General features: G+C 48.8%; 98 protein-coding genes (2 of these 98 cut by a window edge). 70 read left to right on the top strand and 28 right to left on the bottom strand.

Annotated elements, in window-relative coordinates; all coding sequences use genetic code 11:
* On the bottom strand, positions 1–775 hold the 5' portion of the coding sequence (locus B5P39_RS00285; protein WP_088210020.1) for a mechanosensitive ion channel family protein. 62 nt of this gene lie to the left of the window's left edge; only the first 775 of its 837 coding nucleotides appear in the window; its start codon is at positions 773–775; its stop codon lies off the left edge, out of view.
* A gap of 168 nt (positions 776–943) precedes the next feature.
* Between B5P39_RS00285 and B5P39_RS00290 the strand changes: the two genes are divergently transcribed.
* The gene (locus B5P39_RS00290; RefSeq protein ID WP_088210021.1) at positions 944–1,423 is read left to right on the top strand and encodes a hypothetical protein; all 480 of its coding nucleotides are present in this window, start codon (positions 944–946) and stop codon (positions 1,421–1,423) included.
* 431 nt (positions 1,424–1,854) lie between these two features.
* Positions 1,855–3,030: a type III PLP-dependent enzyme gene (locus B5P39_RS00295; protein WP_088210022.1), complete on the top strand. Its 1,176-nt coding sequence runs from the start codon at positions 1,855–1,857 to the stop codon at positions 3,028–3,030.
* Between the two features lie 59 nt (positions 3,031–3,089).
* Here the strand turns inward: B5P39_RS00295 and B5P39_RS00300 are convergent, their stop codons facing one another.
* The gene (locus B5P39_RS00300) at positions 3,090–3,302 is read right to left on the bottom strand and encodes a YdcH family protein (RefSeq protein WP_011624237.1); all 213 of its coding nucleotides are present in this window, start codon (positions 3,300–3,302) and stop codon (positions 3,090–3,092) included.
* A 412-nt stretch (positions 3,303–3,714) separates the two neighbouring features.
* Between B5P39_RS00300 and udp the strand changes: the two genes are divergently transcribed.
* Complete coding sequence (gene udp / locus B5P39_RS00310; RefSeq protein ID WP_011624236.1) at positions 3,715–4,473, top strand: uridine phosphorylase; 759 nt, start codon at positions 3,715–3,717, stop codon at positions 4,471–4,473.
* 109 nt (positions 4,474–4,582) lie between these two features.
* Here the strand turns inward: udp and B5P39_RS00315 are convergent, their stop codons facing one another.
* Entirely contained in the window at positions 4,583–5,335 is a 753-nt protein-coding gene (locus B5P39_RS00315; RefSeq protein ID WP_011624976.1) for an outer membrane protein OmpK, read from the bottom strand.
* Between the two features lie 487 nt (positions 5,336–5,822).
* On the opposite strand from B5P39_RS00315, the gene B5P39_RS00320 reads away from it, so the two are divergent.
* The 3 genes from B5P39_RS00320 to B5P39_RS00330 are packed head-to-tail and all read left to right on the top strand — an operon-like array spanning position 5,823 to position 8,172.
* Positions 5,823–6,293, top strand: coding sequence for an NfeD family protein (locus B5P39_RS00320; RefSeq protein WP_088210024.1), 471 nt, complete (start codon positions 5,823–5,825; stop codon positions 6,291–6,293).
* An 11-nt stretch (positions 6,294–6,304) separates the two neighbouring features.
* A complete protein-coding gene (locus B5P39_RS00325; protein WP_011624233.1) occupies positions 6,305–7,240 on the top strand; it encodes an SPFH domain-containing protein in 936 nt (311 codons plus the stop codon).
* Positions 7,240–8,172, top strand: coding sequence for an SPFH domain-containing protein (locus tag B5P39_RS00330; protein ID WP_088210025.1), 933 nt, complete (start codon positions 7,240–7,242; stop codon positions 8,170–8,172). Before B5P39_RS00325 ends, B5P39_RS00330 begins: the two co-directional genes overlap by 1 nt.
* Before the next feature lie 209 nt (positions 8,173–8,381).
* On the opposite strand, the gene B5P39_RS00335 is transcribed toward B5P39_RS00330, so the two are convergent.
* The 4 genes from B5P39_RS00335 to priA form a co-directional block, all read right to left on the bottom strand.
* Complete coding sequence (locus B5P39_RS00335) at positions 8,382–8,606, bottom strand: hypothetical protein (RefSeq protein ID WP_011624229.1); 225 nt, start codon at positions 8,604–8,606, stop codon at positions 8,382–8,384.
* A gap of 569 nt (positions 8,607–9,175) precedes the next feature.
* On the bottom strand, positions 9,176–9,871 hold the full coding sequence (locus B5P39_RS00340; RefSeq protein WP_088210026.1) for an SPOR domain-containing protein: 696 nt from the start codon (positions 9,869–9,871) through the stop codon (positions 9,176–9,178).
* A gap of 3 nt (positions 9,872–9,874) precedes the next feature.
* Positions 9,875–11,620: an arginine--tRNA ligase gene (gene argS, locus B5P39_RS00345; RefSeq protein WP_088210027.1), complete on the bottom strand. Its 1,746-nt coding sequence runs from the start codon at positions 11,618–11,620 to the stop codon at positions 9,875–9,877.
* A 111-nt stretch (positions 11,621–11,731) separates the two neighbouring features.
* Positions 11,732–13,942, bottom strand: coding sequence for a primosomal protein N' (gene priA / locus B5P39_RS00350; RefSeq protein WP_088210028.1), 2,211 nt, complete (start codon positions 13,940–13,942; stop codon positions 11,732–11,734).
* 103 nt (positions 13,943–14,045) lie between these two features.
* Between priA and B5P39_RS00355 the strand changes: the two genes are divergently transcribed.
* From B5P39_RS00355 to B5P39_RS00520, 34 genes are all read left to right on the top strand, one after another.
* Positions 14,046–15,209 carry a FimV/HubP family polar landmark protein gene (locus B5P39_RS00355; RefSeq protein ID WP_088210029.1) on the top strand — a complete coding sequence of 388 codons (1,164 nt, stop codon included), beginning with the start codon at positions 14,046–14,048 and terminating at the stop codon, positions 15,207–15,209.
* 165 nt (positions 15,210–15,374) lie between these two features.
* The gene (gene rpmE, locus B5P39_RS00360) at positions 15,375–15,587 is read left to right on the top strand and encodes a 50S ribosomal protein L31 (protein WP_011624224.1); all 213 of its coding nucleotides are present in this window, start codon (positions 15,375–15,377) and stop codon (positions 15,585–15,587) included.
* A gap of 511 nt (positions 15,588–16,098) precedes the next feature.
* Positions 16,099–17,343 carry a malic enzyme-like NAD(P)-binding protein gene (locus B5P39_RS00365; protein WP_086902251.1) on the top strand — a complete coding sequence of 415 codons (1,245 nt, stop codon included), beginning with the start codon at positions 16,099–16,101 and terminating at the stop codon, positions 17,341–17,343.
* Positions 17,344–17,556: 213 nt separating this feature from the next.
* Complete coding sequence (gene csrD, locus B5P39_RS00370) at positions 17,557–19,467, top strand: RNase E specificity factor CsrD (RefSeq protein ID WP_086902250.1); 1,911 nt, start codon at positions 17,557–17,559, stop codon at positions 19,465–19,467.
* A 238-nt stretch (positions 19,468–19,705) separates the two neighbouring features.
* Positions 19,706–20,584, top strand: coding sequence for an MSHA biogenesis protein MshI (locus tag B5P39_RS00375; protein ID WP_088210030.1), 879 nt, complete (start codon positions 19,706–19,708; stop codon positions 20,582–20,584).
* Positions 20,581–21,183, top strand: coding sequence for a PilN domain-containing protein (locus B5P39_RS00380; RefSeq protein ID WP_088210031.1), 603 nt, complete (start codon positions 20,581–20,583; stop codon positions 21,181–21,183). Before B5P39_RS00375 ends, B5P39_RS00380 begins: the two co-directional genes overlap by 4 nt.
* Positions 21,180–21,830: an MSHA biogenesis protein MshJ gene (locus tag B5P39_RS00385; protein WP_088210032.1), complete on the top strand. Its 651-nt coding sequence runs from the start codon at positions 21,180–21,182 to the stop codon at positions 21,828–21,830. Before B5P39_RS00380 ends, B5P39_RS00385 begins: the two co-directional genes overlap by 4 nt.
* On the top strand, positions 21,817–22,134 hold the full coding sequence (locus tag B5P39_RS00390) for an MSHA biogenesis protein MshK (protein ID WP_088210033.1): 318 nt from the start codon (positions 21,817–21,819) through the stop codon (positions 22,132–22,134). Before B5P39_RS00385 ends, B5P39_RS00390 begins: the two co-directional genes overlap by 14 nt.
* 14 nt (positions 22,135–22,148) lie before the next feature.
* Positions 22,149–23,834, top strand: coding sequence for a pilus (MSHA type) biogenesis protein MshL (mshL, locus tag B5P39_RS00395; protein ID WP_088210034.1), 1,686 nt, complete (start codon positions 22,149–22,151; stop codon positions 23,832–23,834).
* A 6-nt stretch (positions 23,835–23,840) separates the two neighbouring features.
* Positions 23,841–24,770 (top strand): ExeA family protein, encoded by a 930-nt coding sequence (locus B5P39_RS00400; RefSeq protein ID WP_088210035.1) that lies wholly within the window; start codon positions 23,841–23,843, stop codon positions 24,768–24,770.
* Entirely contained in the window at positions 24,767–26,068 is a 1,302-nt protein-coding gene (locus tag B5P39_RS00405; RefSeq protein ID WP_088210036.1) for a tetratricopeptide repeat protein, read from the top strand. Before B5P39_RS00400 ends, B5P39_RS00405 begins: the two co-directional genes overlap by 4 nt.
* Positions 26,065–27,825: a GspE/PulE family protein gene (locus B5P39_RS00410; protein WP_088210037.1), complete on the top strand. Its 1,761-nt coding sequence runs from the start codon at positions 26,065–26,067 to the stop codon at positions 27,823–27,825. The genes B5P39_RS00405 and B5P39_RS00410 overlap by 4 nt, the downstream gene beginning before the upstream one ends.
* 2 nt (positions 27,826–27,827) lie before the next feature.
* Positions 27,828–29,048, top strand: coding sequence for a type II secretion system F family protein (locus B5P39_RS00415; RefSeq protein ID WP_088210038.1), 1,221 nt, complete (start codon positions 27,828–27,830; stop codon positions 29,046–29,048).
* A gap of 38 nt (positions 29,049–29,086) precedes the next feature.
* Positions 29,087–29,581, top strand: a complete 495-nt coding sequence (locus B5P39_RS00420) for an MSHA biogenesis protein MshF (RefSeq protein WP_088210039.1) — start codon at positions 29,087–29,089, stop codon at positions 29,579–29,581.
* Positions 29,582–29,657: 76 nt separating this feature from the next.
* Positions 29,658–30,275: a prepilin-type N-terminal cleavage/methylation domain-containing protein gene (locus B5P39_RS00425; protein WP_088210040.1), complete on the top strand. Its 618-nt coding sequence runs from the start codon at positions 29,658–29,660 to the stop codon at positions 30,273–30,275.
* An 84-nt stretch (positions 30,276–30,359) separates the two neighbouring features.
* Complete coding sequence (locus B5P39_RS00430) at positions 30,360–30,884, top strand: type II secretion system protein (protein ID WP_088210041.1); 525 nt, start codon at positions 30,360–30,362, stop codon at positions 30,882–30,884.
* 243 nt (positions 30,885–31,127) lie between these two features.
* Positions 31,128–31,616, top strand: a complete 489-nt coding sequence (locus B5P39_RS00435; RefSeq protein WP_088210042.1) for a prepilin-type N-terminal cleavage/methylation domain-containing protein — start codon at positions 31,128–31,130, stop codon at positions 31,614–31,616.
* Positions 31,606–32,160 (top strand): prepilin-type N-terminal cleavage/methylation domain-containing protein, encoded by a 555-nt coding sequence (locus B5P39_RS00440; RefSeq protein WP_088210043.1) that lies wholly within the window; start codon positions 31,606–31,608, stop codon positions 32,158–32,160. Before B5P39_RS00435 ends, B5P39_RS00440 begins: the two co-directional genes overlap by 11 nt.
* Positions 32,160–33,008, top strand: coding sequence for a PilW family protein (locus tag B5P39_RS00445; RefSeq protein ID WP_088210044.1), 849 nt, complete (start codon positions 32,160–32,162; stop codon positions 33,006–33,008). The genes B5P39_RS00440 and B5P39_RS00445 overlap by 1 nt, the downstream gene beginning before the upstream one ends.
* Positions 32,998–33,456 carry an MSHA biogenesis protein MshP gene (locus tag B5P39_RS00450; RefSeq protein WP_088210045.1) on the top strand — a complete coding sequence of 153 codons (459 nt, stop codon included), beginning with the start codon at positions 32,998–33,000 and terminating at the stop codon, positions 33,454–33,456. The genes B5P39_RS00445 and B5P39_RS00450 overlap by 11 nt, the downstream gene beginning before the upstream one ends.
* Positions 33,446–37,183 carry a DUF6701 domain-containing protein gene (locus tag B5P39_RS00455; protein ID WP_088210046.1) on the top strand — a complete coding sequence of 1,246 codons (3,738 nt, stop codon included), beginning with the start codon at positions 33,446–33,448 and terminating at the stop codon, positions 37,181–37,183. The genes B5P39_RS00450 and B5P39_RS00455 overlap by 11 nt, the downstream gene beginning before the upstream one ends.
* A 343-nt stretch (positions 37,184–37,526) precedes the next feature.
* Positions 37,527–38,576 carry a rod shape-determining protein gene (locus B5P39_RS00460; protein WP_011624203.1) on the top strand — a complete coding sequence of 350 codons (1,050 nt, stop codon included), beginning with the start codon at positions 37,527–37,529 and terminating at the stop codon, positions 38,574–38,576.
* 44 nt (positions 38,577–38,620) lie between these two features.
* Positions 38,621–39,673, top strand: a complete 1,053-nt coding sequence (gene mreC / locus B5P39_RS00465) for a rod shape-determining protein MreC (RefSeq protein WP_088210047.1) — start codon at positions 38,621–38,623, stop codon at positions 39,671–39,673.
* A complete protein-coding gene (gene mreD / locus B5P39_RS00470; protein ID WP_011718418.1) occupies positions 39,673–40,161 on the top strand; it encodes a rod shape-determining protein MreD in 489 nt (162 codons plus the stop codon). The genes mreC and mreD overlap by 1 nt, the downstream gene beginning before the upstream one ends.
* A 2-nt stretch (positions 40,162–40,163) precedes the next feature.
* Positions 40,164–40,748: a Maf family protein gene (locus B5P39_RS00475; RefSeq protein ID WP_088210048.1), complete on the top strand. Its 585-nt coding sequence runs from the start codon at positions 40,164–40,166 to the stop codon at positions 40,746–40,748.
* Positions 40,749–40,925: 177 nt separating this feature from the next.
* Positions 40,926–42,392, top strand: a complete 1,467-nt coding sequence (gene rng / locus B5P39_RS00480; protein ID WP_049764552.1) for a ribonuclease G — start codon at positions 40,926–40,928, stop codon at positions 42,390–42,392.
* A complete protein-coding gene (locus B5P39_RS00485; RefSeq protein WP_088210049.1) occupies positions 42,392–46,645 on the top strand; it encodes a YhdP family protein in 4,254 nt (1,417 codons plus the stop codon). Before rng ends, B5P39_RS00485 begins: the two co-directional genes overlap by 1 nt.
* Positions 46,569–47,417, top strand: coding sequence for a carbon-nitrogen hydrolase family protein (locus B5P39_RS00490; protein ID WP_088210050.1), 849 nt, complete (start codon positions 46,569–46,571; stop codon positions 47,415–47,417). The genes B5P39_RS00485 and B5P39_RS00490 overlap by 77 nt, the downstream gene beginning before the upstream one ends.
* Positions 47,418–47,541: 124 nt before the next feature.
* Complete coding sequence (tldD, locus tag B5P39_RS00495; RefSeq protein WP_088210389.1) at positions 47,542–48,990, top strand: metalloprotease TldD; 1,449 nt, start codon at positions 47,542–47,544, stop codon at positions 48,988–48,990.
* A gap of 110 nt (positions 48,991–49,100) precedes the next feature.
* Complete coding sequence (locus tag B5P39_RS00500) at positions 49,101–50,522, top strand: TolC family protein (RefSeq protein WP_039978447.1); 1,422 nt, start codon at positions 49,101–49,103, stop codon at positions 50,520–50,522.
* Entirely contained in the window at positions 50,512–51,486 is a 975-nt protein-coding gene (locus tag B5P39_RS00505) for an HlyD family secretion protein (RefSeq protein WP_055648022.1), read from the top strand. Before B5P39_RS00500 ends, B5P39_RS00505 begins: the two co-directional genes overlap by 11 nt.
* A 5-nt stretch (positions 51,487–51,491) precedes the next feature.
* Positions 51,492–52,787 (top strand): ABC transporter permease, encoded by a 1,296-nt coding sequence (locus B5P39_RS00510; protein ID WP_088210051.1) that lies wholly within the window; start codon positions 51,492–51,494, stop codon positions 52,785–52,787.
* Position 52,788: 1 nt separating this feature from the next.
* A complete protein-coding gene (locus tag B5P39_RS00515) occupies positions 52,789–53,940 on the top strand; it encodes an ABC transporter permease (protein WP_088210052.1) in 1,152 nt (383 codons plus the stop codon).
* 168 nt (positions 53,941–54,108) lie between these two features.
* Positions 54,109–54,510, top strand: a complete 402-nt coding sequence (locus B5P39_RS00520; RefSeq protein ID WP_088210053.1) for a hypothetical protein — start codon at positions 54,109–54,111, stop codon at positions 54,508–54,510.
* 144 nt (positions 54,511–54,654) lie between these two features.
* Here B5P39_RS00520 and B5P39_RS00525 read toward each other — a convergent pair whose 3' ends face one another.
* Positions 54,655–55,194 carry a porin family protein gene (locus B5P39_RS00525; RefSeq protein WP_088210054.1) on the bottom strand — a complete coding sequence of 180 codons (540 nt, stop codon included), beginning with the start codon at positions 55,192–55,194 and terminating at the stop codon, positions 54,655–54,657.
* Positions 55,195–55,724: 530 nt separating this feature from the next.
* Between B5P39_RS00525 and B5P39_RS00530 the strand changes: the two genes are divergently transcribed.
* A complete protein-coding gene (locus B5P39_RS00530; protein ID WP_088210055.1) occupies positions 55,725–57,056 on the top strand; it encodes an APC family permease in 1,332 nt (443 codons plus the stop codon).
* A 53-nt stretch (positions 57,057–57,109) separates the two neighbouring features.
* Here B5P39_RS00530 and B5P39_RS00535 read toward each other — a convergent pair whose 3' ends face one another.
* Positions 57,110–59,599, bottom strand: a complete 2,490-nt coding sequence (locus tag B5P39_RS00535) for an Ig-like domain-containing protein (protein WP_088210056.1) — start codon at positions 59,597–59,599, stop codon at positions 57,110–57,112.
* A 28-nt stretch (positions 59,600–59,627) separates the two neighbouring features.
* On the bottom strand, positions 59,628–60,161 hold the full coding sequence (gene yjgA, locus B5P39_RS00540) for a ribosome biogenesis factor YjgA (RefSeq protein WP_011625015.1): 534 nt from the start codon (positions 60,159–60,161) through the stop codon (positions 59,628–59,630).
* A 175-nt stretch (positions 60,162–60,336) separates the two neighbouring features.
* Between yjgA and pmbA the strand changes: the two genes are divergently transcribed.
* Positions 60,337–61,680: a metalloprotease PmbA gene (gene pmbA, locus B5P39_RS00545; RefSeq protein WP_088210057.1), complete on the top strand. Its 1,344-nt coding sequence runs from the start codon at positions 60,337–60,339 to the stop codon at positions 61,678–61,680.
* Positions 61,681–61,779: 99 nt separating this feature from the next.
* Here pmbA and B5P39_RS00550 read toward each other — a convergent pair whose 3' ends face one another.
* Entirely contained in the window at positions 61,780–63,921 is a 2,142-nt protein-coding gene (locus B5P39_RS00550; protein ID WP_176399830.1) for a TonB-dependent receptor domain-containing protein, read from the bottom strand.
* 182 nt (positions 63,922–64,103) lie between these two features.
* On the bottom strand, positions 64,104–64,922 hold the full coding sequence (locus tag B5P39_RS00555; protein ID WP_408733583.1) for a substrate-binding periplasmic protein: 819 nt from the start codon (positions 64,920–64,922) through the stop codon (positions 64,104–64,106).
* 281 nt (positions 64,923–65,203) lie between these two features.
* Between B5P39_RS00555 and B5P39_RS00560 the strand changes: the two genes are divergently transcribed.
* Positions 65,204–65,443, top strand: a complete 240-nt coding sequence (locus tag B5P39_RS00560) for a ribosome alternative rescue factor ArfA (RefSeq protein ID WP_088210059.1) — start codon at positions 65,204–65,206, stop codon at positions 65,441–65,443.
* Positions 65,444–65,732: 289 nt separating this feature from the next.
* Here the strand turns inward: B5P39_RS00560 and rimO are convergent, their stop codons facing one another.
* Positions 65,733–67,175 (bottom strand): 30S ribosomal protein S12 methylthiotransferase RimO, encoded by a 1,443-nt coding sequence (gene rimO / locus B5P39_RS00565; protein ID WP_088210060.1) that lies wholly within the window; start codon positions 67,173–67,175, stop codon positions 65,733–65,735.
* 420 nt (positions 67,176–67,595) lie between these two features.
* Here rimO and B5P39_RS00570 point away from each other — a divergent pair, with 420 nt between their 5' ends.
* The 3 genes from B5P39_RS00570 to B5P39_RS00580 all read left to right on the top strand — a co-directional run bounded on the left by B5P39_RS00570 (position 67,596) and on the right by B5P39_RS00580 (position 70,984).
* Positions 67,596–68,306: an oxidative stress defense protein gene (locus B5P39_RS00570; RefSeq protein WP_088210061.1), complete on the top strand. Its 711-nt coding sequence runs from the start codon at positions 67,596–67,598 to the stop codon at positions 68,304–68,306.
* Positions 68,307–68,576: 270 nt separating this feature from the next.
* Positions 68,577–69,368, top strand: coding sequence for a class I SAM-dependent DNA methyltransferase (locus B5P39_RS00575; RefSeq protein WP_088210062.1), 792 nt, complete (start codon positions 68,577–68,579; stop codon positions 69,366–69,368).
* Positions 69,369–69,961: 593 nt separating this feature from the next.
* On the top strand, positions 69,962–70,984 hold the full coding sequence (locus B5P39_RS00580) for a HEPN domain-containing protein (RefSeq protein WP_088210063.1): 1,023 nt from the start codon (positions 69,962–69,964) through the stop codon (positions 70,982–70,984).
* Positions 70,985–71,561: 577 nt separating this feature from the next.
* Here the strand turns inward: B5P39_RS00580 and B5P39_RS00590 are convergent.
* The gene (locus B5P39_RS00590; protein ID WP_088210065.1) at positions 71,562–72,665 is read right to left on the bottom strand and encodes a phosphoribosylaminoimidazolesuccinocarboxamide synthase; all 1,104 of its coding nucleotides are present in this window, start codon (positions 72,663–72,665) and stop codon (positions 71,562–71,564) included.
* 703 nt (positions 72,666–73,368) lie between these two features.
* On the opposite strand from B5P39_RS00590, the gene B5P39_RS00600 reads away from it, so the two are divergent.
* The 4 genes from B5P39_RS00600 to nrfD all read left to right on the top strand — a co-directional run bounded on the left by B5P39_RS00600 (position 73,369) and on the right by nrfD (position 78,195).
* A complete protein-coding gene (locus tag B5P39_RS00600) occupies positions 73,369–73,995 on the top strand; it encodes a pentapeptide repeat-containing protein (RefSeq protein WP_088210067.1) in 627 nt (208 codons plus the stop codon).
* A gap of 391 nt (positions 73,996–74,386) precedes the next feature.
* Positions 74,387–76,669 carry a thiosulfate reductase PhsA gene (phsA, locus tag B5P39_RS00605; protein WP_088210068.1) on the top strand — a complete coding sequence of 761 codons (2,283 nt, stop codon included), beginning with the start codon at positions 74,387–74,389 and terminating at the stop codon, positions 76,667–76,669.
* A gap of 12 nt (positions 76,670–76,681) precedes the next feature.
* On the top strand, positions 76,682–77,248 hold the full coding sequence (locus B5P39_RS00610; RefSeq protein WP_088210069.1) for a 4Fe-4S dicluster domain-containing protein: 567 nt from the start codon (positions 76,682–76,684) through the stop codon (positions 77,246–77,248).
* 2 nt (positions 77,249–77,250) lie between these two features.
* A complete protein-coding gene (gene nrfD / locus B5P39_RS00615; protein ID WP_088210070.1) occupies positions 77,251–78,195 on the top strand; it encodes an NrfD/PsrC family molybdoenzyme membrane anchor subunit in 945 nt (314 codons plus the stop codon).
* Between the two features lie 123 nt (positions 78,196–78,318).
* Here the strand turns inward: nrfD and B5P39_RS00620 are convergent, their stop codons facing one another.
* Positions 78,319–79,062, bottom strand: coding sequence for a sulfite exporter TauE/SafE family protein (locus B5P39_RS00620; protein ID WP_088210071.1), 744 nt, complete (start codon positions 79,060–79,062; stop codon positions 78,319–78,321).
* A 108-nt stretch (positions 79,063–79,170) separates the two neighbouring features.
* Positions 79,171–79,485, bottom strand: a complete 315-nt coding sequence (gene metJ / locus B5P39_RS00625; protein ID WP_086902215.1) for a met regulon transcriptional regulator MetJ — start codon at positions 79,483–79,485, stop codon at positions 79,171–79,173.
* 222 nt (positions 79,486–79,707) lie between these two features.
* Here metJ and metB point away from each other — a divergent pair, with 222 nt between their 5' ends.
* The 3 genes from metB (at position 79,708) to metF (ending at position 84,464) form a co-directional block, all read left to right on the top strand.
* A complete protein-coding gene (gene metB / locus B5P39_RS00630; RefSeq protein WP_176399844.1) occupies positions 79,708–80,871 on the top strand; it encodes a cystathionine gamma-synthase in 1,164 nt (387 codons plus the stop codon).
* A gap of 11 nt (positions 80,872–80,882) precedes the next feature.
* Positions 80,883–83,276 (top strand): bifunctional aspartate kinase/homoserine dehydrogenase II, encoded by a 2,394-nt coding sequence (locus tag B5P39_RS00635; RefSeq protein ID WP_088210073.1) that lies wholly within the window; start codon positions 80,883–80,885, stop codon positions 83,274–83,276.
* 294 nt (positions 83,277–83,570) lie between these two features.
* Positions 83,571–84,464, top strand: coding sequence for a methylenetetrahydrofolate reductase (gene metF / locus B5P39_RS00640; protein ID WP_088210074.1), 894 nt, complete (start codon positions 83,571–83,573; stop codon positions 84,462–84,464).
* A 59-nt stretch (positions 84,465–84,523) separates the two neighbouring features.
* On the opposite strand, the gene B5P39_RS24635 is transcribed toward metF, so the two are convergent.
* Positions 84,524–84,664, bottom strand: a complete 141-nt coding sequence (locus B5P39_RS24635) for a hypothetical protein (RefSeq protein WP_176399831.1) — start codon at positions 84,662–84,664, stop codon at positions 84,524–84,526.
* A 161-nt stretch (positions 84,665–84,825) separates the two neighbouring features.
* Here B5P39_RS24635 and slyA point away from each other — a divergent pair, with 161 nt between their 5' ends.
* The 7 genes from slyA (at position 84,826) to B5P39_RS00675 (ending at position 91,361) form a co-directional block, all read left to right on the top strand.
* Positions 84,826–85,299, top strand: coding sequence for a transcriptional regulator SlyA (gene slyA, locus B5P39_RS00645; protein WP_086902296.1), 474 nt, complete (start codon positions 84,826–84,828; stop codon positions 85,297–85,299).
* A gap of 8 nt (positions 85,300–85,307) precedes the next feature.
* Positions 85,308–86,366 carry an HlyD family secretion protein gene (locus B5P39_RS00650; RefSeq protein WP_088210075.1) on the top strand — a complete coding sequence of 353 codons (1,059 nt, stop codon included), beginning with the start codon at positions 85,308–85,310 and terminating at the stop codon, positions 86,364–86,366.
* 16 nt (positions 86,367–86,382) lie between these two features.
* Positions 86,383–87,411 (top strand): DUF2955 domain-containing protein, encoded by a 1,029-nt coding sequence (locus B5P39_RS00655; protein WP_011624164.1) that lies wholly within the window; start codon positions 86,383–86,385, stop codon positions 87,409–87,411.
* Positions 87,412–87,600: 189 nt separating this feature from the next.
* Entirely contained in the window at positions 87,601–88,227 is a 627-nt protein-coding gene (locus B5P39_RS00660) for a c-type cytochrome (RefSeq protein WP_088210076.1), read from the top strand.
* Positions 88,228–88,237: 10 nt separating this feature from the next.
* The gene (locus tag B5P39_RS00665; RefSeq protein ID WP_088210077.1) at positions 88,238–89,293 is read left to right on the top strand and encodes a c-type cytochrome; all 1,056 of its coding nucleotides are present in this window, start codon (positions 88,238–88,240) and stop codon (positions 89,291–89,293) included.
* Between the two features lie 970 nt (positions 89,294–90,263).
* Positions 90,264–90,614 carry a hypothetical protein gene (locus B5P39_RS00670; RefSeq protein ID WP_140418318.1) on the top strand — a complete coding sequence of 117 codons (351 nt, stop codon included), beginning with the start codon at positions 90,264–90,266 and terminating at the stop codon, positions 90,612–90,614.
* Between the two features lie 333 nt (positions 90,615–90,947).
* The gene (locus tag B5P39_RS00675) at positions 90,948–91,361 is read left to right on the top strand and encodes a cysteine-rich CWC family protein (RefSeq protein ID WP_408733566.1); all 414 of its coding nucleotides are present in this window, start codon (positions 90,948–90,950) and stop codon (positions 91,359–91,361) included.
* A gap of 3 nt (positions 91,362–91,364) precedes the next feature.
* On the opposite strand, the gene B5P39_RS00680 is transcribed toward B5P39_RS00675, so the two are convergent.
* Positions 91,365–92,480: an energy transducer TonB gene (locus B5P39_RS00680; protein ID WP_088210079.1), complete on the bottom strand. Its 1,116-nt coding sequence runs from the start codon at positions 92,478–92,480 to the stop codon at positions 91,365–91,367.
* Between the two features lie 157 nt (positions 92,481–92,637).
* Positions 92,638–93,453, bottom strand: coding sequence for a hydratase (locus B5P39_RS00685; RefSeq protein ID WP_088210080.1), 816 nt, complete (start codon positions 93,451–93,453; stop codon positions 92,638–92,640).
* A 318-nt stretch (positions 93,454–93,771) separates the two neighbouring features.
* Here B5P39_RS00685 and B5P39_RS00690 point away from each other — a divergent pair, with 318 nt between their 5' ends.
* Together B5P39_RS00690 and B5P39_RS00695 are read left to right on the top strand one after the other, a co-directional pair.
* On the top strand, positions 93,772–94,761 hold the full coding sequence (locus B5P39_RS00690; RefSeq protein WP_088210081.1) for a DMT family transporter: 990 nt from the start codon (positions 93,772–93,774) through the stop codon (positions 94,759–94,761).
* Between the two features lie 8 nt (positions 94,762–94,769).
* A complete protein-coding gene (locus tag B5P39_RS00695) occupies positions 94,770–95,390 on the top strand; it encodes an HAD family hydrolase (protein ID WP_088210082.1) in 621 nt (206 codons plus the stop codon).
* Positions 95,391–95,406: 16 nt separating this feature from the next.
* Here the strand turns inward: B5P39_RS00695 and dkgB are convergent, their stop codons facing one another.
* Together dkgB and B5P39_RS00705 are read right to left on the bottom strand one after the other, a co-directional pair.
* Positions 95,407–96,249 (bottom strand): 2,5-didehydrogluconate reductase DkgB, encoded by an 843-nt coding sequence (gene dkgB / locus B5P39_RS00700; protein ID WP_176399832.1) that lies wholly within the window; start codon positions 96,247–96,249, stop codon positions 95,407–95,409.
* 132 nt (positions 96,250–96,381) lie between these two features.
* On the bottom strand, positions 96,382–97,263 hold the full coding sequence (locus tag B5P39_RS00705; protein WP_088210083.1) for a LysR family transcriptional regulator: 882 nt from the start codon (positions 97,261–97,263) through the stop codon (positions 96,382–96,384).
* A 182-nt stretch (positions 97,264–97,445) separates the two neighbouring features.
* Here B5P39_RS00705 and B5P39_RS00710 point away from each other — a divergent pair, with 182 nt between their 5' ends.
* Positions 97,446–98,642 (top strand): MFS transporter, encoded by a 1,197-nt coding sequence (locus B5P39_RS00710; protein WP_088210084.1) that lies wholly within the window; start codon positions 97,446–97,448, stop codon positions 98,640–98,642.
* A 65-nt stretch (positions 98,643–98,707) separates the two neighbouring features.
* Here the strand turns inward: B5P39_RS00710 and B5P39_RS00715 are convergent, their stop codons facing one another.
* The 6 genes from B5P39_RS00715 to uvrA form a co-directional block, all read right to left on the bottom strand.
* A complete protein-coding gene (locus B5P39_RS00715) occupies positions 98,708–99,070 on the bottom strand; it encodes a DUF6677 family protein (RefSeq protein ID WP_088210085.1) in 363 nt (120 codons plus the stop codon).
* Positions 99,071–99,137: 67 nt separating this feature from the next.
* Positions 99,138–99,293, bottom strand: coding sequence for a hypothetical protein (locus B5P39_RS24640; RefSeq protein ID WP_166485363.1), 156 nt, complete (start codon positions 99,291–99,293; stop codon positions 99,138–99,140).
* 168 nt (positions 99,294–99,461) lie between these two features.
* Positions 99,462–101,321 carry a DEAD/DEAH box helicase gene (locus tag B5P39_RS00720; RefSeq protein WP_088210086.1) on the bottom strand — a complete coding sequence of 620 codons (1,860 nt, stop codon included), beginning with the start codon at positions 101,319–101,321 and terminating at the stop codon, positions 99,462–99,464.
* Positions 101,322–101,518: 197 nt separating this feature from the next.
* Entirely contained in the window at positions 101,519–102,559 is a 1,041-nt protein-coding gene (locus B5P39_RS00725) for a M28 family peptidase (protein ID WP_088210087.1), read from the bottom strand.
* 83 nt (positions 102,560–102,642) lie between these two features.
* Positions 102,643–102,984, bottom strand: a complete 342-nt coding sequence (locus B5P39_RS00730) for a hypothetical protein (protein ID WP_088210088.1) — start codon at positions 102,982–102,984, stop codon at positions 102,643–102,645.
* A gap of 108 nt (positions 102,985–103,092) precedes the next feature.
* Positions 103,093–105,945 (bottom strand): excinuclease ABC subunit UvrA, encoded by a 2,853-nt coding sequence (gene uvrA / locus B5P39_RS00735; RefSeq protein ID WP_088210089.1) that lies wholly within the window; start codon positions 105,943–105,945, stop codon positions 103,093–103,095.
* A gap of 410 nt (positions 105,946–106,355) precedes the next feature.
* Between uvrA and B5P39_RS00740 the strand changes: the two genes are divergently transcribed.
* From B5P39_RS00740 to yidZ, 6 genes are all read left to right on the top strand, one after another.
* The gene (locus B5P39_RS00740) at positions 106,356–107,723 is read left to right on the top strand and encodes an MFS transporter (RefSeq protein WP_088210090.1); all 1,368 of its coding nucleotides are present in this window, start codon (positions 106,356–106,358) and stop codon (positions 107,721–107,723) included.
* A 107-nt stretch (positions 107,724–107,830) separates the two neighbouring features.
* On the top strand, positions 107,831–108,532 hold the full coding sequence (ssb, locus tag B5P39_RS00745) for a single-stranded DNA-binding protein (RefSeq protein ID WP_088210091.1): 702 nt from the start codon (positions 107,831–107,833) through the stop codon (positions 108,530–108,532).
* Between the two features lie 339 nt (positions 108,533–108,871).
* Positions 108,872–109,345 carry a hypothetical protein gene (locus B5P39_RS00750; protein WP_254915662.1) on the top strand — a complete coding sequence of 158 codons (474 nt, stop codon included), beginning with the start codon at positions 108,872–108,874 and terminating at the stop codon, positions 109,343–109,345.
* Between the two features lie 290 nt (positions 109,346–109,635).
* A complete protein-coding gene (locus B5P39_RS00755; RefSeq protein ID WP_088210092.1) occupies positions 109,636–112,467 on the top strand; it encodes a M16 family metallopeptidase in 2,832 nt (943 codons plus the stop codon).
* A gap of 186 nt (positions 112,468–112,653) precedes the next feature.
* Positions 112,654–113,844, top strand: a complete 1,191-nt coding sequence (locus tag B5P39_RS00760; RefSeq protein WP_088210093.1) for an MFS transporter — start codon at positions 112,654–112,656, stop codon at positions 113,842–113,844.
* On the top strand, positions 113,819–114,784 hold the full coding sequence (gene yidZ, locus B5P39_RS00765; RefSeq protein WP_088210094.1) for an HTH-type transcriptional regulator YidZ: 966 nt from the start codon (positions 113,819–113,821) through the stop codon (positions 114,782–114,784). The genes B5P39_RS00760 and yidZ overlap by 26 nt, the downstream gene beginning before the upstream one ends.
* 70 nt (positions 114,785–114,854) lie before the next feature.
* Here yidZ and B5P39_RS24855 read toward each other — a convergent pair whose 3' ends face one another.
* Complete coding sequence (locus tag B5P39_RS24855) at positions 114,855–114,986, bottom strand: hypothetical protein (protein ID WP_254915663.1); 132 nt, start codon at positions 114,984–114,986, stop codon at positions 114,855–114,857.
* Positions 114,987–115,237: 251 nt separating this feature from the next.
* Here B5P39_RS24855 and B5P39_RS00770 point away from each other — a divergent pair, with 251 nt between their 5' ends.
* Positions 115,238–115,343: the beginning of a DUF4397 domain-containing protein gene (locus B5P39_RS00770; protein ID WP_088210095.1), read on the top strand. It continues 1,268 nt past the right edge of the window; 106 of the gene's 1,374 nt are visible here — the first part of the coding sequence; it begins with the start codon at positions 115,238–115,240; its stop codon lies beyond the right edge, outside the window.

A 115,343-nucleotide genomic window follows, 5' to 3' on the forward strand; every position in this document is an offset into this window, starting at 1 on the left:
GGGCGTTATAAATGGCCATATTTATCTTGTATTTATGCTGAAAGTAACTTTGGGTCGGTACCCAGTAACGCACACCAATCTCAATGCCGATGGCATTAAAACCATTGATACCAATATTTGGCGTAGTGTCCTGACTGACATTGGGGTTTTGGCTCAGCTGCTCAGTGATGAGGCTTATCGCCGCCTCTGGGTCGTTGTTATAACTCAGGTTAAATTGAGTTTCGACCAGCTTATTACTGAAGGAGTTATGTAAGATCTCGCCGACGATGTGCTTGTTGGGAATGCTAATTTGCTCGCCTTCCTCATTGGTTAAAATCGTCATCCCCAAATTAATTCGTGTGACGACACCGCTTTCACCTTTGATTTCGATGGTATTTCCGACCACAAAAGGGCGAGTCACAATAATAGTGACCCCAGCGGCATAGTTCGACAGCATGCCCTGTAGGGCTAAACCGGCGCCGAGTGAGGCCGCACCAATTGCCGCCACCATGGGGGTGACGCTAATGCCTATCTTGCCTAGGGCTATAATCGCCACCATGACAATGATCAGGATACGGATCAGATTGCTGACAAAGTTACTGAGGGTGATGTCGATTTGGTGTTTTTCACACTGTTTGGCCACTAAGCGCGAGACTTTGCTGGCGACCCACAGACCCAATAAAAAGACCAAAGCGGCACCGAGTAATTGGAAACTATAATTGACTAAAAACTCGGTGATCAGCTGGTAAACGCCCTGCAGTTGTTGCAATTCTTGATCGAGTCCTGGTGTTATCATTATGATATCCTTGCAATAAATTTAACCGCCCTAGTATAACGCACAATTGCTTTTAAAGGCGTATTCGTCATGCATTGTGAAGCGTATCATGTAATGGTTCGGATTAAATGAGCCGATTGCGAGACTCGGGTATGCTATTGCCCGTATCAAAAATGGAGTTAAGTGTTTATGAGAAAGCTGTTGTTGTGCCTGTCCTTCCTTTTCACTCCCATGATGGCCTTGGCGGCAAGCTATGTTGCTGGGGATGCGATCAATCCTATTTCATTACAGGATCAAAACGAGCAAGCGGTCAGTGTGACCGACGACACCAAAGTAGTGCTCTTTAGCCGCAGTATGAAAGGCGGCGATATTATTAAAGAAACCCTGACGCCATTGGCGGGAGATAAGTTTCCGCAGCATTTAGTCTATGTGGCGGATATCAGTGGCATGCCATCGTTGATCGCCAAATTTGTCGCCGTGCCGCAAATGCAGGAGTTGCCCTTTGCCATTGGGTTAGACAGAGAGGGCGAGATCAGCCGCCTGTTACCCGATACTAAAGATATGGCGACGATGATTTTACTGGATCACCGCAATATTCAGGACATCGCCTACTTCGATTCGAGTGAAGCCTTAAGCCAAGCTCTAGCGAAATTAAACGAGTCGCAATAGCCCGTTCTTCGTGGTCAATGTTGAGGGGGGGCTATGTTGAAGGGCTCCCCCCTCAACTCATTTCATCCCGCTTTAGAGTGGTGATTTTGGGCTCGTGTGGATTGAGCTTGAATCGCTCATCGGCCGACGAGTGTTACTCGGTATTTTTCCTCAGATCATCTTTAGCTGCATAAGCTTGGATTGTCGTCGTAAAAAATTCATTTTTCCTACCTCAAAAACGTCAAAATTTTCTGTTGTGCTCTTGTGCATAATCATCTGTTTTGATGGCAGTTTTTTTACGTTTGTCACTACTTAAAATTTCATGGAATAAAAAGTTAGTTATTAAGCATAAAAATTCGTTGCGTTAAATAAAAAAATAGCGTTTACTGCGCACGTTTTTAAGACAGATAACCCAATTTTTTACCATTTGACCCAAAGGAGACTCTGGCCCAATGAGCCAATTTCAATCTATTGATGTTGCTGACTATTATGATGCTCAAACCTTCAAACGTATCGAAGAGTTTGCTAAAGATAAAGCGACCCCGTTCGTGGTGATTGATACCAGTATCATTGCGAAACAATACGATGACATGGTTAATAGTTTTCCTTATGCCGATGTTTATTATGCAGTTAAGGCAAACCCTGCGGCTGAGATCCTGACGTTACTCAAAAACAAAGGGTCAAACTTCGATATTGCGTCGATTTATGAATTAGATATGGTCACTAACGTGGGCGTAACGCCTGACCGCGTGAGCTATGGCAATACCATCAAAAAGCGTCAAGATGTGCGTGCGTTTTATGAGCGTGGTGTGCGTATGTATGCATCGGATTCTGAAGCCGACTTACGCATGATCGCCGAAGAAGCGCCGGGTTCACGCATCTATGTGCGTATCCTGACCGAAGGCACAGACACCGCCGATTGGCCACTGTCTCGTAAGTTTGGTTGCCAAAATGAGATGGCTTATGAGCTGTTAGTTCTGGCGAAGGAATTAGGCTTAGAGCCCTTTGGTATTTCATTCCACGTGGGTTCACAGCAACGTGATATCGGCGCTTGGGATTCGGCGATTGGTAAAGTGAAGAGCATCTTCGATCGTCTGCGCGATGAGCACAATATCGTCCTGAAGATGATCAATATGGGTGGCGGTTTCCCTGCTAACTATATCGACAAAACCAATCAACTCGGTGTGTATGCTGAACAAATCACCCACTTCCTGAAGGAAGATTTTGGTGACGATTTGCCACAGATCATTCTGGAGCCGGGTCGCTCGCTGATCTCTAACGCTGGGGTATTGGTGTCTGAGGTGGTGCTGATCAGTAAGAAATCCTACACCGCATTAGAGCGTTGGGTATTTACCGATGTGGGTAAGTTCTCCGGTTTAATCGAAACCATGGATGAAGCGATTAAATTTCCAATCTTCACCCACAAACAAGGTGAGTTGGATAAATGTGTTATCGCCGGCCCAACCTGCGATAGCGCCGACATCATGTACGAACACTACAGCTATGGTCTGCCGAATGACCTAGCGATTGGAGACCGTATGTACTGGTTAACTGCCGGTGCTTACACCACCACTTATTCTGCAGTGTGTTTTAACGGTTTCCCACCTCTGAAGGATTACTACCTGTAATCTTGACCGCAAGGCAACAAAAAGGGCGCTTAGGCGCCCTTCGTTTTTGGCGTCACCACTTAATTGTGGGATTTGAGAATTTGATAGATCTCTTCTTTTAAATGCAGTTTTTTGCTTTTGAGTTCTTTCACTGTGGGATTGAAATCACTGCCAACGCGTTTTTCCAGTTGTTTGATTTCTTCATCTAATTGATTGTGCTCGTTGAATTTGCGTTGAAAATGAGCATCTTGAGTCTTTAAGGTGGTAATGAGATCTCGATATTCTGGAAACATTGGCGTTCTCCTTGTCGTCTTTTATCGTGATTTGGTCTCGTCTTAACCCTAACCTTAGGCACGATGATGAAACGTGATATGGATCAATATTTGTCCTCCTACAGATTAATACTAAAGGGTGATTTCAGCAAACTAGCTATAAATCAACAACCTATATCTTTTATATTGCTCTGTGTGGCGAGTGAGTCAGATCTGGCTCACACTTACTTTCACCTGATTGACGAGTGCCCACAGAAACATCACAGATTTGCTATCTTTGTGATCAAGCTGTAATAGGTTTGGTAATTACATTACGAATGAACAATTCTTCTTGCCGATAATTCTGTGATCAAGTTAACCTTCACCGCTTCGATACTAGGTTAAAGTCGATTCAATAAGAATTTTATTATCAAAAATGAAAGGGGTTTTCACGATGGCTGATGTATTTCACTTAGGTTTGACCAAAGCGATGCTCGATGGTGCCACTTTGGCGATTGTGCCGGGCGATCCAGAGCGTGTAAAACGTATTGCTGAGTTAATGGATAATGCTACATTCCTCGCAAGCCACCGCGAGTACACCAGCTACTTAGCGTATGCTGACGGTAAGCCAGTGGTGATTTGCTCTACCGGTATCGGTGGTCCATCAACGTCGATTGCAGTTGAAGAGTTAGCGCAATTAGGCGTGAATACCTTCCTGCGTGTTGGTACCACAGGTGCGATTCAACCCCATGTAAATGTGGGTGATGTGATTGTGACTCAAGCGTCTGTGCGCTTAGATGGTGCGAGCTTACATTTTGCACCTATGGAGTTCCCAGCGGTTGCTAACTTCGAATGTACCACTGCTATGGTTGCTGCGTGCCGCGATGCGGGCGTAGAGCCTCATATCGGTGTTACTGCATCTTCTGATACCTTCTATCCAGGTCAAGAGCGTTATGACACTGTGACTGGCCGTGTGACCCGTCGTTTTGCTGGCTCAATGAAAGAGTGGCAGGACATGGGCGTGCTGAACTATGAAATGGAATCAGCGACCCTATTCACTATGTGTGCGACTCAAGGTTGGCGTGCGGCGTGTGTGGCTGGCGTTATCGTAAACCGCACTCAACAGGAAATCCCGAACGAAGCGACAATGAAGCAAACTGAAGTCAGTGCTGTTTCTATCGTCGTGGCTGCGGCTAAGAAGCTACTGGCTTAATTCGCCGACGCGCTCCCCTGCAAAGCGAGTGTTGCGTGCGTAATAAAAAAGGTGCCTAAGGCACCTTTTTTATTCGCTGTATCCGCTAAGACGGACTGTATCACTTAGATTAGAAGTGGTACTGAGCAATTACAGAGTAAGTGTCTTGGTCGACACCCTTCACGCCGTATTTGTTGGTCCACAGATCGTACTCGATACCCACAAGCAATTTATTTGCCTTATGGTCACCAAATAGGCTCTTACCTAAATCGTATTTCAGCTGCGGGTTGAAGTGGAAGTTCTCTTCATAACCACTGTTATCCGTGGCAAATACCCAATCGATAAAGCCATCGAGCACGATATTGGCAGAACCTACAGGGATATCGATTCTGAAGACTGGGGTGAACTGCCAGCCATCACTGATATTGCCTGAGCTCATCGCATCGCGACGATAGGTGTTGAAGTTAAGGTAGGTAAAGTAAGGTACGGCAACATCGACCCCTAAGCCATAGAGCAAGCTATGCACAGGGCCTTCACCTTCTTCGTAGGTGAGGGCTAATGAAAGATCGGTAATTGGGCCGAACGCAATTTTTTCGCCGAGGATTTTGCTCGCGCTAAAGCGAGGTGAAATCTCTCCGTAGGTAGTGCTATCCATGCCCGTGTGGTCGCCTTTGAAGTAGATAAAATCTTGGAAGGCAAACCAATCACCGTATTTCCATGCACCAGCGGTTTCGAGTGTGACTGTCGCTTGCTTGTCCGAAGGAGCCAAGTCGTAGTCTTCGCCATAAAGAGCGGTTGCACTGAAATCCCACCACTGTACTAAGTCACCAGCAAATGCTTGAGGTGAAAGCATTAATGCTAGACATAGGCATGTCTTTTTCATTGTTATTTCCTGTTGTAGGGGTAGAGGCTAAATAAAGTTGTACTCAGTTCCTGCTCTGAGGGCAGAACCTACAAACGGCTAGGATGGAGCGGCTTGTATGGGTGCTGGCAGAGGGCAAGGTAAAAAGTGCGGGCAATATATGCAAAAATTTACAATTATTCAAAGTTTTTTATCGAATGTTGTTGTGAAAATCACATAATCAAATTGTGGATTTTATGATGTTTAATCTATTGATTTTTAGTGATTATTTTATTTGCTGATACGTTTTCGATGATATTGTGAGCTAACTTTTTGAATTGATTGTGCTTAATTTTAGAACAACTCGAGTCGATATTTTGCCGCGAGTCAATTCATCCCCTCATTTTCCCAAGTTAATTGTCTTGCCGTGCTTTTTAAATCGGCGTATAACTTTATGACATATTATGTCGCAAATCTGTCACTCTGCTGCTATAGTGCTGCACAGGATGCTCTCATTTCAGGGGGGAATATGGAGTTTTCGAATCTGATTTTAGTTTGGTCTATTATCGGGATTATCTTGATGTTAGCCGAGCTGGTGATACCTGGAGGTATTGTCGTGCTACTCGGCGCCGCCTGCTTAGTGGTGGCTGGCGCCTTAGGGGTTGGCCTAGTGGAAGGTGTGGTTCAGAGCCTGACATTGTGGTTTATTTCCGCCATCGTCTTATTACTCGCCTTTCGGCAAGTCACTCAAAAATTGGTTGGTGGAGATTCCCATGTGGATAACACCGATGAAGAACTTGATATCTACAATCAAATCGCCCGTGTTAAGCAAACCATAGGTCCAGGACAAACGACAGGAAGAGTCGAGTTCCAAGGGAGCGAATGGCCCGCATTGGGGGATGGTAGTATCATTGCTGCGGGCACTGAGGTCAGGATTATCTGCCGTGACAACATTGCCCTAGTGGTTGAGCCTGTTGAGCAGGCAACGTCTCAAAACTAAAGGATGAGTCTATGTTTGTGTTTACCTTAGTCATTTTATTTGTCTTGTTTATTCTCTATAAGCTGATGCTGATAGTGCCGATGCGTGAGGTGCATGTCATCGAGCGTTTGGGGAAATTCCGCACTGTACTGCAACCGGGATTCCACTTCTTAATTCCTTTCTTCGATCGCGTCGCATATAAACACGATACCCGTGAGCAAGTGCTCGACGTGCCGCCACAAAGTTGTATCTCAAAGGACAACACTCAGCTTGAAGTGGACGGTTTAGTGTATCTCAAGGTCATGGACGGCAAATTAGCGAGCTACGGTATTGAAAACTATCGCAAAGCTGCCGTGAATCTGGCACAGACCACTATGCGTTCTGAAATCGGTAAGCTCACGCTCAGCGAGACCTTTTCCGAGCGTGACCGCTTAAATGAATCCATAGTGCGCGAGATTGATAAGGCGTCAGAGCCTTGGGGGATCAAAGTGTTACGTTATGAGATCCGCAATATCACGCCATCGCGCCATGTGATCCATACCCTCGAAAAACAAATGGAAGCCGAGCGTCGTAAGCGCGCCGAAATCACCTTGGCCAATGCAGAAAAGGCCGCGATGATCAATATGTCAGAGGGCGAACGCCAAGAGGCGATTAACATTTCTGAAGGCCAAAAACAGAAGCGCATCAACGAAGCTAAAGGTACGGGGCAAGAGATTGCCATTATCGCTAAGGCTAAGTCCGAAGGCATGGCAATGATTTCCCAAGCGTTAGCGGTTAATGGCGGTAACGATGCGATGAATATGCTGTTAAAAGAGCAGTTTATTGCTCAGGTCGGTAAGATCCTCAACGATTCGCAAGTGTCGGTTGTCCCCGCGGAAATGGCAAAACTCGAAGGGTTCTTCGAAGGAATGGAACAAGTCACCCAAACCGTGGGTGGCCATAATGCAACTAGCAAAGGAGCACGCTAATGCAAATCCCATTGAATACTGATGTCGCGGTAATGGTCATTTGGGGACTGATTTTCGCCATATTTGTGATTAAACTGTTCCAATCCATCCGCTTAGTTCCGACTAAATCGGCTTATATAGTTGAGCGTTTAGGTAAGTACCACTCGACGCTAGATGCGGGTTTCCACACCTTAATTCCTTTTGTCGATAAAGTGGCTTATATCCATGACTTAAAAGAGGAAACGATCGACGTACCACCACAGGAGTGTTTCTCAAGTGACGAAGTAAATGTGGAAGTCGATGGGGTGATTTATATCTCTGTTACCGATCCTGTGAAGGCCAGCTATGGCATCACAGACTATCGCTATGCGGCAATTCAATTAGCGCAAACCACCACGCGCTCAGTGATCGGGACCTTAGATCTTGACCGCACCTTCGAAGAGAGGGATGTGATTTCGGCCAAGGTAGTGGAAGTGCTCGACCAAGCAGGCGCCATGTGGGGTATTCGCGTACACCGCTATGAGATTAAGAACATCACGCCGCCCGAGACAGTGAAAAACGCCATGGAAATGCAAGTGAATGCTGAGCGTGAGCGCCGTGCATTACTGGCAAAGAGTGAGGGTGATAAGCAGAGTAAGATAAATCGCTCCGAAGGGATTAAAGCGGAAACCGTAAACCGTTCTGAAGGTGAAATGCAGCGCCGTATCAACGAGGCTGAAGGTAAAGCGGAGGAGATTTTAACCCTGTCGCGAGCCACTGCGGAATCGATTGAGCGTTTAGCGACTGTAATTGCGGCGCCAGGTGGCCATAACGCACTGCGGATGCAGCTCGGTGAGCAGTACTTTAAGCAGCTCGATGGCTTAAGCCAGAAATCTAGCCGTGTGGTGCTGCCCGGTAATATGGTCGATTTCGATTACTGGATGAATAGCATAGGTTTAAAAGAGAAAGCTTAAGGCGCATAAACCATGTTACGGCTTAAATATTCATCAGGTTAAGCCCCATAAACCTAAGGCCAAATAGTGATATTTGGCCTTATTTTTTTTGCGGTTTAGCATGGGATTAATGATAAAAAAAGCGGGTTAAAAATATCAGTTAACTGGCGCGGCGAATGGGGAACTCAATGCAGCCGTCCATTGGCGTATCTCGTCATCTTCAGCCGTGATTAATAGGCCAGACGCTCGGAAATTTCAGAGTGGGAATGGGTTTCGATAAGACGCGCTATGGTGTCTTGTTCGAGTACCGCTAAGGCCGAAATCTCGTTGTAAATCTTATCCTGCACATCTAGAGGCATGTGCACATGCTCCATATACATCCGGATGCTTAAGGCGTCACCGCTTTTGAACAGTTGGCTGAATTCAGAGGCTTCAATCTCGATTAATGCATTCATAATACTTCACCCTGAGGTTGGATTTTTGATGAGTAGACAACAGGTTTTGCTGTTACCTAAGAGATACGCCTAAGTTTGATCTAGGTCAATTAAACGCCATATTAATCTTTCTTAATAAACAAATTTACTGTGTAAAAATAGGTGGTTATAAATTCCATAAAATGAAGTTGTGACTTATACCAATCACATTAAATATCTAATCAGTTCAGAGCCTCACAGGCATCTCAATCCAAGGCGCATTGACGCAGAAATGGTTATTCCCTTTTAAGTCAATGTAACACGGGAGTGAGATGCCTGTGAGGCTCCCGAAGGGCGGGGTTGAACGTGCTTTATACTGCGTTTAAGGCTTTCGACAGAGCACCACTATGCCTTCAAGCCTTCGCCTTGTCTAAAGCCCGTTTAACTCCCGCTGAATGAACAGATATTTAATACGATTGGTATTAGCTCAATGTTTAAAACGAGGTGAAAGAGGGTGGTTGGGAGCGGACTTCAGTTGGCAAGAAGATAAAAAAATCGCGGCGCGTAATGGCTCACGCGCCGCGATTCAGAGACTCATTTTCCGAGTAGGATTACTTAGGAATGGCTAAGAGTTGGCAGCCATTGATCCCTGCATTTTGCAAGGTGTGACGCTTACGCTCGGCATCACGTTTGCGCTCATAAGGCCCGAGGATGACTTTGTACCAAGTGCCTGAGGTGCCCTCAATTTGTCTGACCTGCGCTTCTAATCCTTGGAACGCAATCACAGCCTTCATCTGGTTCGCCTGAGACTCTTGACGGAATGAGGCGCACTGCAATTGATATTGCTGTGGTGTGCGCGTCGACACGACATCGGGAATATCCACTTCGACGTTTTTATTCTCAAGCTCGTCCAGATAGGTCCATTCTTCCTTAGGCTTAGGTGGCAAGGCGTTCGGATCTTTCTTCGGCGCTTCAACGACCGGCTTTTCTTCCACCGGCGCAGTGACTACCACGGCTTGGCGCTCGGCCTCTTTCACCTTAGGCGTTAGAATCGTTGCCGGTTCTTTTGCCTTGGTCGGTTTCTCGGTTTTCACCTCGACAGGCGTTTCCTGCTTGGCGGTATCTTTAATGCTAAACAGAAAATAGCCAAAACTGCCGACGGCAATAAAGGCGAACAGGATCAACGGGATCGGGAGTTTACGGCGAGGCGCAGCCTTTTTAGCCGCAGGCCTCGCCCGTGTTGCGCGCATGGGGCGCTGTTTCGCGCCCGCTTGCGGTCTTCTGTTGGCATAGTCACGATTGCTCATGGCTTACATCCGTTCTAGGGTTTCGATACCTAGTAGATTTAGGCCTTTTTGCAGCGTGTTGGCCGTCAGTTGTGACAGCAGTAAACGGCTATGCCTTTGCTCGTCGTTATCGGCGGCAAGCACTGGGCAGGCCTCGTAGAAGCTAGAGAAAGCCCCTGCTAATTCATAGAGGTAACCGCAAAGTACATGTGGTTGGCCCTTGTCGATTACGCGGCTGAGGATTTCACCAAACTGCGCCAGTTTGTTACCTAAGTCTTTCTCTTTTTCGTGTTCGAGTACGATCTTGGCTTGGCTTAAGTCAATATCGGTTGCACGTTTGAAGATTCCTGCAACGCGGGTGTAAGCGTATAGCAGGTAAGGCGCGGTATTGCCTTCAAAGCTCAGCATTTGCTCGAAGCTGAAGATGTAATCGCTGGTACGGTTTTTCGACAGATCAGCGTATTTGACTGCGCTGATCCCCACTACGCGGGCAATTTCAGCTAAGGTCGCTTCATCCATATCTGGGTTTTTGCTGCGAACCAGCTCAAGCGCGCGAGTATTGGCTTCATCCAGCAGATCCACCAGTTTGACCACGCCACCGGTACGGGTCTTGAACGGACGACCATCTTCGCCATTCATGGTACCGAAGCCTAAGTGTTCCAGTGACATATCGTTACGGACAAACTTGGCCAGCTTGGCAAGGCTAAACACTTGTTGGAAGTGCAGTGCTTGGCGTAAATCGACAAAGTAGAGTACGCGGTCGGCTTTTAGCACGCTTGAACGGTAACGCATAGCCGCTAAGTCGGTGGTGGCATAGAGGTAACCACCATCGGCTTTTTGAATGATAACAGGCAGCGCTTCGCCTTCTTTATTACGGAATTCTTCTTGGAAGACCACTTTGGCGCCGTTGCTTTGGGTCAGTAAACCTTGGGCGTCTAAATCTTTGACTACTTGCTCTAAGTCGGCGTTATAGGCGCTTTCACCGTGCACATCGGCGCGGGTCAAACTCACCCCTAAACGCTCGTACACTTCGTGGCAGTGGCTTAAAGAAATGTCGTTAAATTCACGCCACAGTTTGTTGCAGTATTCGTCACCTGATTGCAGTTCAACCACGAGCTGACGGGCACGAGTCGCGAACTCTGCCGATTCGTCAAAACGCAGTTTGGCGGCACGGTAGAAGGTTTCGAGATCCGATAATTCTAATTGGGCTTGTTCGCCATTTTGCGCGCGCAATTCTTCCATGTAAGCCAGCAGCATACCAAATTGGGTGCCCCAGTCGCCTACGTGGTTTTGGCGGATCACTTTATGGCCTAAAAACTCGAGGGTACGCACCACGCTGTCACCAATGATGGTCGAACGCAGGTGGCCGACGTGCATCTCTTTGGCGAGGTTAGGTGAAGAGTAGTCCACGACAATAGTTTGTGGCGTTGGTAGCTTAATCCCTAAATGATCATCACTTATTGCAGCCTGTAATTGGTTCGCTAAGGCGCTGTCATCAATGAAGAAGTTGATAAAACCAGGGCCTGCGATTTCAACTTTCGCCACATAGGCTGAGGCGGGTAGGTTGTCGATGATCAGCTGCGCCAATTCGCGGGGATTTTTACCCGCCGCTTTGGTTAGCATCATGGCTAAGTTGGTTGCCAGATCGCCATGGCTCTTATCCTTGGTTCGATCTACTTGAATTCGCGCCTCAAAATCCGCAGGCAAAATACCTTGTTGTTTAAAGGATTCGATAGTTTGTTCAAGTAATGATTGGATATGTGATTTCATGGATTAATTAGCTACTAACTTTAAGAATGAATACAGGGAATAACCGCGTATTTTAGCCGTTTGTGGTGACTAATTGCTATCTTCCCGATGATTTTTTATCAAATTATTGAATCACAACAGATCCTGCGGATCCCTATCTAGGCTCCAGCGACAACGTTTGGCCTCTGGCAGCTGTTCGACGAGGGGATAAATACGCTCAAACTCTTGCTGTAATCTATGTCTGTGCTTGGCTTGAAACATCAATTGGCGGCGAAACTTACCGGCTTTTCTGTCGAGTGGTGCTGGCATTGGGCCGATGATTTCAAACTCTTTATCTTGGGGCAGCAGCGCTGCAAACGCATTAAGAAAGTTATCGGCATCCACAGCGGAGTGGGCTTCTGCGCGCACCAGCACCATGTGCCAAGCGGGAGGCAGCAGCGCCATTTGCCGCTCCTTTAATTGGCTGCGGGCAAACTCGCCATAACCTCGGTGGAGCAAATCCCTCAGTATCGGGTTATCACTCTGGTGAGTTTGCAGCAATACAGTACCGGGTTTGTTGGCGCGACCAGCACGGCCAGCGACCTGTGTATAGAGCTGGCCGAAGCGCTCTGGCGCCCTAAAGTCGGCGCTAAAGAGCGCGCCATCGACATCCAGTAATCCCACTAAGGTCACATCTGGAAAGTGGTGTCCCTTGGCAAGCATTTGAGTGCCGACCAAGATTTTGTATTCGCCCTTATGAATAGCGCTTAAGTGGCTCTCGAGCGAGCCTTTTAGGCGGGTGGTATCGCGATCGATTCGTACCACGGGATATTTAGGGAACTCCTGCTGGAGTGCTTCGGCGAGTTGTTCTGTGCCGATACCTTGGCCCATCAACATGGTGCTGCCGCAATTGTGGCACTGCCTTGGAATGGCATATTGGTTGCCACAGTGGTGGCAGCGGATTTCTCCAAGGGATTGATGTACCGTAAAAAAGGCATCGCAGCGATCACACTCGTGTAAGTGCCCACACTCGTGGCACAGCAGTGCTGGTGCAAAGCCACGGCGGTTCAAAAACAGTAATACCTGATTCCCAGCCTCTAAATGGCTGCGGATTTCGTTGATGAGTGGCGCCGACATTCCCGCCTTGAGGGGCAGGTTTTTGATATCGATAATCCCTTGGCGCACTTTTTTTGCATTACCCGCTCGTTCCCCGAGTTGCAGGTGATGATATCGACCGCTGAGGGCATTTTGCAGGGTTTCTAACGAGGGTGTCGCCGAACCTAAAATCACCGGGATCGATTCTAAATGTCCACGCATCACGGCGAGGTCTCGGGCGTGGTAGCCAACGCCTTCCTGCTGTTTAAAGCTGCTGTCGTGTTCTTCGTCGAGGATGATGACGCCGGGAAAAGCCATGGGCGTAAACAGGGCAGAGCGGGTGCCAATGATGATGGCGGCTTGGCCGCAGCGAGCTTGTCGCCAGGCTTCGAGGCGCTGGTTATCGGTCAGCCCTGAATGCAGCACGGCCACATTGACTTTAAAGCGGCGCTTAAAACGATTGATGGTTTGCGGTGTTAGGCCAATCTCAGGTACGAGGATCAGCGCTTGCTTACCTTGCTTAAGGATATGTTCGAGTACGGCTAAATAGACCTCGGTTTTACCCGAACCGGTAATGCCCTCGAGCAGAGTGCAGTGGTATCCTTGCTGTTGGGTGAGCAGGGTGACGGCAACTGCTTGTTCCTTATTGAGTCTATGGGGGGCTTCATCGAGTTCCAGTTGGCTGCGCCAATCGAGATTGAGCTCGGCGAGTTTCTCGTGTCTAGCAATCCAGCCCTTATCCTCTAAGGTTTTGAGCGCGGCTTTATTCAGTTCTAAACTGATGACGTCTTCCTGCGTCAGGCTGGTTTGCTGTAAGCGTTCAAGTAAGCGTTTTTGAGCCGGGGCGCGTTTTAATGTCTCAGGCGCAATATTGCTGCCCAGCTCTGTGATTTGCCAGTACTGAATTTTTTGCGGCGCGGCATCGAGCCCTTTACGCAGCGCCACGGGGAGCGCCTGTGTCAGCATTTGCCCTTGGCTGCAAAAGTAATATCTTGCGGCCCAGAGGGTTAATTTATAAAGCGATTCTGGCAATAAAGGCGCGTCATCAATAAACTTTATGACAGATTTGAGTTGTGTAGGTGCTAGATCGCAGCTGTCGGTGATGGCGGTGACAAGGCCAATCAGTTGCTGGCGTCCAAAGGGGACTTTTACTCTTATACCAATCTGAGGCTGTTGGGTGTTTTTATTAGCGTGTTCATCGGTATCGACTCGATAGGTAAAGTTTTGCCGCATAGGCACAGGTAACGCAACTTCAACAAACAGTGACATATGCAGGTCGAGTCTTAAGGGAAATGAGGTTTAGTGTACTCAGCACGGCTAGCGAGGGCTAGTCCTAATGACAGTTTATCCAAGGATAGTTGAGAGTAAGTAAATGACTAAAATAGCGAAATCATTAGGACTATTCGCCTTAGTGTGTAGCGCATGTGTGCAGGCGCAAGTTTCACATGTGAGTATCAATAGCCGCATGTTTGAATTGGGTGCTTACCCCAAAATGCGCGTCAATGTGATCACCGATAATCAGGATATGACCCGGCTTGAATTTGCGGTGCAGCAGTCCGGTGGTGAAGAGAAACTCATGGCCGAGCAGCTTAACCGTTTCTTGGTTTTGCTAACGGGTGTGGAGGATGTGACCGACCCTAAGGCAAGGCTGTTGGTACGTGAATATCGTGTTGACCGCTGGTATGAAGTGAAAAATCTGCCACTGTTTGATAATGCTTCCTCTGCGGTATCACCCGTAATGCAAGCAAAAACGGCGGTTGTGAAATCAAGCAAAGCAGCCAAAGCCGAAACCAGTCTGCTGGCGACAAGTTCTGCTGTAACAGATAAAGCCGCAGCTGTTAAATCCAGTAAACCAGTGCAAGAGGTGAATTTAGTCACGGCTGAAGCTGATGTTGCTCCCGTTGCGCCCGTTGTTGTGGCTGCGTTGACGGCAGAAGTTGCCGCGACGCCTCGCAGCTCTGGATTTACCTTCCCTGAGGATAAGCCTGATGTAAAAGCATCCTCCACCTCGAGTTCGTCCGTAGTGGCATCTGATGAAGCTAAACCTAAGGCTGTTAAATCGGAAGTGACTAACTCTGATCCATCTAAAGCTGATATGCCTACACCTGAGCCGTCGACAACAGAAGTCGTAAGCGTGCAGGCGGTTTCACAAGCGTCTGCTGATGTACCAAAAGTCGAGAAGAGTACGACTACCATTGATGCGCCCGAAGTTAAGACTGCCGAAGCAACTAACGCAGAGGCTAAGATCGTGAGCTCGATAAATGCCAATGCAACAAACTCGGGTGAGTGTATGTTGGATTATCACAACGAGACGTTATGGCGTATTGCCAATCGCTATGCCCCTGAATGGAAAGTGAATGTTTATGGCGCCATGTTGGCGATTCACGATGCCAACCCTAAGGCATTTTCGAAGAATCGGATTAACGCGTTGAAGAAAGATGCCACGCTCTATTGCCCATCGGCCGAGATACTTTCGCGTTATCCCGATGCGCAGGCGGCAAGGACGAGTTTCGAAGATCGGGAAGCGGGAAGATAAGCGTCAGTGGACGAGTAGATTATCGTGAAAATGCTCAGATAATCTACTTGTGTCTGCGTGGGTGATACTGTAGTATTCTGCGCCCTAACATATCGTTATTAACTGCATGTGGTGTCCGACTTCGGGTTGGAAGAGCGACATGGCCTTACATTTGAGGTAATCCCAATGAAACCAGGTATCCACCCAGAATATGCAGTAATCACTGCAAACTGTACTTGTGGCAACGTAATCAAAGTAAACTCTACTGCTGGTAAAGACCTGCACTTAGACGTTTGCGGTGCATGTCACCCATTCTACACAGGTACACAAAAAGTTGTTGATACAGGCGGTCGTATCGACAAGTTCAACAAGCGTTTCGGTATGCTTGGCAAGAAATAATTGCGTTAGCAATGTTTCTAAAAGAGGCGCCTATGGCGCCTTTTTGCTTTCTGGTCTTCTGGCACAAAATCGCTACTTATCTGCCTTTCTGGTACGACTTCACTTAAAAAAGCATCAAAGTCACTTTATAGGGGCTTAAAGTCGCCTAAATCGACTTATTTATAGCAATTAACTATAAGATAACTGAGTTACTTATCTCTATTGTAATTTAATCAACATTTTTCGCTTTGTTAGGCGTTTTTTCATTGCTTTAGCTGGTTATGTTCGTTTGTTTCCTACAAATTTAAACAGATAATCATCCTTTATTGGGTGAGATAAGTTTATAAAACTTGGCTTAGAGAGATAAATCTGTCGCAAAGGCGAAATTTCTCAATATCTTATTTAAAAATTAACCCAATTGGCGTATCTTACCCCGACCTGCCACACTGTTTAAATCGCCCGTAAATGAGGTGATCTTGGGTTGGTCGGCCTTACTTTCATACTTATAAATGTCGCATTTCAGGATGTTAAAATGTCAGATATTCGTCAACAAGCACTCGATTATCATGAATTCCCCGTTCCCGGTAAAACCGCAGTCTGCCTCACTAAACCTGCTGAAACCAGCCATGACCTCGCACTAGCCTATAGCCCTGGTGTTGCTGAACCGGTACGTGAAATTGCTGCTAATCCTGACAATGCATATCGTTACACCAACAAAGGTAACACAGTCGCTGTTATCACCAACGGCACAGCGATTCTGGGTTTAGGTAACTTAGGCCCATTGGCGTCAAAACCCGTGATGGAAGGTAAGGCTCTGTTGTTTAAACACTTTGCAAATATCGACTCGACCGATATCGAAGTGACTCACAATACTCCTGAAGAGTTCATTAACACAGTTGCGGCCATCGCTGGCACCTTTGGTGGGATTAACCTCGAAGACATCAAGGCGCCAGAGTGTTTTGTTATCGAGCGCGAATTGATTGAGCGTTGTAATGTGCCCGTGTTCCACGATGACCAGCACGGCACCGCCATTGTGACCGCCGCCGGTATGATCAACGCCTTAGAAATCCAAGGTAAACTGATCAGCGATGCGACCTTTGTATGTATGGGTGCTGGCGCAGCGGCTATTGCCTGTATGACCATGTTGGTTAAGTGTGGTGCAAACCGTGCCAACATCTATATGTTAGATACTAAAGGCGTTATCCATGCGGGTCGTACCGATCTGAATGAATATAAAGCCTTGTTTGCAAACGATACCGACAAGCGCACCTTGCAAGATGTGATTAAAGGTGCCGACGTATTCTTAGGTTTATCTGGCCCGAACGTGATTGGCGCTGAAGAAGTGGCCATGATGGCGGATAAGCCAGTGATTTTTGCCTGCTCAAACCCAGATCCTGAAATCAAACCTGAGCTTGCCCACGCGACGCGCAGTGATTTAATCATGGGTACTGGCCGCAGCGATTATCCAAACCAAGTGAACAACGTACTGTGTTTCCCATTCATTTTCCGTGGTGCCTTGGATGTACGTGCATCTTGCATTAACGATGAGATGAAAGTGGCCGCAGTTCACGCGATTGCTGCCTTAGCAAAAGAAGAAGTCCCCGCGAGCGTATTGAAGGCCTATCCAAAGGTGAGTTCATTAAGTTTTGGCCCTGAATATGTGCTGCCAAAACCAATGGATCCACGCTTGTTACCTCGTGTTGCCCGTGCGGTTGCACAAGCTGCGATTGATTCGGGTGTTGCGGCAATCACTACGCTGCCACAATATGCGGATTAAGCGCTAAGTTGATTAACAAAAAAGAGGCTAATTAGCCTCTTTTTTGTTTTAACCTCGGATGAAATTTCTGCGATCAGAATTAGTTTTAGAGGCTTTGAAAACCAATCCTTAGTTGCCTTTTAGCGTATGCTACTGAATAATCTTGGCAGCATTTGTTGAACTCGTGTTAAGAGTGCGCCGATAATTATAATAATCCAGCAGGATAGCGGATCGATGAAATTCACTCGAATGTTAACTACAAAATTAACCAGTTTTTGGTTAATGTCTTTGGCCGCTATCGCCTTCGTCTTTTTACTCAGCGCCATGATGAGCTTTGTGCAGTTGACCTATAAGTTTCAACAGCAGAAAGTGTCTGAGCTTGAATCCCTACTTATTGAACATTATCAAACGCAACCCGATTGGGAATTAGAGTCTTGGTTGCCGCCGATGCTGCTGGCGTACAATGCCGTCGAATTCCGTTTGACCATGAAGAGCGAAGTGCTTTTTGCCTATCAGGGCAATGTGCAAACGCAAAATGCCATGGTCTATACCCATTTGCTCGATCCCAAGTCGGGACTGAATATGACCCTCACGCTGCCACAACCCTTTGAGCATTACAGCGTCAGTTGGTATGAGTTGCTTATTTTAGGCGTGGGCTTGCTGGCAGTTATTGCGCTGGTGCGTTTTGGCCATGTGTGGTTTTCGCAGCAGTTGGATGGTATTGAAGAACTTGCCCAGCGTAGCCGACTGATTTTGCAAGGCAAGCACGAACAAGCACTCGCGACCCCGGGTAATGGTAAGCCGAGGCTGATCAACCGAGCCTTAACTAAGCTGCTCGAAGAATTGCAGGACGCCCATAAAGAGCGCGGCCGTTTCGATAAGTTTATTCGTTCCAACACTTTTTTAGATGCACAAACCCGTATCGGTAATCGACTGTTTCTAAACAACCGTCTGGATGCCTTGAGTCATGATCAAGGCATGGTGGCCCATGGGGTGATTTATCTGTTGGAAATGGACGACCTTGATTTACTGCAACAGGCGAAAGGGGAGAGCGCGGTTAAAGAGTTGCTCCATGCGACAGTCAACAGCATTAACTCTATTTTACAGACCTTACCCAACAGCATCTTTGCACGCCGCTCCCACAATCAATTTGCGATTGTCGTGCCCCATGTGTCTTTGATTGAGGCCGACCAACTTGCCAGTAAATTACTCAAAGTCTGTCTGAGTCAACCTCTGCCCGATGATGTGGAGAATCAAGACAACTTTTATCACTTGGGCTGCGCTTACTTTACCGCCGGAGATAATGTTAATCAGCTGCTCGATGAAGCCGATATGGCACTACGCGCCGCGCAATTACAAGGTAACAGTAATTGGTTTATGTATGATAAGGGCGCGATTGATGAGGAGTTTGCCAAAGGCTCAGTGCGTTGGCGTAGCTTCTTGGAGAATGCCTTAGTCCAGCGGCGTTTTTATCCCTTTAGTCAGCCAGTGATGGATTCTGACGGCGTTGAGCATCACAAGGAAATCTTTACCCGGGCACGGGATAATCAAGGCGCCTTAGTTCGGGCGACACTCTTTATCCCTATGGCAAACAAATGCGGTTTGATGCCTCAGGTAGAGCGGCAGATGATTGAGCGCGTGTTGGGTTTGTTGGCGCAGGAACAACATAAAAATCAAGTTTATAGTGTGAACCTGAGCCTAGATACCTTGATGAGCCGCGCCTTTACTCAGTGGCTTAAAACCACTTTGCTCGAATATCGCCATCTGACGCCACAACTGATTTTTGAGGTTTCCGAAGACATCGTTATCCAGCACCAGGATAAGCTTAAGCCTAAGCTGGATATGATCCGTAAGATGGGCGCGCGATTGTGCGTCGACCATGTGGGCCAGCAGGTGGTGGGCACTTACTATATTCGTGAATGCCATTTCGACATGATTAAACTGCATAGGTCGATTGTGCGCCATATTCATTTACGCCCAGAAAATCAATTGTTTATTCGTAGTCTTATCGGTGGTTTATATCGCACCGAAGTACAAGTCTGTGCTGAGGGCATCGAAGTCTTTGAGGAATGGCAAACCCTACAAATCCTCGGTGTAGGTATGGCGCAGGGCATGTATTTTAGTGAGCCAATTGAGGTGCAATAACGGGGAATTATTTCCACAGCGTATGTGATCGCTGTGGAAGAATAGGGCCAAAATGTCGGATTTCTCTATAAAATTCACTGATTAGCGGCTAAACTAGCCTGTGCCAAAATTATGACGCTGGATATGATGGGTTTCACATTTTACAGGTGATGCGCATTATCCTTATTTGAGTTTTGGACGTTTGTTATTCGCGCTCTTATGACTCAAGCTTTAACTTTATCGGAAGACAGGCATTTTTATGGATAAAGGACTTTTTGCTCGGTTGGCCTTTTGGCGAGCCAAACAGGCTGGCGCGGCGCTCGGTGTTTATGTCTGTGCCGATAAGCTGTGGGTCTATGCTCCCGCGACTGAAAGTCTTGCAGAACAATGGGTTTCCTATGAACTGCAACAGGACCAATGGCAACAGGCCTTTGCCAAACTTGCCGATGCCTTTCCCCAAGCTTCCTTACAAATTGTCCTTGGTAGTGGCCGCTATCAATTGCTCGTGGCCGACAAACCGAATGTCGATAGTGACGAATTATCCCAAGCTTTACTCTGGTCTATCAAAGACATGGTGAATATCCCTGTGCCGCAAATTCACTTGGATTACTTTGAGTCGCCCCTGCCAAGCAATAAGCTCAGCGTGGTTGTGGTCGATAAAGAAAAGTTGCGCGCTATGGTGCAGGCCATCAGCGATCAAGGTTTAAGTGTGCTAGGCATGAGCATCGAAGAATTAGCCATGACTAACCTGTTTGATGAGGATAATCAGGCGAGATTGGTGGTGAGCCATCATACAGGGCAAGAGTTATTGCTGACTGTGGTCAAGCAAGGTCAGCTCTATATGCAGCGCCGAGTACGGGGCTTTACCGAGCTGGATAAGGCCGAAGTCGATGAGCTTAATTACGGACTAGCGGATAACTTAAGCCTAGAAATTCAGCGTTCTATGGATTACTTTGAAAGCCAATTGCGCCAGCCTCCGGTCGCCTCAATTGAATTATTTGCCGACGGCGCAGTGGATGCCTTGGCTAAGTTGGTATCGGCTAACTTTAACCAAGCCGTTAATGTCGTGAATAAGCGTGCCGTGGGCGCGAGCATGGCGGGATTAGCCTTTAGTGAACTTTCACGAGGTGCCGAGTGATAAAATCGAGAGTCAATCTATATTCTGCGGCATTATTACCCCCAAAGCAGAGTTTAACCTTCGCGAAATTAATGAGTTATACCTTAGGCTTGGTACTGGTCTGCGCCATACTCGCGGCCTTTAGCTACTGGCAATTAACCGAGTCTCAGCGGGCACTAAGCCAAGCCTCTACGCAAAAACAGCAATTCGATCAGCAAAAGGCGGAGCTTGAAGCGCAAATCGCCGCCCGTAAACCCGATCCTGAGTTAGTCGCACGGGTCGAGTTAGAGTCACAGCAGCTCGAGTTAAAACAATTATTGATGAGCGAATTAGCTCTGCGTTCGTCCTTAACCAGCCGAGGTTTTGCGCCCGTGCTGAAGGATTTAGCTATGGTGGCCGATGCGAGTGTCTGGCTGAACCATATTGTGATTAACGAGCAGCACTTTATGTTTGAAGGCTTTGCCGATCATCCGCAGAGCATTCCGCAATGGGTGGGCAAGTTAAAGACAACCAACACCTTAAAAGGTCAGGCTTTTTCGTCTATGACCATGGATCGCGGTGAGGATAAACCGCTGGCTTTCACGCTGACGAGTGAGACCCCAGAGGAGCAAGCGCGATGAAAGCCCAATTTGAACAGTTAGCGCAAAAGTTTGATGTTCTCAGCCAGCGCGAGCGCGGGCTTATCGCTCTCGCCGTATTAGTGCTGGTCGCCATGTCGGCCTATATGCCTATCGAGTCGCTGTGGAAACAACAGTATTCGACGGCGCAACAAGTGAAGGCGTTAGAGCAAGAAAACAAGATTTCGATGCAACAGATTGATTTATATCAGCAGCGATTGGCTATGGATCCTAACCAGGACTATCGTCAGCGTTTAAACTTGTTGCAGCAACAGAATCAAGAGATTGATGCTCAGCTTAATGAGCAGATGGTGGACATGGTGCCCGCCGATTATATGCCTGAGCTATTAGGCAATCTGCTTGGGCAGGTTCAAGGCATTAAATTACTTAAGTTTACCTCGGTTACGCCCGTGCCACTCCTTGCCGTGGGTGAAGAGAAAAAGCTGAATCTCTACAGCCATGGAATACGCATGAGCTTGGAGGGGGATTATTTTTCTGTGCTGCGCTTTGTTGAAGCGGTAGAGGCTATGCCCGACAAACTTTACTGGAAACGACTCGACTATAAAGTGGCCGATTATCCTAAGGGGAAAATCGATATTGAGCTTTATACCTTGAGTATTAATAAGGACTTTATCAGTGTCGCTAAATAAGCCTTATATTTTCATCGCATTATTGGGATTGTCGGCCCAAGTATCGGCCGAAGCCTTAAGGGATCCGACCTTGCCAGGCAAAGGCTACTCGGCCGCCGGCGCCGTGACTCAGAACCAAAATCAAGCCCTAGTGCTCAATAGCATTGTCAGCTCGGGCAACACGGCCTATGCCGTGATCAACAATAAGATTGTGTCCGTGGGAGATAGCATCCAAGGGGTCAAAGTGGTGCGTATCACCCCCTCGTCGGTCTCCTTGTCTGACGGACGGAAATTAGCATTATTTCAAGCAATAATAGAGAGATAGGGAATAACACTCAGATGACAGTCATTAAATATATTACGCCTCTACTCTCACTTTGCCTTATGGCCTGCCAAACCACGGATAGACCGCAGCCCGTCGCTTCAAAAGAAGCGCTGGCCACCTCGATGCAAACCGCGAGTCAGCCAACGCCTCCACCACCGGCCACTATGCCCGATGCGGTGCAGCGTGAGCTGAACGCCAATGCCATGATGGGCGGGTTAACTCCGCCAATGGAGACCGAACGTCGTATCGATGTGTCTGCCCATGATGTGGATGCGAGGGTGTTTTTCCCCAGTCTAGTGCAGGGCACGCCTTTTAGTGTGGCGGTGCATCCCGAGGTACAGGGTACGATTTCATTGTCACTCAAAGGCGTGACCCTGAGTGAAGCCATTCAAGTGGTGGAAGATATTTATGGTTATGAGGTGAGCCGTGAAGGGCGCATCCTGCGCGTGTTCCCCGCGGGCATGCGGACTGAGACTTTCCCATTAAATTACTTATACATGGAGCGCGATGGTCTATCGCTGACCTCTGTGAGTTCGGGCCGGATCTCCGACAATAACAACTCGAATAACAATAACTCCAATAACAACAATTCGAACAACGGCAATTTTGGCAATAACAGCAACAATAACAATTCAAACAACGGTAATTACGGCAACAATAACAGCAGCGATAGCACCAACGGCACCTTTATTCGCTCGCGCACTAAGACCGATTTTTGGGGCGAATTAAAAGAAACCTTGAGCGCCATTATTGGTGACACTGGCGGTGGTCGTCAGGTAGTAGTGACGCCACAGGCGGGATTAGTGACGATTCGTGCTTATCCTAATGAGCTGCGCCAAGTACGTGCCTTTTTAAATTCTGCCGAAAGCCATCTGCAACGCCAAGTGATCCTCGAAGCGAAGATCCTCGAAGTCACTTTGTCTGATGGTTATCAGCAAGGTATTCAGTGGGAAAATGTGCTGGGGCATGTGGGTAATACTAATATCAATTTTGGTACCTCTGCGGGCGCAGGTTTGAGCGATAAAATTACCGCTTCCCTCGGTGGCGTGACGTCCTTAAGCATTAAAGGCTCGGATTTCAATACCATGATTAGCTTGCTCGACACTCAAGGCGATGTGGACGTGTTGTCCAGTCCAAGGGTGACGGCATCTAACAACCAAAAAGCAGTGATTAAAGTCGGTACCGACGAGTATTTTGTTACCGACGTGTCATCGACCACAGTGGCAGGCACCACGCCAGTGACCACGCCTCAGGTAGAGTTAACGCCATTCTTCTCGGGTATCGCATTGGATGTGACGCCGCAAATCGACAAAGACGGTAATGTGTTACTGCATGTGCATCCTTCGGTTATCGATGTTAAAGAGCAAACCAAGGACATTAAGGTCAGCAGCGAATCCTTAGAACTGCCGCTGGCACAGAGCGAGATCCGCGAATCCGATACCGTTATCCGCGCAGCTTCTGGCGATGTGGTGGTGATCGGTGGTTTGATGAAGAGCGAAAATACCGAAGTGGTTTCTCAGGTGCCGCTGCTCGGTGATATTCCGCTCGTCGGCGAATTGTTTAAAAACCGCAGCAAGCAGAAGAAGAAAACCGAGTTGATTATCATGTTAAAGCCGACCGTAGTAGGCAATGATACTTGGAAAAACGAGTTAGAGCGTTCTAAGACCTTACTCGACCGTTGGTATCCAGAAAATAAGTAAGCTTTCATGTATTTGAAGCACTTTGGACTCAGCCAAACGCCATTTTCGTTAACACCTAATACCGGATTTTTTTTCGGGTTATCCCCGCACGTAGAGGCGCTGCAAGTATTGCAGACCGCCCTACAAACAGGGGAAGGTTTTATTAAAGTCACAGGCGAAGTGGGCACGGGCAAAACCTTAATCTGCCGTAAGTTGATTAATGAGCTGCCGCAGGGCTTCCATTGTGCGTATCTTCCTAATCCTTATCTCACCCCCGCCGAGCTGCGCTGGGCGGTGGCCAATGAGCTTGGATTAAAGTACACCAGCGAAATCGATCAGCAGCAACTCACCGGACTTATCCAGCAACAATTACTCGCCCTGAGCGCCCATGGTCACGCCATTGTATTAGTGCTGGATGAAGCGCAGGCCTTGCCCGATGAGAGCCTAGAAGCGCTGCGACTGTTTACCAATCTTGAAACCGAGAGCCGTAAGTTGTTGCAAGTGGTGCTCTTTGGTCAGCCCGAGTTGGATGAGCGATTAAAGCGTCAAGCCTTTAGGCAACTGCGGCAGCGCATCACCTTTAGCTACAGTCTGCGGCCGCTAACCTGGGACGAAACCGATGCCTACATTCGCTATCGCTTAGCGGTGGCTGGCTATGCGGGACAGGCGTTATTCAGCGCTAAATTGACCCGTAAGATTGCCGAGGCATCACGTGGCATTCCAAGATTGATCAACATTTTAGCCCATAAGGCCCTGATGCTCAGTTTTGGCGAAGGCGCAACGCAAGTGCGTATGACCCACATTAAGGGCGCGATACAGGATACCGAAGATGTCAGTCGCGGCTCGCAAAGGTGGCCAGCGTATATGGCGATTGCACTGATAGCATGTGCAGCGGCAATTGGGGCATTACTGCTCTCTGGCGTTAACCTGCAACAGTTGTGGGGAGGCGTCGCATGAGTGTGATCAACAAGATGCTGCAGGATCTCGATAAGCGCCAGCAGGGCCATTCCCTCAGCAATGTGGCAGTGCATCAGGCGCAGTATTTAGGGCGCCCCAATCCATCGCGCAAATGGTTAGTCATCAGTTTAGTGTCGCTGCTGGTGGGTGGTTTATCGGTTTATACCTTTCAGTCGACCTACGGCGTGAAGAGTGTCGCAGATAACAGTGCAAATCCTGTTGTGAATTTGCAAACTCAGTCGGATAACGCCCACCCACAGACTGATACGAGTCCTCTGGAAACAGAAACGACTACACCAACTGAGCCAACAGCAGAGATGGCACAAGTGAGTCAGTCGTCAACTGTTACTCCTGCACAGGATATATCTGAGTTAGCAGAATCTGCCCCAAGTGTGGCTCAATCTCCCCGTGTAAATACGGCGCCCTTAGAGCCAAGGAGTGAGCAGACAACCGAATCAGTTGCGGCAAACACCTCAACTGATATACCTAACAAGGCGGCATTAACCCAAGAGTCGGTGCTGGCCCAAAGTGAGTCACAACAGGTTACTGCGAAAGTAAATCAAGCTGAAGTTACCGCAAGCCAGAGCGAGGTAAAAATAGCTCAACCTGAGGCCAAGGCGAGTGAGCCAGTCGTGCCTGCTGCGGCTCAAGTTTCGAGCAAAGCTTCAAGCCAAGCTCAGTCAACGGGGCAAATGGCGATTCGAGAAGTGAAGTTGTCCTCAAGCCAACTCGCGCAAAAGCAGTTAGTGTTGGCGGCGGATGCCGAAAAGCAGGGGCAGCTGGTTAAGGCAATGGATTACTACGCTAAGGCACTCAAGCTTGACCCAAGTTTGCACGAGTCGCGCAAACAGCTGGCGGCGCTGCACTATGGTCAAGGCGAGTTGGCTCAAGCGGCCGAAGTGTTAGCGCAGGGACTATTACTTTATCCGCAAGAGTTTGAATTTGCTTTGCTATTGGCAAGGGTGCAACATGCTATGGGCGAGACAGATCTGGCTCTTGCTAGCCTTGCTCAAATTCCCGATGGCCATCCTTTAGCTCGACAAAAGTGGTTAGCTCAAACGGATTTGGCTCAAAAACAAGGCCAATATTCGTTAGTTGAACAGGCTTACCGTAAGTTATTGCAGCAGGAGCCGCAGCAGGGGAAATGGTGGATGGGATTAGCCTATGCCCTCGATTCTCAGCAGCAATTCGGCCCCGCCAGTCAGGCCTATCGCACCGCCTTAAGTTATGCAGGCCTGTCGACCCAAGCCACGGCTTTTATTGAACAACGTTTACAACAACTAGGAGATAGCCAATGAAACCCAGATTAAAGATGCGTTTGGGCGATCTGTTAGTTCAAGAATCGATTATTACCGAAGAGCAGTTACAACAAGCCTTGGGAGAGCAGCGCAAGACAGGGCATAAGCTCGGCCGAACCCTGATTGAGCTGCGCTCCATTAGCGAAACCCAACTGCTGCAATTTTTGTCGCAGCAGCTCAATCTGCCGCTGCTGGATATCAGCAAACGCCCAATTCCTGCCGAAGTGGTGAGCCTTATCCCCGAGGTGCAAGCACGGCGTTTTCGCGCCCTCGCGGTGGAAGATAGGGGTGATACGGTATTAGTGGCCATGAGCGACCCGGCGGATTTGCAGGCGCTCGACCATTTAGAAATTTTAATCGCACCGAAAAAGCTCAGTGTTGCGGTGGCCCCCGAGCAGCAATTACTGCAAGCCTTCGATAACCTGTATCGTCGCACCGACCAAATCGCGCAAATAGCCGGTAAGCTCGAAGAGGAATATGCCGCAGATCAAATGTTTGATCTGGCGAGCCTGACTTCAAGCGATAGCGATAATGAAACCACAGTCGTTAAGCTGCTGCAGTCGATTTTTGAAGATGCGGTGCAAATGCGCGCCTCGGATATTCATATTGAGCCCGGCGAAAAAGCGCTGCGGATCCGCCAACGTATCGACGGCCAGTTACACGAGACCATTCTAAACGAAGTCAATATCGCTGCGGCTTTAGTATTGCGACTTAAGCTTATGGCTGGGCTAGATATTTCTGAAAAACGTCTGCCGCAGGACGGGCGTTTTCATATGGAAATCAAGGGCCACAAGATTGACGTGCGTATGTCGACCATGCCGATTTACCACGGCGAATCTGTGGTAATGCGTCTACTCGACCAATCCGCAGGCTTATTGACCTTAAATGAGACTGGGATGCCGCCGCATATTTTGGCGCGTATCCGTAAACAGATTAAACGTCCCCACGGCATGTTGCTGGTGACAGGACCTACGGGTAGCGGTAAAACCACCACCTTGTATGGCATTTTAAGTGAGCTCAATACCGCGGATCGCAAAATCATCACGGTAGAAGATCCGGTCGAATACCAATTGCCAAGGATCAACCAAGTTCAAGTTAACCATAAGATTGGACTCGATTTTTCGAACGTGCTGCGTACCACCTTGCGTCAAGACCCGGACATCATCATGGTCGGTGAGATGCGCGACCAAGAAACGGTGGAGATTGGTCTTAGGGGCGCACTCACGGGTCACTTTGTGTTGTCTACCTTGCACACTAACGATGCGGTGACCAGCGCGCTTCGTTTGCTCGATATGGGCGCCGCCAGTTACTTAGTGGCGAGTGCGCTGAGGGTGATTATTGCCCAGCGTCTAGTGCGCCGCGTGTGCCATAACTGTGGCGTGGAATATCAGCCTACAGCGCAGGAAAAAGCCTGGCTGAATAGCGTGAGTCGTCAGGACTTTTCATCGGCCAAGTTCCGCATTGGCACTGGCTGCCAAAGCTGTAACGGCAGTGGTTATCGCGGCCGTATCGGTATTTTTGAGATCCTCGAATTGGATGAAAAGATGATAGATGCGATGCGTACTGGTAATCCACAGGATTTTGCCCGTGCAGCCCTGCAAAGCCCGAATTTTACCCCGCTGGCCGAGTCGGCACTGCAATATTTGAGCGAGGGCATGACGACCATTGAAGAGGTGGCTAAGCTTGTTGAGGATGTGAGTGAGTCACAGGTGCCACTCTCGCGGGATATTATCAGTCAGCAAGGCGTTGAGGCGTAATTATGCCGGTTTATCAATACCGTGGACGCAGTGGACAAGGTCAGGCCGTAACGGGTCAGCTCGATGCTGCCTCCGAGGGAGCGGCGGCCGATATGCTGTTAGCCCGCGGCATTATCCCGTTAGAAGTCAAAGTCGCGAAGGAAGCTAAGTCCTTTACCTTGGCGCAGCTGTTTAAGCGCAAAGTCGGCTTGGATGAATTACAAATTTTTACCCGGCAAATGTACTCGTTAACGCGCTCGGGGATCCCCATCCTGCGCGCCATTGCTGGCTTATCCGAAACCGCCCACTCCCAACGGATGAAAGATGCGCTGAATGATATTTCAGAGCAGTTAACTGCGGGGCGCCCACTGTCATCGGCCATGAACCAACATCCAGATGTGTTTGATTCTCTGTTTGTTTCTATGGTTCATGTGGGCGAAAACACCGGTAAGTTAGAGGATGCTTTTATTCAGCTCTCGGGTTATATCGAGCGTGAGCAGGAAACTCGCCGCCGAATTAAAGCTGCGATGCGTTATCCCATATTTGTATTGATTGCCATCGCGCTGGCGATGGTGATTTTAAATATTATGGTGATCCCGAAATTCGCCGAGATGTTTACCCGCTTTGGTGCCGACTTGCCTTGGGCGACTAAGGTGTTAATCGGCACATCAAACCTGTTTGTCAACTACTGGCCCTTGATGCTGATAATACTGCTCGGAACCATTATTGGTATCCGCTATTGGCACCATACGGAAAAAGGCGAGAAACAGTGGGACCAGTGGAAGTTACACATTCCCGCCGTGGGATCGATTATTGAACGCTCGACCCTCTCCCGTTATTGCCGCAGTTTTTCGATGATGTTGAGTGCGGGGGTGCCAATGACGCAGGCACTCAGTCTAGTGGCCGATGCGGTGGATAATGCGTATATGCACGACAAAATTGTCGGGATGCGCCGAGGTATTGAGTCTGGCGAATCTATGCTGAGGGTGTCGAACCAGAGTAAATTGTTCACGCCACTGGTGTTGCAAATGGTCGCGGTAGGCGAAGAAACCGGACAAATTGATCAACTGTTAAACGATGCTGCCGATTTTTACGAGGGTGAGGTCGATTACGATCTTAAAAATCTCACCGCAAAGTTAGAGCCGATTTTGATCGGGATCGTAGCTGTGATTGTATTGATTTTAGCGCTGGGTATTTACCTGCCGATGTGGGACATGCTCAACGTGGTTAAAGGCGGGAAGTAATGCCGAGTCGAGAATTTAACTCAATTAGGATCAAATAGATGCAGAGCCAGCAGAAGGCCGAAAGCGATCTATTACGTGTGTATGGGCGGCTCGTTAGCTTGACCTTGATCTTGATTATTCTCGCGGTGATTGGCGTTAAATATTTTGCGACTATGCCACAACTTGCCGCCCGCAGTGTGGAGCTCGAACATACGCGCTTCTTAAATGTGTTGGCTATGGTGCGTTCCCAATGGTTATCCCTTGGCAAACCACAACAAATGCGACTAGATTGGGAAGTGTTTAACGAGCAAAGCGCAAATAATGATCAAACTTCTGTGCTTATGAGTGTGCAGGGTTGGCCACAACCGAGTCATCTTGATGACCAAAGTTGTCAGCTATTATGGCAACAATTAATGGGTCAAGAGGCTGGGGATGAATCCCTTACGGGCTCGTATTTTACTAAGGATAATAGCTGCCGTTATCGCTCAAAAAATGGGGACAGTATCGGCTACCAACTAAACTCTGGCAGGGTCATTTTTTTGACGTCTTCCTAAAATATTGTTAAGTAACGGGCTTTTTTAAACTGATTTAGCTGTTAGAATGGACTTTCATCAAGATAGGGAGAGACGAATGAAGACTAAGCAAGATGGTTTTTCATTGATTGAACTGGTCATAGTGATCGTTATTTTAGGTCTGTTGGCCGCCACCGCGATCCCTCGTTTTTTAAATGTTACCGATGATGCTGAAGATGCCAGTGTGGACGGAGTCGCGGGTGGCTTATCCACCGCAGTGAGTTTTGTGCGTTCGCAATGGGAAGTCGATGGTCGTCAAAATAGCAGTGTGATCTTAGACGGTACTGCAGTGTCCCTCGATCCGCGTTTTGGTTATCCAACGGGCACCTCTGGTACCGATGCGACGGCGATGACCGATGCAAGCTGTCAACAGGTATTCAATACTGTGTTGCAAAGTGCGCCGCGTAACGTGCTTTATTCGCAAGATGCGCGTAATCAACGTTATACAGTGCGCGTTATCGATGGTGCCGGCGGTAGTTCAAATTCGATTAGCGGAACAGCCGTAACGGGTCTCGATTTATGTGTTTATCACCAAGTGGCTTCACTGGTGCTAAACCAAACCACAGGTGTACCGACTCCTGCGCCAGATTTATCGACTACTGGTGCTAAAGGGGTGGTTTATAACCCTGGTACGGGCAAAGTATTAAGTTTCACTCAAACACCATTTACGCCTTAATTAAATGTTTTAATTGGTTTATCTTTTAAGTAGTTTATTTTTAACTGACTAAGTTACTTGGTTCTCAAAGAAGGGTAGTTTTATATGAAAAGACAACAAGGTTTTACCTTAATCGAATTAGTCGTTGTGATCATTATCTTAGGTATTCTTGCTGTCACAGCGGCACCTAAGTTTATTAATTTGCAGTCAGATGCTCGTGCATCTGCAATTCAAGGGATGAAGGGGGCTATTCAAGGTGCAAATAGTCTAGTTTATTCAAAAGCAGCATTAGCAGGTAAAGAGAAAGAAGCAACTTATACATTAGATATTGCTGGTACATCAGCATCAGCCACCGACGACGTTGCTATTGTTTATGGTTATATGGATGCGACTAAAGCGGCTTTAGAAGCTGGAATGGACGTTAAATTTGATGCGGGTACTTCACCAACTGCAACTGGCTCAAATGATTGGGTTATTAATGTTTCTGGTAGCACTGCTACTATCTGGCAACGTGGCGCTCCTGCTGATGTAACTACAGCTGGTTCTGAAGCAAGCTGTAAGATTGTTTACACTGCAGCAGCTAGCGCAGGTGCTTTGCCAACGATTACTCTTACAGATAATGGCTGTTAATTTAAATTACGGAAAAAGGCCTGCCTAGCAGGCCTTTTTTTTAGGTCAGCAATTTATGGAAATGTTGGCTGTAATAAAATGAATTTGCTAATTATTTCTTTTGTTTAGGCGAAATATTTGCCTTACGAATCAAGTTGGCAGAAACTGAACCTAGAACCTAGAACCTAGAACCTAGAACCTAGAACCTAGAACCTAGAACCTAGAACCTAGAACCTAGAACCTAGCATCACGGCAAAGCGGACAATGCGTAGATTTTCCAGCGGCAGACAGTTTGGGTTTACCTTAGTCGAACTCGTGACCACTATTATCCTGATTGGGATTCTATCGGTGACGGTACTGCCGCGCTTATTTAGCCAGTCATCCTACAGCGCCTTTAGTTTGCGCAATGAATTTATGGCCGAGCTGCGCCAGGTTCAGCAAAAAGCCCTGAATAATACCGATAGATGTTACCGCGTTGTCGTGTCGGCGACGGGTTACCAAGTGAGTCAGTTTGCCAGTCGCGATAGCACTGGTTGTACGGGCTCGCCATTGTCTCCTAACCCTTTATCCAGTCAAGCTTTTCAAGGTGGCGCGCAGTTAGTGCTTATCAGTAACAATGCCAAGAGCTTTTACCTTGATTTTGATATCAATGGTCGAGCATCGCTTGCGTGTAATGGGCCATGTATCAATGTGATCGCCAATGACACTGTGGCGATTAATATCTCCAGCGAGGGCTATATTTATGCGAATTAATCCTCCGCTGTTTTCAATCAGTACCTCAGTAAAAATATCTTCAAAAGCTAAACCACAACAGGGGTTTACCTTAATTGAGTTAGTGGTTGGCATGTTAGTCATAGCCATCGCTATCGTAATGCTCAGTAGCATGTTATTTCCGCAAGCGGACCGCGCCGCCAAGACCTTACATCGAGTCAAGAGTGCCGAGCTTGCCCACTCGGTGATGAATGAGATTTGGGGCAAAATATACGACCAAAATACCAATGCCAATGGTGGTGTGCCAGCTTGCGGGAGTCCATTAGGCAGTAGTTGCTCGGCCGTATTAGGGCCAGAGGCGGGCGAGGGGCGTAACGATTTTAACGATGTGGATGACTATCACGGCTTAACTCAAAACGCCACTATGCTCAATTCCAGCCAAACTTATGCGCAGGCGTACCCGAACTATCAATTAAGTGTCTCTGTCGCCTATGGAACAGCACCCAATACCAAGTTAGTGACCATTAATGTGACTACCCCAGATAACGAAGTGATCACTTACAATCTGGTGAGGAGCAATTACTAATGGGCGCTTTCTCCAGCACGCGTATGCCACGTTCAGCACTGGGTTTTACCTTAGTCGAAATGGTCACTGTGATCCTTATCTTAGGCATTCTGGTGGTGGGCGTGAGTAGCTTTATTATTTTCGGCACGCGGATTTTTGTGGAGTCTAGTTCGGTTGACCAAGTGCTAAGCCAGAGTCGTTTTGCTGTGGAGCGTATGACCCGTGAGCTGCGCAGTGCCGTGCCTAACAGTGTGCGGCTCAATAGTAATGGCTTAACCTATCAATGTGTTGAATTTGTTCCTATTGAGGCGAGTACCACTTATTTAGCTATGCCGATTGCGCCGAGTGCCGCAGCTCTCACTGGAACTGTGATTTTAGATAATGTGACCAGCAAGATTGCGGCTAACCAGTATGTGTGGGTTTACCCCTTAACCGACCGTGATGTGTATGACAGCACTAAGCTAAAGCGCGCGCAGATTAACAGCATTAGCAGTGCCGCGAACCAAGTGACTTTAACCTTTACGGCCAATACGAGATTTGCTGAAGCGTCCCCGCGGCAAAGGATCTATTTTGGTTCGAGTCCTGTGAGTTATTGTTTTGAAAAAGCGCCATCAAGCAATGATTTAACTCTTAAGCGTTATACTGGCTATGGGTTGAATGCCAGCCAGCCAACGCCTACGGATATGAGTTCGGGTGTGCTAATGGCCCAGGATGTGGCCAATGAGTTGAGTAATAACGCCGATTTACCGCTGATCTTAACGCCATCGAGTCTAGTCAATAATGCGATGGTGCATTTACAACCGCGATTTAATGTCAACGGCGAGACATTCCAATATCGACATCAAGTGCAGGTGATTAATGTCCCCTAACTTATTTAGCCTCTCGCGCTCAGAATATCGTCAGTGTGCGGCTCATCGCCAAGGTGGTAGCGCCTTGGTCATCGGTATTTTTGTTATTACCGTGATGTTTTTATTGGCCGCCGCCCTAATCAACATAGTCGAAGATGCCGATACCGGATTAACTCAAGAAGTGTGGGGGACTCGCGCCTTAGCGGCGGCGAACAGTGGTGCCGATGCGGCGCTGGCGCAATTATTCCCATTAAACGCCCCCGCCAATGCGACGGCGACCTGTACCAGTGTTGCAAACTCCTGGACGCCGCCCAATGTAGTAGGTTTCCATGCCTGTAGCGTGAGTTTAAGTTGTACATCCTATGCGGTCGGCACAGTCACTCAGTTCCGCATTAATAGCAAAGCGATATGCGAGAGTGGTGATACCCGTGTAAGCCGTCAAGTAGAGGTAGAAGCCCGTGGCAATTAACTGGTTATATCGGATTGTGCTCTCTGGCGCGCTGTTGGGTGTGTCAGGCGCAACCTATGCGTTTGATTATGTTGATCAGAGTGCCATTTTCCCTAATGTTGCGCAGGGGCACCATGGGGATAACTCGAATGTGTGCCACCAGATCTCCTCTCCACAGCTTAAGATCAATAACAGCGGCATTATTAATGGCACGGGTGGCGGCAGACTGGATTATTGCTCAAGTAATGATGGCAGCGGGCTTTCAAACAGTAGTTGTGACGATGGTTTTGGTGGCGTTCGTAAATGCACTATCGATTACTCGGATATTCGCGGTTTAAATTTAACAGGGAATAATGCGTTTTTATCTAGTAATGGTAACGGTGGTGGAGTGGGTTCTTGTAATACTGGAGAACAACTCACCCTAGGTGCGAATGGGCAAAATCAGTTTAGTAGCATCGCACTTTATTCAGCTTGCTCTCTCACATTATCGGCAAGCCAAAATGAGTATCGATTTAACTCGATCGAACTGGGAAGTGGGGCAACACTCGTATTACCCGAAGGGGATTACTGGATCCGAAACTTTACGTTAAATCAGAACGCTAAAGTGGTTTTGCAGGGTAATGTCAGAATATTTACTCTGCAATCATTTGGATTAAATGGTGCGAAGTTTAATGAGGCAAATAGCGCATCAGCATTAATTATTGCCTATGGCGATGTCAGCTTAACTGGGACAACATTGTTAAATGGGCGGGTTTATAGTGATAATAAAATTGCTGTAAATAATGACGCTATCATTAATGGTCGTGTGACGAGTCGTTATTTAGAAATCAATTCTAATGGCAAAATTAATGATGGCCAGCCACCGCTCCAGTGTTTTACCGATAACTTCTCCCAGAGTGCCTTAAGTAACGACTGGGTAGTATCTCGTAGTAGCGGTTCTTTTACTCCTGTCATTGTCAGCGGTCGTATGCGCTTAACCGAGGCAAAATCGAATCAATCCACAGCCTCGACCTATCAAAGATTATTCCCCGCCGCCAATAACTTAGTTGAGATCCAATTTGATCACTATGCCTATGGTGGCAATGGCGCCGATGGTATCGCGCTGGTGTTATCAGATGCTGCTATCACGCCACAGCCAGGCGCCTTTGGTGGGCCTTTAGGCTATGGCTTTAAACCCGGCATCAATGGTTTTGCTGGTGGTTGGTTGGGTATCGGGATCGATGAATTTGGTAACTTCTCCGGCGAAGGTGGTAGCTACAATATCGGCCAGCGCCGTCAGTCGGTTGCGGTGCGTGGTTCTGGTGCTGGCACCTCTGGATACCGCTATTTGCGGGGAACTTGTAATAACGGCACCAGCAATACCAGTGGTAACTGTTTATCTCCCACGGTCGATGGCAACAATGTCTCGCCTGCTCACCGCTATAAAATCACTATCGACTCGCAGGTTTCCGGTCAGTCGATGGTGAAGATTGAGCGTAATACGGGGTCGGGATTTGTCACCTTAATTCCTGCTTTTAATGCCATCGCACAAACGGACCAAGCGGCGACGCCGAGTGATTTCTTGTTGTCGCTCACTGGGTCAACCGGGGGCTCGAATAACAATCATGAAATTGATAACGTTCAAATTTGTGCCTTGAGGTCAAATCCCGTTGGCGCACAAATCGATCATTTTGAGTTTGACCATACGGGGCAGGGATTAACCTGTAATCCCGAAACGGTAACGATTCGAGCCTGCGCCAACGCCAGTTGTAGCCAGCTTTTTACCGATCCTTTAGCGGCGACCTTGTTACCCGAATCCGCCTCCGAAGGCATCTGGATTGGCGGCAATCAGGTGAGTTTTAGCAATGGCAGTACCCAATTGCAGCTAAGACGTAATACCCCTGGCGTTGTGACCTTGGGGGTGAAAGGTTCGAGCCCGACAACCAAGCCTTTAAGTAAAACCCTTTGCCGTATTGGGAATGGGGGCCTGAGTGAAAACAACTGTTCACTTACCTTCGCCGACAGTGGTTTTGTCTTCGATGTGCCCGATAAGCGTGCAAATCGCCCCGAGCAAGTGTTAGTCAAAGCGGTGAAAAAATCCGATGTGACTCAGCAGTGTGTTCCAAGCTTCCAAAGCCAGACTAAGACCTTGAATTTCTGGAGTAGTTATCACACCCCGAGTGCCCCTATCTCGCCAAAAGCCGTCACCATCAACAATACAGCCATTGGCAGTTCAAACGCCTCGCCAACGGCGTTGAATCTGGTGTTTGATACTAACGGACAGGCAAGCATTTCAGTGAATTACCCCGATGCGGGCAAATTACAACTCGACGCCCAATATATCGGCAGTGGCAACGAGCAAGGCTTAGTGATGACGGGCTCGGACCAATTTGTCAGTGTGCCTGCGGGGTTGTGCGTCAAACCCGTGGACGCCAGCGCCAGTTGCCCAAGTGCAGATATGAGCTGTAATGCCTACCGTAAAGCGGGGCAGAATTTCGGTATGACGGTCCAAGCTATGGCCTGGGAAAAGGACGGCGATACGGACTTTTGTTCGGGCAACGCATCTACGCCTAACTTTAGCGACCAAGCCATGAAACTAACCAGTAAGGTTGTTGCGCCAAACATTGCCAGCGGTGGCCATGATGGCACATTAGGTGTGGCATCCTATAGTCATGCTATCCAAGCCAATAACCTTAATAGCATCACTAATCAAACGATTAGCGAAGTTGGGGTGTTCCAAATCGCGGCGCAGGCGAGCCCAAATTATCTCGGGGCGGCCAGCAGCTTAAATATTCCGATTGGCTATTCAACTAATATTGGCCGCTTTGTGCCCGACAGATTTTTAGTGGGCGATATTTCCGTCTTACCCGCCTGCGGCAGTTTTAGCTATATGGATCAACCCTTCCCGATGTCGATGAGCCTCAAAGCCTTAAATGTCGGTGGCGCTGTGACGCAGAACTATTTCCCACCATTCTCCCTCGCGACCGCGAAATTGGTGGGCGAAAACAATAACAATGGTATCGACTTACAGAGTCGCTTAAGTGCCTTGCCCGTCAATGCGGCGAGTTGGGTTCAAGGTGTGGCGACGGTCGATGGCGCTTACCGCGCTTATTTAAACCGAGTAACCCCGAATGTGGCGACGAATCTCTATCAAGATGGTCCCTTCGAGCTGCTTGATATTGGCGTACAGTTGATGGATAACGATCCTCGGCCAAATGGGCTTTACAGCTATGTGGCCTCGCCCGATATGGATGCGGCAACCACGGGTAATTGTACCAACTGTAATGCCAAGAAAATCACCACACAGATCCTGCGCCATGGTCGAGTGGTGATGGACAATACCTATGGTCCAGAGACCGAAATCCTCAAGATGCCGACCCGAGCCGAATATTGGAATGGGGCTAATTGGGCATTAAATGGCGATGATAGCTGTACGATTGCAACCTATGGCCTTGGGTCGCAGGTGGATAATGCAGCCTTAGGCTATCACTTTGACCCGGATTTGATAACAGGGCAGAGCATTAATCGCTCCGGCGCTTCATCGGCTTTTCAAGCGGGACAATTTGATTTGCTGTGGCGAGCGCTCACCTCGAGTGGCAACTTATATCGCGGCCAAGTCACCGCGCCTTTAGATGTGCCGACCTGGTTAGAATGGTATTGGAACTGGAATGGGGTCTCCCCAACCAGCTTATCCGATCCCCGCGCGAGTGCGTTTTTTGGTCGTTACCGTGGCCATGACAGAATCATCTACTGGCGAGAGGTCAATTAAAGCGGTTTTCAATTTGATTTTGCTGAATTGGGTTTCTGCTTTGGTGATTGATCATGAGGCGATGGTTTTTTGAGGCGACGTTGCAAAGTGTGATACAGAGGAAAAATGCAAGAAACAGGTTTTACTAATGTTGCGAACTTGTATTGAGAGTGGTTTTTAACTGTTGGATTTTTCATCAATAAAGCGCTTTTTTCGATTAAATAGTGTTTTTGAGCGGCACATTTGAAAAAAAATCACTCCATTAGCGATTGTTAACCTCAACGGTCTTGTGGAATCAGGGTGGCATTGATAAAGTTAGCTGATTTTTCTTTTCTTCTGACTCCACAGAATACAGGCTAGTTACATGTTCAAGAAGCTGCGTGGCATTTTTTCTAATGATCTATCGATCGATTTGGGTACAGCTAACACCTTAATTTATGTTCGTGATGAAGGCATAGTCCTCAATGAGCCTTCTGTTGTTGCTATACGTGGTGAACGTAGTAGTTCTGGTCAGAAGTCTGTTGCCGCTGTCGGTACAGAAGCCAAACAAATGTTAGGCCGTACCCCTGGCAATATCCAAGCAATCCGTCCAATGAAAGACGGTGTGATTGCCGACTTTTATGTGACTGAGAAAATGTTGCAGCACTTTATTAAACAAGTGCATAACAACAGCTTTTTTCGTCCAAGCCCACGTGTTTTAGTCTGTGTTCCTGTTGGCGCAACCCAAGTTGAACGCCGTGCGATTCGCGAGTCAGCCATGGGCGCTGGTGCCCGTGAGGTCTATTTGATTGAAGAGCCAATGGCCGCAGCAATTGGTGCGGGTTTACCTGTATCTGAAGCCACAGGTTCTATGGTTGTGGACATCGGTGGTGGTACTACTGAAGTCGCAATTATCTCCTTGAATGGTGTGGTGTATTCCTCTTCTGTACGTATCGGCGGTGACAAGTTTGATGATGCCATCATCAACTATGTACGTCGTAACTACGGCAGCTTGATTGGTGAAGCAACGGCTGAGCGCATCAAGCACACTATCGGTACTGCTTACCCAGGTGATGAAGTATTAGAGATTGAAGTCCGTGGTCGTAACTTGGCCGAAGGTGTACCTCGTAGCTTCACGCTGAACAGCAACGAAATTTTAGAAGCACTGCAAGAGCCATTGTCTGGCATTGTGAGTGCCGTCATGGTGGCATTAGAGCAATCGCCACCAGAATTAGCGTCTGATATCTCTGAGCGCGGCATGGTATTAACCGGTGGTGGTGCCTTACTGCGTGATTTAGACCGTTTATTGATGCAAGAAACTGGAATTCCAGTCATGGTGGCGGACGATCCTCTGACCTGCGTAGCGCGTGGTGGTGGTAAAGCCCTCGAAATGATTGATATGCACGGCGGCGATCTGTTCTCCGAAGAAACTTAATCTAACTTCGGTATGGGGCGGTTAATCACCGCCTTAGCTTTCCTATGAAGCCTATTTTTGTTCGTGGTATTTCGAACCAGTTCCGTTTAACACTGGCAATTATCCTGTCGGTGATTTTGCTCGCCGCAAATCACCGTCTCGATCCTGCCCGTGAATCCCTTTCATCCGCCTTAAGCCCCATCCAATACCTTGCGAGTGTGCCCAGTGCGATCCTCGATTGGTCATCGGAGAGTTTTGCTACCCGCAATATGTTGGCATTGCAAAATAAAGAGCTGTTAAGGCAACAATTATTAATGAGTGAGCGTCTGCAGCGCTTCGAGCATCTGCGTCAGGAAAACGAGCGTTTACGCGCCCTATTGGGGTCGCCTGCCTATCAGGATTCCCGCAAAATGGTGGCCGAAGTGATGGAGGTGGCCAGCGATCCTTCCCACCATTATGTGGTGCTGAACCACGGTTCGCGCAGTGGGGTATTTGTTGGTCAACCCGTAGTGGATGCCCAGGGCGTTGTCGGCCAGGTTGTACAGGTCAGTGAGATGACCAGCCGTGTGCTCTTGCTCTCCGATGTATCCCACGGTTTACCCGTGCGAATTACCCGTAACGATGTGCGTTTAGTGGCTAACGGTACTGGTGAGCTCGATGAGATTGAACTACGCCATGTGGCCAAGAGTACCGATATTCGCGTTGGCGACTTGTTAGTGACCTCAGGTCTTGGTAATCGCTTCCCCGAAGGTTATCCGGTGGCGCGGGTCATGGAAGTCTTAACCGAAGACGGTCAGAGTTATGCGCGTGTCACGGCTCAGCCGTTAGCGGCGCTCGATAGGATTCGTTATCTGCTGTTGATTTGGCCATCCCCAGATTCTGGCGTGACTTTGCCGAATCAAATCCCTGTGCCAGCCGCGGATCATCCTGCGGAAGAAGCTAAACCCGATGCGGGCAATGCTAATCCTCAAGGCGCTGTTAATGCGACCGTGCCTAGTAACGCAGCACCTAATAGCACTGCACCTAATACGACAGCGCCGAACGCCGCTGCGGCGCCAAGCAATGCCAATGGTGCATCGAACGCTGCTACCACTCAACCGCCAGCCGAGGTGCACTAATGAGTTTACAAGCTGCAAATGGCAGACTCGTGGTATGGCTGACCCTATTTGTCGGGCTGTTAAGTCAGATTATGCCGCTGCCTTCGATTGTCGAAGCTTGGCGTCCTGACTGGCTATTGATGATCCTAATTTATTGGTCAATTGCGCTGCCCCACAGATATAACATTCTCACGGCTTGGCTGATGGGATTGGCCCTCGATATTCTGCTTGGCGCCACCTTAGGTGTGCGCTCGCTCGCCATGTCATTAGTGATTTATATGGCGATTTTGCACTGCCAACGTTTGCGTAACTTCCCTAAGTGGCAACAGGCGCTGGTGGTGATGGTGCTGATCGTTATCTATCACCTGATTATCTATTGGGTCGAGTTTGTGATGGATGGCGCTAAGTTCCATACGGATCTGTTTTTACCCGCATTATCGGGCCTAGTATTTTGGCCGTGGATTTTTTGGATTTTGCGTCGAATTCGACGTCATTATAAGGTGCGTTAGTCGTGAATTTAGTCTTAGCCTCAACCTCGCCGCGCCGTAAAGAGTTGTTGACTCATATTGGTTTGGGTCGCGCCGAGTTTTGTTTTACCCAAGTGGCGCCGGATATCGACGAAACCCCAAGGGTAGCTGAGTTACCACGCGACTATGTACAGCGCCTCGCGGCCGAAAAAGCCCAAGCAGGGCTTGCATTATGCTCAGGCATGTCACAGCCTGCTGTATTAGGTTCTGATACTATCGTGGTGCTTGAAAACGAAATATTAGGTAAGCCTGTTGATGAGGCCGATGCCAAGCGGGTACTGCGGGCACTTTCGGGTAAGGCGCACACTGTGATGACGGCAGTCGCCTTAGCCAAGGCAGAGCATACCTCAGTGCGTTTAGTCGAAACCTTAGTGCGTTTTTGCGCACTGTCGGACGCAGATATCGATGCCTACGTTGCCTCAAAGGAGCCAATGGATAAGGCTGGCAGCTATGGGATCCAAGGTTTGGGCGGTTGTTTTGTCGAATCTATTGAAGGGAGTTACTCCTGCGTCGTGGGCTTGCCCTTAGTGGAGACCCGTGAGCTGTTATCTGAGGCGGGAATACGCTAATCGGAGGATTGAGCGGCTCGCTAACGGGAGCAATATTAGGCCTTAGTTGAGTATCCGCAAGACAAACATCTGTGATATTGGTTTTCAGGCTTAAAACATACTGAGATTAATTTAATTTCCCTAATGGGGTGAGTCGTGAATACCGGTCGCTTAAATCCGAATAAAGTTCAGCGCAAGATGGGTTCAGAATTACTGATTAACGTAACCCCATCTGAGGCACGTGTGGCTCTGGTTGAGCATGGCGTGCTGCAAGAAGTCCATATCGAGAGGCGCATGAAGCGCGGTCTGGTGGGCAATATTTACAAGGGCAAAATCAGCCGTGTGTTGCCCGGCATGCAAGCCGCCTTTGTGGATATTGGCTTAGATAAAGCCGCGTTTTTACATGCCTCCGACATAGTGCCGCACACCGAATGCGTGGCCGATGTGGAAAAAGGCCATTTTGTGGTCCGTGATATCGCCGAGTTGGTTCGCCAAGGGCAAGATATTATGGTGCAGGTGGTAAAAGATCCGCTCGGCACTAAAGGTGCGCGCCTAACCACAGATATCACTCTGCCTTCCCGTTATCTGGTGTTTATGCCAGGATCAAGCCATGTTGGGGTATCTCAGCGGATTGAGCAGGAAGAAGAGCGCAGTCGTCTTAAGAAAATCACTCTGCCTTTCGTCGATGAAGACGGCGGCTTTATTATCCGCACCGCCGCCGAAGGCGTAGGTGAGGATGAACTTGCCCAGGATGCGGCCTTTCTGCGCCGTGTATGGTCTAAGGTCTCCGAGCGGCGTCAGCGCCGTGGCGTGGCACTCTTGTATCAAGATCTCGCCCTGCCAGTGCGCATTGTGCGCGACTTTGTCGGAACCGAATTAGATAGAATTCAAGTCGATTCGCGCCGCACCTTTGCCGAGCTGCAAGCCTTCGCCCAAGAGTTTATGCCGGAAATTGCCGACAAGATTGAGCACTATTCTGGGCCTGCACCAATTTTTGATCTCTACGATGTGGAGAATGAAATCCAGCGCGCCCTAGGTCGCAAGGTCGAGCTCAAATCGGGTGGCTATCTGATTATCGATCAGACCGAGGCCATGACCACGGTCGATATCAACACCGGTGCCTTTGTGGGCCACCGTAATCTTGAAGAAACCATCTTCAACACTAACCTCGAAGCAACCCAAGCGATTGCGCGGCAATTGAGGCTACGTAACCTCGGTGGCATCATCATTATCGACTTTATCGATATGCTGAGCGACGAGCATAAAACGCGGGTACTCAATAGCTTAAATAGCGCGCTTGCCAAGGACAGAGTCAAGACGAATGTCAGTGGCTTCTCGGGGCTTGGGTTAGTCGAAATGACCCGTAAGCGCACTCGCGAAAGCTTGGAGCACGTGCTGTGCGGCGAATGTCCTGCCTGTCAGAGCACGGGCAGCATGAAAACGGTTGAAACGGTTTCTTATGAAATCTTCCGTGAAATCATTCGCTTGAATCGAGCCTATGATGCCGATGAGTTTTTGCTTTACTGCTCGCCCGCTGTATATAACAGCTTAAGTGGCGATGAAAGTCATCTGGTCGCCGAGCTTGAGGTCTACATCGGCAAACGCATTCGCCTGCAAAATGAGCCCATGTATTCCCAGCACAAATACGACGTGGTGATGATGTAGTGGCAACGCTTTTTACTGCGAAAAAACTCAGCCGTTTTTGCTGGCAATTACTGGCGCTGATCTTAGTCTTGTTTGCCCTGACGGTAAGCTTGATCCGCGGATTATTGCCCCAAGTAGACGGTGTGCGTCAGCAGTTAGTTGAGTATGTAAAAAGCGAATATCAAATTGATGTGCAGGTCGGTGAGTTATCCGCCCAGTGGCAGGCCTTTGGCCCAGCCGTGACGGTCGATAATCTGGTGATCCCACTGCAGGAAAAACTCCCCGTTACCGTGCTGGTCAAGAACGTCCAAATTAAATTGGATTTTTGGCAATCGCTGCTAACGACCAGCCCGCGCATCGAAGATGTGAATTTCGATGGCGTTCATATTGCCCTCGATATCGATAAATTATCGGGTAATAAGGCGCCGGGCGCGGCCAATCAAACGGCGCAAACCGATTGGCTGTATAAGCTACTGTTAAAGCAGCTCGAACGTTTCTCGCTGACGGATGCCTCGGTGCAACTGTTGAGCTTGCAGCATGAATATCGACCCATCCATATTCGCCACCTTAACTGGCGTAATAGTGGCGAGCGCCACCGTGGTGCAGGGGAAATTTACCTCGATAACAATGCTTCGGTAAATGAGTCCCTCAGTTTGCAGCTCGATATTCAGGGCGACGCAACTGCGCCAGATACCCTGAAAGGTCAAATCTATCTGGCCGCCCAGTCCTTAGATTTAGGGGAATGGGCATCACGCCAACCTAATCCCTATGATCCTAGCCAAAAGTTACCTTTAGAAGGGGTAGTCAATCTTAAGGCGTGGTTTGATTTTGCCCACCGCAGTTTAAGCGCTGGACAGGTGCAGTTTGAACCCAGTTGGTTGCAGTGGTCGATGGAAGATGCACCGCAAAAGTTTGAAATCCAGTCCGGCAGTATTAGTTGGGTTCCCAAGGACACGGGCTGGGAAATCAGCAGCACCGATCTTAACTTTGTTACTAACGGTGAACATTGGCCCGATCTTAAGCTCGCGGCCAAGCAGCAAGATGATGCCTTTTATGCCTATGTGAGTCGCTTGGATTTACCGACCTTATTTCCACTCTTACCATTATTTCCGGGTGTCGATTTAGCCGTACTTGAGCAATGGTTCCATCTCGCGCCCGAAGGCAGTGTTGGGCCGATCCGTCTCTATCAAAGCGCTAAGCAACCCTTGCTCGCCAGTACACATATCAAGCAATTGCATTGGCAGAAAGTTGAAGGCATACCTAACACCAATCCATTAGATTTAGCATTGCAGTGGCAGAATGACAGCTTAGTGTTTTCGCTGCCAGAGCAGACCTATACCCTCGATTTTGGCGATCAGTTTTCAGCGCCTTTAGTGCTGCATGGTGCAGAGTTAACGGGCGCCTTCGATACCCAAAGGGCGACCTTATCTGTGCCTGAAGTACTGTTCGAAAACGACGATATTGGCGTGTCTGCCGCCCTAAAACTGGATTTTAGCGCCGAAGCCAGCATGTCACTCGCCGCCAATGTGGCCGTTAAAAATGCCGCCAATGCAGACAGATACTTCCCCGTCAAAGCCATGGGCGAGGCGTTGGTGGAGTATTTAGATGGTGCTATCAAGGCGGGTCAGAGTCAAAATGCCCAAGTGTTATGGCAGGGCGCCCTAGCGCATTTTCCCTTTGAGGATAATAGTGGGGTCTTCCAAGCGGCCTTTACCTTAGACAACGCCGAGTACCAATTTCAACCCGATTGGCCTGCGGTGACTGAGCTTTCCCTCGATGCCTTGTTTGAAAATGCTCGCATGGATATCTGGGTTAACCAAGGCAAATTGATGAATGTGGTGGCCGATGGCGCCCATGTATTTATCCCCGAATTAGGCGAGCATTCGCTGTTAAAAATTCAGGCCGATCTCGCCACCAATGGTAGCGCCGCCACCCAAGTGCTACAGGCATCACCGCTCGCCGATACTGTGGGCAAGACCTTAAGTGTCGTGCAAGTGCAGGGCGCGGTGACGGGGAATTTAGATATCAGTATCCCATTGTACGAGGGTGAGGCCGAGGATATCCGTGGTCAAATTGCGTTTGATAATACGCCCGTATTTATTGCCCAGCCCGGGTTACAGCTCAAGGCCGTGACGGGCACAGTGCAGTTTGCAAATGAGATTGTTGAAGGCAAAGGCATCAAATCCCGCCTATTTGAGCAGCCCTTCGAATTTAGTTTTGCCACTAAACCCGAGGGCAAAGATTTTGCGCTCAATGTGGATATGAAGAGCCGTTGGGATCTCAGCCGTTTACCACAAGAGTTGCAAAATCCCTTGAGTGATTTTTACCAAGGTAAATTCGCTTGGGGTGGTAACTTGAATATGGTGTTCGACGATCAAGGCTATCAAATTCAAGCCAATGTCGGCTCAGATCTCGTAGGTGTCACCTTGAAATTGCCGGGCGCCTTTGCCAAACCCGAAGATGAACCTAGACCCTTAATGGCGGAGTTTTCTGGCGATCAGCAGACGGCAACGCTAAGGGTAAAACTGGATAAACAGGCCGAGTTTATTGGTGGCTTCGAGGCCGAAAAGGGCACTCAATTCAGCTATTTTGACTTGTTACTGGGTCGACTCTTCGATGCGGCCGAGGTGCCTAATACCGAGCTTGGGCATATCAAGATTGATGTAACCAGCGGCAAGCTCGCCAATTGGTTACCTGTAATTAATGCCTTTGTCGGCACAGACAACAAGCCCACCCGCACCGGTATTTTAGTGGAAGAGGCGAGCCACTCGGCTTTGTTCCCCTCGGTGGTTGGGATCGATGCCAATATCGGCAAGTTTGATTTATTAGGCCAAGGGCTGACCGAGCTTAGATTGAGCGCTAAGCCTAACGAACATGGCTGGCGCTTCGATGCCAAGGCCAGCGAGTTTGAAGGCTGGATCGATTTTTATCCCAACTGGATGGCCCAAGGATTAAAAGTTAACGCCAGTAAGTTTTATTTCTCCCCCGAAGTAAAACCCGAAGGGGAAGCCGATTTCGCCGCGGATCAGGTGCTCACTAATTTACCGCCGGTTGCCGTGAATGTGGAAGATTTTCGCTTCTTCGACAAAGCATTCGGGAAGCTGGTCTTGCAGGCGAGCCCGCAACCTTTGGGCTATCGTATTCAGACCCTATCGTTAACGACGCCAGAGGTGTCCTTACAGGGCAACGGCATTTGGCAGCAGCAGAATGGTCAAAACCAAACACAATTAACGGTGAGCTTAAACGCCAGTCAGTTTAATTATTTGAGTCAGCAATTGGGCATCGACCCAGGTGTGAATGAGGCGCCTTTGAAGGTGAATGCCGAGCTTAAGTGGCAAGGTGCGCCCTATGCTTTCTCCCTCAATACCTTAAACGGCAAAGTGAAGTTTGAGCTGGGTAAGGGGCATTTATCCCAAGTGAGCGATAAGGGCGCGCGGATATTCTCTCTGTTCAGTCTCGACTCCTTAGTACGTAAGTTATCCTTAGATTTCAGTGACGTGTTCGGCCAGGGCATGTACTTCAACTCTTTTAGCGGCAATCTGCAAATCGATAATGGCGTGGTTAAAACCACGGATACCGAAATGGATGCGATTGCGGGCAATATGAAGGTGCGCGGCTATACGGATCTCACCAGCGAAAGCTTAAATTACGATATCCGTTTTGTGCCGCAATTGGCGTCGAGTGTGCCGACCGTGGTACTGCTCAGTACCAGTGCGTGGACGTTGGGGCTTGGTGCATTTGCGCTGACCAAAGTGCTCGAACCTGTGATTGAGGTGATTTCGGAAATTCGCTTCCGAGTCACAGGCACTATGTCCGATCCTGTAGTGGAAGAACTCGAGCGTAAGAGTAAAGAGATTGAGATCCCCGAGTCGATTCTGCCTATGGTGGGTGGCGAATTGCCTGCACCAACCGAGGGCGTTGAGCCTAAGGCCGATGCGGCGCCAATCAAGAATAGTGCCCCGACTAAGAAAGACGCTACGCCGTCCGTCGAGCCTGAAAAAAACAATGAGCAGCCTGCGCCAGATGCTGATAAACCTAAAGAGAAACCAGCAAAAGCGGTCGAGGAAGACGCATTACCCCAAGCGCCAACGCTCCCTAAGGTAGAGCCTGCTGAGCCGCCCCAAGTCGAACCCGAACAGCCTAAGCCTGTGAGCCCCAAGGTGGCATTGTCGATAAACACAATTCAAGGAGATAGTCATGCGCATCAGCCTGTTGCAATGTCAGAGCAGTCGCGACGTCAGCGCGAATCTGTTGTTTATCGAATCGCAGCTTGAGGAATTAACCCGTGAGCGCCTGCAATGGGACAAAGATGCCCCGCATTTAGTGGTGTTACCAGAATGTAGCCTGCTGTTTGGTGGCCATGAGAGTCAACAACTCGCCTATGCGGGCGACAGTTATCTTAGCCCGCTAAAATCCGCCTTAAGTGCCTTAGCCGCCCGTTACTGCGTGTATATGGTGGCGGGAACCATCCCCGCGCTGGCGGAGGATGGACGCGTCTACAGCCGTTGTTATCTGTTTGATGATAAAGGTGATACCTTAGGGCAATACGATAAACTGCATCTGTTTGACGTGGATGTCGCCGACGGCACTAAGCAATACCGTGAGAGTGAAACCTTCTGCCCCGGCAATCATATCAGTGTCATCGACACCCCTTTTGGCAAAATTGGCTTGACCATCTGTTATGATTTACGCTTTCCGGATTTATTCAGGGCGCTGCGCCTCGCGGGAGCCGAGATCATTACCGTGCCTTCGGCCTTTACTAAGGTCACGGGAGAAGCCCATTGGCAGGTGTTATTACAGGCCAGAGCCATTGAAACCCAATGCTTTATTTTGGCCGCCGCCCAATGGGGCGCCCATAACGAAGGCAGCCGCGAGACCTGGGGGCAGAGCATGGCAATATGCCCTTGGGGCGAGGTGATTGCCGAGCAGAAAACCGGTACAGGTTGGGTGCATGCCGATATCGATGTGGCCGAGGTGCACAGCATTCGCAGTAAAATGCCCGTGGCGCAACATAATCGCTTTACTGCACCGAACCTTAAGCCTTGAACAGATCAAGCCTTGAACAGATTAAGCCTTCAACAGATTAAGATGAAATAGACTCACAGCGAATTTAAGTTGTTTAAAAATGAGTGAGTTGCCAATTTTAGCCAAGCTTTCAGAGAGAACCGCGATGCCTTTTTTAGCACAAGTAGAGCAAAGTTTATTAAAGGGTGGCTTAGCCCTAGATGGGTTACAGAGTTATTTAAACACCATACATCAACATAAAGTCGATTTTTCCGATCTCTATTTCCAAGGCAGTCGCCACGAATCTTGGGTGCTTGAAGATGGCATTATTAAAGATGGTAGCTTCCATATCGAACGAGGTGTCGGTGTGCGTGCCATCAGCGGCGAGAAAACCGGTTTTGCCTATGCAGATGATATTACGCCAGCAGCATTAAGCGCAGCGGCCGAGGCGGCGCGTGGTATTGCTGGGGCGGGTGAGCAGGCCAAGGTGCAGGCTTTCAAACGTCAACAAGCCTTGGCGCTGTACGATAGTCTCGATCCTATCGCCGCCATGGAAGAAGTGAAAAAAATCAACCTGCTGAAAGAGGCCGATGCCTATATCCGTAGCCTCGACAGCCGCATAATCCAAGTGGTGATTAGCCTCGCGGGTGTGCATGAAGAAATTCTGGTTGCCGCTAGTGACGGTACCTTGGCCGCGGATATTCGCCCGTTAGTGCGCTTTAATTGCAGCGTTATTTTAGAAGAAAATGGCAAGCGTGAGCGTGGTAGCGCCGGTGGCGGTGGTCGTCACGATTACAGCGTGTTTATGATGACGGATGAAACCGGTTTACCTATGTGCTTTGCCTTCGCCCGCGAAGCGGTGCGTCAGGCGCAAGTCAACCTCAATGCCATCGATGCGCCAGCCGGAGAGATGCCTGTGGTGCTCGGTAATGGTTGGCCGGGCGTATTGCTGCACGAGGCCGTGGGTCATGGTCTAGAAGGTGACTTTAACCGCAAGGGCAGCAGCGCCTTTAGTGGCATGATCGGCGAGCAAGTGGCTTCGAAGCTCGTGACTGTGGTGGACGATGGTACGCTTGCGAATCGCCGTGGCTCACTGAGCATCGACGATGAAGGCGTACAAGCCCAGAGAACCGTGTTAATCGAAGACGGTATTCTTAAAGGCTATATGCAGGATAAATTAAATGCGCGCCTGATGGGCGTGGCACCGACGGGTAATGGTCGCCGTGAATCCTATGCGCATCTGCCTATGCCTCGCATGACCAACACTTATATGACGGCGGGCGAGTCTGATCCGAGCGAGATCATCAAGTCAGTGAAGAAGGGCATTTATGCGCCTAACTTTGGCGGCGGTCAGGTGGATATCACCTCGGGCAAGTTCGTGTTCTCCGCGTCTGAAGCCTATCTGATTGAAAATGGTGAAGTGACTCAAGCGATTAAGGGCGCTACCCTGATTGGTAATGGCCCAGAAGCCATGAGCCAAATTTCTATGGTGGGCAACGACATGGCCCTAGATAAGGGCGTTGGTGTGTGTGGTAAAGATGGTCAAAGCGTGCCTGTGGGTGTCGGTCAACCGACCCTCAAACTTGACCGTTTAACCGTTGGGGGTACGGCGTAACCCGCTTGTTTACTGTCTAGGCAGCACTTAAGGCGGTGGGTTCTAGCCGCCTTCCATGATGGATGTTATCATTCGCAAAGGAAATTAGAGTAACTACTCTAGAGGTGTTAATGAAACTATCACGTTTGGCATGGCTGTGTTTATTGCCTTTGCCCTCGCTATTGCCGTTAGCGGCCAATGCCCAGCCCAGTAGCTTTACTGAGGCTTGGCAGCAAGTGCTTAAGGTAAGCGATAAACTCCAGGCCCAATCCCAAGAGGTGAATCGCGCCAAGGGTGAGCAAGAGGCTGGCGAAAGTTTAAATCTGCCGTCCCTCAGCCTGAATGGCAGTTATACCCACCTCGAAAAACCAATCGAATTAGATTTAAGGGATCTCAATCCCTTAGCCTCGCTTGACCCTGCGACCTTGCCACCCGCACTCGGCGGTGCTTTGGCGAGTATTCCGGGTTCATTATTTGTCACGCCCTTTACCGAGCAAGATATTTTTCGCGCCAGCTTACAGGCGATGTGGCCGATTTATACCGGCGGCCAGATCACCGCGGCTCAAGGCATTCATGCGGCCATGGTGGCCGAGAAGCAACAGGAATTACAGTTAGCGACCCGCGACTTATTCACTCAGTTAGTTGATCGTTATTATGCCGTCGACGTGACTCAATCCCTCGTCAGCACCCAAACCGAGCTGGTGGCCTCCTTAACTAAGCACGTTGACCACGCGCTAGCGCTGGAGCGCGAAGGGCAAATCGCTAAGGTTGAGCGCCTGAATGCTCAAGTTGCCTTAGACAACGCTAAGGTCAATTTAGGCAGCGCCCGCCGTCAACATGAAATGGCCGTTATCGCCCTATCGCGCATGTTGCAGCTGAGTGATGTCAGCACTAACTCGCCATTATTTGTGTTGCCACAGGCGCCTTCATTGGGGGATTTGACCCAAGTGACCCTGAGCCAACATCCCGCACTTAAACTGCTCGAGGCTAAAGAGGCGCAGGCAAATGGCTTGGTTTCCTTAGAGAAAGGCAAATACCACCCAACGGTTTTCCTCTTTGGTAATTACACCTTATACGAAGATGACAGCTTATTTTCTAAGGTGGAGCCGGACTGGATGGTCGGTGTCGGTGTAAAAGTGCCCTTGCTGAGCCGCGATGGCCGCAGCGGTAAAGTGGAAGCGGCTAAGAGTGCCTTGCTGCAAGCCCGTTACACTAAGGCGCAGACGCGCCAAGACTTAAGTTTGTTGCTCGACCAAAGCTATCGCCAGTTATTGCAGGCCGAGGAAGAGGTTAAGGCATTGAATACCTCACTCGAACTGGCCAGCGAAAACCTGCGTTTAAGGGAAATCGCCTTTAACCAAGGGCTTTCGACTTCTATCGACAGGGTCGATGCCGAATTAAAACTGAGCGCTGTTAAAACCCAGCAGCTCGGTGCCAGTTATCGCTATGTGCAAGCCTATGCCAGATTAATGGCCATCAGTGGTCAATTAGATGAATTTATCGGTCGCAGTGCCACAGGCGCTCAATCGCAGGAGACTATCAATGCGCGCTAACAGAATCCTTGCCCTAACGGCGTTGGTCGCATTAGGCCTTATCTTAGCCTATGGGCTCAAACTGGCTTATAGCCCGCAGCCGAGCTTGTTGCAGGGGCAAATTGAAGCCCGTGAATATAACGTATCCTCCAAAGTACCTGGGCGGGTAGAGCAAGTGCTTGTGCGCCGTGGCGATAGCGTCAGCGAAGGTGATTTATTATTTGCCATTCATAGTCCTGAATTGGATGCCAAGTTGATGCAGGCCGAAGGCGGCCGAGATGCGGCTAAGGCGTTGCAACAGGAGGCGAATAACGGCGCCCGCACCCAAGAGGTGATGGCGGCTAAGGAACAATGGCTCAAGGCGCAAGCGGCGGCAACGCTGGCGAAAACCACTTATACCCGAGTGGAAAATCTCTTCAACGAAGGAGTCGCGGCAAGACAAAAACGCGATGAAGCCTTTACCCAGTGGCAAGCGGCCAAGTACACAGAACAAGCCGCATTAGCCATGTATCAAATGGCCGAAGAAGGCGCGCGGGTCGAAACCAAAGCCGCAGCGGCGGGTAATGCTCGCATGGCTGAAGGGGCGGTGAAAGAAGTCAGCGCCATTATGGCCGACAGCCAAATGCGCGCACCTAAGTCTGGGGAAATCAGCGAAGTATTGTTGCAAGCGGGGGAGCTAGCCCCGAGCGGCTTCCCAGTGGTAAGCCTTATCGACATGCAGGACGCTTGGGCGGTATTCCAAGTGCGTGAAGATCAGCTAAAACGTTTTAAAAAGGGCGACAAGCTGCCATTAACCATTCCCGCGCTAGATAAAACCGTGGAGTTCACCGTCTCCCATATTAGCGTGATGGGCGACTTTGCGACTTGGCGTTCAACCGAAAGTGGCCATGATTTTGATATGCGCACCTTCGAGGTGGAGTTGCGCCCAACTGCGCCGATCCCTGATCTGCGTGTTGGTATGTCTGTGCTGCTCAGTGCCGAGTAAACATTGTGGCCAAGTTACCGAGCGAGCAAATGCATTTGAGCGAGTCTAAGCTGTTGAACGAGGCTCAGAATGCGGCGCAGCCTGTATCTTTAGGCATCATTGCATTAGTGCGCCGCGAGCTTAGGGCGCTATGGCGCGATCCTTGGCAACTGGCCCTTATCAGTTACATCCCACTGCTGGGCATCTTGTGTCTCTGGTGGTTATTTAGTGCTGGGCTACCACGGCAATTACCCGTGGCGATTGTCGACCAAGACCACAGCCAATTGAGCCGAATGTTGACCCGTCAACTCAAAGCCAACCCTGTGACTGAGCCGCGCAGTTTTACCGATCTCCCTTCGGCCGTCGCGGCCATGCAGCAGGCGCAGGTCTATGCCGTGGTGGTATTTCCCCATGATATGAAAAAGGATTTACTCACCGGCCATAAACCAACAATCGATGTGCGTTACAACAGCCAGTTTTTGCTGGTGGGTAAGCTGCTGTCGAGCCAAATTCAGTTGAGTCTAGGCGATGGGCTGTTACAGGTCACAGGCCTTAAGCAGCTGATGACGGGTACGCCAAAATCCCAAGTGGCGGTGAATTTAAGCCCAGTAAAGAGCCAAACGACCGCGCTGTTTAACCGTAATAACAACTACATAGGTTTTTTAGTGCCGCCGGTATTGGTTGCACTCTGGCAGTTATTATCTATGTTGGTGATGGCTAACAGCTTAAATCGCGAGTTACACCTTAATGCCGCGCAGTCAGAGGATGGGATCTCCAATCGATTGACCAAGCATTTTTGGCCGAAAGTGTTGGCTAAAATCCTGTTGTTTACCCCGATATTGATGCTGCAAGGCGGGTTTATCCTCGCTTGGTTGTATCTGTATCTGGCTTTGCCTTTTGCAGGTAGTTTAGCGCTGCTGCTGTTTGCCCAGTTGATTATGCTACTGGCGATGTGGAGCCTAGTGTTGTTTATCTTTGTGCTGATGCGCGATAGCGCGCGGGTCATCAGTTTTTGTACTGCGCTGTTTGCGCCAGCCTTCGCCTTTATGGGGATCACTTTCCCCACCCATGAAATGCCGCAACTCGCTCAGTGGTGGCGACTCATTATGCCATCGAGCCATTATATTGAGTCCCATGTCAGCGTGGTGAGTTATGGCGCGACTTGGTCAACGGTGGCGCAGCAACTCACTAGTTATTGGGGGTTTATCGGTTTATTGCCGCTGATTTATTTCTTGGCGATTAAATTACTGCCGATGACGGTAAAAGCTCAGGCTGAAGCGGCGGCATACGATGCGGCGCCACTTGCTGCGAAGGGGCAATAGCATGAATTTATGGCAGTTAGTGCTAACAGAATTAAAGGCGATTGTGAGTGACAAGGCAATTGCCGTGACCCTATTCGGCGGTGTGCTGTTTTATTCTGTGCTCTATCCCTTGCCTTACTTGCACCAAGTCCCAACAGAACAACAGCTTATCGTGGTGGATTTAGATCATTCCTCCCTAAGCCGTCAACTTATTCGTCATGCGGATGCCAGCGCAAAAATTCAGGTGATAGGTCAAGTTGGCTCCATTACTGAGGCGAAGCGTTTTATCGAAACCGGCAAGGCCCATGGCTTACTGGTGATCCCCGAAGGATTTCGTCGCGACTTGCTGCTGGGCAAGGGCGTAACCTTAAGCTACGGCGGCGATGCCAGTTACTTCTTGATTTATTCGGCAGTGGCCGAGGGGCTTGTCAGCGCGGGGATGGATGCGGGCAAACAAGTGCAATTGATTGGGATGCTCGCGCAGGGGAAAAATCCTAAAGAAGCCGAGCAGAACCTGAACTCGCTGCATTTAAACAGCGTGCCCGCCTTTAACCCTAGTCTGGGTTATACCCCCTACGTGGTGCCTGGGCTCTTCTTACTTATCCTGCATCAAACCTTGTTGATTGGGACTGGGATCTTAGGCGCGGGTCAGTGGCGCAGCCGCAGCTATTGGCAACAGGTGTCGCCGTTGCAATTGGTCTGTGGTCGAATTCTTGCCTTTATGTTGATTTATATGGTGTTTACCAGCTTTTATGTGGGGTATTGCTACCACTGGTATAAGGTGAGTATTCAAGCGAGTCTTGGCCAAGTGGCGCTCTGGTTGTTGCCGTTTTTACTGGCGACGGCTGCGGCTGGGGTTGCGATGAGCACCTTGTTTACCCGCCGCGATTTACCGACCCAAGTATTGCTGCTGATTTCTATGCCGATTCTGTTCGTCTCCGGCTTTGTCTGGCCGATTGCCTTGATCCCCGAGCCTTTGGTGCTGGGCTCGCAGATTATCCCTGCGGTGCCCGCCATTATGGGGATGTTGGAGCTGAACCAAATGGGCGCCAGCTGGGCGAGTGTGCTGCCAAAGTGGTTACAGCTTTGGGGGCTGTTTGTGCTGTTTTTTGGGCTTGCGATTTTAGGGATTAAACGTCGTGCGCGGGCATTAGCTGAACTTAATGCGTCTTAGGCGACGCTGTTATTCGTACCGACAAAACACTGATTTTTGCGTTTGTATTAAATTTGTTATTGGATATTAGGCAGATATAGATATAATCGTCCGGCAAAAAATTAAACAGGGGCCGTTTAATTTCGAAGCAGTTGCTTCATTTTTTTATCGCATCAAAAGGAAGATGAAATGCGTAAAATTACTTTACTCTCTTTGGCCATGGGTACTTGTCTGTTGGCCGCCTGCGCCGCTAAACCTCCCATCGTTGCACAAGAAAAAACCGTTGAAATCGATGGTATCAACCTCGTTTTTGGCGGTAGCTACGATACTGAACGCAAAAATATTTCACTGTCTGTGAATGGCGATTCAGTGATGAAAGGGACTTTCCCTCCTTACACGCCAACCCAAAACCTTAGCGGTAAATACAAGGGTTACACCATCTCTAGCCAATGCTATTTCGGTTCAGTGTTAGGTAGCCAAGGTGGCGCATTTGGTGCGATTGCTGGCGTGATCCAAGCGACGAAATCCAGCTCGGGCGATAAATGCGACATGCTGGTTAACGGTAAAATCGTCGAAAGCCTTTACTTCTAAGCATACCTCACATCGCTATCTGGCCCCTGTATCTTGTATGTGTTCCCTTGTGGATAGTTGTATCGAACTCGGTAGGCTGTTTAAAAAAAGGGAGTACCCAAATAAGCGAGGTACTCCAAGAAAATAATGAGGGAGAAAATACTGTTAGAACTTGTAGTCTAAGGTGAGGTAAACCTGCTGACTGTTGTTAATTTCATTGCCGTTTTCTTCATAGTCTTGGGCTAAATAACGATAGCCAAGATCCGATGAGAAATGCTCGCTCCATTTGTATTGCACGCCAACTTGACCACCATACACAAAATCGGTTGCCGATTTGCCTGAGACCTTGTTGTCGTTGGCGCCAATGCTGACACCGGCGAACAGGTTAACGTCTTTATGCACGGGTAACAGGTAGTCATAGGACACTAACCAGCTGTACTGTTCCTGTTTGAACTTATCGTTGGCAAAGTTGAACTTGTCTTCCATATAGCCAAACGTACCGGTAATGCGGTGGTTTTGCTCAATCAGCATACCAACGCGGGCTTGGTAGCTTAGATCTTCAGTATCTTTATTGATCACACCTTCAATTTCATCGGCTTGATAACCTAAACCCATACCCGCGAAGTAATCGATTTCGACGGCTTGAACGCTGCTACACAGTAAGGCTGCACCAGTTGCCATCATCATGGTTTTATTTAGTTTCATCATGGACTCCTAAGACTGCTAAGTCGTTTTATCAAAATAATATCGGGTTGATGGAACATACTTTACGGCAACCCCTTGGTGTGGATAAGCCCATAACAGCGTGTCTCTTTGTCTCAAAAATCGCGACAATCGGAGCTGTCTCACAGTGGTAAGTACAATATTTGCGCGCTTTATTCGGGGCAGAACCATTTCACTCCATGCCAGCCTTCATCTGCTTAGACCCGCTTTACCGTACAGAGGACACAGATAGGCAACTTAATGCCCTTATTGGGTTGTCTTCGACGCTGTTTTGGGGGAGAATGCGCGCCGCAAAAATAACCGGGGTATTCAGTATCCCGGTTATTTTCTTTTTGAGCGTATGGGTTTTAAACCAATTGAGGCCGGTAAACATCCGGAAATGATATGAGGTTCGTTTGAACCTACTTTACTGAGGACAATTCAATGGGGCTGTTGTTTACCGGATGTTCGGTAGTTGCCGTAAATCAAGCTGTTACGTTTGCAATTCCACCTGCTGCAAAAGGAGGTTGGATATGAGCCAACAAAATCCAGGCTTAAAGCAAAGCCTTAGTCTGTGGCAAGTGGTGGTGATGGGATTAGCCTATCTCACGCCTATGGCCGTGTTTGACACCTTTGGCATTGTCTCCGAGATCACCTCAGGCCATGTGGCCACCTCTTACCTGCTCGCGTTAGCGGGGATCCTGTTTACCGCCTTTAGCTATGGTCACTTAGTGCGTAAATATCCCTATGCGGGCTCGGCTTATACCTATGCGCAAAAAACCTTTAGCCCGAATGTGGGCTTTATGGTGGGCTGGTCATCGCTGCTCGATTATATGTTTATGCCGATGATCAATATGCTGCTGGCAAAGATTTACCTGACGGCCATGTTCCCTAACGTCGAGCCGTGGATTTTTATCTTTGGTTTAGTCGCTGTGATGACGGTATTAAACCTCAGGGGCATAGATTTAGTGGCGAATTTTAATGGCGTTATCGTATTCGCTCAGATAGCCATTATCTTAGTTTTCATTGGCTTAATGGCCCACAGTCTGTCCCTTGGCGAAGGTGAAGGTGTGATTGCCAGTGTGCGTCCATTCTATTCCGAAGAGATAACCCTTGCGCCGCTGTTTACTGGCGCGACCATTCTGTGTTTCTCCTTCTTGGGCTTCGATGGCTTAAGTTCCTTGAGTGAAGAAACCAAGGACGCTAAGCGGGTGATCCCCCGCGCTATCGTGCTAACTGCTTTGATTGGCGGCGTGATTTTTGTCAGCGTGTCCTATTTCTTACAGCTGTTTTTCCCAGATATTTCTCGTTTCCAACAGTTAGATGCTGTGCTGCCGGAGATTGCCCTGTATGTGGGCGGCAATTTATTCCAGTCAGTGGTACTGGTGGCAACCACCATTGCGGTTTTAGCCTCGGGCATGGCCGCCCATGCGGGCGTGGCACGTATTCTCTACGTGATGGGTCGCGACAATATGCTGCCCAATAAAGGCTTTGGCTATATTCACCCCAAATGGCGCACGCCGGCATTTAACGTGATTCTGGTGGGATTACTGGCGCTTTCGGCTGTGTCCTTCGACCTCGAAATGGCACTGGCGCTCGTCAACTTCGGCGCGTTGGTTGCCTTTACCTTTGTGAACCTGTCGGTGATAGTGCAGTTTTATATCAAAGAGAAACGTAACCAATCCTTGAAAGACCACTTTCAGTACTTCGTCTTACCCTTGTGCGGCGCGGCGACTATTGGCGTGCTGTGGATTAACCTTGAGCCTCAGTCCCTAGAGCTTGGTTTGATTTGGGCGGCTGTCGGGGTCTTGTACTTGGCGCTGCGAAGCCTGCGTTTACGCAAGGCGGTAGAGTTACAGAATTAACCAATAGATTGAGCTAGAAAGTAAAAGACCCGCTTTGGCGGGTCTTTTGGTTTTTACAGTGTCGGCACGGTAAAGCTGAGGGTGGTCTTAACTTGCTTGGGCGTAGTGGTCACGACGCTGATCTGACTCCCCGCAGAGGCGGTGAAACTGAGCGGTGTGCCTAAGCCATTCTTCGCGGTGAGAGTATTGGCTACCTCAATGATATCTGGCGTACCGTTACAATCGACGCAGAGCTCGATTTGAGTCTTAGCAGGCATAATTTGTTTGGCACTGTCATGTACAAACACCACAAACTTAGACTCGCTACCTGCTGCAACGGGTTTAATATCATTGACGCTTGCGAGTAACACACCGTCTTGCTGCACACTGATATAAGCTTGCGAACCCGACATGCTTAACACCAAAGCCTTACGCACATAGGTTTTGTTGGCTTGACCAGTGCCACAGAGGCTGCCTTCACATTGAGGGCCGTTAAACTTGCCATCGGCGACGGGATAGGTCTCTCGGGCGAGGTTATCGAAATAAGGTTCACCACTGTCGCGGCTAAAGTTTTCATTATCATCACGAAACGCCGTTGGTAAGTCGCTAAAACCGCTACTGTGGAAGGTTTCCACATCCATACCATTACCGCTGCAGTGAGTTGCTACACCATTAAATAAACAAGCGTTTGCGATAGCGCCACCATCGGCACTATCAAACTGATTGTTGCCGTTAGTGTCGAAGAAGGTTTCGTGACCCAAGGCATAGGCCAAGATGGTAATACGGTGATCTTGAGGGCGATAAGCGCTTGAAGTCCAAGTCACGCTACAGGCACCATTTTGCGTCAGGCAGCTTGGGGCGATTTGGCCACCTTCGGTGGTGAAGTTCACCGTAGTATCATCGGGCGCAGGGTTACCAAAACTGTCCGACAGTCTGGCGGTAATAGTCGCGGTTTCACCGTTATAATCGCCCGCTTCGGGATTAAATATTGTCGTCGAAAGACCAAAGCCAAGCTGCTGCGGCAGGCCAGTATTAACCGTTAATTGCTCAGATTGGCTAGTGATCACTTCCTTGGTATCGGCATCCACTGCGCTGGCGACCACACGAACTGGGGTCGGCACAGTACCCGAAAGCACACGCACACTGGCGATACCTTGGGCGTTTGTTTGCCCCTCGGCATTGGCGCTGCCATTGGCAAAACTTAAACCGCCGACCACAGTATCTAAGCTAAAACTAACCTTTTGCTGCGCTGCGGGCTGGCCATTGGCGCTGGTGACTTTAAAGCTCACCAGTGATGATTCGCTCGACCCAGTCCCACCTGCGCCTTTAATGCGAATTTGGTTGGGTTCGGCCGCTTCAAAGCTCAGACTGGCTAAGGTTTGACGTTGAAGCGTAAAGGGGAAGTTCGCCGTCAGCGTTTGATTACCCACGACTGTGGTTGCGACGATTTGATCGTTACGCTCGCTATTCCCGCTGCAGCTGGTGTCTTGGAAGGTCGAGCTGGCATTACCCGATAGGGTCGTGACAGGCGAGTCTAAGCTCGCATTATTGCTGGCGGTACAGTCAGAGCTGAAACTGATGGATGACGGCGCCTGTACGCGAGTGATAGTGCCATCGCTGGCCTCTAACACTAAGCTTGCGGTCACACCAAAGCTGCCGCCCGCACTGATTTTATAACTGCCATCGGCCTGCGCCGTTAACGTACTCGCCAGTTTACCTTCGGTAAAACTGCTGCCAGTAAAGGAGCCTAATTTTAGGGTGCCGGCTTCGTTAACGGCATCTTTGCTGAGCACTTCATATAAGCTGCTGCTTTGTAGCGATTGCCCTTGATAATCCACTGTTACCGTTAAGGCATTGGCGCCTAACTCGGTGGCGCTCGGGGTATAACTGACTTGGGCAATACCTTTATCATCTGTTAGCGCGCTGGCAGGGGTTAAGGTGGCCGAACCCGCGCTAAAGGTGACCTTAGCATCGGCAATACCGTTACTCTCGGCATCGAGGAAAATGGCTTGCAGTTGTACGGCTTCATCCACTTTAAAGCGAGTCACTACATTCGCGCCGCTTTGAATACTGGCACTCAGTTTTGGGGCGATGGATGCACCAGTGCCGTCGATAATCCCTGTAAATTCAAAGTTGCGAGTCGCCGATAGCGCCGTGCTGGAGTCATTTGGGGTAGTGGTCGCTGTAATAGTGCCAGCATTGATAAGCAAATCTGGATTACTCACAATCACAACGGCTTCACCGTTGCTATCTGTGAGTTTGCTTTCCGGTGTTAACGCCCCAAGGTCGTTCGTAAAGTTAACTCTCTGATTGCTAACCTTAGCCGAACCTTTGTTTAACTTGGCGACAGCACAAAAACCTGCGTCTTTAGGGAAACTTTGAAGTGAGGTAAAACTGCCACATTGACTACCCGATAGAGTTTTAAAGTCGATAGACAGTTTGTAAATACCGTCGCTGGCATCTGTGCCACCGTTATCTTCGTCAGAAGGGCCGTTACAGCCCCAAAGTCCAAATAAGCCAATAGAAAGCAAAGTAAGATTGCAAAACGTGTTGCTAAATCGCATAAGCAAACATCCTTGTTGGGCTGAATGGTTAGTCTTGGATTTCGCTGCGTAGGTATTTAAACAGCTCTTTTGATGATTTGGACTCAGGGCCTTTTGCCAACTCTTTTGTGGCTTGGCGCACTAAGGTACGCAGCTTCTGTCTGTCCAACTGTGGATAATGTTCCACTAAGGTTTGAATTTCGCTGTCGCCTTGGCTCAGTAAACGCTCACGCATTTTCTCGAACATTTGCAGCTTAGCGGTTTCGTTGTTGTTTTTGTTCAGTACGATAGCGAGCGCGGCTTTAATCGGCTCCACATCGACGTTACGCATCAACTTACCGATATATTGCATATGGCGGCGATAGGCTTCGGTCTTCGGCTTAATCTTATGAGCTTGCTGGATGCTGTCGTATAAGTGCTCGTCCAGCTCGATTTTATCTAGCTGGGTCTTACTGAGCGACACCAATTCCATACCGACTTTTTGAGCAGCTTCGCAGTCACGCTTGTCCTCGGTTTTGCTGACATACTCTTCGTCACTGTCATAGGGTTGTTTAAAATGCTCTGAATCACCAACAATCTTCATATAGATAAAACCTCAGTTAAATAACGGCCTAATAATAACATCTCCCGCCAAAAATCGCCTAACGAAAGCGCGTGCGCCATGGCTGAGAATGACGAAATAAGCGCGCAATAAATAATGAGAATGGCATGGGTGTTTGTTATGCTAACGCCATTGCCGACAACGAAAGAGTAGCTTTGTGTCTTTGAACAGAATCGATAGTGAATTGGCCGCGCTGAAAGATGCGGTTGCCGTGGCCCTCGAATATGCCAATAAATTAGGGACAAATGCCGCCGAAGTGGCGATCAGCAAACAACAGGGATTATCGGTTTCAACCCGCTTAAAAGAAGTGGAAACGGTTGAATTTAATAAAGATGGCGCCCTAGGGATTACGGTTTATCGCGATGGTTGCAAGGGCAGTTCATCGACTTCAGATCTCAGCCCAGAAGCCATTGCCTTGGCAGTGAAAGCGGCGGACGATATCGCCCGTTACACCTCGGCCGACCCCTTTAGCGGTTTAGCCGAGAAAGCTTTAATGGCGACCGAGATCCGCGATCTTAAGCTCTATTATCCTGAAGATATTTCCCCCGACGAATTAGCCCAATTGGCGATTCGCGCAGAAACCGCGGCGCTCGATGCCGACTCGCGCATCAATAACTCCGATGGTGCCAGCGCAAACGCCCACACTTCGGTCAAGGTGTACGGCAATAGCCACGGCTTCTTAAATGGTTATTGCAGCTCGCGCTACAGCTTAAGTTGCAGCGTGATCGGCGAAGACAGTGATGGCAGCATGCAGCGGGATTATGACTACACTATCGCACGTAAATTCAGTGAGATGCTATCTCCAGAGTCCGTGGGCTTGAAAACCGCACAAAAGACAGTGAGCCGTTTAGGCGCGCGCAAAATTGCGACTTCGCGTTTACCTATTCTGCTTTCGCCTGAAATCGCCACAGGGCTTATCGGCCATTTAGTCGGCGCGATCAGCGGTGGCAGCCTGTACCGTAAATCCAGCTTCCTGTTGGATGCGATTCACACCCAAATCTTCCCCGATTGGTTCAATATTGAAGAACAGCCGCATCTGCTGGGCGCACTTGCCAGTGCCAACTACGATAGCGAAGGTGTGGCGACGCAAGATAGACGCATCATCGACCGTGGTATGTTAGAAAGCTATCTGCTGACCAGTTATTCGGCGCGCAAATTAGGCTTAACCAACACAGGCCATGCGGGCGGCATCTACAACTGGACGCTGGCGCACACGGGGCAAAGCTTCGATGAGCTAGTCAAAGGCATGGGCACTGGCTTAATTGTCACAGAAGTGATGGGCCAAGGCGTGAATATGGTGACGGGGGATTATTCCCGCGGCGCCGCCGGTTTTTACGTGGAAAATGGCGAAGTGCAGTTCCCCGTCGAAGAGATCACTATCGCCGGCAACTTGAAGGATATGTTCCGTGGGATTCAGGCGGTCAGTAAAGACTTCGATTTACGTTCGTCTATCCGCACCGGTGGGATCTTATTATCCGAGATGAAAGTCGCGGGTAACTGAATGAGCTTTAAACTAAAGGGCAAATGCTAATGCATTTGCCCTTTTTGATTTAATTGCACCGTGCTAAATAGCGCTGCCACATTTTAGCGGCGGTGCTCATTAGAATTTGTAGCTAGCGCCTAATTCAAATGAGCGACCCGAACCTGCGACTTGGCTAAAGCCACCCGTGCTATCGGCCTTAAATTCGGCAAGGTTGACGCCACCTAGTGGCAGTTCGTAGTAAGTATCAAACAGGTTGTTGATCGCAAAGGTTAAACTCAGCTCTTGCCATTTGATACTGCTGCTTAAATTTAACAGCGAATAACTGTCGGTCTCATTTTCTAAACGGCGATCATCGACCTTCTCCTTAGTCGCTACCCATTGCCATGACATGCGGTTTTCCCAATCGCCCAGTTGATGGCTAAGGGCTAACTCGGTTTGTAGCGGTTTGATTTGATAAAGCGGCTCGTTATCCTCATCGCGCTCGCCACGGGTGATATTCAGCTTACCTTGCATCTGCCATTTACCGCTGTCGGTATCGGCTAATAGGTAGTTCGCACTCAACTTAGCGCCATATAAATTGGCATCTTCGTTGGTGAATTTAAGGATATTGCGTTTACCGTTGGCAAGGCCACTACGGTTAAAGCTGCCAATCACTTCGGCATCAATATAGTCGGTCACTGCGCTATACCAAGCCGTGGTCGAGAATTGCCATTCATCGCCATTAAACTTATAGGCCGCACTCAGGGTGTGCGCCGTTTCGGGCTTTAGATCGGGATTACCCACATAACCGTTGCCGTCGCCATACCAGCCGATCATTGTGGTTGCCATCACGCCTCGGCCCCAGCTGTAACGCTCATACAGGTTTGGCGCGCGGTTTTTACGGGCTAAGCCAAATTCTAATTGTTGTTTGGCCGATAGCTGATAACGCGCTAACAGCGTAGCATCGATAAGGTTATCGTCTCGGCTTCTATCCATAGCATTAAAGGCTTTTGCTGCTTCGGCATCCACATTCGGCATGCCCATCATGGGCATATTGCTGTAAGCCTGCACTTCGCCCGTATCTGTGGTGACATATTCATAACGCACCCCGGCATACAACCACCAGAGTGGCGTGAGGTTTTGCTGCCATTCGCCATAAACTGCGGCGCGGCGGCGTTCACCGTCGTTGATATTGATATAGTCATTGGGGGCCATCATAGTGCCGGGCACCGCTGGCCAAGTATCATCGAGTTGATAGTTATAATATTCCTGACCGACGAGTAGCGTGCTGTCATCACCCATGGGTAAGCGCCAATGCAGTTGGTAGCTGTAATCGCTGCCCTCTGTGTTCATCGGCATCTTGCCGTTTTTTTCTGGGGTGAAGAAGCCCATTTCATGCTTCACACTGTGCCAGTTTAACTGGGCGCTAAATTCACCGTCGTTGTCTAAATCCCGCAGATAGCGGACTAGGGCGCCGTAACTCTTGTTATCCGTCATGTCCATGTATTGATTCGGAAAACCTTGGAACGGGATAGCTTGGTGCGTTAGCTTAAGCGCCAGTTGTTGTGTGTCATCGCGCCATGCCGCCGTTAATGCATGGTTTTGGGCGCGATAGAGGGTATCGAGCACTTTATCGCCGTGACCATCCTGGTAGCTATTGGCATCTTCATAGGCGCCTTGATAGCTGAAACTTAGGTCCTTACTGGCAATCCCAGCCTTAGCGCCGAGTAAGAAGGCATCGCTAGTGCTGCGGTATCCCGATGAAATCTCGCCGCTTTCGAAGCTGAGGTTGTCGCTGTCGATAAATTTAGGATTAAGGCTATTAACCTTAATCACCCCGGCGATATTGTCGCCGCCCGCACTGACGGGGGACACGCCCGCGACCACTTCTATCGAGCTGATTTGATTAGCGGAAACGTAGGAAAGTGGTGGGTTCATTTGGTTAGCACAGGAAGCGGTGATATCAGCGCCATCGACTAGCACTTTAATGCGATCGCCCATCATGCCATTGAGTACGGGCAAGGCGGAAACGCCGCCCGCTTCGGAGAAATCGACGCCTTGGTCTTTCAGCAAAGCATTGGCCGAGCCTAAGGTGTTACGGCCAAGACTCTGCTCGCCATGGACTTGAATACGTTCGATTTGAGTCTGATTTGTCTCGTCGGCTATGGCCTGTGAGGCAACCGAAGCGCCTAATGCTAAGGTCAGCGCGCTGGCGATTGCGGAGCATTTAAAGCCGTGGGGGATAGTTGAAGCGTTTGCAGCCATCGTTTTGTCTTCCATTCACTCGGATAAATTGCGCTGCATTATAAAGATCATCTAAGTGTGACAGGTGCGGCATATTGTCGCAGAGCTTATAAAGATAAAGCTGAAATAGCGGCCTTAAGTGCTAACTAGCGCCAATGTGAAGATAAGCTAGCGCCAAGATAAGGGTAACAAGCGGCGAGGTTTAACGCGTCTTTGGATTAACCGAAGTGATTAAAGTAGATCCGCTGGGTTTCCCCTTCGGCATCCATGGCGGCGAGGGCTTTGGCAAACTCATAGGCCTTCGAATCTTCGGCGAGCCTGTTGGGGCTGTTATCTGGGCTGACGGGTAAGTCTGCTCGGTAGTTAGGGTTATGTTGTCCGCGAAAATGGCGGCTTTTTTTCGAAAACCCCAGATACATGGCCTGAGGCTGCTGGCAGCAATTAGGGTGCAGCTTAAATTGGCTCATATCCCGCTGTTTAAGGTAGTAGCTGATGGTGGCCTGATCGTAGATAAAAAAATCCCCTTGGCTGGCAAGCAGGTAATCTAAGGCCTTAGGCACATCGAGTTCGGGCGGTTTACGTACCGACATGGTCTCGGGGAGGCCGTTAAAGTCGTAGCTGCCGGGGGCGATTAATAGTGTCATCCCACTCTGGGACAACTGCTCTAACGAACTGATATTGGCGGCTCCCGCACGGCTAATGCCGATGGCGCGCTCCGACAGGCCATTAGGGATAAAATAGGCAAATTGGGCGCGCTCTTCACTAAAACTCAGGCCTGGATAAAAGTCGATATTACCGAGTTTTAGATCCCGCAAAATCCGCATCTTAGGCGCACGCGTGATCCTGAGTTTGCAACCAATCCGTTCGGCGGCGGCTTGATAGATGTCGTGGTAAAAGCCTTGGTTATTTGGGTCGTGCTCGATAAAGGGAAGGCGCTCACTGGTGCGATACCCCATGGTAATGATGCACTCAGAGCTTGAAAAAGCCTGCGCGAGACTGGGGAAGAAGCTGAGTAACAAGAAAACGAGGCTAAGCAAAGGCCTATAAATAACTGCAAACTGCAAAATGATCTCCTTATCCCGTGATTACAAAGGGTAATCTTGCCGCCAATGGGCGAGCTAAAAGTACAACTAAGGCGAAGGCTTGTTAGCCTAATGTATTATTTTTATTGAATTAATCTATCATACTTTTTGATAATAAAAAGAGAGATTCTTTGCACTACTGCACAAACTCTGTACATCCTGTCATATTGCGCTATAGTGTCGCCGCAGGTCGGGTGAGGTGCATTTGGCCTGTAAATATTAACTGAGGAGTTCCTATGGCAAAGCTTAAAGAGACTAGTGTGCTCGAACATGAAAATGGTCGCGGCACTATTACCGACAACGCACTCAAGGCAGTGGTGACTAGCTCACTGTTTAGAATGCGAACCGAAAAGCCGAAAAAGGGCAAAGGATCTTATAACCGTAAAGCAGCAAACCGAAAGGGGTATCAGCACAGGGGCGATACCCCTTTCGACTTTATGGGGCTTGCCTCCCTGGCCCTAATGTTGAAGCTTTAACTTTGCTCGCCTTGTAACTTGTTTCTCCCTTAGCTCTGCTCGATTTCTCCTTGATTCTTATCCTGTAAACCTCTTAAAGCACCATTCCTGAGCCTATTCCTCGACTTATCCGCTCTGCCATTTACAGCCTATATCCTTCAATGCCTATCACTATGCCGGTAACGATTACCCATAAAAAAGCGAGCCCTTGACTATTAGTATTAATATCAAGGGCTCGCTATTTATGTTTTTAATCCGGCTAATTGACTGCTGAGGGCAAGCGCTTAAGTAGCACGCTTAAGTTGAGTGCTTAAGCCTCGATATCCTCTTCTGCATCGGCGTCGACTAACTCGGCCCACAGATCGTGCTCGTCCGAGTGAGTGATCACAGCGCGGACTAACATGCCGGGTTCGAGTTCGGTTTCACCGTTGATAAAGACCATGCCGTCGATTTCTGGAGCATCGGCGAAGCTGCGGCCAATCGCACCTTCTTCGTCAACGTCATCGATCAGAATATCCATAGTGCGGCCAACGAAACGAGCTAAACGCTCGGCGCTGATCTCGGCTTGGACTTCCATAAATCTGTGGTATCTGTCTTCCTTCACTTCTTCGCTGATAAGTTCAGCTATGGTGTTGGCGACTGCGCCTTCCACTTCTGAGTACTTGAAGCAGCCTACGCGGTCGAGGCGCGCTTCACGCAGGAAGTCGAGCAACATTTCGAAGTCTTCTTCGGTTTCGCCAGGGAAGCCCACGATAAAGGTTGAGCGGATCACCAAGTCTGGGCAGATTTCGCGCCAGCGTTGAATCGCTTCTAACTGACGGTCAACACGGCCTGGACGCTTCATCATCTTCAGGATGCGAGGGCTGGCGTGCTGCATTGGAATGTCTAGGTAAGGCAGGATTAAACCTTCGGCCATCAAGGGGATCAGATCGTCAACCCATGGGTATGGGTAGATGTAGTGTAAACGTACCCAAGCGCCCATCTTGCCCAATTGGCGGGCAAGGCTAGTGATGTCTTGCTTCACAGGCATACCGTTCCAGAAATCGGTGCGGCCGCCCTTGTCTTTACCGTAGGCAGAGGTGTCTTGGCTAACGACTAAAATCTCTTGTACGCCCGATTCAACTAAGCGTTTCGCTTCGTCTAATACGCTACCCGCTGGGCGGCTATCTAAATCGCCACGCAGTGCTGGGATGATGCAGAAGGTACAACGGTTATCACAACCTTCTGAAATCTTTAAATAAGCATAATGCTTAGGCGTTAACTTAACCCCAGTTTGTGGGATTAACGAGGTAAATGGGTTGTGCGCTGGTTTTGGCACGTACTTGTGTACATGCTTTAACACGGCTTCGTAGCTGTGTGGACCCGTGATTTCGAGCACGTCTGGGTGCACTTCACGGATTTGGTTTTCCTTGGCGCCTAAACAGCCAGTCACGATCACTTTGCCGTTTTCTTCTAGGGCTTCGCGCACCGCATCTAAGGATTCTTCAACCGCCGCATCGATAAAGCCACAGGTGTTGACGATAACCAGATCGGCATTGTCATAGCTGTTGGTGACTTCATAGCCGTCGATGCGTAATTGGGTCAGAATGCGCTCTGAGTCCACTAGGTTTTTTGGGCAACCCAAAGACACGAAACCGATGCGATTCCCGGTAGCACTTTCGGCATTAGCTAAGTCAGCACTCGCTGCTTCTAATGTCTTGGCTGGGGTCTCAAGCGTGGTTGTTTGCTTAGGATTAAAAGTTTCAACTGTCATGGTGTCTCGCTGATGCTGATAAAAGAGCGCCGTAAAAAGAGCGCGGATTATACCTGAAGTGATTAAAAGGTACAGTGTCTTTGGGTGAAAAGTGTACAGCCAAGAGGGCGTTTCTACCAGTTGTGGCGCGGTTGAGTCCGCTGCTCTGTTATCCCGCCGCATTTCATCTTGGGTGAATGGCTTTAAGGATTGAATGACGCAGTGCACTGCCGCTCGCCGCTGATTTAAAAAATTTTCAAAAAAATTAACCCTTTTTATTTTTGCCCGCGTTTATAGGGGTAGTTTGCATGATGCGTGGCTATCGTAACGGACGACAAATCGGGCTGTTACATATTGGTACAGTGAGTCGTACTTTTAGCCGATAGCCGCCGCGTCAGAACCACGGCAGTCTCGCCTTAAATGATTTAGTTGGAGTTAACAATGAAGCATTCTCTTTTAGCTGTATTAGTGGCTGGTGGTCTTTTTTCAGGTGTATTTACTGCGAAGGCAATGGCCGCCGACGTGGATTTTCCCCATATCGAAACCATGGGGGTGAGCCAAATTCAGGTGGAGCCGGATATGGCTGAGCTTAATGTCGAAGTGGCCGTTACCGAGAAAGAGGCTAAGGCTGCCAAGGATAATTCGGATGCCGCAGTGGCGAAGTTTATCGCCCGTTTAACCGCCGCGGGCATTACCAAGGAGCAAATCCAAAGCGCTAACTTAAATCTGCAACCGCAATATGTGTATGCCCAGGATAAGGCGCCCGAGCTGAGTGGTTATACCGCGAGTCGCCAAATCACAGTCACTATTCGCGATTTAGCCCGCTTAAATACCATTTTGGACTCCGCCTTAGAGGAGGGGATTAACAGGGTCAACAATATCGCCCTTAAGTCGAGCAAAGAGGCCGAGTATGTGGCCAAGGCGCGCCAAGCGGCCATTGTCGATGCTAAACAAAAAGCCGAAAGCTTAGCCAAGGGATTTGGGGAGAACCTAGGTAAGGTGTGGCAAATTCGTTATTACGATCAACGCCCAGTGCAACCCGTGATGTTACGTATGAATGCCAAGGCCGATGCCATGGGCGCCGCCGAAAGTTATCAATATGGCCAAGTCACTATCGAAGATAGAGTCGAAGTGGTTTATAAACTCAAATAAAACCGCGATATGGGTATGACTCTCTATCGCAATGGGCTGCTCAACTGGGCAGCCCATTTTTATATGCTTGGCCGTAAAGGCATATTCCACTTAGCGAACCGAATTGAAGAAAACACCTGTCCCATCTTTTATCCTAGTTTGCTGTTTTATTAAATAAAATGGATTCTCGCGTTTTGTACTCGACTCTAGGGCGGAATTGCGTGTATCGGTTCTTAGCCAACTGATATATCATGCGCCACCCTTAATTGCCTATGGCTCCTGTTTGCCGCTATGTCTTCTAACGCGCTTTATACCGATCTCTCCGGTTATTACGATCTCATGTGCTCCGATATCAACTATCAACAACAGAGTGCGAGTATCCATCGATTGCATCAGTTCTTAGGGAATAATGGCAAGCAACACCTCGATCTAGCCTGTGGCACTGGCCCGCATGTGCGGCATTTTATCGATCTAGGCTATCAGTGTCGTGGTCTGGATATTAATCAACCCATGCTCGATATGGCCATGCACCGGTGCCCTGAGGCGCAGTTTAATCTACAGGATATGACCGCCTTTTATCTCGAGCAGCCAGTCGATTTAATTACCTGTTTTTTATATTCCATTCATTACAGTGCGGGCATCGAGCGGCTAAAGAGTTGTATTGCCAGCGTGCACCGCGCCCTGAATGACGGGGGGATATTTTGTTTTAACTCGGTTGATAAGCACCGCATCGATAACCGCTTATCGATTAAGCATTTTGCCGAGTTTGAGGGGCACCATTTTGCCTTTGAATCTGGCTGGCATTACAGTGGTCAAGGCGAAAATCAGTCATTAAATCTGAGTATTGCAAAGAGTCAGCAGCCTTTTACTCAACAGGTTGATTTCGAAGCAGATGCCGATACATCTGCGCATCAGACTGAGTTATGGCAAGACCAACATACTATGGTCGCGACCAGTTTTGCGGAGCTGCAAGCGTTACTCGCACCATATTTTGAAGTGCATATCTTTGAACACGATTATGAAAAAATCGTCCCATGGGATTTAAGCTCGGGTAATGCGCTGTTTGTCTGTGTGAAGATTTAACCTTAGGTTGAAGGTAGCAACTGGGCGGTTAGCTTTGGCGGCTCTGATTTACACCCATATCCATCTTTGCCTTTCACAATTTTCCTGTGAATAACTGTAGTCATTGCGGCCTAACGGCCGAGGTGAATCAAAGTCGTGGGGCTTCACCCCCTAATTTTTAATCAAGAGTCGACCAAGGAGGACTGCTCGTCCTATCCTCCTTGTCTATTGTTTTCACATCAGCCAAGACGCCCCTAGCGAAGTTACATGCATTGATTAGTGGCTTCGTGCTTATTCGAAAATCGCTAACGCTTCCGATGGTACATCCTGTACCCCGAAAGCTACGCAGACGTCCTGTCTGCGTCACGCGCTATCCTTTTAATAAAGAGTCTTCAACGCCTTTCAGCAACTTCGCAGGGGAGGTGAACTTCTGTTACTTCTGTGTTGGTTGTTAATCCCAAAAGAGTTATGCCTGTCCCATCTTGTTCCTTTCGCATCTTTTCCAAAGTGACATTATGACTGTAAGCAAATACACTAATGCAGTAATTAAACGTAATCTAATAAGTTTTTATAGACTATAAAATTTATGACATCAATTAAAAAAAGGAATGCTAATGGGTGGTAATAATAAAATTGCAGGAGATTGGCTTTTTATTTTTCCAGTCAACAACCTAGACTTAACAGATTCAATAGGACATGAATTTAAAATTGGAAACGTCACTTTTATAACCGCTGAGAAATTTTATAGAGCAAAAACAAAATTTGGTGTTAAGTTAAAGAAAGAAAATTTAACATCAAATTATTTAACCAAGGAAATTGTTGAAAAAGAAAAGTGTATTTTGGCTGTAATAAGGCAAAACGGTTTTTTAGATGAGGCTAGATCGCTTGCAGAAAAAGAAGTTAAGGATAAACTTTTTATTTTAATAGCGTCTCAGCTTTCATACGTAAGCAAATCATCACAATCGAGACCTGATTTATCACACAATCACTTTTATTCAACACAACACGTAACCATAAAGCTCAATGGAGAAAACAGTTTTGGCGGCGGTTTCAAGTCTGAAGGCACCTTGTTTCCATTAAGACTTGATTCAGACTGGGTAAGGTACCATCGTTCCTTTTACTTTTTTAAAGCTATAAAGCTTTTCGGAAAATGCAGTAAAGATATGAATGATTGGGAAAAAACATTATACCGCTCATTTATTTTCGCAGGAAAAAGCATAGCCGAAAATGATATTAGGCAAGCATTCATATATAGAATGACTGCACTAGAGTGTATTTTAACATCAGGTGGTAAGAATCATAAAGAGTCTTTGATTGACACGTTTAGAGCTCTAATAGGGTGGCATGAATACTGGGAAGATTCTAAGTTAAGTTCAAAAATAGAAAGTTTATACCGTGATAGAAACCAATATATTCATGATGGAAATAGTGAAAGCATAACTTTAGAACACCTTAAAATAACAGAAATGTTACTTCACAATCTATATAATAATATATTTAGTAATTTAAAATATTTTAATTCGAAGGCCAGTCTTAAAGAACTGATAGAAATTCAAAATGCTCTCGAAAGGCTAAATCTTCACTCAGATAAGTTTAAATATTTGCCTAAAGGTCTTAAATTCACTAGAAAAATTTAAATATCTATCTCTACAAATGGCAACAAGTTAATCAGGCCACCCAAGATAAAACAAGAACATAATGCACTTTCTTTTAGCATTCAAGTGACGAAATGGTAAAGATGGGACATGCATATTATTTTCAGTAAACCGCAGACAACACCAAAGCCTCAGAAGTACACCTTCCCCTGCGAAGTTGCCGCGGGGCGTTGGAATAAATTGCGTGAGTCCGGTCATGGATGACCGGCTAGCTTTCGCAGGTGCAGGGACGCATCCTTCGGAAGCGATAGCAATTTATCCATAAGACCAAGGCTAGTAACCAATGCATGTAACTTCGCTAGGGGCGGCAAGGGAGATCCAAGAGGGAATTGCTGTTGATCCCCTCTTGGTCGGGTGTGGGTTGAAGACCCACGACTTTGATTTTGATTTTAAAAACAGCAAACGAAGTTTGGATTATCTATTGCTTTGCTTGCTCAGCTCTAATGCGAAGTATTCTTATATGACCAATATGAATACAATTTTGTGCAAACAAAAAAGGCGCCTAAGCGCCTTTTCTACAGTTTAGTGATGGGCAAACCACCAAAAACCTATGATTTGATTAAACAATCAGATCATACTCTTCACGTAGGATCTTGATGATATCTGCCTTAGGATTCGCTGGCAGCGGGATTGCCGCGCCAGTCACCTTCTCGGCGATGCCGGTGTAAGTGCGTGACACATTCATCATGGCCTCTAATGGCAGGGCATTATCGCGGGCGAGGGCTTCGCGCTCTGGCATTCTATCTTTGTTGAGCAGAATATCCGGATCGGGGAAGTGGTTCAGTAGGAACTGACGGAAGCCTTCCTTAGAGTTTTCAAGGATTTTACCATCGCGGTAAGCGGCGCCGTCCCAAATGCGGGATGAGTCTGGGGTGCCCACTTCATCCATATAGATCAGTTTTGAGTTGCCGTTTTTATCGGTCACATAACCAAACTCGAACTTGGTATCCACAAACACTTGGTCAAGGTCGGCTAGCGCCTTTGAGATCACCTTAAAGCCATCTTTTAACAGCTTCTCGTACAGGTCGATATCTTCTACCTTTTCAAAACCAAAGGCTTGGTAGTTGGCTTCGATATCACTGCGGCTGATGTTCACATCGTCCTGCGCGGGTACACCGGGAATTCCGGTTAAGATACCTTTGGTCGAAGGGGTGATCAGCAAATCTGGCAGCTTTTGATCTTTTTCTAAGCCTTCTGGCAGTGTGATACCGCAGAATACGCGCTCGCCCTTAGAGTAGGCGCGCCACATTGAGCCAGTAATGTATTGGCGGCAAATGGCTTCGACTTTAATCGGACGGGCTTTTTGGACTATCCAAACGAAGGGATGCGGAATATCTAAAATGTGGCTGTCGGCTAAACCGTTTTCGGCAAATAACTTAAACCAATGATTAGAAATGGCATTTAATGCCGCGCCTTTACCTGGAATGCCTTTTAATCCGCCTTCACCGTGGAAGATGCAGTCGAAGGCTGAGATACGGTCGCTAATCACCATAATGGCAAGCGGCGTATCTTCGGGCACATTGTAGCCCTTGGTTTGAATTAAACGGCGGCTGTCGGCGTCGGTTAGCCAGTAAACGCTACGTACCTTGCCGCTATGGACTGGGCTGTCGGTGCGGATGGGTAAATCGTTGTTTACGGCTAATACGGAATCAGCAAGACTCATGACGAGTATTCCTTTGGATAGAGAGTGTAGGGACGAGTTTTTTATTCGTTGCGGTGTGCATAAGCCGTAATTGCTTTGCCACCTTTTTATTATTGACCAATAGCTTATCGCTCAGTGCGCACAAGAGATTGGTGAGGTTAAAACGTAAAGCGAATAGGATATTTTCGGGCGATAGGCAGGAGAGAGAAGGTCGGGATAAGGGGTAAAAATAGCACGCAGAGCAAGGTTGGCGCCAGAAGGAATCTGGTCTGTTCAAGCGGGGGAACCCCGTGCCATTTTGCTCGAAAAGGCTAACCATTAATCCGAGAGAACCTTGTTAGACAGCCGCGAAAAGTGGCGCCATTTTACCTTTATTCGCAAAATTTTCCACGGCTATTTATGCACATCTGTGCGGCGTGTCGGTGTAAATTTGGGCTGGGATCAATGTGGCAGCAGAAAATACTTCCCATAAAACCCGAGCCGAGGAATCGCGAAGCTTGAGTTTAAAGTGTGACTCGCTAAGCCTCAGAATGGTATTAATCCCAATATAGGCATGCAGTTAGCTCTGTAAATCGGGGTAATATAGGTGGTCTGAATAAAGCGAGTGGCTAAGCACCTATACCGCGTGGCCTTTTGCGTTAACGCCCATTTTTTGTGAATTGAAAAACACAGTTTGCCCATCAGCCCTTAGCCTAGGTAGAGATGACACAGATAGAGGTAGTCAATGACAGATGTAAAAACGCCGATGATGGCGCGCGCCGCCTCCGAGGGGCGATATTTTTTCTCAAAGCAATTTATCGCCTTAGCCGAGAGCCAAACCCTGTGGCAGGATCTGGAGTTTGAAGAGTGTGAATTCCACGATTGCCAATTTAGCGACAGCACATTCCGTAACTGCAAGTTTATCGATTGCCGTTTTGTGGGCTGTAATTTAAGCCTGCTCAAGGTGCCCTTAAGCCAATTTAACGGCGTGAGTTTTGAAGAATGTAAGTTGGTGGGCATAGATTGGACTCGCGCCGCTTGGCCGAGATTATCCTTTGCGGCGCCTTTTAGTTTTATAACCTGCATCTTAAACGATTGCTCTTTTATGGGGCTTAAGCTCGATGAAATGGTGCTCGAGGGCTGTAAGGCGCAGGATGTGGATTTCCGTGAGGGCAAGTTTAATCGCGCCAACTTTAGTTACAGCGATTTTCGCCACAGCTTATTCGGCCGCACCGAGTTGATGGAGGCGGATTTCTCCGAGGCGACCGATTACGATATCGATATTTTTAACAATAAAATTAAAGGCGCTAAGTTTAGCCGTGACGAAGCGATTCGTTTACTCAATGGCTTAGAGATCACTTTGGTCGATTAAGCCGCCATTTTACCGAGCTTGTTTTGGTCAGTTTTTAGATTTTTTTAGCCTGTTTTTTATCTCAAAATGTTGGCGAGTGGTTCCTCAAAGGGCTCGCCAATTCTATTGATCCTATTCACGAATTTTTAGATCATTTTTAACTTTTAGTTGCCGCAGATCACACTCAACTTGCCTATGTGGTTTACCACAATATCCGCTTACCCCTTTAGGGATAACAATCACTCTGGAACAGCAAAATGCCGGCGTGCCCAAGGGTATTGGTGCAAGTGCATTGGCGTAAATAACTAAAAACCTGTGAGCGAATTTAGCCTTTAACCGCAGCGGTGACAAAAGCCTAAGTTTGCGTGTGCCAAGCGGCACATTAGGGTGGATGAGTGTGATGGAGGTAACCATGATTGAGCTTAATAGGCGAACCTTTTTAAAGGGCGCAGGGGCCAGCGGTGCAACGTGCGCCTTGGCTAGCTTGTTGCCAGGCAGCTTAGCGGCGTTAGAGAGCAAGCAGCTAAAAGGAATGGGCAAAGACATTGCCAGTATCTGTGAGATGTGTTCGACCCGTTGCCCGATTTCGGCGCGGGTGATTGAAGGCAAAAACGTCTTTATCAGCGGTAATAAGGCGGCTAAATCCTTTGGCGGTAAAGTCTGTGCCCGGGGGGGCGCTGGCCATAGTTTACTTTACGATCCGCAGCGGATTGTGAAGCCACTCAAACGGGTGGGTGAGCGTGGCGAGGGCAAGTGGGCCGAGATCTCTTGGGATGAAGCCTATCAACTGATTGCCGATAATCTCAATAAAATCAAGAAAGCTCATGGCCCTGAAGCCGTGGCGTTTTCCTCTAAATCCGGTTCGCAAGAAAAACACCTATTCCATCTCGCCACCGCCTTTGGCAGCCCGAATACCTTTACCCATGCATCTACTTGCCCCGGTGGTTATGAGATTGCCGCTAAGGCCATGTTTGGCACTAAGGTGAAGCGCGATTTAAGCAACTCCAAATACATCATTAACTTCGGCCATAACCTGTACGAAGGCATCAACATGTCCGAAACCCGCGGCATGATGGCGGCGCAAATGGATAAAGGCGCCAAGCTGGTGGTGTTCGAGCCAAGATTCTCCATCGTCGCCGATAAGGCCGATGAATGGTATGCGATCCGCCCCGGCACCGATGTGGCTGTGGCTTTAGCGCTTTGCCATGTATTGATTGAAGATAATCTCTACGACAAGGCCTTTATCGAGCGTTATGTGGAAGGGTTTGATGCCTTCGCCGCCGAAGTGAAAGCCTACACCCCTGAGTGGGCCGAAACCGTTTCCGATGTGCCCGCCAAAGATATTCGCCGTATCGCCCACGAATATGCGGCCAAGGCGCCCCATGCTGTGGTGGATTTTGGTCACAGAGCCACCTTTACCACCGAAGAGTTTGAAATGCGCCGCGCCTTGTACGCTGCCAATATCTTGATTGGCAATATCGAGCGTAAGGGCGGTATCTACCTAGGTCAAAAGCCTGGCGATTATAACAAGCTCGCGGGTGAAGATGTGTCACCTGTGCTGGGTAAACCCGGCGTGAAAGATATGCCAAAACCAGCGGCAAAACGTATCGACCAAGTGGAAGAGCAGTACGCCATGATGTGGTCATCGGGCGGGGTCTACCAAACCATCCTCGATGCGACCTTAAGTGCCGTACCCTATCAATTACATGGCTGGGTGATGTCCCGCACCAACCCCATGCAAACCATGACCGACAGGGCGCGTGTGGTTGAGGCCTTGAAAAAGCTCGACTTTGTTGCCGTGTGCGATGTCTATATCAGCGAAACCGCCGCCTATGCCGACGTGATTTTACCTGAATCGACTTACCTTGAGCGCGATGAGGAAATCGCCGATAAGTCGGGTAAAAATCCAGCCTACTATGTGCGCCAACGCGTGGTGGAAACCCTAGGCGACACTAAGCCCTCATGGCAAATCTTTAAGGATATTGGCCATAAGCTAGGGCTAAGTGAATTCTACCCTTGGGACAATATGGAAACCCTGCAACTGCTGCAGGTAAACCGTGACACAGACCTGCTGCGCCGCATTAAGGACGAAGGTTTTGTTAGCTTCGGTAAGCCCATTATGCTGCGCGAGCCTAAAATGGTGGCCGAATTTACTAAGGCCTACGCCAATGCCAAACCCGTGGATGAAGACGGCACCTACGGCAGTTTACTCAGCTTTAAAACCCCAAGCGGCAAGATTGAATTGACCTCAGCCAAGGTCGAAGCCATGGCGCCAGGACGCGGGGTGATTAAGTTCCGTGAAGTGCATTTGAAGAAAGCCGACGAGCTGTACTTTATCCAAGGCAAGGTCGCCGTGCATACCAATGGCGCGACTCACAATATCCCCATGCTGGCTAACCTGATGTCGGATAACGCCATTTGGGTGCATCCCGTTACGGCGGGCAAGTTAGGGATCAGCAATGGTGACCCGATTCGGTTAACCAGCAGTGTGGGCAGCGAAGAAGGCCATGCCTTAGTCACCCCGGGCATTCGTCCCGATACCGTGTTTGCCTATATGGGCTTTGGCTCTAAAAACAAAGAGTTGGTTAGAGCGACTGGTAAAGGTATCCACTGCGGAAACTTACTGCCCCATCAAACAGCCCCTGTGTGTGGCATGAATATTCATACGACAGGCGTCACGCTGGCAAAACGCTAATTGGAGGCTCAAATGACGAAAAGATATGTGATGGTGCACGATGAGAACAAGTGCATCGGCTGCCAAGCCTGTAACGTGGCCTGTCGCAGTGAAAACGGCGTCCCCGAGGGCGTGACTCGCTTGCAAGTGCGCGTAGAGGGGCCTTTCGGTGAGATGCCACACCTGCACTTTAAGTATCACAGGGTGTCGTGTCAGCAATGTGAAGATGCGCCCTGTGTGAAGGTGTGTCCAACGGGCGCTGCCTACGTGGGCGAGGACGGCATTGTCTCTATCCATGGCGATAAGTGTGTGGGTTGTATGTACTGCGTGGCGGCGTGTCCCTACAAGGTACGTTTTATGAACCCAGAAACCAAAGTGGCAGACAAGTGTAACTTCTGTAAGGACACGCGTTTGGCCCGGGGTGAAGAGCCCGCCTGTGTGACTGTGTGTCCGACCGATGCCTTAGTCTTTGGCGATGCCAACGATCCACAGAGTGAGGTCGCGATGCTACTCAACACTAAGATCACTTACCAAGATAAGACCCATTTAGGCACCAAGCCTAGGGTATATCGCGTTCCTACCAAAAGAGGGGGGATTTGATTATGAACAATACTTGGGGCGATATGGCGCAATATGATCCCGTCACTTGGCATTGGATCATCGCCGTGTATCTGTTTATGGCGGGTTTATCCGCCGGAAGTTTGCTGATTGGCATTGGTTTGCGTTGGTTTAATAAGGAACAAGCGCAGGGGGAGACGAGTATTCTCAAGGCCGCCGCCATTATTGGCCCAGTGGCCATTTGCCTAGGCTTGGCCTGTTTAGTGTTTGATTTAACTAAGCCTTTCCACTTCTGGCTGATTTTAATCAACTATAACTTCCAGTCCGTTATGGCGATTGGGGTATTAGCGCTACTGGCTTACTCACCCTTGGCATTTGCCTACGCAATTCTTGTGCTGCGTGACGAACTGCCAAAGTGGGGCTTAGGTTTTTTAGTGCCTATCGCTAAGCTGCTGATGCCCTTTAGAAAGCTGATTGAAGTGCTGCTGTTTATCCTCGCGATTGGTGTAGGCGCTTACACAGGCTTCTTAATTTCGGCCATGAATGCCTATCCGATGCTGAACACTGCGGTATTGCCGGCGCTGTTCTTAGTCTCTGGTTTATCGGCGGGCGCTGCTGCCAATGCGGTGCTGGCGCTGGTGATGTTCAAGACCGATAGCCACGACAAGACCTTAGCCAAAATGCATGGCTTAGAGCTGCCAGTGATGGCCATCGAAATCATGTTCCTGTTTATGCTGTTCTGCGCCTTGTACTTTAAGGGCGGTGCGGCTGCTGCGGCGCTGGCATCACTCACCTCTGGCGTGTGGGCGAGCGTATTCTGGATTGGCGTGGTTGGGGTTGGTTTTGGTATTCCATTGCTGTTTATGCTGTTGCCTGCCGCGACTCGCCACAGCAAGGGGGCGATGATCATGGTGGCCTGCGCCAGCTTAACCGGCGTGCTCGCGCTGAGACACTTTATTGTGTATGCGGGACAAAGCTATCTAAGTTAGTGCTCTGGTGAACTGCAATCTCGATGGGATAAGTCACACATCCCCTGCAAGCAAAAAGCACCGATTATCGGTGCTTTTTTATGGCGGCAATTGGCAGCGATTGGAAGGGGATTATTGCGGTAATTATTGCGGCAATAGCTCAATCACTGATTTCACGGTGAGCACTAAGGCGCTGATAGCGCAGAGGGCTAAGGTTGCCATCTTGGTCTTATGCTTATCCACATTCCCCACCAGTTTACCCGCCACTAAATAGCCTAAAAAGACCGAGGGCAGCAGCATCAGGGATAACCATAAATGCTTGATTTCGAGCAGGCCCGTCACCCCAAGGATGACCAGCGCTATGGTTGAGCTGAAGATAAAGAAGGCTGAGAGTGCGGCGCGAAATTTTGAGGCATCCTTACCCGCTAACAAAATCGCCATCGGTGGGCCACCAATGGCGGCAATATTACCAAAGATCCCCGATACCACGCCCGCGCCAAACAGAGTCGCTTTATTCACTGGCAGGCTGAATTTATACAGGCTCAGTACCACGGCGACCGCCACAATGCCAGCAATCGCCAGACCAAGAATCGGCTGTGGCGCAAACAGCAACAGGCTGGCACCGATAAAACCTCCGGGCACACGACCAATCAGTGCATATTGCAACCCGTTGAATTCTAAATGGCCGCGCTCTCGCAACAGAGTGAGAAGGGCGATAGAAAAGCCCATCACAATCACGGGGGCGGGCACTAATTCGGGGTCGACAATATACAGCAGCGGACTCGCCACCACGGCAAGACCAAAGCCAATCAGACTCTGGGTGAGGGCACCTAAAAACACAATCACAGACGCAATGGCGAGCGTTTGTGGATCTATCAAGGAGAACATAGGATTCCATCAAAAACAAAATAGGGATCGTTACTCTAACCCATCAGGCAAGATGAGTATTAACGATCCCTAATAATTAGTTACGGCAGGATTATGGACGCCTGAGCGTTATTCCATATCTTCCCACTCGATCCCCATTTCGTCCATCAACCGTTTCGCTTCGGCGGGAATGCTGTCTGGGCTATCTTTCGACAGATCGGCATCATCAGGCAGAGGCTGGCCGGTGTAGGCATGCAAAAATGCTTCACACAAGAGTTCGCTATTGGTGGCGTGGCGCAGGTTGTTCACCTGACGACGGGTACGTTCATCCGTGAGGACTTTTAGCACTTTGAGCGGAATAGACACAGTAATTTTCTTTACTTGTTCATTCTTCTTGCCATGTTCAGCATAGGGGCTGATGTATTCCCCATTCCATTCAGTCATTGACTCACCTGTTATAACGCTAAATTCGGGGCAGATTTTAAACCCTTACAGATAACAGTCAAATTATTGCTACTATTTCTTAGTGATTGCAAACAGATTTCTTTATGTTTAGACGTCTAAACGTCTTAACGCCTATTGACGATGCCACTGGGCTTAGGTACATTTAGACGTCCAGACATCTCTTTGCGAACTTAGGAGTTCCCGATGACCGCAGGCAAATTAGTGACCGAACGTCAATTAGCCACATTAGCAGTGCGTCAGGGTATCGAAAGCGATACTCAGTATGGCGCTGTGGTGCCGCCAATTTACCTGTCGACGAATTACGCCTTCGATGGTCATAAAAATCCTCGCGAATTTGATTACAGCCGTTCCGGCAATCCTACCCGCAGCATCTTAGGTGATGCCCTAGCTAAGCTGGAAAAGGGCGCAACTGGTGTGGTGACTTGCACTGGCATGGCAGCCATTACTTTAGTGACTACGTTGCTCGGCCCCGATGATTTATTGGTGGTGCCCCACGATTGCTACGGCGGTTCGTACCGTTTATTCACTAACTTGGCTAAAAAGGGCCAATTTAAACTGCTGGTGGTCGATCAAACCGACGGCCAAGCGCTTGAGCAAGCGATTAGCCAGCAACCTAAGATGGTGTGGATTGAAACCCCCTCTAATCCTCTGCTGCGAGTCGTCGATATCGAAGCTATCGCCAAGGCGAGCCACGCCGTAGGTGCTTTAGTGGTGGTTGACAACACTTTCCTTTCGCCAATTTTGCAGCAACCGCTGTTACTCGGTGCCGATATCGTTATCCACTCCACCACTAAGTACATCAATGGTCACAGCGATGTGGTGGGCGGCGCGGTGATCGCCAAAGATCCTCAACTCGGTGAGACCTTACATTGGTGGTCGAACACCTTGGGCTTAACGGGTTCAGCTTTTGATAGTTATCAAACCCTGCGTGGTCTGCGTACCTTAGTCGTGCGTATTCGTGAGCACCAAAGCAATGCCCAGCGTATTGTGGATGTGCTGACAAGTAGCCCAGTGGTGAGCAAAGTGTATTACCCTGGCCTTGCGGAACACCCCGGCCATGCCATTGCCGCCAAGCAGCAAAAAGGCTTTGGCGCTATGCTGAGTTTTGAGCTTAAGGGCGGCGAGGCTGAAGTGGTCGCCTTTTTAGATGCCTTAAGTTTATTCAGCGTGGCCGAGAGCTTAGGTGGCGTTGAGAGTCTCGTGGCCGTGCCCGCGACTATGACACACAGGGCGATGGAGCCCCAAGCGCGTTATGAAGCTGGCATTAAAGACACCCTATTACGTTTGTCGGTTGGTATTGAAGATGCCGACGACTTAGTTGCAGATATTCAAGCAGGATTGGCCGCCGTCGCGGCTTGTCAGTAGAGGAATTCGAGATGGCACGTTGTCACTTACATAAATTTGGTGGTTCCAGCTTAGCCGATGCCGATTGTTATCGCCGAGTCGCCCATATTCTGTTAACCCATGGTCATAGTGATGATCTGGTGGTGGTGTCTGCCGCAGGTAAAACCACTAACTTTTTATATAAATTATTGTCCCTGCGCGATAGCAATCAATTATGGCAAGAAGAGTTACAAGTCCTTATCAGCTATCAGCAAGGTTTGATTGAGCAGCTGTTATCCAATGAGCAAGCGCGGGATCTGCGTGAGCGTTTAACCACGGATAAAGCCCAGTTAATCAGTCTGTTATCTTTAGATTCCCGTAACGATTACCAAATTAGCCATGTGGTGAGCTTTGGTGAACGTTGGTCGGCGCGTTTAATGGCGGCACTGCTGCGTGAATCGGGTGTGGCCGCAAGCCATGTGGATGCCTGCTCGATTCTTGTGGCCGACGAGGCCGCCGTACCGCAAATTCGTGTGCAAGAATCCCGCGCCAAAGTGCAAGCTTTACTGGCGGCGCATCCTAACGAGCGTTTAGTGATCACAGGTTTTATCTGTGCCAACGAGCGTGGCGATACCTTGCTATTGGGTCGCAATGGCTCTGACTTTAGCGCCAGCTTAATTGCTAGCCTTGCCGACATTGAGCGCGTAACCATTTGGACCGACGTTGAAGGGGTATTTAACGCCGATCCGAATAAGATCAACGATGCGAAATTACTCAAGAGCATGTCCCTCGCCGAAGCTGACCGCTTGGCACGTTTAGGTTCGCCTGTTTTACATTCACGCACTTTGCAGCCGCTGTTTAACACTGAGGTGAGCCTAGCCGTACGTTCAAGCTACGCCTCCCATACCGACTTTACCCTGATTGCTCCCCACAGCTCCTCGGCGAGTGCGCCTGTGGTGACTAACCTCAATGCCGTGGTGTTATTTGGCTTTAAGATCGCGGGCGATGTGGCTAGTCTGCTCGAGCAATTAGTCGAGGCAGGGCTAACGCCACTGGCCCATTGGGTATCGGCGCATCAACGACTCGAGCTTGCTTATACCGCTGAAAACCAAAAACAAGTACAAAAGTTATTGGATGCACAGGCCGAAGCCCTCGGCATTAAAGATCTGCAAATTAATACCGAACTCGGTTTAGTGGCGCTTGTGAGTGCCGATGCTGAGCATTATCGCCGCAGCTTTGCCCGTTTACTGAGCCGCGACGCTAAGCCCTTGTTCAGTGGTGACTTAAGTCTGGTGACCTTAGTGCCACAGTCGCAAGTTAATCTGCTGACGCAAAAAGTGCATCGCCGCTGCGCCGGTCCGCGTAAACGTATTGGCGTATTGCTGCTGGGTGTGGGCAATATTGGTGAGGCGTGGGTGAAGCTGTTTAAGTCAGTTTCTCCCTCGTTAAATCAAGAGCTTGAAGCGCGTGTCGAACTTGTCGGTTTGGTGAGTTCCAGCAAAGCCCTGATCAAGTCTACGGCTGTGGATTTGGAAAACTGGCAGCAGGAATTCGATGCCGAGGCAACACCTTGGCAATATGAGCACTTATTCGAACAATTAGAACAACTTAACTGCGACGAACTGATTGCATTAGACATCAGCGCCAGCGCCAGTTTGACCCTACAATACCCAGAGTTTTTCGAGCGTGGCATCCATATGGTCAGCGCGAACAAACTGGCGGGTTCTGGCCCGCTGCCGTTTTACCGCGAGCTGAAGGAACAACTTGGTTATCGCCGTCTATTCTGGCGTTATAACGCCAGCTGCGGCGCGGGTTTACCTATCCAGCATGCCTTAAACGATCTGCGTAACAGCGGCGATACGGTTGAGGCTGTCGGCGGGATTTTCTCTGGCACTCTTTGCTGGTTGTTTGAGAAATACGATACCAGTAAACCCTTCTCGGAATTAGTGGTTGAAGCGCGTGGTTTAGGCATTACCGAACCCGATCCCCGCGACGATCTTTCTGGCCGCGATATGCAGCGCAAGCTGCTGATTTTAGCCCGTGAAATCGGTCTTGAAATCGAGCTTGAGGATATTGAGCTGCGCTCCTTAGTGCCAGCCCATTTAGCGGATATTCCGCTGGAACAATTCCTCGCCCGTATCGGTGAGTTGGATGATGAATTGCAGCAACAATACGGCGCGGCGGCGGAGCAAAACAAGGTACTGAGATATGTCGCCTCCTTGGACAATAGCGGTGCGACCCTGAAAGCCGAGGTGGGATTACAGTGGATTGATGCGAATCATCCCTACGCTAACCTTACGCCTGGGGACAATGTGTTTGTGATCCGCTCTGCTTTCTACCAAGGTAATCCTCTGATTATCCGTGGACCGGGTGCGGGTCGTGAGGTAACTGCCGCGGCGGTGCAATCGGATCTGACGCAGATCTGTCGTGATCTACTGCAAGAATAGGAATAAACCCAGAGGGACTTAAATCTCGTATCTTCAGGTTGATTCGGCCCATATTCATAGATTTAAAGGACTCATTCGAGTCCTTTTTTGTTGGCTAAAATTAGGTCAAGGATCTAAGTGGCAAACAAGGGATAAGAAAATGCCAAAAAGGGGATTTTTTGGCTTGACTTAACCGCCAGTTTCTCTAGTATATGGACATATAGACGTCCAAACGTCCATATGGGTTAAACTACTGCATTTATAAGTCGTACCAGCGCGATGGAGCGTCGCACTCGGGCGGTTGAGGAAATACACATGGCTTTTCATCACGCACAACATTCACATTCGCTAAACCAAAGTTTGTCTGAACTTAATGGCGATATTAATGTTTCTTTTGAGTTTTTCCCGCCATCAACCCCCGAAATGGAACAGATCCTGTGGAACTCTATCCGCCGTTTAGAGCCGCTGAATCCTAAGTTTGTTTCAGTGACCTATGGTGCAAACTCGGGCGTGCGTGACCGCACCCACGGCGTGATTGAACGTATTCAAAAAGAAACCAATCTGGTTGCCGCGCCGCACTTAACCTTAGTGGATGCCAGCGACGAGGAATTGTTAGAGCTGGCGAAGCATTACTGGAAATCGGGGATCCGCGACATAGTGGCGCTGCGTGGCGATTTGCCTGCGGGCAGCCCAAAACCGACTCGCTTTGCGGCGGATTTAGTGCGCTTACTGCGCTCAGTGGCTGACTTTGATATTTCGGTCGCCGCTTACCCAGAAGTGCACCCAGATGCGGCTAACGCTCAGGCCGATTTGATTAACCTTAAGCGTAAAATCGATGCCGGTGCGAGCCGTGCTATTACCCAGTTTTTCTTCGATGTTGAGTCTTACCTGCGTTTTCGCGACCGCTGTGTTGCGGCAGGGATTGATGTCGAAATCGTCCCCGGCATTTTACCCGTGACTAACTTCACTCAGTTAAAACGCTTCGCGGGTATGACCAATGTGAGCCTGCCGAGCTGGCTGCATAAGCAATTTGATGGCCTAGAGAATGATGCGGGAACCCGTCAGCTGGTGGGGGCTAACGTGGCGATCGATATGGTCAAAGTGTTATCACGTGAAGGTGTTAAAGATTTCCACTTCTACACCCTCAACCGCGCAGAGCTGACCTATGCGATTTGCCATACCTTAGGGGTTCGCCCAAAGGCGGTATAACGCAGTCAACATCCATAAAAAACGCCGCTACTGAGCGGCGTTTTGTTTTTGGCTAATTACTAAATCCTAAATTGGGAGAGCAGAGTCGTTAAGCGCATTGAAAGCTGCGCCAGTTTATCCCCCGCCCGCGCGGTTTGCACTGAAGTTAAATTCGGAAAAATTGTTTTAATCTCATAGGTTAATGAGATTAATGTCACCATCCTCTGCGTTTCCCCCCATACAAAGCGATATAACTATTGCCGTTTCATACCGTTTTGCGGATTTCGTGGCAGCGTGCACAGATCTTTTTTTCGTGGCGAATATTTACTTAGCCTGCTAACTAAGTATAATGCTTAGCAGGCTAAGTAAATGGGTAAGCATGATGCAGAAAGAATTAGAGCGATTGAAGGAGTTATCCCTAGCAGAACATTTGGGCCGTTTGCACCGACTATGGCGCACCGTGGCGGATGTGGAATTAGCGCCACTCGGGTTAACTCATCCTCGCTGGACAGCATTGTGGAAGTTATTGCGTCTGGGCGACAACGTGAGCCAGAAGGTGTTGGCGGATGCACTAGAAATTGAATTGGCTTCTTTGATGCGCACCTTAGGGCAGCTTGAGGAGCAAGGTTTAGTAGAGCGTCACTGCTGCACTAAAGATAAGCGCGCCCGAATCGTATCGCTAACGCCCGCGGGAAAGGATGTATTAAAGCAGGTCGAAGCGCGGATTATTCAAGTGCGCGCTGAGTTGTTGGCAGGGATCAGCGCCAGCGAGCTTGGTGAGTTTGAACGCATCATTAGCCTAATCAGTGATAACGCCTTAGCCAAGTTGGCTAAGAGCACAGAAATTCTTGAGTGAGAAATAAGATGACACCGGATCAACAATTTGCCCGCCTCGTAAAAATCGCCATGCTCGGTTTTGTGGCTGTGTTTGGCTATTTTATGTTTGCCGACGCTATGATGCCCTTGACCCCACAGGCCATGGCAACCCGTGTGGTGACTAAGGTGACTCCGCAGATCAGCGGTAAGATTCAAACCATTAATGTGAAGAATAACCAAGTGGTCGCCAAGGGCGATTTACTGTTTCAAGTCGACCCCGCTCCCTTTGAGTTAGCCGTGTCTCAGGCCAAGTTGGCCCTAGAGCAAGTGCGTCAGGACAATGCCGAGTTAGATGCTTCGTTGCTAGCCGCCAAGGCGGAAGTGAATGCCAGTACCACTACGGCTCAACTTAAGCGCCGTGAAGCTAAACGTTTAGATGCGCTGTATGCCACCCATGGTGTGTCGCAGCAGCAACGGGATCAGGCCGATAGCGATGCGGATGCTGCCGAGGCGAATCTGTTAGCCGCTAATGCTCGCCTCGATAAACTCAAAGTGAGCCGTGGCCTCTATGGCGAAGAAAACCTCAGAGTGCGCCAAGCGAAAAATGCCTTAGAGCAAGCCGAGCTGAATCTGTCTTACACCCAAATCCGTGCCGACCAAGATGGGGTGGTGACTAACCTGCAACTCGAAGTGGGTAGTTTTGCCGCTGTGGGCCAGCCGCTACTCGCCTTAGTCTCTGATAAATTAGATATTATTGCCGACTTTCGTGAAAAGACCTTACGTGGCGTTAACGCATCTTATCCAGCATTAATCGCCTTCGATGGTGAGCCTGGCCGTTTATATCGCGCCCAAGTGAGCAGTGTCGACGCCGGTGTGAGTGCTGGGCAGTTTGATGCCAATGGCCGCTTAGCTGCGCCGCAGGAGTCGGACCGTTGGGTGCGTGATGCGCAGCGCTTAAGACTGCATTTAGTATTAGACGACAATGCGATGAACAACCTGCCAGCAGGTGCGCGTGCGACTGTGCAATTGCTGCCTGACAATACGCTGTTTAGCCTGCTAGCCAAGGTGCAGATTAAGGTCATTAGCCTGCTCCATTACATCTATTAATCTCAAGGCCATTCGCATGTTGTTACGCCACAACCCTTTAACTACCAATGATTTACGTCAGTGTTTGCGCATTGCCACTGGTGGCACCATTGGCTTTACCCTGTGTAAGCTCTTTGGGTGGAGTAATGGGGTGTTTTTTACGGTAACCCCAATGTTATTGCTGGGACTCGTCCCTGTGATGAGTGGCCATGCGATGCGGCAGTTACTGGCCTCATCGGCCATGGCGGGGCTTGAAGTCGGTCTGCTCGGAGGTTTCTTCGGTAGCCACCCCGGATTGATGACGCCGATTGTCTTTCTACTGTTTTTATATCGTTTTGCGGCTATGTCCCGCGGTAGCCTATTTCTGTTTGGCGCCAATGGCGTGCTGAGTTTAAGCATTATGCTGCACTTTGCCAGCTATCCGGGCACAGATCTCAATGACTTAATCTTCAGTAATTTCTGGGCGACGGGATTGTCTGTGGTTATCGCCTATCTGATGACGGCACTCTGGCCGGATGTCGAGCCTCGTCCAGCCTACAAACCCGGCCCTAAGGCGCCGCACCGTATGCGCCACGAGGCTTTACTCGGTGCCAGCATTGCCACGCTCTCTTTCTTAGTGTTTCAGATTTTCGATTTGCGTGATTCTATGTCGGCGCAGGCGACCACCTTGTTACTCCTGTTCCCTATGCATTGGAACGGGGCGCTAGATTATGCCCGCAAACGCGCGTTGGGCACTCTACTTGGGGTGTCGTTTGGGGTAATGGTGCAACTCTTCCTCTACGACTGGTCAGGATTGCTGATCCTGATTGTGCCGCTGCTGTGGATTGGGCTTATGTTGTTTGCCCAGGCCCATGTGAAAGAGGCGAGTGGTTCTGGTGTGGGGTTTGGTGCCATGACCACCCTAGGGATTTTGTTTGGCCAATACTTAACCCCTGGCAACGACCTGATTTTTAGTGCGCTGTACCGGGTGAGCAGTATTTTTGTGGCGATTGTTGCGACGTTATTCCTCTGTTATCTGCTTCATAAGTTATTGAATAGCTTTGAAGCGACTCGATTTGGTTATTAATAACTTAATATTAGATTTTTTTAATACTTGTTCAGTGGAGATTCGAGGAGTAAGGTACAAACTCGTTTAGTGTGGGCTAAACGTGTGAACGCAAAACTCAAATTATCTCTTTTTAACGACCTAGGTTTAGGACTTGGCTATGTACTTGAGCCGTTTAAGTTCTACTCAAGGTATGTTCAAGGATAGAAAATGAATATTAAAATTAGAACATTAGCTAAAGGCATCGCGCTGATTTACGGCTGTGCCTTGACCTCTGTAGCCATAGCCAATCCAACCGCAGTCCCGCCAGCGGGACAAATCTGCGTGACCTGTCACGGCGCCGAAGGCGAGGGCATTGAACCCCTCGGCCCCCGTCTAGCTGGACTCTCGAAAGAATATATCACCACCCAATTACAACATTTTCAGGCTGGTGTGCGCCAAAACGCGACCATGATGCCGATGGCGATGACATTGCAAGGTGACGGTATCGACCAAGTGGCGAGTTACTTCTCCGCCAAATCACCTAAGACTGAGGTCAAGCTGGTGATCCGTGGTGAGCAGGTGACCTTTAGCGACGATACCGCGCGCTTAGCCTATCAAGGCGATTGGTCTCGCGGCTTACCGGCCTGCGTGACTTGCCATGGCCCCTCGGGTTTAGGCGGAGGCTTGTTCCCTCGTTTAGCGGGTCAACAGGCCAGTTATATCAAGACGCAACTCTTGGCGTGGCAAGCTGGCACTCGCAAGGGAGATGTGGACGGCATGATGGCCAATGTGGCTAACAAGCTGACCGCCGCCGAGGTGGATGCCTTAGCGAACTACTTTGCGAATTTGAAATAAGGAGCCGGCCATGAAATCTTCTGCCATCTTACTATTGGCCGCAATGGGCGTGCTAACAACGCAAGTGCAGGCTGCGAATGAGTTACCCGATAAACAAGCGCCATTGCCTTCAGTCCCTAAAAACCCTGATCAAACCTATCTTACGCCTAGACCCTTAAGTGCGATTCCCGAAGGGGCCTTCGGCGATAAAGTACGCTTGGGTTATCAGTTATTTGTGAATACCCAGCAGCTGAGAGATAAGTATGTGGGTAACGAGCTAAACTGTGCCAACTGCCATATGGATGCGGGCCGTAAGGCGAATGCGTCACCGCTTTGGGGCGCCTATTTTGCGTATCCCGCGTATCGTAAAAAAGACGATAAAGTAAATACCTTTCAAGAAAGGGTACAAGGCTGTTTTAACTATTCCATGAATGGTAAAGCCCCCGCGGCGGGCAGCCCCGAGTTGGTCGCGCTATCGGCCTATGCCTACTGGTTAGGGATGAGTGGCTTGATGGATGCGGCTAACCTTGATGGCCCAGTACCAGAACTTAGCGATGCCGAATTGGTAAAAGGCGCCAAACGTGAGGATTTCCCGCTGCCAGACACGCTAGCCAAAGCCATGACTGTGGAGCAACGCGCAAATCTGCCTGGCCGTGGTTATCCTGAGATCCCCAAACCTGAACTTGCGTTCTCACCCGAGCGCGGCAAGGCCGTGTATACCGCCCACTGCCAAGCGTGCCATGGCGCCGATGGTCAAGGCCAAGCGATTGCGGGTGTTTACTCTCTGCCACCATTATGGGGTCCTAAGAGTTACAACTGGGGCGCAGGTATGCACAGGGTCAATACGGCCGCATTCTTTATTTATGAAAACATGCCCTTCGCTAAGAGTATTCAGCTGACTCACCAACAGGCTTGGGATGTTGCGGCTTACATTAACTCCCATGAACGGCCACAGGACCCCCGCAATAAGGGCGATGTGAAACAAGCGCAGGAGAAATACCATAACGACAACGATTACTACGGTGTCGAAGTCGATGGCAAAGTGCTTGGCACCGCCTCTTATCCGGTGTTTCCGAAAAAGTCTTAGTTGAGTCGCTTTGATTCACTGTTTGCGTGGTGAAATAAAGCGAGTGAATTAGTTACGCAGAAAGCCAGCAAGCATTTAGCTTTGCTGGCTTTTTTATTGGGTAAAATATGTTGGGGGATTTTACTTAAAGCTATTTAATATCAGAGTATTAGCCCCTATTGATTTAGCTTGTGAGCATCGGGTTAGTGTCAGCAGGCATGTCTCAGCATATAGGCTTGTCATGGCATTCGCTCACCGACTCGCAGCGAGTCCATCCGTGGATGCTCGACCGCCCCGTCCTTGGGGCGGACGGTCGTCTCGCTAATCACCATAACTCGCCTTTCGGGCATAAGTGTGGTCTGTTGGTTTCAAAACAGAGCTTGAATACATGAAACGTATCGAGGGAGTCGAACCCTCTCTACATTTTCTAAGAAGCTGATTTACGCTGGTTTTTAGTCAAAGGAAACAAACTCTTGTTACACCTTACTGTATTTTTCTATTGGAATGAAATATCAAGTTACTCATGCATGAAAGTTGTTCGTGTTCAAACAGCTTTCATGCACTAAGGCACTAAGCAGAAACAGGATGTATTTTTCTTAAATTCATTTAACATATTGAAAAATGAATTAATTTTCATTTACCTACAAGTAACTCAATTTCGGTAGATTTGAACGTCAAGTTCAGGTTGTAAAGAAGTTGGAACCCAGAGAAAAATGAAAAGAGAATGGTAGTAACGTATCCTATTCGAAAATGCTTAAAATTCAGAAAATGCTAAATCACAAACTATGGACTGGTAAGTCCTTACCTAGGGAGGGTATTGATACATATGTCTAAATTGCTCAATGATCATAAACTAACGGGGTTGTCCTCACTAAAACGACCGCACTGCATAAGGTTCCTGTCGAAACGTCATTATTTACCGAAGATGAGTATTTTTTCTCTTACGTTTTTATTGTTCTTTACTTTCGAAGCCTTAGCTAATGATACGCATATGCAGCTTGCATTGAAATTTGAAGATATGAGTAGTTCTTCAGATAAAGCGGCCTTAGTGGATAGCATGATGCCCTATATTCAGATGCAAACAGATGGCGATGAAGCAGAAGTGAAAAAAATTCGTAGCTATCTTATCCAATCCCTTCAATCTGAAGATTACAGAAAAATGAAGGCAAACATATATAAAAGGCAGTTTACAAAAGAAGAGCTTGAATTACTTATTGAATTGGTAACTAGCCCTGCTTATAAACTCTTAAATGCTAAGCGTAACGATATAGCTATTGATACCCAACAATCGCTGCTAATTTTTATACAAAATTCAATGCAACAATATGAAAAAGATAATTAACTCAAAACTGCTTAGTATTCTAGTAATGCTGTCCTTGCAACTATATTGACTAATAGTGTTATTGTCCGAGCTATCAGCATTTTCTTGTTCAATATGACAAGCTTTAGGTCAGTGAAAATCTGACCTAATCGAATTCACCATGTATGAATCTGTGAATACACTTGCCACAGCTTAGGAATGCGGCTTACTGAGCTAAATGAATACACCAAATATGGTTTCAGTTAGATACCACTTGATGAATACAGCTAATTAAGGCCAATAAAGACCTAGGTGTTTATTGGCACGCTGAATCGATATTAGTGCCTTGATGATGGAATGATTATTCCAACGTTAATGAAAAAACAATTATTATCTCTGCGTTATAACTCCGATGCCATAAGGATTACCGTGCCTCAGCCATTACCCGAACCTCAGCTCGATGCCGAGCAGTTGTGCCCTTTATGCCAAGGGGCGAATCAGTGTGCTATGACTCTTGGTGCAGATATCAGTGACTGTTGGTGCACTAAGCAGGCGTTTCCAAAGTTGACTCAATTACTATCTGGCGATTTGGCGGTAGGTTTATCGACAGGCGATGCAGCGGGGCTGAGTGCCGATAAGTTAGCACAACTATTATCGCAGCCAGCGATGGCTTGTATTTGTGAGACTTGTTTAAGCCGGATAAAGCTAGTGCTAACTGCTTCAGTTACTTCAGAAGATAAAAACAGCCCATCGGGATTAGGCGATGGGCTGGGATATGAGGTGAAATAGCGATTAAGACTTATCGGTGAAATAGTCTATACGCACAGTCGTTTGTGCTGGTACGGGCTTGCCATGTTCAAACTTAGGGGCATAGCGCCATTCTTCGATCATTTTCAGTGTGGATTTCTCAAATAGCACACCGCCTTTGGATTCGAGCACTTCAGGTTTTTTCACAAATCCCATCTCATCAACAGTGAAGTTAAGGGTCACGTAGCCGCTTTTACCTTGTATGAGGTAGGACTTGGGGTATTTGGGTGTCGTACGAAACAGCGGTTGTTGTTCCTGAGTGTCGGCCCATGGGCGCATCTTGCCGATGGCGATACAGTGGGCGGTGGACTCTTCGCGTTTTCCTTGGCGTTCATAAAGTTCGACTAAATAAGCGTGGGCACTTAAGGCGTAGGGATGGCTAAACTTAAGGGCTTCAAACTGCTTAACCACTTCTAACAGTAATGGAATCGCCTTGTCATCATGCTTTTCAGCATATTCAACTGCACCCACTATATAGGTAGCTTTGACTCTGTCTAGGGCATTTTCGGGCAGGATCTCTTTGTAAGTTTCATAGGCCTCGAAGGCATAGTCCCTTACCTGAGCCGTGTACAATCCTGTATTGGTGAGGCGATCAAAGGTTGCTATCTTTACATCGGCCAACAGCTTTTTATTTGCTGTTTTTTCAGCAATTTCAATAGCATTTTCAAAAAGCTCTTTCGCCACGGTCAGTTTAGGTGAGGTTTCCGCTGCGCCGAGTAGCGGGTCGATAAGCTCAGCTGCATGCTCGCCGTAATGCTTTTTATAATTGCTTAATGCGAGTTGATATAACTCATAGGCCTTGGCCGTTTTCGCCGCATTATCTCCCTCAAAGAGATTCGGCATAGCCACCTTTTTTAGCGCGCCAGCCCAGTTCATGGCGAGGTTCGCTAAATCGACACTGTCCTTGGCATATTGAGCTTCGCCCAATTCAAAGGCCCTTTTGGCACTGGCTTCTATTTGGGTGTCATCACCCTGTTTGAGTGCAGCTTGGTAGTCACTGTAGGCTTGGGAAAAAGTGTTTTCCGAGGCATTTAAGGGTAACGAAGTACTTAAGGCTAAGGCAAATAGACTTGCTAAAGGCAACATTTTTCCGTCTAACATCTTGTATATCCTTATATTTAGTTCTATCGGATAGTACAAATGTTTCACTCTTGATACAAGCTTGTTTTCGCTCTGTTGGTCTGCAGGGGATTGTAGAAGGTAAGCATTTGCCTACCTTCTTACTTTGCTTGCTAGCTTGGCACTCTTTAGGCTGTACTTATTTAGCCACAAACTGCAAGCCAAACTGGCCTAAGTCGCCGTAGTGGAATTGGCAGTGCTGATTGAGTGGCAAATCTAATACCCCCGCATAGGAGCCTGTGATCACATATTGCCCTCGGGTTAAGCCAATTCCTTGGGCAGATAAGAAGTTGACCAACCAATAAAGCCCAGCTTTAGGGAAACCATTTGGATGAACCGCGGCTTTTTGTAGCGTCTCACTTGCTTGCTGTCCGCTTGCGGCGATTTCAACATTTAGGTCGAAATGGCTTGTTTCTATCTCGGCTGGTGTAAGCAGCTCAGGCCCTAACCATAAACCTTGATTGACTAAGCCATCGGCGAGGGCGTCGAAGTGATTGGCTTCGCTTGGGTTTTGATAACGACTTTTGATAAGTTCTAAGGCTAGGCGCGTTTTACCGAGGGCTGCGTCGATTTCGGCTTCCGAATAAGGCGTGGCTCGTGGTGATAAATCGCTGCCAATTTCAAAAGCGAGCTCGGGCTCGACACGGGCAAGCCCTTTGCTCGAAGGATAAAGCGGACACTCGGCGGTTTCGACGTACACATCTTGTTGATAGATAGGCGCTACCACGGTTTTTTCTGCGGTTGGGAGTAGGCACTTCCACCCCGCAATCGGGTTGCCTTGGGCGCTAAACTGCTGCGCAATGGTTTGCTGGATGGCAAAGGCCTGAGGGAAATCTTTTGGTCTTAGCGCTTCTTCCAACAGCGCACCCGCTTCACCCTTGGCGCGTCGCTGGACGAGTTCTTGTGCCGCTGCGTTAATCGACTCAAGCTGTGTTTTAGCGTCGGTCTGTGACATGTGTAATCCTAACTAACTTATTTAAAAGGCTTATACAGAGTGGTTTATGCCGCAATAACTGAGCGCATAAGGCATAAATCGACTCTGTAAATCCAATTTGAGCTAAAAGAGAAATAGCGCTCAATATACCTTTTTGTGCTGCTAAAGGCTTGATAAAACTTAGCTTGAAGTGCTCTGCATTTATCGTTGGGCAAGATTGATTTAGTGTCAGCTTAACTATCCAATCCGGCGGATAAGTTAATCGCTTTTTAGGCTAGATCTTAGCGCGCCTCAGTGCCAGAATGGCGTTCCTTTCTGCGGTACTACTGGGACTTTTCCGTGAATCAAAGCCACTCTGGATCCTTGGCAACTAACCATGCTCAATTAGGATTATTGTTTATTTCTGTCGCCGTGCTGTTTTGGGGCATGTTACCCATAGCGCTTAAGCTGTCGGGGAGTTTTATCGATCCTGTGACTTTGACTTGGTTCCGTTTTTTAGTGGCGCTCTTGGTTAGTATTTTGGTGCAGTGGAGTGCGGGGAGTTTGAAACAGTTTGCGGCGCTCGATGCCAAGGTTTGGCTCAGGCTTATCCTCGCCGGACTGTTTTTAATGCTTAACTATGTGTCATTCGTGTATTCCCTCGACTATCTGGCACCGGGGGCCGCGCAGCTTAATTTTCAAACCTCGCCATTTTTCCTCGCTTTTGGTGGCGTATTGTTTTTTAAAGAACGCTTGAATGCGGTGCAGCTCAGTTGTTTTGCCAGCTTAGCTTTAGGGATGTTGATGTTTTTCCATCCCTATTTAGATTTTTCCGCCACCGATAACCATGAGATCTGGCTTGGGGTGATGATAGTGCAGTTTTCGGCATTATCATGGACTACCTATGCGCTGCTACAAAAGTCACTGTTGAACCGTTTATCCCCCGCGAACGTACTCTTAGTCATCTATGCCCTAGGGATCTTTGCGATGGCGCCCTTTAGCGACTTTAGCCAGTTTACACAAATGGATAGCTTTGACTGGCAAGTGGCGCTATTTTGCGCCGCCAATACCTTGATTGCCTACGGTTGTTTTGGACAATCGATGAAGTACTGGCCGACGGCGCAGGTGAGCGCCATGCTGGCGTTAACGCCGGTATTTAGCTTTAGCGCCACAGCATTAGTGGTGAGTCTTGGTTGGTGGCCAGATGTATTTAAGGCCGATAAATTAGATGCGCTATCGCTATTCGGCATAGGTGTGATTATTGTGTCAGTGATGGTCGTGCAGTTACTGCCCATGTATCGCCAGCGCCGCGCACGACGTTTGCAACCCGCTTCACAGACTACTGAATAGGTACCCGAGTGATTACACGCCTGACCGATATGCAACTTGAACAGATCCGCGGGGTTATCTTTGATCTCGACGGTACGCTTGCCCATTCAAACCCCGATTTTAAAGGCTTAAGGGCGGCATTAGGTATTGGATCGGGTACCGATATTCTAGAGCATATCCATAGCCTTGAGACAACAATGGCCAAGATGCAGGCGCTCGAAATTGTCCATGACTATGAGCTTGAAAGTTCGCGTCAGGCGAGCTGGATTGAAGGTGCGCAGGCCTTGATTGCGTTTTTAAAGACGCGGCAATTGCCGCTGGCGATTTTGACCCGCAATATGCCCGAGGCGGCCAAAATCACCATCGAAAAACTCGGTATCGATATCCCTTTAGTGCTGACCCGTTACGATGCCGAGCCTAAACCTCACCCGCAGGGTATCCACTTGATTTGCGAGCAATGGCAGTTGAGTCCGGCGGATATCTTGTACGTGGGGGATTATCTATTCGATCTGCAAACCGCGCAAAACGCCGGTAGTCGCTGCGCCCTCTATTGCCCAGAAGAGGTACCGGACTATGCCCAAGCGGCGGATTTGCTTATCGCCAATTATCAGAGCTTTATCGACGCTTGGGCATTAGAAACTAAAGGCTAACTCAAGCGCGCTCGATCTAATCCCAATGTGGGGCAAAGTCAGGATTTGCGACCCTATGATTGCGATCCAGTTGATTGATTTGCTCGATTTCTGCTGGTGTTAAGTTAATGCTTGCGGCCGCTAAGTTGCTGCGAACATTGTCTCTTTGGGTTGAGGAGGGAATGGTGGCAAAACCTAATTGTCGCAACCAGGCTAACACAATTTGTGCGGGAGTGGCTTGATGCACTGATGCTAAGTTGACTATGGTTTCATCCTGCAGCACTGCGCCATAGGCAAATGGCATATATCCAGTTACTAATACATTGTGTTGCCTGCAAAAATCCGTCACTTTGCGATTGATGAGATAGGGATGCACTTCTACTTGATTGGTATAAATAACGCCTTCGCCTAAGATGGCAATCGCTTGCGCGAGTTGTGTATTGGTAAAGTTTGATACGCCAATGCGACGAGTCAGGCCTTTATCTAATACTGCTTTCAGCTCTGAGAGATACTCGACCATACTCGGCTCATCGCTGTTCAACGGCCAATGGATGAGTAACAGGTCAAGATACTCGGTTTGCAGCGCCGTTAGACTGTCGATAACGCTAGTCTCAAAGCGTTCCTTGGTCAGGTTTTCAGTCCATACTTTGGTCGTGATAAACAGTTCTTGGCGTGGGATCTCTGAGGCGTTAATCGCATCCCCGACCGCCTGTTCATTGCCATAAATCTGCGCCGTATCGATATGGCGTGAACCTTCTTCGAGTGCCATCAACACGGCATCGAAAGCGGCGTTATCTTTAAGTCTGAAGGTTCCTGTGCCCAGCATCGGCATAGCTGTCAGAGGCGCTTGGTTAGATGCTGTCGCATTGGTTTGAGTCATATTCTTCCCCTTATTCTGTGGATAGGGTAACTGTCGCCGATCGTGCTTTGTCGATAAAGAGGCTAAAGCACAAATGATTTTTGCTATTACCGCAACAATCGACTGCACTTAACGCCCTAATCACTTGCATATTTATAGTGTTAGCCGAGGTTGAATAAAATCGATAAAGGCGGAGATCCGCCGAGCAACGGTTGAGGTCTTGTAATAAACGGCATTGACTTGCTCCCGCTCTATGTTTGCGACTCGTTCGTTTTCTAGCAAAGGCAATAAACGCCCGCTAGCAATATCATCGCTGACCATAAATCCAGATAGGCAGGCGATGCCGTTACCCGCGAGGGCTAATTGGCGTACGGTTTCACCGTTGCTCGCCCGCATTGTGGGGACGATTTGCTCCAACCCTTTGAGTGGCCATTGATTTAAGACCTTAGCGCCCGTAAAACCGATAAGGCTGTGGTGGTTTAGCTCGCTGACGCTTTTAGGTAACCCACGTTTGGCGAGGTATTCCTTAGAGGCGACGATATGCAGTTTACTCTTGCCTAAGGGCCTAGCGTGCAGGGTTGAGTCGGTGAGTTTTCCGATACGAATCGCCACATCGGTGCGCTTTTCAATCAAGTCGACAAAGCCTTCATTCGAGGTGAGTTCCAGCTCTATCTCAGGATAAAGCAGCTTAAATTCATGTACTAAGGGAACAATCTGATGTAGCACAAAAGGGCTGGCGGCATCGACTCTAAGCTTACCCTTAGGTTGTTCCCCTCGACTCATAAGCTCTTCTTCCGCTAACTGTATGGTTTGCAGCCCAAGCCTAACTGCATCGACAAACAGGCGTCCCTCATTGGTTAATTCGACTCGTCGAGTGGTGCGGTTGAGCAGGGTAACTTGTAGCTGACTCTCAAGTTTGGTCACGGCTCTTGAAACCCTCGCGACTTGAATATCGAGCGCTTCGGCCGCCGCGGAAAATCCACCACTATCGACTACTGTGAGCAGTATCTGTAAGTCATCTGAGCGAGTCAGCATGTCAGTCTCCAATGAGGTAATTAGTTACGTTTATAGCAAAAATCATTTGTAAAAATCACTCTTTTTGACAATAAACTTTATCGTCAAGATAGCGCCATCTGAAGTGAAGCGAGCTGCTTTAACTTCAGCTCTATTAGCCCTTATCGAGCTTGTCGCTCGTTTAATATAGGATGGACGCCATCATGCCTTTAGCTTTACTCGCATTGACGCTAAGCGCCTTTGCTATTGGAACAACAGAGTTTGTCATCGTGGGATTAATTCCCACTATGGCGCAGGATTTACAGGTTTCTCTCCCCTCGGCGGGATTATTAGTGAGCCTCTATGCCCTTGGGGTAGCCATTGGCGCCCCAGTCTTAACGGCCTTAACGGGGCATTGGAATCGTAAGCATGTATTGTTAGCGGTAATGACACTATTCGTTGCGGGGAATGTGCTCGCATGGCAAGCCCCGAGCTATGAAACTTTGATCGCGGCGAGAGTGATTACCGGCTTAGCCCATGGAGTGTTCTTTTCGATTGGCTCAACCATTGCCACAGGACTGGTACCAAAGGAAAAAGCGGCCAGCGCCATTGCGATTATGTTTACAGGACTGACCGTCGCACTGGTAACAGGAGTGCCCCTAGGGACTTATATCGGCCAGAGTTTTGGTTGGCAGTCGACCTTTTTAGCCGTTGCTTTGCTTGGCCTTATCGCCTTGATAGGCAGTGCATTCTTAGTGCCGAACAACCTTAAGCAGACCCGTGCTGCCAGTTTACTGACCCAAGCTAAAGTGTTGACTGAGCCAAGGCTGCTGTTGGTATTTGCCATTACAGCAATTGGGTATGGCGGTACTTTTGTTGCCTTTACCTTTCTCGCACCTATTTTACAGCAGATCAGTGGCTTCGATGCGAGTGCGATAGGAGTGATTATGTTGGTGTATGGTGTCTCGGTCGCTATAGGTAATATCTGGGGCGGCAAGATGGCCGATAACATGGGGCCAATCAAAGCGCTAACTTATATTTTTGCTGGTTTAGCCGCTGTGCTGTTTATCTTTCACTTTACGGCGTTAAACCCGATTACCGCTGTGTTAACCATACTCGTTTGGGGCGCTTTCGCCTTTGGTAATGTCCCTGGGTTACAGGTCTATGTTGTCAAACTGGCTGAAACCTATGCTCCAACCGCAGTAGATGTGGCCTCGGGACTCAATATCGCCGCCTTCAACATAGGGATTGCCTTAGGTGCCTGGGGCGGCGGACTCATTGTCGAGCAGATGGGATTAATGCAAACCCCATTGATTGGTGCGCTAGTGGTGATTGCGGCGCTGCTACTAACTCGCCTGAGTGGTTATTTGGATACTCGAACAGAGCCTGTTGATTCGTCAGTCGATGGTGTTAAGCAATAGGTTATCGTTGCAATATGGGTTTGCTGGCCACAGTGCTTGCAAGCCCATTAAAGTATCTAGTGAATCTAATGCCCAGCTGTATTCGTAGTTAAGGCATCTTGTTTAAGCCCAAGGCGAATGCTGTCGAGCAATGCCACTAACCAACAGAGCAAAAAGCCATAGAGCAGCTCATTGGCATTGGCCATTGTGGTTTGGGTTTGTTGGGTGATTTCGGCGGATATCACCCCGACATCTAGGGGTAAGGTGCCATTTTGGATCTCCAAGGCGATCACTTGTGCCACTTGATAGATTTGCATAAGTAGCAGCACAAGGCTGATGACAGCTAAGCAGAAAAACACCAGCGCCGAACGTTTATGTTTAAGGTAAAAGTGGCCGCTGCCGGGGGCGATAAAGGCGGATAGCAGGCCAGCGGTGAGGGCTTTTTTCATCGAAATACACTAATTGCGTTGCTAAAGACTAAGCCGACACTAATAGACCTATTGGCTTAAGTGCAAGTTAATTTGCCATGGCGACTAACATGCCAATAAAGCCTGCAAACAGAGTACAACCGACCAGGACCATAATTAATAAGGTTTTATCTTGGCGGCATGACTTAGCCAGTGCTGGAAGTGTTGGGTTAAATAGGTCGGCTATCAGTACTAAAAAATCCATTTAATGTCCTTAAGTTAGGCATCCATCGATTGACTATACCTGCTCGAAATATCAACTGGCCAGTGAAGTTTGAGCGGGAGCGATTTTAAGACAACAAAAAAGGAGCCTAGGCTCCTTTTTTAATGCGTTTGTTTAAATCTGCTTAACCTAACGGCTTAGGTTTGGCGATTACTCTTCGCGTGGTTTACGTGGTCTACGCTCGCCTGCTGGCTTGTCTGAGCGTGGTTTGCGGTCTGCAAACGGCTTGTCACCAGAAGCTGAACGTGGTTTACGCTCACCCATTGGACGATCACCACGTGGACGGCGGTCGCTACGTGCGCCACGGCCAGAGTCTACGAATACCTGATCGCCAGCTTCACGGATGTTCAGTGGCTTGCCACATACGCGCACTTTCTTCAGGTGCTGCAGCACTTCTTTTGGCATGCCGTCTGGCAGGTCAACGGTAGTTACTGCGTCGTATAACTGGATGGCACCGATGTAACGGCTGTCGATGTTAGCTTCGTTTGCAATAGCGCCAACGATGTTGCCCACACCCACGCCATTGTCACGACCCACGTCGATAACATAACGGCACATCTTCAGATCTGGATTGTCTTTTAACGCTTCAGCGCTACCAAGGCTTGCTGGCATTGGACGTGATTCACGGCCACGACGTTCACCGCGTTCGCCACGTTCAGCACCACGTTCACTGCGCTCATCGCGAGTACGTTCTTGAATCGCTGGTAATTGCAGTGGACGCTCTTGCTGTACTTGGTGCAGCAGGGCTGCGGCCAGCAGATCGGTATCCACTTCCAGTTGTTGGCATAACTGGGCAACCGCTTCGCGCATAAAGTCCAGATCTTGAGTCATGGTTTGCGCTAACTGCTCACCTAAGCGAGACAGACGACGTTCTGCAACCGTCTCTGGGCTTGGTACTTTCATTGGCGAAATACGGCTGTTAGTTGCGCGCTCGATGGTGCGCAGCATACGCATTTCACGGCTGGTGACGAACAGAATCGCCATACCAGTACGGCCAGCACGGCCAGTACGACCGATACGGTGTACGTAAGCTTCAGTATCGTAAGGGATATCGTAGTTCACTACGTGGCCGATACGCTCAACGTCCAGACCACGGGCCGCAACGTCGGTCGCGATCAGAATGTCTAACTTACCGCTTTTCAGCTGCTCAACCGCACGCTCACGGGCTTGCTGGTTCATATCACCGTGCAGTGGTGATGAGGCATAGCCACGGGCTTCGAGTTTTTCTGCTAATTCAACGCATGAGTTACGGGTACGAACGAAGATGATGATACCTTCAGTATTTTCAACTTCTAATACGCGAACTAAAGCTTCTAACTTGTTGTGCTGAGACACTTGCACGAAACGTTGCTCGATAGAGTCAACTGTGGTGTGGCTCGCAGCGATGCTGATGTTAGTCGCATCTTTTAAGTGCTTGTTAGCAACACGCTTGATTTGTTCTGGCATAGTGGCCGAGAACAGTGCCAGTTGGCGCTGCTCTGGTGTGTGTTCCAGAATCCATTCGATATCGTCGATAAAGCCCATTTTTAACATTTCGTCGGCTTCGTCGAGTACCAGCGCTTGCAGGGTTTCCAGCTTTAAAGTGCCACGGCGCATATGGTCCATAACACGGCCCGGTGTACCCACGATAACCTGTGGGCCACGCTTCAGGGCGTTTAATTGCTGATGCATGCTCTGACCGCCATAGATTGGCAGTACATGGAAACCTTTCATAAATTTCGCGTAGCTGCTGAAAGCTTCTGCTACTTGCACCGCTAATTCGCGGGTTGGCGCTAATACTAAGATTTGTGGAACAGCTTGGCTGGTCACTTTGTTGAGCAGGGGCAGGGCGAAGGCACCAGTTTTACCTGTACCTGTTTGTGCCTGACCTAAAATATCTTTGCCAGCCATTAATGGGTCGATACTGGCTGATTGGATTGGCGTTGGGTTTTCGTAACCTAGCTCGTCAAGAGCACGCAACAAATTCTCGGACAAGCCGAGTTCACGGAAAGTTCTTTCACTGGATGACATTGGGTTGTAGCCTTGTGGATGCGCCCGGATTGGCGCTTAAGTTTCACAGACAGAAAATCAACCCCGTGTCGATTTCCCGCACCGAAAACGCCAGATTATAGCAGCATTTTAGCCGCTTTACCAAGTGACTCTCGGATAAATACCGGGTTTTGCGTGGATTTTTTTGCCAAAACTGAGCAAGAAACGCGCCACTTCGCTTAATTTTTCAAAAAGTCGCCATTGAGTCGTAGGATTTCGAAGGCGGATTCCGTTACCGCTGCGAGAAACACATAATCCAAAGTGTCGGGGGTATCTTCCGGGGTGTGATATTGCGGATGAGTCGGGACGCCAAAATAGAGCCAAGGGATCTTAGCCTTATGGAAAGGATAATGATCCGAGGCTCTCAGCCAATCTGTGCTCTGGATGCTTCGTCCCACGGGTTTGGGATGGCTCAACTTAATACAGAGGCGATTATTCGCGTTTAGCATCGGCCTAAATTGCGGAAATTGATAGAAGTTGCGGCTACCCTCGAGGTAAATGGCGTAGGGGCGGCTCGGGTGGCCAATCATATCGAGATTGAGCATCAGTTCAAATTGCGCCTCGGGCATGCGCTGCTTGAGTTGCTCGACGAGGGCCGTACTGCCAAACAGTCCCGGCTCTTCGGCATCGGTGGCGACAAACATTAAGTTAATGTTGGGCAGCGAATTGGGGGCGGCGCTTAGCTGCACTTGCCAGAGGGCGGCGAGAGCCAACAGGGCGGCAACACCTGAGGCGTTATCATCGGCGCCGTGGTAAATCTTGCTGCCACTCATGCCGAGATGATCATAGTGAGCCACCACAATGCGCCATCGATTCGTGGGTTGGCGTGCGGGGATTAACGCCATCATATTGCTTCCCGTCTCTTGGCTAAAAAGCGTGGCATATTCGAAGGGAACCTCGAAAGTCTCTCCCCAAGGAGTAAGCCCAAGTTGTTGAAACTGGCTGTGCAGATAATCGCGTGTCTTGGCGGCGCCTTCGGTTTGGGTTTTACGTCCCATTAATTCTGCGGCGCTGAGGATTGCTACTGTTTGCTTAAGAGCTTCAGGCTCGGCCCAATTCAATCGAATTGCCTCAGGTGAGCAGGTGTATTCGGCGGGTTGATTGGCGCAGGCGGCAAGGCTTAAACACAAACTAAGGATAGACAAGCGCAATAAGCTCAAACCTACGCTTTGAGGTTGGGGGCGAGTGATTGCTATGAATGGGGGCGCCAAATTGCCCATGGCTATCCTTAAAATTGGCAATAGGATGATCAATCCTAAGCCTAACAGGGATTTAGCTTAGCTGCATGGGCCGTAATGCTGAATCAGTCTAAGACGCGGATCTCGGGGGAGAGTGTCGCCTCCTGATGACGGCTTAAATGAAAGTGCTCCAAGCCAGAGACCAAATGGGTTCGTGAGCAAATAGTGACTTGTGCGTTTTTGGTGAGTCCGCCTTGATCTAAGGTGGTGATCCGGCCATCGGGCAAGGCGAGCAGGCTGCTATTGGCTGAGCTGTCTAACACTGTCACTTGTAAACGTGTGGGTTGACCGATAAGCGGATCGACAGCGGCGATAACCAGCGCCACAAGCGTTAACCCCAAGCAGGCAATCAGCAATACATTAGCGCGACTTAAGCTCGTCAAACTCGGGCGATGTGTTGGCAACATGTTCTCCTCGATTGATAACGACAAATGGCTTGCCTGGGATGGTTTTATATTGCAATAGGGTGTAATCACAGCGCCTTAGTGATGCCCAAGGCACTGTTAATCTTATCGCTATGACTGCTTAGCTAGCTTAGCATCCCGTTCCAGCAGCGGCTTTAAGAAGCGCGCGGTATGGGATGTCGGATGCTGCGCCACATCTTCTGGCGTACCGGTTGCTAAGATAGTACCGCCACCACCGCCGCCCTCTGGGCCTAGGTCGATAATCCAGTCTGCGGTTTTAATCACATCCAGATTATGCTCAATCACCACAATAGTATTACCGTGGGATTTGAGGCGATGCAGTACATCGAGCAGCAATTGGATATCGGCAAAGTGTAAGCCCGTTGTCGGCTCATCCAAAATATACAAGGTTTTACCCGTATCGCGCTTAGAGAGTTCCTTGGCGAGTTTCACCCTTTGCGCCTCACCGCCCGACAGCGTGGTCGCGCTCTGGCCTAGACGCACGTAGGACAAACCTACATCCATCAGGGTTTGCAGTTTACGGGCAATCGCTGGCACGGCATCGAAAAACTCCCGCGCATCTTCCACTGTCATTTGCAGCACTTCGTGGATGTTCTTACCTTTGTAGCGCACCTCTAAGGTTTCGCGGTTATAGCGTTTACCCTTGCAGGCGTCGCAGGGAACATACACATCGGGTAGGAAGTGCATTTCGACCTTAATTAAGCCATCGCCCTGACAGGCCTCACAGCGACCACCTTTCACGTTAAAGGAGAAACGGCCCACCTGATAACCACGGGTACGGGATTCCTGCGTCGCGGCAAAAATCTCCCTGATAGGCGTAAAGATGCCAGTATAAGTGGCGGGGTTAGAGCGCGGTGTGCGGCCAATCGGGCTTTGGTCGATATCGACCACTTTATCGCACTGCTCCATGCCGACAATGCGATCGTAAGGTGCGGGCTCATCGACAGTGGCACCGTTGAGTTGCTTATGGGCAATTCTAAAGAAGGTGTCGTTAATCAGGGTCGATTTGCCTGAACCAGATACTCCAGTCACGCAGGTGAATAATCCCACAGGGATGGTTAAATCCACATTGCGCAGGTTATTGCCGCGGGCGCCATAAAGCTCAATCACTTGTTTTGGATCGTAAGGCGTACGTGGGGTGCTGATATGAATGTTGCGTTTGCCCGAAATATATTGGCCAGTGACGGACTCATCGCAGGCGACAATTTTCTCGATCGGGCCGTCGCAAATCACTTCGCCGCCGTGTACGCCAGCGCCGGGGCCGATATCGATAATATGATCCGCGATGCGAATCGCATCTTCATCGTGCTCAACCACGATCACGGTATTACCTAAATCCCGTAGGTGGATTAAGGTCTGCAACAACCGCTCGTTATCCCGTTGGTGCAAGCCGATTGATGGCTCATCGAGCACATACATTACGCCGACGAGTCCAGCGCCGATTTGGCTGGCGAGACGAATACGCTGTGCTTCACCGCCTGAAAGGGTTTCTGCCGAGCGTGACAGGCTTAAATAGTTGAGGCCGACGTTAACGAGGAAGCCTAAGCGATCACGCACTTCCTTCAATACCTTCTCGGCGATCTGTGCCTTTTGGCCGCTGAACTCAAGTTTGTCGAAGTATTCGAGGGCTTCACCTATCGACCAAACGGTAAGTTTGGGCAGGTTAAGGTCGCCAATAAACACGTTACGGGCTTCTTCACGCAGGCGCGAGCCGCCACAGCTTTGGCAGGCTTGAGTGTTGATAAACTTGGCTAATTCTTCGCGCACCGCGTTGCTTTCGGTCTCACGGTAGCGCCTGTCCATATTATTTAAGATGCCTTCGAAGGGGTGATTACGCACCACCACATCCCCACGGTCATTGATGTACTTGAAGGCGATGCTGTCTTTGCCAGAGCCGTAGAGGACGATTTTTCTCACCTTATCCGACAGCTGTTCGAAGGGAACTTCGACATCGAACTTATAGTGGTCGGCGAGCGAGCTCAGCATCTGGAAGTAATAGAAGTTACGTCTATCCCAGCCGCGAATCGCGCCGCCCGCGAGGGATAACTCAGGGTTAGTGATCACTCTGTCGGGGTCGAAAAATTGTTGTACCCCTAAACCATCACAGGTTGGGCAAGCACCGGCCGGATTGTTAAAGGAGAAAATCCGTGGCTCAAGCTCGGCCATCGAATAACCGCAGTGCGGACAGGCGAAGTTAGCCGAGAAGATTAATTCTTCCGTGGTGCCTTCATCCATGCTGGCGACTACGGCAATCCCGCCGGAGAGTTCGAGCGCGGTTTCAAAGGATTCGGCGAGACGCTGCTGGATATCGCTGCGGACTTTAAAGCGATCGACCACCACTTCGATGGTGTGCTTAACGTGTAAATCGAGTGCGGGTGGATCTGTTAAGTCGCAGACTTCACCGTCGATTCGGGCACGGATATAGCCCTGCGCCGATAAGCCCTCGAGTAATTTTACGTGCTCCCCCTTACGACCGTTGACTACGGGCGCCAGCAGCATCAAGCGACTGTCTTCGGGCATTTCTAACACTTTATCGACCATCTGGCTCACGGTTTGCGCCGCCAGCGGTTGGCCGTGAGTCGGGCAGCGCGGTTCACCCACGCGGGCAAACAACAGACGCAAATAGTCGTAAATTTCGGTAATCGTCCCGACGGTGGAGCGCGGGTTATGGGACGTCGATTTTTGTTCGATGGAAATCGCCGGGCTTAAGCCTTCGATATGGTCGACATCGGGCTTTTCCATCAAGCTTAAGAATTGGCGGGCATAGGCAGAAAGAGACTCAACGTAACGTCGTTGGCCTTCGGCATATAAGGTATCAAATGCTAGGGAAGATTTGCCTGAACCCGATAACCCTGTGATAACGATTAACTTATCCCTTGGGATAGTCAGGTTGATATTTTTGAGATTGTGGGTCCGTGCGCCGCGTATTTCAATCTTATCCATCTATCGCTCAAGTCTTATGCTTAAAAAAATGAGCCTAAGTATCGCACAGTTCGGCGGCCGAGTTTAGTCGATTCTGTGATCTTGCTGACATGCCGATTGGGCGCGGTTGTGGGGCTGGTATTGCTGATAAAAGGTGATGCAGTTAGCGGATTAACTAAGATTAATCCGTATAACGACTTTGAACTTACCCAAGTTCTGTAAGCATCGAGTTAACTATTTGTAGCCAATGGGCTTTTAGATAAGCCTTAAAAATAAAGGCCTAAGCGTACGCTAAGGTGCACGCATCAGCATTGGCGCGGGGCAAAATCCACTGTTTTACACTCTCGGTGCGGGTGGTTTTTCCTTTTGAGCAAACGCTTTTGGGTGTGTTAACATGCGCCCCCTAAAAGACTTCAATCCAGGGCAAAATCATGGGTAACAACGGACTTTCAGGAACCGAGAAAAAAGTCGCGTTTTCTTTAGCCAGCGTATTTGGTTTACGTATGATGGGCTTGTTTATGATCATGCCCGTCTTTGCACTCTATGGTCAGCATTTAGAAGGTTTTTCTCCCCTTTGGGTGGGGATTGCCATTGGTGCCTATGGCTTGACTCAGGCCGTTTTGCAGATCCCTATGGGGATTTTATCCGACAAGTATGGTCGTAAACCTGTCATCCTCGCCGGCCTAGTATTGTTCGCCATCGGCAGCTTAATTGCCGCCAATGCCGATACCATTTACGGCGTGGTATTTGGCCGCGCCGTGCAAGGTATGGGGGCGATTGCCGCCGCCGTGTTGGCCTTAGCGGCGGATTTAACCCGAGATGAGCAGCGCACTAAGGTGATGGCCATTATCGGCATGTGTATCGGCGGCTCCTTTGCCCTGTCGTTACTCGTCGGCCCGATTGTGGCGCAGCATTTAGGCTTATCGGGTTTATTCTTGCTAACCGCAGGCCTTGCGGTACTTGGCATGTTGATTGTGCAGCTATTAGTACCGAATCCGATTTCCCATGCACCTAAGGGCGATACCTTAGCAGCGCCCGCCAAGCTTAAGCGTATGCTGACCGATCCACAGCTGTTTCGACTCGATGCGGGCATTTTTATTCTGCACTTAGTGTTAACCGCGGTGTTTGTCGCCTTGCCGCTCGATTTAGTCGATGCGGGTCTGGTAAAAGAAAAACATTGGATGCTGTATTTCCCCGCGTTTGTGGGGGCATTCTTCTTGATGGTGCCGTTAATCATTATCGGGGTGAAGCGTAAGAATACTAAGGCGATGTTCCAAATTGCTTTAGTGATCATGATGTTTGCACTGGCTGCCATGGCGATTTTTGCCAACAACCTCTGGGTATTGAGCGTGGCCGTGCTGCTGTTTTTTACCGGCTTTAACTACCTTGAGGCGTCGCTGCCGAGCTTGATTGCGAAATTCTGCCCAGTAGGTGAAAAAGGCTCGGCCATGGGGGTCTATTCGACCAGCCAATTCTTAGGCGCCTTCTGTGGCGGTATGCTTGGCGGCGGTGCGTTCCAATTAGTCGGCGCCGTGGGCGTGTTTATCGTCGCGCTGGTATTGATGGGCGTTTGGTTATTATTGACCCTAGGGATGAAAAATCCTGTGCTGCTTAAGAGTTACACCTTAGAGGCCGAAGTGAAAGACAAAGCCCAAGCGCGGGATATGGCGTCGCAGTTGTCACAATTGATGGGTGTGGTCGAAGCGATTGTGGTGCTAGACGAGAAAGTTGCTTATCTCAAAGTTGACGAGCATTTCGATTTAAGAGAAGCCCGAGCTGTGTTAGGCTCTGCTCAATAATATGTGTTATTGCCGCGAGTTTTAGGGAAGCGGATTTTCCCTTGCGGCAACAATTATAAACAACATACTGAATTAATAGATTATTTAAAGAATCGCAGGAGATTTCAATGGCCAGTCGTGGTGTTAACAAGGTAATTTTGGTTGGCAATTTGGGACAAGATCCAGAAGTACGTTACATGCCAAACGGTAACGCAGTCGCTAACATCACAGTAGCGACCAGCGAATCGTGGAAAGACCAACAAGGTCAACAGCAAGAGCGTACTGAATGGCACCGTGTGGTTCTGTTTGGCAAGTTGGCTGAAATTACGGGTGAGTACCTGCGTAAAGGTTCACAGGTTTACCTCGAAGGTAAACTGCAGACGCGTAAGTGGAAAGACCAAAGCGGTCAAGATCGTTACAGCACTGAAGTGGTTATCGACCAAAGCGGTAGCATGCAAATGTTAGGCGGCCGCAATCAAGGCCAAAGTCAAGGCCAAGGTGCGCCTATGGGTGGCATGCAACAAAACGCGGGTTACCAAGCGGCTCCGGCTCAAACTGCGCCAGCGCAAAACCAATACGCGCCCGTACAGCAAAGTTACCAAGCACCTGCACAGCAGCCACAATCTGGCTACAATCAGCAGCCTGCCCAGCAAAGCTATGGCCAGCAACAGCAATCCCATGCTCAGCCACAGCAAAGTGGTTATGCGCCTAAGCCTGCTGCACCAGCCTATCAAGCGCCAGCGGCACCAGCACAACGTCCAGCGCCACAGCCACAACAAAACTTTACCCCAGATTTGGATGACGGTTGGGACGACGATATCCCGTTCTAGCTTACAGTGTAAAGAATAGTTTTTTAAAAGCCCTGCCATATTGTGCGGGGCTTTTTGTTTGTATATGGCTTGTCTGTCCTTGAATAATTTTCTTTATGTAGTTGTTAGCAGTTGTTAACAGTTGTTGCGGTTTAGGGTAGATTGTTTGGGTCAACTAAAGGGCTTGAACTTTTGAAAAAAATTAACGTTATGACGACTACTAAAAGAAAGGAATTCTTCCATGGAAGATGTAATAAGTCAGGAAAGTAATCCATTAAAAAGTGATGAAAAAAAATAACAGTAGATAGCAATATTCAGAGAATTCCACTGTTTCACGTTTCTCTTGCTAAATTGACAATTATGTTTGTTGCCACCTTTGGTCTATATCAAATTTATTGGTTTTATAAGCAATGGCAGGCATTAAAAGAGTACTATGATTTAGATGCATGGCCTATTGCTCGATGCATTTTTACGGTATTTTTTACACACTCTTTGTTCGTTTATGTTAATGAATATATTAAAGAAGATAATAGAAGCTATCGTTGGAATCATTCAGCATTAGCGACAGCTTACGTTTTACTTATCGTAGTCTCTAGTATTCTTAATAAAATTGAAGTTTTACCAACATTCTTTATTTTAATTTCTATTTTTATACCTTTAGCAGTTTTGTATCCATTGTATGAAGCTCAAAAAGCAATTAACTTTGCGCTTGAACCTTTAGACTATGAGGATAATTCAAGTTTAACTTGGTTGAATTGGATCTGGATTGCTCTTTTTGGTTTCTATTGGGCTATGGTTATCTATGCATTAACTGTGTTAGTCAGACTTGCTTAATTTAGAATAAAACAGGCTTTAATTAAGCCTGTTCTGAATTGCCAATGTGTGGCAGTGTGACAGAGGAATATTTTTATAAAGTTAACAACGAGTTTTCCCTCATATACTTTCAAGCTCTAATATTATTTTTTCTTATTGATTCATGATTTTGATATTTTTGGTACGGTGTAAGGTATTGATTTTGTGACTTAAAGCATTTTAGAGGCTATAGTAAAAAGTCAATTTATCAGTACTGAGGTAAGCATTTTCTCCGGTTAATGAACCCAATTTGGGGGAGAAAATGAATTTTTATGAATAATTTCAAGCGAATCCAGTTTAAACACCTGTGGCTATGGCTGCTATTTATCAGTGTGGCCTTACCCCTAAGGGCGGTTGAAGCGCCGCTGTGGCCTGAGTCGGCCGATTTACCCTTAAGTCCGCGAGTACACACAGGCACCCTGGCTAATGGATTGCACTACCTGTTGGTGAACAACAAAACTCCTGAACAGGCGGTTATCGTCCGTATGCGGGTAGATGTAGGCTCTGTGATGGAAACGGATGCCGAGCAAGGTCTAGTGCATTTTTTAGAGCATATGGCGTTTAATGGCTCTACCGGACTCGCGGCGGGGGAGATGATCCCGACACTGCAGCGTTTAGGCTTAAGTTTTGGGGCCGATACCAATGCGGTGACTGAATTCCAGCAGACGGTTTATCAGTTTAATTTACCGAGCAATAGCCAAGATAAAGTCGATACTGCTTTGTTTTTAATGCGTGAAATTGCCAGTAATCTGTTGCTGGATCCCGCCCTTATCGAGCGTGAAAAGGCGGTGGTCTTGTCTGAATTGCGTGAGCGCAGTAGCGCCGATTTAGAAAACTATCGCCATCAGTTAACCTTTTTAATGCCGCAAACCTTGCTGTCGCAGCGCTTTCCCGTGGGAGAGGCGACGAGCATTCAAAATGCGAATCGTGACAAGTTATTGTCCCTCTATCAGCGTTTTTATACGCCATCCCGCACCACCTTAATTGTGGTGGGGGATATTGATGTTGATCGTATCGAACACAAGATCAAACAGCAATTTACCGACTGGCAAGCCGCGCCGCAGGCTGCTGGGGTGAAGGCCCAATCCATAGGCACGGTACAGGCTAAAACCGCTGTTGAGGCGGCGGCATTTTTTGACCCAAGCCTGCAAACCTCGGTTTCCCTCGGGCTGTTAAAACCGCAACCCCCTAAACCAGATACGATTGCGCTGCGTGAGCAGGAGATTTTATTAGAGGTTGCCCATGGTATTTTGTATCGCCGCCTAGAATCACAGTTGCTGCACAGCCAAGGCTTATACGGCGTAAGCTTACAAATCGGCCCGCAATACGATATTGCCTATGGCACGCAAATGACCTTGGGGACGCAGGAAAATAACTGGCAGCAGGGAGTTGCGTTATTAGAGCAAACCCTGCGTCAGGCGCTGGAATTTGGTTTTAGCCAACAGGAAATTGATCAGCAACTTAAACGAATGCACAAGGGCTATCAGCTCAGTGCCGCTGGCAGTAACACCATCCACAGTGTCAATATTGCCGAAAGCCTAGTGAATACAGTGGCGAGCCGACGTGTGCCAGTGGAACCCGCATGGCAATTGGCGCTGTTTGAAAAGCTGATGCCAAGCATCACGCCGCAAAAACTGCAGCAGTTGTTTAAACAGGCTTGGGAAGGGACGCCTTATCTGTATCTCACCAATAACAAACCCATTGAAAATGTTGAAAAACAACTCTTAGCCGCCTACAACTCGAGCCAAAAGCAAGCCGTAAAAGCGCCCGAAACCAAGAGCATTGCCGAGTTTGCCTATAGCCAATTTGGTGAGCCGGGACAGATTGTTGCCGATCAGCGCGATGCCACAACTGGGATCCGTAAGCTAGAGTTTGCTAACGGTGTGCGCCTCAATGTAAAACCTACCCCCTTTAATCAGGGGATGACGCTGGTGAGTCTCAATATCGGCTTTGGCGAGGTGCCATTCCCCGAGCTAGATGGTTTGTCTTACCTGTTTAATAGCGCTTTTGTGCAGGGCGGTTTAGGGCTGCACGATTGGGACAGTCTGCAGGATATTTTTGCTGGTCAAGATATCTCGGTGGGCTTGAGTCTGCGTGAACAGAGTTTTGGCGGCGAGATCAGCACCAATGCTGCCGAACTTCGCACCCAATTAGGCGTGCTAACGGCTTACCTAGTCGATCCCGGGATGGATCAACAGGCCGAGCAGTTATTCCGTGAGCAAGTGATAGCCGAGCAGCAGAGCATTCATAGCAATCCGCAACTGGAGTTTTCGAATCAGTTTGCCCGTATTGCCCATAATGGCGACAAACGTTATGGCTACGGTAATCCAGGTGAAATCCTCAAGCGGCAGTTTGCTGAACTCGGGCCTAGCTTCCATTCTGCCGTTCAGCAGGGGGCGCTTGAACTGGCGATTGTTGGGGATTTTGATGAAGACAAAGCGATTGCCGAGGTTGCACAAACCCTAGGAGCCATTGCGCGACAGCCGATCCCTAAGGGGCAGACTATCGTACCTGTGTTTCCTAAAGTGCCAGCACAAATGAGCCTGACCCATTATGGTCAAGTCGATATGGCGGCACTCGCGCAGGTATGGCCGACGACGGATATGAGCAATCCCCGTGAGCTGGTGGGTTTAGGTTTACTCGAGCAGGTACTAAACATCCTACTCACTGAAAATGTTCGCGAAAAAGTCGGTGCGAGTTATTCACCCTCGGCATTTTCATACAGTGACTTAAACCCAACGGGTTATGGTTATCTTGGCTTATTTAGCGTGACAACTAAGGCTATGTTGCCTGAAGTGGCTAAGTATTACGCCGCCGCAGTTAAGCAAGTCAAAACGCCTTCGGGGATCAGTGAGGATTTACTCAATCGCGCCCGCCAACCTGTGTTGGAGTGGATGCATATAGCGCCGCAAAGTAATAACTTTTGGTTAGATTTGGCTTCAACCGCCCAAAGCCAACCGGAGCGTTTTGCTGGCTTTAACCAACGATTGGCACTGGTACAGCAAATAACCCCCGCCGAGTTAAGCCAATTGGCGCAGAAATACCTCAAAGATGATAAGCGTTTAACCATCGAAACCTTACCTGCACCCATCACGGCTCAGTGAGCGATTAAACCATAATCCCTCTGAAGATCTCCCTCCTGTGATACTCGTGTCACAGGAGGTTTGGTTTTATTGATCATTGCAATACCACTCGGTCGCAATTGGAAATCGCTGTTGTCGAAAATGCCACTCACGTTTAAGCCGCGCTCATATTAGGCTAAACGCAACTTTTTGCAGGGTGTTCATGTCATGTTTCGATATCTTTTATGTTGCTTTGGTTTAGTCCTAATGTACCCGACAGGGATAGATATGTACTTGGTGGGATTGCCACAAATCGCCAATCAACTTGGGGCAACTGAGGCGCAGCTGCACATTGCGTTTTCTGTGTATCTTGCGGGCATGGCGACGACTATGCTGTTTGCGGGCAGTTTAGCAGATAGGATTGGGCGTAAACCTATCACGCTCTTTGGTGCCTTACTGTTTGCGTTAGCCTCCTATTTTGCGGCGCGCTCGCAAAGCAGTGACCTGTTTTTAGTCGCTCGCTTTGTGCAAGGAGTCGGGGCGGGGTGTTGTTATGTTGTCGCGTTTGCGATTTTGCGTGATGTCTTAGACGATAAGCGCCGCGCTAAAGTGCTCTCAATGGTGAATGGCGTGACCTGCATTATCCCTGTGATCGCGCCTGTAATTGGGCATTTGATCATGCTTAGGTTTCCATGGCCGAGTTTGTTTTACACTATGGCGGTAATGGGATTGCTGGTGTTTGGACTATGTCTGTTCGTCTTGCGTGAGACTTATTCTAAAGCGTCATTTCACAGTCAAACTTTGCCTAGAGTACAAACTGAATCCTTTAAACAAGGCTTTTTTATCAGCCGCGTGGTCATAACGACCTTAGGCGTAACCACGATTTTAAGCTATGTGAATGTGTCTCCCATGCTGATTATGGGGCAGATGGGGTTTGACCGAGGTCAATATTCCAACACTATGGCGATGACTGCATTGGTAAGTATGCTGGCCTCATTTTCGATGCCCTTTTTGCTTAACCAGTTTAAAGAAAAATCGCTAATTTTGTTCTCTCAGACATTATTTGCCGCAGCAGCGCTGGTATTCATCTTGACCCAATTGGGCTGGTTGGGTCAGTTATTCAATCTGCTCGGTTTTGGTTTGGTATGTTCAGGGTTTGCGATTGGATTTGGGGTGACCATGAGTCAGGCGCTCAGTCCATTTGTGGCGCGGGCAGGGGTGGCTAGCTCATTACTGGGGATAGCCCAAGTCTGTACTTCGGCCTTGTATATTTGGGTGATGGGGCTGCTCGAAGTGAGTGCGATTAATATATTATTAGCTATCCTCGCCGTTGGAGCGCTGATAAGTATCACGCTAATGTTAGCTGTGCCTAAATTGTCGGAAATGGTAGCGAATGAGCAAATCCCTGAGTCGGCTTGACCTCAATCTGTTGTTTACTTTTCAGTTGTTATCGCAGGAGCGGAGCGTATCTAAGGCCGCCAAAAAGCTCAATGTGACGCCATCGACCGTGAGTAAATCGTTGGCGAAGTTGCGCGATTGGTTTGACGATCCGTTATTCATTAAAACGCCTCAAGGATTGCAGCTCACACCATTAGCCCAAAGCATGGAGCAGGACTTAGCCGATTGGTTGCAAATGGGCAAACAGCTCATGGGTAAGCGCGGGGATGATATGGCGAAAGGGCTCAGCTTCGAGCTGATGCTTGAGTCTCCTTTGTCGCTCATTATGCTTAATCAGTTAACGCAGGCCATTTACCTGCACTACCCAGATGCAAAAGTGAAGGTGCGTAATTGGGATTATGATTCACTCGAGGCCATCATTCGCGGTGAGGCCGATATGGGGTTTACCGGTCGAGAGAGTCATCCCCGCTCGAAGGAATCCCTTGATTTATTGCCTTATTTTATTGATTTTGAGGTTTTATTTACCGATATCCCTCGGGTGTACTTACGCCGCGATCATCCCGCTTTACAAGAAGAGTGGAACATAGATACTTTTCTTAAATATCCGCATATCAATATCTTGTGGGAAAAGAGTGAAACCTGGGCCTTGGATGATGTACTTATCGAACTTGGGTTAACTCGCAATATAGTGCTGACCTTAGCCAGTTTTGAGCAGTCACTGTTTGTCGCGGCAGAGCCTCACCACAGCATGATGGCGGTAGCGCCGCAATATTGTGAGCAATATGCTCGTCAATTACACCCTGATTTAGTGAGTCGCCCGATCCCGATAAGTGGCGAATATCTTGATAAACTCGCCATTCCTTTTACCTTAATTTGGCATAAGAGAAACAGCCATAACCCCAAAATCACTTGGCTGCGAAACAGGATAAAAGCCATTTTTCAGCCACAGACGCAGAATTAAAGCTGATATTTACCGTGTTTACTTTATTGAGCAATGTCTAACTGCTGGCACAAAGGTTGTTTGGAGAGCATTAATTGTTGGTGCCGCTGACGGGGATAAATTCTATCTCGGTATGCTGCAGGCGTTTATAGATATCAATATCGAAAGTTCGCCGACGGCCCTGATTGTCGGTTAAATATTGCTCAGTAGTGGCTAGTATCACAGCATATTCAATTCACATGCTTAAACAACATAGGCTCATCAGACGATACCGCCTTTGTCTTCAATCTTATTTGTATCAATTAAACGCCTAAAAAATGTGATTTGTATCAACTTTGGCGTTGTTGCTGAAATGTTTGTTAAGTTATTGAGTTTGTGAAATATTTGTTTTTGTTTTGAGTGGAAATTGCCATTGTTGTCATTGTATAACTGCGTAGACTGAACTGAATTTTTTGTCTGCTAATGAGGGATACGATGCTTAACAATAAACTAAAAGGATTCGCGGTTTTGACTTTCGCCTGTTTGGGCGTGACCGCTTGTGGTGGCTCCGATAATAAAAAGGATGAGGACACCTCGAAGA

It is taken from the genome of Shewanella sp. Shew256, assembly GCF_002196695.1.
Taxonomy (GTDB): domain Bacteria; phylum Pseudomonadota; class Gammaproteobacteria; order Enterobacterales; family Shewanellaceae; genus Shewanella; species Shewanella mangrovisoli.

Bases quoted from the DNA above. Each gene is read 5' to 3' on its own strand.
- B5P39_RS00575 (WP_088210062.1), top strand. From the start codon at position 68,577: ATGTCTTCTAACGCGCTTTATACCGATCTCTCCGGTTATTACGATCTC.
- B5P39_RS00430 (WP_088210041.1), top strand. From the start codon at position 30,360: ATGAAAAGACAACAAGGTTTTACCTTAATCGAATTAGTCGTTGTGATC.
- mreC (WP_088210047.1), top strand. From the start codon at position 38,621: ATGAAGCCTATTTTTGTTCGTGGTATTTCGAACCAGTTCCGTTTAACA.
- dkgB (WP_176399832.1), bottom strand. From the start codon at position 96,249: ATGACTCAAACCAATGCGACAGCATCTAACCAAGCGCCTCTGACAGCT.
- B5P39_RS00290 (WP_088210021.1), top strand. From the start codon at position 944: ATGAGAAAGCTGTTGTTGTGCCTGTCCTTCCTTTTCACTCCCATGATG.
- B5P39_RS00420 (WP_088210039.1), top strand. From the start codon at position 29,087: ATGCAGAGCCAGCAGAAGGCCGAAAGCGATCTATTACGTGTGTATGGG.
- B5P39_RS00460 (WP_011624203.1), top strand. From the start codon at position 37,527: ATGTTCAAGAAGCTGCGTGGCATTTTTTCTAATGATCTATCGATCGAT.
- B5P39_RS00620 (WP_088210071.1), bottom strand. From the start codon at position 79,062: ATGTTCTCCTTGATAGATCCACAAACGCTCGCCATTGCGTCTGTGATT.
- B5P39_RS00355 (WP_088210029.1), top strand. From the start codon at position 14,046: ATGACTAAAATAGCGAAATCATTAGGACTATTCGCCTTAGTGTGTAGC.
- B5P39_RS00750 (WP_254915662.1), top strand. From the start codon at position 108,872: ATGTTTGTTGCCACCTTTGGTCTATATCAAATTTATTGGTTTTATAAG.
- uvrA (WP_088210089.1), bottom strand. From the start codon at position 105,945: ATGGATAAGATTGAAATACGCGGCGCACGGACCCACAATCTCAAAAAT.
- B5P39_RS00435 (WP_088210042.1), top strand. From the start codon at position 31,128: ATGCGTAGATTTTCCAGCGGCAGACAGTTTGGGTTTACCTTAGTCGAA.
- ssb (WP_088210091.1), top strand. From the start codon at position 107,831: ATGGCCAGTCGTGGTGTTAACAAGGTAATTTTGGTTGGCAATTTGGGA.
- B5P39_RS00320 (WP_088210024.1), top strand. From the start codon at position 5,823: ATGGAGTTTTCGAATCTGATTTTAGTTTGGTCTATTATCGGGATTATC.
- B5P39_RS00635 (WP_088210073.1), top strand. From the start codon at position 80,883: ATGGCACGTTGTCACTTACATAAATTTGGTGGTTCCAGCTTAGCCGAT.
- B5P39_RS00600 (WP_088210067.1), top strand. From the start codon at position 73,369: ATGACAGATGTAAAAACGCCGATGATGGCGCGCGCCGCCTCCGAGGGG.
- udp (WP_011624236.1), top strand. From the start codon at position 3,715: ATGGCTGATGTATTTCACTTAGGTTTGACCAAAGCGATGCTCGATGGT.
- B5P39_RS00705 (WP_088210083.1), bottom strand. From the start codon at position 97,263: ATGCTGACTCGCTCAGATGACTTACAGATACTGCTCACAGTAGTCGAT.
- B5P39_RS00440 (WP_088210043.1), top strand. From the start codon at position 31,606: ATGCGAATTAATCCTCCGCTGTTTTCAATCAGTACCTCAGTAAAAATA.
- yjgA (WP_011625015.1), bottom strand. From the start codon at position 60,161: ATGAAGATTGTTGGTGATTCAGAGCATTTTAAACAACCCTATGACAGT.
- B5P39_RS00760 (WP_088210093.1), top strand. From the start codon at position 112,654: ATGTTTCGATATCTTTTATGTTGCTTTGGTTTAGTCCTAATGTACCCG.
- metJ (WP_086902215.1), bottom strand. From the start codon at position 79,485: ATGACTGAATGGAATGGGGAATACATCAGCCCCTATGCTGAACATGGC.
- B5P39_RS00740 (WP_088210090.1), top strand. From the start codon at position 106,356: ATGGGTAACAACGGACTTTCAGGAACCGAGAAAAAAGTCGCGTTTTCT.
- B5P39_RS00375 (WP_088210030.1), top strand. From the start codon at position 19,706: ATGGATAAAGGACTTTTTGCTCGGTTGGCCTTTTGGCGAGCCAAACAG.
- B5P39_RS00405 (WP_088210036.1), top strand. From the start codon at position 24,767: ATGAGTGTGATCAACAAGATGCTGCAGGATCTCGATAAGCGCCAGCAG.
- B5P39_RS00330 (WP_088210025.1), top strand. From the start codon at position 7,240: ATGCAAATCCCATTGAATACTGATGTCGCGGTAATGGTCATTTGGGGA.
- B5P39_RS00680 (WP_088210079.1), bottom strand. From the start codon at position 92,480: ATGTTAGACGGAAAAATGTTGCCTTTAGCAAGTCTATTTGCCTTAGCC.
- B5P39_RS00515 (WP_088210052.1), top strand. From the start codon at position 52,789: ATGAATTTATGGCAGTTAGTGCTAACAGAATTAAAGGCGATTGTGAGT.
- B5P39_RS00670 (WP_140418318.1), top strand. From the start codon at position 90,264: ATGCAGCTTGCATTGAAATTTGAAGATATGAGTAGTTCTTCAGATAAA.
- B5P39_RS00295 (WP_088210022.1), top strand. From the start codon at position 1,855: ATGAGCCAATTTCAATCTATTGATGTTGCTGACTATTATGATGCTCAA.
- B5P39_RS00610 (WP_088210069.1), top strand. From the start codon at position 76,682: ATGACGAAAAGATATGTGATGGTGCACGATGAGAACAAGTGCATCGGC.
- B5P39_RS00755 (WP_088210092.1), top strand. From the start codon at position 109,636: ATGAATAATTTCAAGCGAATCCAGTTTAAACACCTGTGGCTATGGCTG.
- B5P39_RS00315 (WP_011624976.1), bottom strand. From the start codon at position 5,335: ATGAAAAAGACATGCCTATGTCTAGCATTAATGCTTTCACCTCAAGCA.
- B5P39_RS00720 (WP_088210086.1), bottom strand. From the start codon at position 101,321: ATGTCATCCAGTGAAAGAACTTTCCGTGAACTCGGCTTGTCCGAGAAT.
- B5P39_RS00490 (WP_088210050.1), top strand. From the start codon at position 46,569: ATGCGCATCAGCCTGTTGCAATGTCAGAGCAGTCGCGACGTCAGCGCG.
- B5P39_RS00400 (WP_088210035.1), top strand. From the start codon at position 23,841: ATGTATTTGAAGCACTTTGGACTCAGCCAAACGCCATTTTCGTTAACA.
- B5P39_RS24640 (WP_166485363.1), bottom strand. From the start codon at position 99,293: ATGGATTTTTTAGTACTGATAGCCGACCTATTTAACCCAACACTTCCA.
- B5P39_RS00300 (WP_011624237.1), bottom strand. From the start codon at position 3,302: ATGTTTCCAGAATATCGAGATCTCATTACCACCTTAAAGACTCAAGAT.
- B5P39_RS00665 (WP_088210077.1), top strand. From the start codon at position 88,238: ATGAAATCTTCTGCCATCTTACTATTGGCCGCAATGGGCGTGCTAACA.
- B5P39_RS00535 (WP_088210056.1), bottom strand. From the start codon at position 59,599: ATGCGATTTAGCAACACGTTTTGCAATCTTACTTTGCTTTCTATTGGC.
- B5P39_RS00415 (WP_088210038.1), top strand. From the start codon at position 27,828: ATGCCGGTTTATCAATACCGTGGACGCAGTGGACAAGGTCAGGCCGTA.
- nrfD (WP_088210070.1), top strand. From the start codon at position 77,251: ATGAACAATACTTGGGGCGATATGGCGCAATATGATCCCGTCACTTGG.
- argS (WP_088210027.1), bottom strand. From the start codon at position 11,620: ATGAAATCACATATCCAATCATTACTTGAACAAACTATCGAATCCTTT.
- B5P39_RS00570 (WP_088210061.1), top strand. From the start codon at position 67,596: ATGAAGCATTCTCTTTTAGCTGTATTAGTGGCTGGTGGTCTTTTTTCA.
- B5P39_RS00650 (WP_088210075.1), top strand. From the start codon at position 85,308: ATGACACCGGATCAACAATTTGCCCGCCTCGTAAAAATCGCCATGCTC.
- yidZ (WP_088210094.1), top strand. From the start codon at position 113,819: ATGAGCAAATCCCTGAGTCGGCTTGACCTCAATCTGTTGTTTACTTTT.
- B5P39_RS00655 (WP_011624164.1), top strand. From the start codon at position 86,383: ATGTTGTTACGCCACAACCCTTTAACTACCAATGATTTACGTCAGTGT.
- B5P39_RS00520 (WP_088210053.1), top strand. From the start codon at position 54,109: ATGCGTAAAATTACTTTACTCTCTTTGGCCATGGGTACTTGTCTGTTG.
- B5P39_RS00525 (WP_088210054.1), bottom strand. From the start codon at position 55,194: ATGAAACTAAATAAAACCATGATGATGGCAACTGGTGCAGCCTTACTG.
- B5P39_RS00365 (WP_086902251.1), top strand. From the start codon at position 16,099: ATGTCAGATATTCGTCAACAAGCACTCGATTATCATGAATTCCCCGTT.
- B5P39_RS24635 (WP_176399831.1), bottom strand. From the start codon at position 84,664: ATGGTGACATTAATCTCATTAACCTATGAGATTAAAACAATTTTTCCG.
- slyA (WP_086902296.1), top strand. From the start codon at position 84,826: ATGCAGAAAGAATTAGAGCGATTGAAGGAGTTATCCCTAGCAGAACAT.
- B5P39_RS00450 (WP_088210045.1), top strand. From the start codon at position 32,998: ATGTCCCCTAACTTATTTAGCCTCTCGCGCTCAGAATATCGTCAGTGT.
- B5P39_RS00685 (WP_088210080.1), bottom strand. From the start codon at position 93,453: ATGTCACAGACCGACGCTAAAACACAGCTTGAGTCGATTAACGCAGCG.
- B5P39_RS00590 (WP_088210065.1), bottom strand. From the start codon at position 72,665: ATGAGTCTTGCTGATTCCGTATTAGCCGTAAACAACGATTTACCCATC.
- B5P39_RS00340 (WP_088210026.1), bottom strand. From the start codon at position 9,871: ATGAGCAATCGTGACTATGCCAACAGAAGACCGCAAGCGGGCGCGAAA.
- B5P39_RS00725 (WP_088210087.1), bottom strand. From the start codon at position 102,559: ATGGGCAATTTGGCGCCCCCATTCATAGCAATCACTCGCCCCCAACCT.
- B5P39_RS00410 (WP_088210037.1), top strand. From the start codon at position 26,065: ATGAAACCCAGATTAAAGATGCGTTTGGGCGATCTGTTAGTTCAAGAA.
- rimO (WP_088210060.1), bottom strand. From the start codon at position 67,175: ATGACAGTTGAAACTTTTAATCCTAAGCAAACAACCACGCTTGAGACC.
- rpmE (WP_011624224.1), top strand. From the start codon at position 15,375: ATGAAACCAGGTATCCACCCAGAATATGCAGTAATCACTGCAAACTGT.
- B5P39_RS00715 (WP_088210085.1), bottom strand. From the start codon at position 99,070: ATGAAAAAAGCCCTCACCGCTGGCCTGCTATCCGCCTTTATCGCCCCC.
- B5P39_RS00560 (WP_088210059.1), top strand. From the start codon at position 65,204: ATGGCAAAGCTTAAAGAGACTAGTGTGCTCGAACATGAAAATGGTCGC.
- csrD (WP_086902250.1), top strand. From the start codon at position 17,557: ATGAAATTCACTCGAATGTTAACTACAAAATTAACCAGTTTTTGGTTA.
- mshL (WP_088210034.1), top strand. From the start codon at position 22,149: ATGACAGTCATTAAATATATTACGCCTCTACTCTCACTTTGCCTTATG.
- B5P39_RS00425 (WP_088210040.1), top strand. From the start codon at position 29,658: ATGAAGACTAAGCAAGATGGTTTTTCATTGATTGAACTGGTCATAGTG.
- B5P39_RS00675 (WP_408733566.1), top strand. From the start codon at position 90,948: ATGAAAAAACAATTATTATCTCTGCGTTATAACTCCGATGCCATAAGG.
- B5P39_RS00335 (WP_011624229.1), bottom strand. From the start codon at position 8,606: ATGAATGCATTAATCGAGATTGAAGCCTCTGAATTCAGCCAACTGTTC.
- B5P39_RS00500 (WP_039978447.1), top strand. From the start codon at position 49,101: ATGAAACTATCACGTTTGGCATGGCTGTGTTTATTGCCTTTGCCCTCG.
- B5P39_RS00550 (WP_176399830.1), bottom strand. From the start codon at position 63,921: ATGGAAGACAAAACGATGGCTGCAAACGCTTCAACTATCCCCCACGGC.
- B5P39_RS00710 (WP_088210084.1), top strand. From the start codon at position 97,446: ATGCCTTTAGCTTTACTCGCATTGACGCTAAGCGCCTTTGCTATTGGA.
- metF (WP_088210074.1), top strand. From the start codon at position 83,571: ATGGCTTTTCATCACGCACAACATTCACATTCGCTAAACCAAAGTTTG.
- B5P39_RS00445 (WP_088210044.1), top strand. From the start codon at position 32,160: ATGGGCGCTTTCTCCAGCACGCGTATGCCACGTTCAGCACTGGGTTTT.
- B5P39_RS00505 (WP_055648022.1), top strand. From the start codon at position 50,512: ATGCGCGCTAACAGAATCCTTGCCCTAACGGCGTTGGTCGCATTAGGC.
- priA (WP_088210028.1), bottom strand. From the start codon at position 13,942: ATGTCACTGTTTGTTGAAGTTGCGTTACCTGTGCCTATGCGGCAAAAC.
- B5P39_RS00385 (WP_088210032.1), top strand. From the start codon at position 21,180: ATGAAAGCCCAATTTGAACAGTTAGCGCAAAAGTTTGATGTTCTCAGC.
- tldD (WP_088210389.1), top strand. From the start codon at position 47,542: ATGCCTTTTTTAGCACAAGTAGAGCAAAGTTTATTAAAGGGTGGCTTA.
- B5P39_RS00325 (WP_011624233.1), top strand. From the start codon at position 6,305: ATGTTTGTGTTTACCTTAGTCATTTTATTTGTCTTGTTTATTCTCTAT.
- B5P39_RS00730 (WP_088210088.1), bottom strand. From the start codon at position 102,984: ATGTTGCCAACACATCGCCCGAGTTTGACGAGCTTAAGTCGCGCTAAT.
- phsA (WP_088210068.1), top strand. From the start codon at position 74,387: ATGATTGAGCTTAATAGGCGAACCTTTTTAAAGGGCGCAGGGGCCAGC.
- rng (WP_049764552.1), top strand. From the start codon at position 40,926: ATGGGTTCAGAATTACTGATTAACGTAACCCCATCTGAGGCACGTGTG.
- mreD (WP_011718418.1), top strand. From the start codon at position 39,673: ATGAGTTTACAAGCTGCAAATGGCAGACTCGTGGTATGGCTGACCCTA.
- B5P39_RS00580 (WP_088210063.1), top strand. From the start codon at position 69,962: ATGGGTGGTAATAATAAAATTGCAGGAGATTGGCTTTTTATTTTTCCA.
- B5P39_RS00530 (WP_088210055.1), top strand. From the start codon at position 55,725: ATGAGCCAACAAAATCCAGGCTTAAAGCAAAGCCTTAGTCTGTGGCAA.
- B5P39_RS00660 (WP_088210076.1), top strand. From the start codon at position 87,601: ATGAATATTAAAATTAGAACATTAGCTAAAGGCATCGCGCTGATTTAC.